Raw genomic sequence first — 111,861 nt, forward strand, 5'->3', positions numbered from 1 at the left:
CGCATGGCGCCCGCACCCCGCAGCACGCCCCCGGTCTGCACTTCACCGGCTTCACCACCCCCATCAGCGGCACGCTCCGCGAGGTGGCGATGGACTCCGAGAAGATCGCGAAGACCATCGTGAAGAACGGCGGCGACGCGCTGTCCCGCCTGCCCGGATGACGTAGAAGCGCTCACCCCCCGAAAAACCTCAACGCCCTCCAAAACCCTCAACTCCCTTCCCTGGAACTCTCGTTACGCATGAGTCAGATGTGACGGGAGCGTTGAAGCGTGCCGCTGTTCGGGGCCAGAATGTGAACGCTGCTCACTTTCTGGCTCCACACTCTCCCCACACTCTCTCCATACGGAGGACGCACGTGGCACGCGAAAGACAGCACCACCCGAAAGCCCTCTCCCGACGCTCCCTGCTCGGCGGTGCCGCCGCTGCCGGAGCCGTCACCCTGACCGCCACGGCCGCCGGTACGGCCTCCGCCGCGACCACGCGGGACGTGGACGTCGCCATAGTCGGCGGCGGGCTCGCCGGACTGACGGCGGCCCGCGACCTGGTGGCCGGTGGCAAGACCGTGGCCGTTCTGGAGGCCCGCGACCGCGTGGGCGGCCGGGTGGTCAACCTGTCGCTGGCGAACGGCGGTTTCACCGAGGGCGGCGGCGAGTTCATCGGCCCCACCCAGGACCGCATCAAGGCCCTCGCCGACTCCCTGGGCGTGGCGACCTTCACCACCTACAACACCGGCAAGAACCTCCTCTACAAGGACGGCAAGAGGACCCCGTACGCCACCGACGGCATCCTCGGGTCCGTCCCACCCGTCGACGCGGCCGGGCTCGCCAACGCCGCGATCGTGCAGGCCTCGCTGGACGACATGGCCAAGAAGGTCCCGGTCGACGCACCCTGGACCGCCGCGAAGGCCGCCGAGTGGGACAAGCAGACCTTCGAGAGCTGGCTGAACGCCAACGCGGTTATCCCGTCCGCCAAGTTCCTGCTGGACGTGGCGTGCACGTCGATCTTCTCCGCGCAGCCCCGTGAACTCTCCCTCCTCTTCGTGCTCTTCTACATCGCCGCCGCCGGCAACGAGTCCAACGCCGGCACCCTGGAGCGCCTCACCGACACCGCGAACGGCGCCCAGGAGTCCCGCTTCGTCGGCGGTTCCCAGCAGGTGCCGATCAAGCTGGCCGCCACGCTCGGCGACCGGGTGGTGCTGAGCGCGCCGGTGCGGTCGATCGCGCAGTCGGGCAACAAGTACGTGGTGACCGCGGACGGGGTGACGGTGACGGCGAAGAAGGTCGTCGTCGCCGTGCCTCCGCCGCTGGCCGCGCGCATCGCCTTCGACCCGCTGCTGCCGGCCTCCCGGGACCAGCTGAGCCAGCGGCTGCCGATGGGCTCGATCGGCAAGGCGATCGCGGTCTACGACACCCCCTTCTGGCGGGCCGACGGCCTCAACGGCCAGGTCGTCAGCGACTCCGGCGTGGTCCGCTCGACATTCGACAACTCACCGCCCGACGCCTCCTACGGCGCCCTGATGGGTTTCATCGAGGCCGACGAGATGCGGGCGTACGACGCGTCGAGCGTCGCCGAGGTCAAGGCCGCCGTGCTCAAGGACTACGTCAACTACTTCGGCGACAAGGCAAAGTCGCCCACCTCCTTCGTGCTGCAGCGCTGGGACAACGAGGGCTTCTCCCGGGGCGGCCCGGTCGCCTACGCCCCGCCCGGCGTCCTGACCGAGTACGGGGCCGCCCTGCGGGCGCCGGTCGGCGGCATCCACTGGGCGGGCACCGAGACCTCCACCTACTGGAACGGGTACATGGACGGGGCCGTGCGGTCGGGGGAACGGGTGGCCAGGGAGGTGCTTGCGGAGCTGTGAGGCGCCCCGCCGGGGCCGGCCGGCTTCCCGTCCGGCCTTGAGTGCCCGTTCAACTTTGCGTGCACGCCCGTTCCTGACATGGCGTCAGTTCAGTAATCTGACTGAGCGTCAGCTATTGGCGCCGTCTCAGAGCTGTCTCAGAGGAGCGGGCGGACCGATGCTTGGATCAACCCACGGCACCCTCACCACCGACTCCCGCCGGGCCCGGGTCATCGCCTGTGGCGAGCAACCCGGGCCCGCCGTCCACGGCAGGCCCGCGGACGTCGACGACCTCGACGTCAGCGGCCGGCCCCTGTACGCCGACGTACCCGATCTCGACCGGTTCTTCCGGCCCGAGTCCGTCGCCGTGATCGGCGCCTCGGACACCGAGGGGCGGCCCAACACCGGTATCACCCGGCAGCTGGTGGCCTGGGCCGAGCGGGTCGGGGCGCGACTGCACCCCGTCCACCCGAGCCGCCCGTCCGTCTTCGGCATACCCTGCTCCCCTTCCGTCGCCGACCTGCCCGAGCAGGTCGACCTCGCCGTACTGCTGATCGCCGATCCCCTCCCTGTGCTCGAGGAACTGGCTGAGGCCAAGGTGAAGTTCGCGGTCGTCTTCGCCTCCGGGTTCGCGGAGACCGGTGCGGAGGGTGCGGCCGCACAGGAGCGTCTGGCGGCGGCCGTTCGGCGCTCCGGGATGCGGCTGCTCGGGCCCAACACCAACCTCAACGCCTTCGAGCGGTTCCGGGACGACCTCGACGGACCGGCCATCGCGCTCATCACCCAGTCAGGCCACCAGGGCCGGCCCGTCTTCTCCCTCCAGGAACTCGGCATCCGGCTCTCCCACTGGGCGCCCACCGGCAACGAGGCCGACCTGGAGACCGCCGACTTCATCTCCTACTTCGCCGAGCGGCCCGAGGTCGGCGCCATCGCCTGCTACGTCGAGGGACTGAAGGACGGCCGGTCCTTCCTGCTCGCCGCCGACCGGGCCGCCCGGCGCGGGGTGCCGGTCGTCGCCGTCAAGGTGGGCCGCACCGAGACCGGCGCCCGCACCGCCGCCTCCCACACCGGCAAGCTGACCGGCGCGGACACGGTGGTGGACGCGGCGATGCGGCAGTTCGGCGTGATCCGGGTGGACGGGCTCGACGAACTCCAGGACACCGCGGCCCTCTTGGCGCGCGCCCGGCCGCCGCGCGCGGAGGGCGTCGTCGTGTATTCGATCTCGGGCGGCACGGGCGCGCACTTCGCCGACCTGGCGACCGAGGCGGGGCTGCGGCTGCCGGTCCTCTCGGAGGCCAGGCAGGCCGAGCTGCACCAGTGGATACCGGACTATCTGAGTGTGGCCAACCCGGTCGACAACGGCGGGCATCCGGTCGGCGACTGGCGCGGCCGGAAGATCATCGACGCGATCCTGGACGACCCCGAGGTGGGCGTCCTGATCTGCCCGATCACCGGCCCCTTCCCTCCCCTCAGCGACAGGCTGGTCCAGGACCTGGTGGACGCGGCCGAGCGGACGGACAAGCTGGTCTGCGTGGTCTGGGGATCCCCGGTCGGCACCGAACCGGCCTACCGCGATGTCCTGTTGGGCTCCTCGCGGGTGGCCACCTTCCGTACCGTCGCGAACTGCATCACCGCGGTCCGCGCCTACCTCGACCACCACCGCTTCACCACCGGCTACCGCTCCCCCTTCGACGAGGCCCCCCGCACCACCTCGCCCTCCTTCCGCAAGGCGCAGGCACTGATGCGCCCGGGCAAGCAGCTCAGCGAACACGCGGCGAAGCAGCTGCTGCGGGCGTACGGAATCCGCGTACCGCGCGAGCAGTTGGTGACCAGCGCGGCAGCGGCCGTACGCGCGGCGGGCCAGGTGGGCTACCCGGTGGTGATGAAGGCGTCCGGCGGACAGATCGCCCACAAGACCGAGCTGGGACTGGTCAAGATCGAGCTCACCTCCGCCAGCCAGGTCCGGGACGCCTACCGGGAGCTGACCGACATCGCGCGCTACGAGGGCGTGTCCCTGGACGGTGTCCTGGTGTGCCAGATGGTCGAGCGGGGCGTGGAGATGGTCGTCGGCGTCACACACGACGAGCTGTTCGGCCCGACCGTGACCGTCGGACTCGGCGGGGTGCTGGTGGAGGTGCTGCACGACGTCGCCGTGCGCGTGCCGCCCTTCGGTGAGGAGCAGGCCCGGGACATGCTCCGCGACCTGCGCGGGCGGGCGCTGCTCGACGGGGTCCGGGGGCGTCCCCCGGCCGACCTCGACGCGCTCGTCGAAGTCGTCCTGCGGGTGCAGCGCATGGCGCTGGAACTCGGGGACGAGCTCGCGGAGCTCGACATCAACCCGCTGATGGTGCTGCCCAGGGGGCAGGGGGCCGTGGCGCTGGACGCGCTGGCGGTGTGCCGCTGAGATGAACATGCGTAATGAGATGGACATGCCTGATTCCCCCCGTACCGGCACGAAGACTTCCGAGCCGGAAATTTCCACTGAGTCATTGGTACAGCACGCCACTGACAACCAGGTCTGCCGCATCACCCTCAACCGCCCCGAAGCCCTCAACGCCATCACTCCCGACCAGCGCGAACGCATCATCCGACTGCTCGGCGAGGCCTCCGCGGACCCGGAGGTACGAGCCGTCGTCATCGCCGGAACCGGGCGTGGATTCTGTGCCGGAGCCGATCTGCGGGGCGGCTCGGGCGGCGGTGAGCGGGTCGCCGGCGACGTGGCCCGCGTCCTGCGCCTGGGCGCCCAGCGTCTGATCGCCGCCGTGCTGGACTGCGAGAAGCCGGTGATCGCGGCGGTGAACGGCACGGCGGCCGGCCTCGGCGCCCATCTCGCGCTCGCCTGCGATCTCGTACTGGCCGCGGAGTCAGCCAGGTTCATCGAGGTGTTCGTACGGCGGGGGCTGGTCCCGGACGGCGGCGGGGCGTATCTCCTGCCCCGCCTGATCGGCCCGCAGCGCGCCAAGGAGCTGATGTTCTTCGGCGACGCGGTGTCCGCGACCGACGCCGAACGGCTGGGCCTGGTCAACCGGGTCGTCCCGGACGCCGAGCTGGACAAGACGGCCCGCGAGTGGGCGCAACGCCTCGCCACCGGCCCCACCCGCGCCCTCGCCCTCACCAAACAGCTGGTCAACGCCTCCCTGGAGTCCGACCGAGCGACGGCCTTCGCCGCCGAGGCGGCCGCCCAGGAGATCAACATGACGACGGCGGACGCCCAGGAAGGCGTACGGAGCTTCGTGGAGCGCAGAAGCCCCGAGTTCAAGGGCCGCTGACCTTCCCATCTGACGTACCGTCAGCTTCAATGGAGGGGTGATGGGACACGCAGGGGCGGCCGCCGCCGCCGTCCGCTACCTCAGGTCGGCCGGCACCCCGGCCCCCGTAGAGGCGCTGCCGCGCCCGGAGTTGCGGTGCGTCGGCGAGGACGAGCGCGCGCCCGTCGACCAGGCCGAGTTCCGGCGGGTGCTGGGCAACTTCGCGACGGGCGTCACCGTCATCACCGCACCGGCGGCCGACGACGAGAACGGACCCGCCGGCTTCGCCTGCCAGTCCTTCTCCTCCCTCTCCCTCGACCCGCCCCTGGTCGCCTTCATGGTCGGCCGTACGTCGACGACATGGCCGCGCATCGCCCGCGCGGGCGTCTTCTGCGTCAACGTCCTGGGCGCCGGACAGGGCGAGTTGTGCCGGGGCTTCGCGGTGAGCGGCGCGGACAAGTTCGCGGGGGTGGCGTACGACGCGGCACCGGTCTCCGGTTCCCCGCGGCTGGCCGGCACGCTCGCGTGGATCGACTGCACGATCCACGCGGTGCACACGGGCGGCGACCATCTGATCGTGGTGGGCCGGGTGGACGCGCTGGGGACGGGCACCGCCCCGGCCCGGTCGCCGCTGCTGTTCCACAAAGGGCGCTTCCTGTAACCGGTCAAGCGGCCTTGCGCGGTCTGCCCCGCTTCGGAGCGACGGGCCGCCACGCCATCACGTCCTCGTCCGACAGACCGAGGCGGGCGAGATGCTCGGCATACGACCGGCGAACGTGTTCACCCGCGCCCGCGTCCGCGTCGGGTCCGTCCCCGGGCACCGTGACCCAGGGCAGCAGGTCCGCAAGCGCCCTCAGGAGCGGCAGGGCCGACTCCGGACGGTGTGTGTGGGCATGCGCACCGGTGTCGAGGAGGTCCGTCACCGCCAGGGCTCGCTCGTACGCGTTCCATCCCCCCCAGCCGATCGACGTCGCGAGGGTCAGCGGCGATGCCGACGACGCGAAGGAGACGAAACGCTCGCTCGGAACGTCGAACTTCCCGCGCCGCTTCCAGTAGGAGGGCCTGAGAAAGTCGGCCGAGGTGAAGCGCGGCGGCAACGTGCGGGGCACCGCGGTGTCGGAGTTCTCTTTTCCGTCGTCCTGGCGCTGGGCCTCCCACAGCTCCTCCCACTGGCGCCGCTTGGCCAGACCGGACGCCTTGTACCGCAGAGGCGTGGCCTGCGGTACATGCTCGTCGGCGAGTAGGTCCAGCAACACCTCGCTCACGCCGGCCCGCGGCAGGTAGCGCCCGGCCGCAGCGATGAAGTCCTCGTCCTTTGCGAGCAGTTCGGCCATTTTCCGGACCGTCAGAACGACCGGGCGCCGGCCTTGAGCCGCGTCCGCGTGCCAGAGCCGGGGCGACTCGCAGCGATCCAGCAGGCGCTCCTTGAGGATGCCGCGGACCAGCGCGTCCCAGGACGGAGCAGCCCAGCGCCGCTTGTACTCGGGTTGCTCCAGCAACGCCACCACTCGGCTCTCCCGGATGGCGTTCATCCGGCGCTCCACCAAGGTCCGGTATCCCGAGGGCCAGTGTCCTGGAACCTCCGTCACCGCTTCTCTCGTGTGGCGGGCGAACCAATCGGTCCGGATCTCGCCCTCCGCGAGTCGCCTCGCCAGCGCGATCTCGAACGCTCGCTCGCCCGGGGCGACCGCGGGCACATCACCCCCCGCGCTCAGCCCTTCCTCGTCGGCCACCAGGCCGTACCCGACGTATACCTTCCAGTCGAGCTCCTCCTGGAGGGCGACCATCCGCGACCTCAGCGTGTGCCATCGGTTCGCGGCCGAGGAGAGGGTCTGGTCGTCGAGCCGGGTGTCCGGATCGGAGAGCTCCCCCAGAACGTGCCTCGCCTCTGCCGCCAGCCGGTCGAGCTCCGCCGCCTCTTCGAACGGAAATGCCCGGGGCAGGGGCAGATCGAGAAGCCGGGTGGAAGTGAACTCGTAGATCTTCTCCCATGCCTCACCGCCACGGAGCTGGTCGGCGCGCGGCCCCCCTTTGCTCTGGCTCATCTGCTTGAGCCAGAAGCACACGGCCGAGCTGTTGAGAGCGCCGAGGAGCCCGAGGTGGGAGTCCTCTGCCTCGCTCGGTGCCAGCCTGATCTCCGGCGCGGAGTTCAACGGCAGGGCAGAGCCGCGGAGAAGGCTGAAGTGAGGGTGCGTGGCCACCCAGGGGAAGACGATGGACCAGGGGTGTGTGTCCGAGCCGGACGCGATCTGGTGCCAGTCGTACCAGGGGGCCGTCTTCCTCATACCCGGCCGCTTGCGCAGCACCGTTCGGTACGGCCACAGACGTCGGTGGTGTCCGGGCATCCGCCGCAGGTCGACGGGTGTCCGGTCGTGCCCGGTGCGCGGGAAGAACGCCATCTGCGCCGGGACCGCCGACCAGTCCCGTACCTCGGATCCGGTCAGCACCGGGACGGTCGCGCTCTCCTCGGCCCCGAAGCGCCGGAAGGTGCCGGCCGTGGCGCAGAAGATGTCGTCGGACCCGGTGTTCGCGGCGTATCCGATGCGGACCACGCGGTCACCGAGCCGTGGCCCGGTTTCCATCCGACGTAGCGCATCGCGGGCCTCCGACGGGATGAGCGTCCAGGGAAACGAGAACAGCTGATCACGGTCCTGGAGGTACGACTCCGCCCATTCACTCGTCGCTCGGGGTTCGCCCGCCAGAGCGCGCAACGACTTCCAGACGGCTCCCTCGGCCGGCTCGACAGGCGCCTCGGACTCGCCTCGGCGCCCCACGACGACGTGCACGGGCACTTCGGGATCGGGCGCACGGTTGCGGCCCAGCAGGACGGCGGTCGGGGTGCCGTGTCCGGGGATGTATGCCCCTGAGGTGTCGATGACATGGGAGATCTCGACCGTGGGAAGGAAGCGCTCGATGAGGTTCCGCCCGAACTCGCGCTTCATGAAGGCGTTGGACGTCAGCAGGCCGACTCGGCCCGCCGCCTGGCCCGGCCGTGCGAGACGGAAGGCGAGTTCGGTGAAGGGAACGGCGAGCGCGAAGGGACCGCTGCAGCTCTCGTAGGCGTCCCGGTAGGCCACGAACAGGGCTTTGTCCTTGACCGTGACATACGGCGGATTGCTCGTCACCACGTGATAGGAAGCGGGGGCGAGGAGCCCGTAGCGGTCGGCGTACGCGTCGACGTCGGCCGCGGAGTCGACGTCCGCGGGCCGCGGCGCGTCGTACGCACCGGAAGCGCCGTACAGGAGCGAGTCACCGACCGCCACCACCAACGGCAGGTCCGGAACGTAGTCGATGCGCTTCTCCCTCGTACTGGTCATCGCAGCCACCAACAGGCGAAACCGTGTGACGAGCGCGGCGCACGGATCGATGTCACATCCGTGCACGGATCGCAGCGCCCGCGCCGCGCGCTGCCAGGGGCTCATGTCCGGCTTGACCTCCGACCACCGGCGGAAGAGCCGTTCGTATGCCCCGAGCAGGAACGCGCCCGTTCCGCAGGCGGGATCGACGAGCCGGAAACCGGAGAGCCCCGCCGCGTCGGACACCTGCTCACCGAGGGCCGGTTCGAGGGCGGAGTCAAGGAGGAGATCGACGACGAACCTGGGTGTCGGCACCTGGCCGTGCGTCTGTCGCGCGCCCTCGTCGAGTGACGAGTGGAGCTCCGCCAGGAAGCTCGTGGAACGCGCCGCATCGGTGAAGTCATGCACAAGGGTGCCGTCGGGCGCCCGACGGCGCCAGAAGTCGAGCAGCTCGGCGCGCGCCCGCGGGCCCGGGCGCATACCCCACAGACGGCGGACGCCGTCCGCGAAAACCATGCCCATACCGGGGTGGTCACGGAATCGGTCGACTGCATCGCCGACAGGGTCGCCGGACGACGTGTCCTCGACGAGGGAGATGTCGAGCAGGCCGTTGTCCTCGCAGAACCTGATCATCACGGTCACCAGGACCCAGGCCGTCGCGGTACGGGACAACCTGTCGTCCAGCCAGGTATGCCATGTCTTCGCCGTCGCGCCTCGGCTCCTGGCCGACTCGTACTCCTCGCGCCACTGCCGCACGGCCGGGTCGGTGGAGACTCCTTCCGCCAGGTCTGCTTCGACACGGGCGATCAGCCGCACCAGGTCAGCGGTCAGGCGGTTGTCGACGGGCATTGGCCCCTTCCCGGTCAATTCCTTGCGCAATACCGCGTCCCGGAACCCTATCACCACGAGAGTGTCATAATTATCGGAGAGTGTTGAGATGACTGCTACGCTCCTCCCCCGGTTGGTCTCAATGGTTCGGAGTACTTCCGGACGGAGGGGTGGGCGGCTCACATGGGCGGCGGCAGCAATGACATCAAAGGGCTTTGGGTGGCGATCGTCCTGCTCGGTGCGGCAGTGGTCGGTTCCTCGACAGCCGCCGTCTTCTGGGTGGCGCAGGGAGGCCGCCCGACCGGGGACCGGGTCATGCACACGCTCGCGGCGGGCGGGGCCGCGTTCGCCGGAGTCGCGGTCCTGGGAATCACGATCGGTGAATTCATCAGCGGCTAGTACTTAGGTCTACACTCCTTAGAAGTGCAGTCCTAAGGTCTACCCGTCCGCGGAGGAGTGGTCATGCAGCAGCCCAGGCCGGCAAAGCCGTCGCGTGTCTTCGACCGAGGCCCCGAGTGGGACGCGCTCACCGCCTTCGTCGGCCGGTCCCTGCCGCACGCCGCCCTCGGAGTCCTCAGCGGCAGGCGGCGCATGGGCAAGACGTATCTGCTGCGGGCGCTTGTCGAGCAGTGCGGCGGGTTCTACTTCGGGGCGACCGACGCCACCGAGGCAGAGTCTCTTCGACAGTTCAGCGCCGCCCTGGCCGAGTACCTGGGCTCCCCTGTGGCCTTTTCCTTCTCCACCTGGGATGACGCGGTCTCCTATCTCTTCGGGCTCGCCGCCTCCGACACCCGGACGCCCGGTGGTTCCGCGCCGGACACACCGTTCCTCGTGGTCATCGACGAGTTCCCCTATCTGGTCAGGGCCGCCCCCGAACTGCCCTCGCTCATTCAGCGCGCGATCGACCGCGGTCAGGTGGAAGAGAGCCGTATGCGCCTGCTGCTGTGCGGTTCGGCGATGTCCGTCATGGGCGGTCTGCTGGCCAGCAGTGCGCCCCTGCGCGGCCGGGCCCAGCTCGAACTGGTCGTACGTCCCTTCGGCTACCGGGCGGCGGCGGACTTCTGGGGCGTGGCCGCCGACCCGGCACTCGCCACCCGGTTGCACGCGGTTCTGGGTGGCACCCCCGCTTACCGGCGCCAGTTCCTGGCGGACGACGTCCCGGCCGACCTGGGCGCCTTCGACGAATGGATCTGCCGCACGGTCCTTTCGCCGTTCAGTCCGCTCTTCCGAGAGGCCCGGTATCTGCTCGCCGAAGAAGCCGATATCCGGGACACGGCGCTGTACCACTCCGTACTGGCCGCCGTGGCGCAGGGCAACAGCACGCGGGGGGGTATCGCCGGGTACATCGGCCGCAAGTCCGTCGACATCTCACATCCGCTCAATGTTCTGGAGGACAGCCATCTCCTGGTGCGGGAGGCAGACATCTTCCGGACAGGCAAATCCCAGTACCGCATCACGGAGCCCCTGATCAACTTCTACGAAGCCGTCATGCGACCCGCCTGGGCCCGGCTGGAAGGAGGCCAGGCCACGGAGGTGTGGGCCCAGGCAGGACAACGTTTCGCGGCGCAGGTGGTCGGTCCGCACTTCGAGGCGATGTGCCGCGAGTATGTCCTGGGGCCCGGGAGGACTCTGCTCAGTACCTCTTCGGGCGAGGTCGGCGGTGGTGTCGTGACCGATCCGAGAGAGCGCCGGCAGATCCAGATCGACGTGGCCGTGGTCGAACAGGGGTCCGGCGGCAGCCGCCAGTCGGTCGCCCTGCTCGGGGAGGCGAAGTGGGGCACGGTCATGGGGGTGGGCCATCTTGAGCGCCTCGCGAGGGCGAGGGAGTTGCTCAACGGGCGCGGCATGAACACATCGCACTGCGGGTTGGCGTGTTTCAGCGCAGCGGGATTCAGCGAGGCTCTGCGGACCGAGGCAGCACGCGGCGGGGTGCTGCTCATCGGCCTGGACGAGTTGTACGGCCGGGCCGTGCCGGACGGCTTCCTGCTCTAGGCCGGCAGCGGCCGGCCCGCAGCCCCGAGTTCTCCCGCAGGAGCGGCCGGCCTCCGCCGGATCACCAACGCCATCAGCGCCGCCACCGCGCACAGCGCCCCGGAGGCGTACCAGACCATGTCGTACGAGCCGAAGACGTCACGTGCGACGCCCCCGAGGAAGGCGACCAGCGCGGCGCCGACCTGGTGGGAGGCGAGGACCCAGCCGAAGACGATCGCGCTGTCGTCGCCGTACTGCTCCCGGCACAGGGCGACGGTCGGCGGGACGGTGGCGACCCAGTCGAGGCCGTAGAAGACGATGAAGAACAGCATCGGGGGGTGGACCGACGGGGCGAGGAGCATCGGCAGGAAGAGCAGGCTGATGCCGCGCAGGGCGTAGTAGACCGCCAGCAGCCGGCGCGGTTCGAAGCGGTCCGTGAACCAGCCGGAGGCGATCGTGCCGGCCACGTCGAACACACCGATGACCGCGAGCAGCGAGGCCGCCGCCGTGACGGGCATGCCGTGGTCGTGGGCGGCGGGCACGAAGTGGGTCTGGATCAGCCCGTTGGTGGAGGCGCCGCAGATCGCGAAGGTGCCGGCCAGCAGCCAGAAGGTGCCGGTGCGGGACGCCGTGAACAGCACGGTCACCGCTCGACGGGCGGCCCCCACCGCGGGCTCCGGCTTCGGCACGAACTCCTTGGCGCCGTACGGCTTGAGGCCCAGGTCCGCAGGGTGGTCCCGCAGCAGCAGCCAGACGAAGGGCACGACCGCGAGGGCGGCGAGGGCCACCGTGACGGCCGCCGGGCGCCAGTCGTGCTTCTCGACGATCCAGGACAGCAGCGGCAGGAAGATCAGCTGGCCGGAGGCCGAGGCGGCGGTGAGGATGCCCGTGACCAGGCCGCGGCGCTCGGTGAACCAGCGGTTGGTCACGGTCGCGGCGAAGGCGAGGGCCATCGAGCCGGAGCCGAGGCCCACCAGCAGTCCCCAGCACAGCAGCAGCTGCCAGGCTGCCGTCATCCACACCGTCAGGCCCGAGCCGAGCGCGATCACGGTCAATGCGACGGCCACGACCTTGCGGATGCCGAAACGGTCCATCAGCGCCGCCGCGAACGGGGCGGTGAGGCCGTACAGCGCCAGGTTGACGGAGACCGCCGCCCCGATCGTGCCGCGCGCCCAGCCGAACTCCTGGTGCAGCGGGTCGATGAGCAGGCCGGGAAGTGAGCGGAAGGCGGCCGCGCCGATGATCGTCACGAAGGTGACGGCGGCGACGAACCACGCCCGGTGGACACGGGTGCGGGGGGATCGCCCGGACTCGGGGGCCGTCTCGACTGCTGCGGGTTCGGTTGTCTGGGTCACGACATAGAGCATCCAGGCCGGAACCGAACGCATCCACTGGCCCGAAGGACAGCATTCGCTAGGATCGGGCCATGAGCAGAGAGCCGGCTGCCCCGGATTTCCGCCCGCACCGCGTGGTCGTCCTCGCCCTCGACGGCCTGCTCCCCTTCGAGCTGGGCATCCCGCACCGCATTTTCGGGCGCCCCAAGGATGCCCGGGGACGGCATCTGTACGAGGTCGTGACCTGCTCGATCCGGCCACCGGGCCCGGTGGAGACCGACGCCGACTTCGCCATCCAGATCGAGAACGGTCCGGAGGCCCTGGCCACCGCCGACACGGTCATCGTCCCGGCGTCGTACGAACTCGGCCCGGTCTTCGAGGAGGGCGTCCTCACCGAGGAGCTGGCCGCCGCCCTCGCCCACATCCGGCCCGGCACCCGGCTCGCCTCCATCTGCACCGGAGTGTTCGTGCTCGCCGCGGCCGGCTACCTCGACGGCCGCCCCGCGACCACCCACTGGGCGGAGACCGACCAGCTGCAACGCCTCTTCCCGAAGATCGACGTCGACCCGAACGTGCTGTTCATCGACGACGGCGACATCCTCACCTCGGCCGGCGTCGCGGCCGGCATCGACCTGTGCCTGCACATGGTGCGCCGCGACCACGGCACCGCCGTCGCCAACGAGATCGCCCGCCGCACGGTCGTACCCCCGCACCGCGACGGCGGCCAGGCCCAGTACATCCAACGCCCGGTCCCCGAGCCCCAGTTGGCGACCACGACGGCCGCCCGCGCCTGGGCCCTGGGCCGCCTGCACGAGCCGATCCAGCTCCGCGACATGGCCGCGCAGGAGTCCATGTCGGTACGCACCTTCACCCGCCGCTTCCGCGAGGAGGTCGGCGTCAGCCCCGGCCAGTGGCTCACCCAGCAACGCGTGGAGCGCGCCCGACACCTGCTGGAGTCGACCGACCTGTCCGTCGACCAGGTGGCCCGGGAGGCGGGCTTCGGCACGGCACAGTCCATGCGCCAGCACCTGCAGACGGTCCTGGGGGTCACGCCCACCGCGTATCGCCGTACTTTCCGCTCCGGCGTCAGAACATGAGCACCCCGCGCGCCACCCGCCCCGCCTCCGCGTCCGCCTTCGCCTTCTCGAAGTCCTCGATCGGGTAGGTCTCGGTCACCAACTCGTCGAGCAGCAGCCGTCCTTCGCGGTACAGGTCGGCGTAGAGCGCGATGTCCCGCTGCGGGCGTGAAGAGCCGTACCGGCAGCCCAGGATGGACTTGTCGAGGTACATGGAGGAGACAAGGAAGGAGGCCTCCGCGGTCGCCGCGGGCACGCCCAGCAGCACGGCCTGGCCATGCCGGTCGAGCAGGTCGATCGCCTGCCGGATCAGTTCCACCCGCCCGACGCACTCGAAGGCGTGGTCGGCCCCCGTGGGCAGGATCTCCTTCACCCCGTCCGTCGACGTCAGGAAGTGCGTCGCCCCGAACTGCCGGGCCACCGCCTCCTTCGCCGGGTTCGCGTCGACGGCGACGATCCGCAGGGCGCCCGCGATCCGTGCGCCCTGGATGACGTTGAGCCCGATGCCGCCGGTGCCGATGACCAGCACGCTGTCCCCACGGTCGACCCTCGCCCGGTTGAGCACGGCGCCCACCCCGGTCAGCACCCCGCACCCGATCAGCGCGGCGGCCGGCAGGGGGATGTCCTCGGGAATCCGGACCGCCTGCACCGCCTTCACCACGGTCCGTTCCGCGAAAGCCGAGTTGGAGGCGAACTGGTACACCGGACGCCCCCCTTGCACGAACGGCCGCCCCGGACGCCCGATCGCCTGCCGGCACATCGTCGGCCGCCCCCGGTCGCACTCCGCGCAGGTACCGCAGTTGGCCAGCGTGGACAGTGCGACATGATCACCCACTCCCACATGCGTGACCCCGGCGCCGACGGCCTCCACCACCCCCGCGCCCTCATGCCCGAGCACCACAGGAACGGGGAAAGGTATGGTCCCGTCCACCACAGACAGATCGCTGTGGCACAACCCGGCTGCCGAGATGGCGACCTGCACCTCCCCCGGCCCCGGCTCCCGCACCTCCAGGTCGTCCACGACCTCGAGCCGCTTGCCGTCGAACACCACACCGCGCATCAGAAGACCCCCTTGGGCTCCCTGGGCAGGCCGAGCACCCGCTCGGCGATGATCGTGCGCTGGACCTGGTCCGAACCGCCGTAGATCGTGTCGGCGCGGGAGAACAGGAACAGATGCTGCAACGAGTCGAGTTCGTACGGCGCCGTCGGCGACCAGTCCACCGGCCCGACCCCCGCCGCGGCCCCGCGCACCTGCATCGCCAGCTCCCCGAGCCGCTGATGCCAGCCGCCCCACAACAACTTGGCCACGCTGGACGCCCCGGCATCTCCGGAACCCCCGAGCGTCCGCAGGGCGTTCCACCGCATGGTCCGCAGCTCGGCCCACTGCCGTACCAGCCGCTCCCGTACGACGGGATCGGCGACCGCCCCGGTCTCGACGGCGGCCCGCACCACAGTCCCCAACTCCTGTGCGAACCCGACCTGCTGGGCCAGCGTGGAAACCCCCCGCTCGAACCCGAGCAGACTCATCGCGACCTTCCACCCGCCCCCTTCACCCCCGACGACGTGCTCCACGCGGGCGCGTGCCCCGTCGAAGAAGACCTCATTGAAGTCGCTGGTCCCGGTCAGCTGCCGAATGGGCCGCACCTCGATCCGCCCCGGCTGGTCCATGGGGACGAGGAGAAACGTCAGCCCGTGGTGCCGCCGGGACCCGGGTTCGGTCCGGGCCAGCACAAAGCACCAGTCGGCCTCGTGCGCCAGCGAGGTCCAGATCTTCTGCCCGGTGATCCGATAACCGGACCCGTCGCGTACGGCCGCCGTACGCACCCCGGCCAGATCGGACCCGGCACCGGGTTCGCTGTACCCCTGACACCACAGCTCGTCACCGGTGGCGACAGGAGGAAGGAACCGGCTCTTCTGATCCGGCGTTCCGTGCGCGAGAAGGGTAGGCGCGAGCAACTTCTCCCCGATGTGCCCCGACCGCGGCGGAGCTCCAGACCGCGCGTACTCCTCGGCCCAGACGACTTGTTGGGTAAGCGTGGCAGTCCGATTGCCGTACCCGCCTTCCGACCACCCGAGCCCGATCCATCCGGCTTTCCCGAGAGTGCGCTCCCAAGCACGGCGGTCCCGCCCGGCGTCGACGTGCCCGGACAGCCACGCCTTCGCTTCTGAACGAAACGCCTCATCCTGGGCACTGAACCCAAAGTCCACTGGGGGTCTCCTCTCACCGCCGGTCAGCATGAGCTCCCTAGGGGCGCGGGGCTGTGTCGATTTGCGGCTCCGCCGCGTGGGCGCGACAAGCCACCAACAACCCGCACCCGCCAAACCACAAGCTCCCCCGAGCTCTCAGGCATTCGGCCTGTCGCCCCGCGCAGCGGCTTTTTCCATCGCAGCCAACCGCTCAAGCATCGGCATCGGATCCACCCCCACCGCCCCCGGCAAAACCTCCGCAACCCGCTCCGGAGTCCAGGAACCCTCGGCATACGCCGAGCGAAGCTCCCGCGGCTGAGCCCAAACCGCCAACTTCGGCCCCGCGATCGTGTAGACCTGCCCGGTGATCCCCTGCTCCTTCGCCCGGTCGGACAGCAGGTACACCACCAGGGCGGCCACATCCTCCGGTTCCCCGATCTCCGTCAGCTCCATGGGAACGTTCGCCGACATCCGCGTACGCGCAACGGGCGCCACCGCATTGGCACTCACCCCGTACTTGTGCAGGCCCAGCGCAGCGCTCCGCACCAGCGAGATGATCCCGCCCTTGGCCGCGCTGTAGTTCGCCTGTGAGACCGACCCCTGATGGTTCCCGCTGGTGAACCCGATCAACGTGCCCGCCCGCTGCCGCCGCATCACCGCGGAAGCCGCCCGGAACACCGTGAACGTGCCCTTCAGGTGGGTGGCCACCACCGGGTCCCACTCCTCCTCGGACATGTTGAACAGCATCCGCTCGCGCAGGATCCCGGCGACGCACACCACACCGTCGAGCCGCCCGTACGACGAGAGAGCGACGTCGACCACCCGCTGCCCGCCGGCCATCGTGGACACGTTGTCGGCCACCGCTACGGCATCCCCGCCCGCCGCCTCGATCTCCTTGACGACGCTCTCGGCGACCTCGCTGGTGGGCGAGGCCCCGTCGACGGCGACCCCGTAGTCGTTGACGACGACCTTCGCCCCCTCGGCCGCCGCGGCCAGCGCCACCGCACGGCCGATGCCCCGTCCGGCGCCCGTCACGGCGACGACCTTGCCTGCCAAGAAGTTCCCCACGTCCGGCCCCTTCCCGCGGTTTCTGACGGACCGTTAGATTTTATGACCCGTCAGATACCTGGAGACAAGCCCCGGGGAGAGCCGATGTCGATGCCCGCGGAGTTCGCCGAGATCGCCAAGCGCGTGAACAACTGGGGCCGTTGGGGCGCCGACGACGAGATCGGCACCCTCAACCTGATCACCGACGAGGTCGTCCGCGAGGCCGCCGCGACCGTCCGCACGGGCCGCCGCATCCCCCTCGCGCTGCCCCTGCAGCAGGACGGCGTGCAGACCGGGATGATCCCGGGGCGGGTCAATCCGCTGCACGCGATGGTGCAGATCAACCAGGAGCTGTTCGGCCCGGGGTCGGTGGCGTGCAGCGACGACGCCGTGACCATGGGACTGCAGGCCGCCACCCACTGGGACGCGCTGCCCCATGTCTCGCACTCGGGCCGGCTCTACAACGGCCGCCCGGCCGGCACCGTCACCGCGCACGGCGGCGCCGAGTTCAGCGGTATCGACAAGACGCGGCACGTCGTCTCGCGCGGGGTGCTGCTGGATGTGGCACGCGCGCGTGGCGTCGACCGGCTGGAGGGTGGGCACGCGGTCACCCCCGAAGACCTGGAGACCGCCGAGGAGATGGCCGGTACGCGCGTGCGTGCCGGTGACATCGTGCTCGTACGCACCGGGCAGATCCAGGTCTGTCTCGCCGGGGACAGGCACGCGTACGGCTATCCCTCGCCGGGTCTGTCGATCCGCACCCCGGAGTGGTTCCACGCGCGCGATGTCGCCGCCGTCGCGAACGACACCCTCACGTTCGAGATCTTCCCGCCCGAGATCGAGGACCTGTGGCTGCCCGTACACGCGCTCGACCTGGTGGAGATGGGGATGCTGCAGGGTCAGAACTGGAATCTCGAAGAGTTGTCCACAGCCTGTGGAGAAGCTGGCCGATACACGTTCCTGCTCTCGGCGATGCCCGAGCCCTTCGTCGGCGCGACCGGGACTCCGGTGGCCCCAGTCGCCATCCTGTGAGGTTCGTCGACCGGCGGCGCGGTGCTCCCGCCCCGAGCACGGCACCACGCGCCGCCGACCGACTCCGGCGCACCCGCCCCGACTCCTTGGGCCCTGAGGGAGCCGACGCCGAATCACGATCCGCACTCGTCGAGGGCTCCCGTCACCGAAGCCCTCGTCGTCCCCTCACGGCGAATCGCTGACCACAAGCGTGATCAAACGGACACGATGCGTCAACACCCGTACGGGGATTTATTACTTAAGCCCAATTTGTCGCGGGCGCGCACAGAAGCACATCCCGGCGCATCGCCTCAGTCGGCCAGGGCGTGAGAGCGGTTTCTGCGACCGTGCACCCGCGCCGCCGGATCCCCCGCACCCGTGCGCCGGTCACACCGCCTCGAACGCCAGCCCCTCGTACGCCGTCACGCCGCCCACACAGGCCTGTGCGGTCTGCCGGGTCTGTGCGCAGCGGTCGAGTTCGCACCAGATGCGCTTGCCCGCACCCTCGGGGCTCCAGCCCCAACGGTCGGCGAGACCGTCGACGAGGGCGAGTCCGCGGCCGCCGGTCGCATCACCGTCGGCGCACCGGGGCACGGGGGCCCGGTCGCTGCTGTCGGCCACCTCGAGGCGGACGGTGGCCGCTTCGGCGGCCACACCGGGCAGGGAGAGCCGCAGCACGGCCGGACAGCCGGTGTGCACCACGGCGTTGGTGACCAGTTCGGAGACGAGCAGGATCAGCGTCTCGGCGAGCGGCTCGTCGGCCTCTATCCCGGACCCGGCGAGGCGGGAACGCGCCCACCGCCGGGCTCGCCCCACCTCAGCGGGGTCGGGCCGGACTTCCAGCTGCACCTGAAGCACCTGCACCGCTCACACCATCCGAACCGGCGGACACATGACCTCGCGCCACGCGCGCGCCGCAACGAGGGCCACGATCGTAGCCATTTTCTGCATGACCAGAACAATGGCCAGTGCAGAGCCCAGAGCAAGGGTCACGGACTGTGAATCCCTTAAGAGACAGCATGGTTGACGTACAGTCACGCCAACAAGCGCTTCGGGCATATTCCAGCGCGAAGGAGTACCCGTGCGGCATACTGTGCGACGCTCACTGCGGGGACTCGAACAGGCCAGTTCCGGCATCACCCCGGGGGCAACACCGGTACGGCTCATGCTCTCAGCCTCTCGCATCCCACAGAAGGTACCGGAGCGGGACGCCGACTCCAGGACGTGACGGGTCACGCGTAGGACACAACCCGATATCAACGCTCCGTAATTCCGGTATGCCACAATCCGCGACAACGACGAGCGCGGCTTCCGCGACATCCCAGGCCGGCGCCGTTCAGGCCACCAGATCGGCCGCGAGCAGCTCCTCACTCTCCGTGATGCCTCCGCCACGCTGCGCCCGCACCCAGGCCCGCTTCAGATGCAGATGCACCTCGGAGTCCCAGGTGAAGCCCATGCCGCCGTGCACCTGGAGGCAGTCGCGGGCGCCGCGCACGGCGGCCTCGTCGGCGAGCAGCCGGGCCGCGGCGATGTCGCCGCGGTCGGCGGTGACGGCGGCCGCATAGACCGCGGCGCGTGCCAGTTCGGCGCGCACCAGCATCTGCGCACACAGATGCTTGACCGCCTGGAAGGCCCCGATCGGCTGCCCGAACTGCTCACGGGTCCGGGCGTGTTGCACGGCCAACTCGCACACACGCGTGGCCGTCCCGAGCTGCTCCGCGGCGGTGAGGAGGTCTGTCACGGGGTCGGCGGGCGCCGGCGCGGGCACCCGGTGCAGGGGTGTCAGCGGGTCCACCGACCGCAGCGGTACGGCCCCCTCGGCGCCCGGCCGCACGACATCAGCCTCGTCCAGCCACTCCACAAGCCGCCCGTCCGCAGCGGCGACAACGACCTCCCCGGCGGCGGCCCCAGGAACCACCCCGGCGGCGAGATGCGTGGCCACCAGCGGCCCGGGCACCAAAGCCCGCCCGGTCTCTTCGAACGCCAACACGGCCTCCGGCAGCCCGAGTCCGGCCCCTCCGTCCACTTCGGGCAGCCGTAGAGAGAAAAAGCCCAGCTCTCCGAGGGTGCGCCACAGGACCCGGTCGAGACGGGACTGGTAGGCGCCGGGTCCTGCACTGCCGTTCAGGGGCGCGGGGCTGTGTCGATGTGCGGCTTCGCCGCGGGGCGCGACCAGCCCCCACCCACCCGCGGACGGCCAACGACCAACCACATCCCGGACAGTGCGTTGCAACGCCCGTTGCTCCACGGTCAATTGAAAACGCACGTCTCACCGCCCCTTCGGCAACCCAAGAATCCGCTCAGCCACGATGTTCTGCTGAATCTGCGAGGTACCGGCCGCGATGGTGTACGCCAGCGACGACAACCGGTCCAGCACCCACGGCCGCCCGAGGTCGAGTGCGTCCTCCCCGAGGACGTCGGCGGCGGCGTCGTACAACTCCTGCCGCGCATGCGAATACCGCAGTTTGAAAACCGAACCCCCCACCCCCGGCACCCCGCCGGAGGCCTCCGCCTCGCTCACGTTCCACTGGATCAGGCGCCACAGCCCCCGGAACTCCGCGTTCAGCCTTCCGAGGCGCCGCCGCAGCGCCGGATCGTCCCAGCGGCCGCGCCGACGTGCCTCGGCGGCGAGTTCGCCCAGCACCCGCCGGCAGGCCACCACCTCGCCCACGAACGCCGTACCGCGCTCGAACGACAGCGTCACCATGGTGACGCGCCAGCCGTCGTTCTCGTCCCCGACCCGGTTGGCGACCGGCACCCGTACGTCGTCGAGGAACACCTCCGCGAACTCCGCCGACCCGGCAAGCGTCCGCAGCGGCCGTACGGTGATGCCCGGCAAGGACATGGGCATGGCCAGCCAGGTGATCCCACGATGCTTCGGCGCCGTCGGATCCGTACGGACCAACAGCTCGCACCAGTCGGCCACTTCGGCGTGCGAGGTCCAGATCTTGGACCCGCTCACCACGTACTCGTCGCCGTCCCTGCACGCGCGCGTGCGCAGCGCCGCGAGGTCGGAGCCGGCGTCCGGTTCGCTGAAGCCCTGGCACCAGACCTCCTCGCCGCGCAGGATCGGCGGCAGCCAGCGCGCCCGCTGCTCCTCGGCCCCCTCGGCGGCGATGGTCGGCCCGGCGTGCAGCAGCCCGACGAAGTTCGCGCCCACATAGGGGGCGCCCGCCTTCTCGGTCTCCTCCAGGAAGATCAGCCGGACGGTCGGGGAGGCGTCCCAGTGGACGTCGCCGTACCCGGCGTCGAACAGCATCCGCTGCCACCCGAGGTCGTACGCCCTGCGCCCGGGCCAGTCCTCCGGGGAGGGCTTGGCGGGCAGCGTCGGCAGCACCTTCCCGAGCCACTCCCGCAGCCGCGCCCGGAACTCCTCCTCCTCGGGCGTGTACGACAGGTCCATCAGCGGTCGAGGTCCAGGTCCAGCATGCGGATCGCGTTGCCGCGCATCAGCTTGTGGACCGTCTCGTCGTCGAGGCCCTTCACATGGTCGAGGGCGACCTCCTTGGTGTGCGGGAAGGTCGAGTCGACGTGCGGGTAGTCGGTCTCGAAGGTGGCGTTGTCCCGGCCCACCACGTCCAGCGAGGCCACCCCGTGCTTGTCGCGGAAGAAACAGCAGAACATCTGCCGGTAGTAGTACGTCGACGGGGGCTCCGGGATCAGATCGCGCACCCCGCCCCAGGCCCGGTGCTCCTCCCACACGTCGTCGGCACGCTCCAGGGCGTACGGGATCCAGCCCATCTGGCCCTCGGAGTAGGCGAGTTTGAGGGTCGGGAACTTCACCAGCACCCCGCTGAACAGGTAGTCCATCATCGACGCCATGGCGTTGTTGAAGCTCAGTGACGCCTGGACCGCGGGGGGCGCGTCGGGGGAGGCGGCGGGCATCTGGGAGCTGCTGCCGATGTGCATGTTGACGACCGTCCCGGTCTCCTGGCAGACCGCGAAGAACGGGTCCCAGTAGCCGGAGTGGATGGAGGGCAGGCCGAGGTAGGTGGGGATCTCGGAGAAGGTCACCGCCTTCACCCCGCGCGCGGCGTTGCGCCGGATCTCCGCGACCGCGAGGTCCACGTCCCACAGCGGGATCAGGCACAGCGGGATGAGCCGGCCGCCGCTGTCGCCGCACCACTCCTCGACCATCCAGTCGTTGTAGGCGCGCACACAGGCCAGCGCGACCTCCTTGTCGTGCGCCTCGGCGAAGGTCTGCCCGCAGAAGCGTGGGAAGGACGGGAAGCAGAGGCTGGCCTCGACATGGTTGAGGTCCATGTCCTCGAGGCGGGCCTTGGGGTCCCAGCAGCCGCGCCGCATCTCCTCCCGGGTGATGCCCTCCAGGGTCATCTCGTCGCGGTCGAAGCCGACGGCGGCGATGTTCCGCTTGTACGGGAACTTGAGGTCCTCGTAGATCCACCAGTCCGTCGGCGGGCCCTCGGGGTCCATCGTGATCTGGTACTTGCCGCCCACGTAGGCGAGTTCACCGATCCCCGCGGTCAGCGGCTGCGGCCCCCGGTCCCGGTACCTGGCCGGCAGCCACGTGTCGAAGAGGTGCGCGGGCTCGATCACATGGTCGTCGACGCTGATGATGCGGGGCAGTTCGGTCATGGTTCCCCTCCGCCGGACAGTACGTATCTGATGGACCGTCAGATAGCATGTCACCTGACGAGTCGTCAGCCAAGGCAGGGGGCAGACATGACGGAGACCCCGCACACCCTGAGTTCCTCCCGGACGCTGTGGGAGCTGGTGGAGCGCCGTGCCCGGCTCACCCCCGACCGTCCCGTGCTCCTCCAGGACGACCGCTCGCTGAGTTTCGGCGAGCTGCGCGCGCGTGCCGAGCGCGTCGCGGCCGGTCTGTACGACATGGGCGTACGCCCCGGCACGGTGGTCGCCTGGCAGCTGCCCACCCGGATCGAGACCGCCCTGCTGTCCTTCGCGCTGGCCCGCCTGGGTGCCGTACAGACTCCGGTCATCCCGTTCTACCGGGACCGCGAGGTCGGCTTCGCGCTGCGGGAGTCGAAGGCGGAGTTCTTCGCCGTGCCGGGCACCTGGCGGGGCTTCGACCACACGGAGATGGCCCGACGGCTCGGCGCCAAGGGCGTCTTCGAGGCGTACGGCGACCTGCCGGACGGCGACCCGGACGTACTGCCCCAGCCGCCCTCCGAGGGCACCTCCGTGCGCTGGATCTACTGGACCTCGGGGACGACCTCCGACCCCAAGGGCGTGCTGCACACGGACCGTTCGCTGATCGCGGGCGGCTCCTGTCTCGCACACGCGCTGCGGCTCTCGGCGGACGACGTGGGCTCGATGGCCTTCCCGTACGCCCATATCGCCGGGCCCGACTACACCGTGATGCTGCTGCTGTACGGCTTCCCTGCGGTGATGTTCGAGCAGTTCGCGCTGCCGGACGCGCTGGAGGGGTACCGCAGGCACGGGGTGACGGTGGCGGGCGGGTCCACGGCGTTCTACTCGATGTTCCTCGCCGAGCAGCGCAAACAGCCGGGGCGCAAGGTGATACCCACGCTGCGGCTGCTCGCGGGCGGCGGGGCGCCCAAGCCGCCGGAGGTGTACCACGCCGTCGTACGGGAGATGGGGGTGCAGCTCACCCACGGGTACGGCATGACCGAGGTGCCGATGATCACCATGGGGGCGCCGGACGACACCGTGGAGAACCTCGCGACGACGGAGGGGCGGCCGCCGGCGGGGATGGAGATACGGATCGTGGACGGGGAGGTGCGGCTGCGCGGGGAGGCCGTCTGCCAGGGCTATCTGGATCCAGCACAGACGGCGGAGGCCTTCGACGAGGAGGGGTTTCTGCGCACCGGTGACCTGGGGTTCGTCACGGACAGCGGGCATCTCGTCCTCACCGGGCGGCTCAAGGACGTGATCATCCGCAAGGGCGAGAACATCTCGGCGAAGGAGATCGAGGACCTGCTGGCCGCCCATCCGGCCGTCGGGGACGTCGCGGTGATCGGGCTGCCGGACGCCGAGCGCGGGGAACGGGTGTGCGCAGTGATCGAGGTGGGGGCACAGCAGGAAGGCGCCGCGGAGTTGACCCTGGACGCGGTGACCTCGTACCTGCGCGCGGAAGGGCTGTCGGTGCACAAGCTGCCGGAGCAGCTGGAGGTGGTGGACGCCCTGCCGCGCAACGAGACCTTGCGGAAGGTGCTCAAGTACAAGCTGCGGGAGCGCTACTCGGGGACGGTGAAGTAGCGGGCGAACGCCGGAACGATCTCCGCCTCGCCGACCTTGCCGTCGCCGTCGGTGTCGAGCGCGGCGGCGGCGGTCCGGGCGAGGTCCTCGTCCACGCCCAGACTGCGCAGCACGCGCGCGGTGTCCTCGACGGTGGCGGCCCCGTCGCCGTCGGTGTCGGCGAGGTCGAGGGCCGCGTGCAGGAAGGGTCGGGCGATCTCGGCGAACCGCTCGGGGTTGTCACGCAGGCGCTTGACCGCGCCGTTCACGAACTCCTCGCGGTCGATGCGCTGGTCGCCGTCCCGGTCCGCTATTCCGGCCATGCCCTGCCAGAACGCCTCGGCTCCGCCGTACAGCGCCTGGCCCTTGTCGGAGCGGGCCGCGACGCCGAACTCGGCGAGCAGCGCCTTGGCCGCTCCACTGAAGTCCTCGCGGTCGATGTAGCCGTTGCCGTCCTGGTCGAAGGTGGCGAACCGGGCGGCGATCCTGCGCTCGTACTCGCTGCTGACCATGTCTTTCGGGCCGCCTTACGTCATCTCGGGTGCATCTCGTCGGAGCGTACGACGCGGGAGACCGTCCGGGCGCGGGAAAGCGGCGCTTGTGCCAAGACCGGGGGAATTTCGGGACAACTGTGTGGCACACAGAGGTGAGCCGTGACCGCCTGCACAGCTTCCGCCCAGGTCAGGCCGAAAGCGGATCGGCCTCTTCCGCGACCGCCGACGCCACGTCGGCGTACACGTCGAACAGCCGGCGCACGCCCAGGGCGCCCAGGACGCGGTTGACGTGTGAGCCCTCGACCGCGCCCTGTGCCGGGAGTATCAGGCGCAGGGTGCCCTGGCAGGAGCGGATGAGGCGGCGGGCGGCGATGAGCACGCCGACGCCGCTGGAGTCGCAGAAGAAGACCTCGGAGAGGTCGAGGACGAGGCCGTGGCGGCCGTCGGCCACCACGTCGTGCACCCGCTGACGCAGCACCGGCGACGTCACCAGGTCCAGCTCGCCCGACACATGGAGCACGGTCCAGTCGCCCTGCTCGTCGCCGGTCACATAGAACGCCACCACCATGCCCTTCGCTCGCCGGAGTCCCCGCAAAACGGAAGCCATCCCTACGCTTCCTTGCAGCGCGGCTGCCCAGCGGCCGTTCCCTGAAACACGACGCAAGAAACGGGAACCGATCAGAAGAGGCTTGTTTTAATCGACTTCGATCCTGTTCGATCAGGTCTGATCGAAGGTCGAGCGGGTAGGCAGGCACCGAACGCAGGCAGCACACATTGCGACAAAGCGACGTGCACTGTCGTAGGTGCCGACTACATTCGAGGAGACGATGGACGCAGGCCGGGCCGACGAACGGGCAGGGACGAGGGGGCCGTATGACGAAGAAGGACGCACCGCCCCGCTGGGACCGCAAGATGCAGCAGCGGCTCGCACGCGGTGAGGCGGCCGCCCTCGGCGAGCTCTACGACCGGTTCGCCTCCCTCGTGCACGGCCTGGCCCACCGCGTCCTCGGGGACGAGCGCGCGGCCGACGGCATCACGCGTGACGTCTTCGCGCACGTCTGGGAACACCCCGAGGCCTACGACCCCAAGCAGGGCCCGCTGCGTTCCTGGGTCGCCACGCTGACCCACCGCCTCGCCGTGCAGCGGCTGCGCACCACCGAGACCGCCGCCCTGGCCCAGGGCTCCGGCGGCTCCGCCGAGGAGCTGGAGCGCAAGGTGCGCCGCGCCTCGGTCGCCGCCCGCGCCGACTACATCGTCACGTCCATGCCCGCCCCGCTGCGCGCCGCCCTGGACCTGGCCTACTTCCAGCGCCGCGACTACCGCCAGACCGCCGCCGACCTCGGCGTCACCGAGGACGAGGCGCGCCGCCGGCTCCGCCTGGGCCTGCAGCTCCTGTCCACCGCCCACGACGTCGGCGCACCGCCCGGTTACGGGGGTGCCGTGTGAACGACGCAGGCAGCGCGGACCGCTTCGACCCCGGGGGGTTCGACGGCGAGGACGACCCCGACGGCATGAACGGCCGCGCGGGCAAGGGCGGTTTCGAAGACAAGGGCGACTTCGAAGAAAAAGGCGACCAACACGACGAGCAGGACAGGGCCGAGCAGCAGGAGGGGTACGGCATCGCGGGCGGACCCACGCACGACAACGGCAACGACCTCCCCCAGGGCCCCGACCAGCCACCCCGCATACCGATGCCCCGCGCCTCCGTCGAGGACGGCGGACGGCCGCTGCCCGCCCTGGAGGACCTGGGCGAGACGGCGCAGCGGCCCGTCCCGCCGGTCCTGGAGCACCGCGTCCTGAAGTCGCTCCTCGGGGCATGGGCGCTGGCCGCCTGCTCACCGGAGGAGACGGCGGCCCTCGAGGAACACCTGGGCGACTGCGGCTCCTGCGCCGACGAGGCGCTGCGGCTGCGGGAGGCGGTCGGCCTGCTGCACCAGCCGGAGAGCCTCGACCTGGACCCGGGCCTGCGCACCCGTGTCCTGGACGGCTGCCTCGACCGGCGCCCGCCCCGCATCCCGGTGCCGGGGTGGGCGGCTCCGTACGATGCGGAGGCCGCCCGGCTCGACGCCCTGCTGCAGGACATCGGGGACGCCGAGTGGCACAGGCCGGTGCGGCTGCGCTGGTTCGAGGCGGAGGGCCCGATGACCCGTCGTACGACGGTCGCCGGGGTCATCGCCCATCTGCTGTCGGTCGACGGGCTGGTCGCGGTCGCCCTCGGCATGGACGACCCGCTCGGCGGCATCGCCGAGGCGGGCTCCACACCCCGGGCCCGCACCGAGGCGTACTGGCGCGCCTCGCACTTCCCGCCCAACCGTTCCGTACGGGCCCCCTGGCGTGAGCAGACCCACGACCTCGTCCGCACGGCCTCCTTCATCAGCGACTCGGGGCCGGCCCGGCCGGCTGTCTCCTACGGCGACTTCGAACTGCCGCTGCGGGACGCGATGCTGGACCGGGCCTTCGAGTGCTGGGTGCACGCCGAGGACATCGCCGAGGCCGTCGACTACCCGTACGAGCCGCCCGCCCCACGCCATATGAACCGCATGATCGACCTCGCGGCGCGGGTCCTGCCGGACGTGCTCGCGACCCGCCGCCGGGCCGGCCTGGCCTCGCCTCCCCACCACCGGCACCTGGTCCCGGCGGGCGAGCCGGGGCGCAGCCTGCGTCTTGAGATCGAGGGGATGGGCGGCGGCGAGTGGCTGATCCCCCTCGACTCCCCCGCGGCGGTCGGCTCCGCCGCGCACGAGGTGGCCCATGTGGCCCTGGACGGCGCGGAGTTCTGCCGCCTGGCAGCGGGTCATGTGCCTCCGGCGGAGGCGGCCGTGGGGCAGGTCGGTGACCGCGAGGCGATCAGGGATGTGCTGTTCGCTGCAGCTGCCTTGAGCCGGATGTAGGGGGCGGTGCGGTTTCGTCGGCGGCTGCGGGTGCGTCGTGGTTTCTCGCGCAGTTCCCCGCGCCCCTTTTAGGGGCGCGGGGAACTGCGCGAACGGCCCCCACGCACCCGCAGCCGCCCGAAAACCAGCAGCCCCGAACTGCTAGGCGAAAACAACCGTCCGACGCCCGTTGAGCAGAATGCGCCGCTCGGCATGCCACTTCACCGCCCGCGCCAGCGCCTGGCACTCGACATCCCGCCCGATGGCAACGAGCTGCTCCGGCGTGACGTCATGCCCCACCCGCTCGACCTCCTGCTCGATGATCGGCCCCTCGTCGAGGTCCGCGGTGACGTAGTGCGCCGTCGCACCGATCAGCTTCACACCCCTGTCATGAGCCTGGTGATACGGCTTCGCACCCTTGAAGCTCGGCAGGAAGGAATGGTGGATATTGATGATCCGCCCGCTGAGCTGCTTGCACAGGTCGTCGGAGAGCACCTGCATATAGCGGGCGAGCACCACCAGCTCGACCCCCTCCTCACGCACGATCTCCAGCAGCCGCGCCTCGGCCTCCGCCTTGGTCTCCTTCGTCACCGGAATGTGGTGGAAAGGAACGTTGTACGAGCCGACCAGCTCGGCGAACTCCGTGTGGTTCGACACCACCGCCGCGATCTCCACCGGCAGCGCCCCGATCCGCGTCCGGAACAGCAGGTCGTTCAGGCAGTGCCCGAACTTGCTGACCATCAGGACGATGCGCATCTTCTCGTCGGCCCGGTTGATCTGCCAGTCCATGTGGAAGGAGTCACCGATCGCCGCGAAGCTCGCCCGCAGCTTGTCCACCGTCACCGGCTCCTCGGCCGAGAAGTGGACGCGCATGAAGAACAGACCCGTGTCGTGGTCGCCGAACTGCTGGCTGTCCTCGATGTTGCAGCCGGTCATGAAGAGATAGCTCGACACGGCGTGCACGATGCCCCGTTTGTCGGGGCAGGACAGCGTGAGGACGTACTGGTCGTCGAGCGCCGCGGCTCGGGTGGACTGCTCGTTCATGCAGGACAGGGTCCCATAAACGGGCCCCGGTCCGGACCTGGGTCCGCTACGCGGACCTGGTCATGATCCGCAGCACCTCGAGCGTGCGCGGCGGCGCGTCCGGGTCCTCGCCGTCGGCTGTCGCCATCCGCACATGCGCGTCCCGGGCCGCCCGGACCGCCTCCGGCCAGGCCTGGTTCTCGACGTATGCGGAGACCGGCGCGTCGGGCCCGACCTGGTGCATGATCCGCAGCACCCGGAGCACGGCGGTGTCGACGAGGGCCGCCTCCTGGGAGTCCCGGAATATCGTGCCGACGTACTTCTCGGCGGACCAGTTGTCCAGCCAGGTGTCCTCGACCAGGCGGTACACGGCGTCGGTCACGTCCCCGTACCCGTCGACGCCGGCCAGCCAGACGTTCTGCTGGAACGCCGGGTCGGAGAGCATGTGCAGCGCGGAGCGCACATTGCTGCGCCAGCGCCACCACGGCATGTCGTTCAGTGGCATGTCGCCCATGGTGGAGGAGCGACGGCCGCGACGGGAAGAGTTCTCCGAACCTTGCACGGTCACCGATCGTACGTTCTCACGCCTGGGCGCCCCACCGGCCCCCGTAATTCACCTTTACGTCACCAGCTGATAACCGAAGGTCACCCCCGGGTTGGCGATGTGGCGGAAGCGTGTGTGCCCATGACCGGCAGGCGACGCAATCGCAGCACCTTCCTCCCCACACGCACCCGGCCGCGCAGAGCCACCGCCCTCTCGGCGGGGGCACTGGTCGTCTGTGCCTCGCTCGCCGCCGGTTGCGGGGTCATCCCCGGTACCACGGGGGGTTCCGGGGATGCCCCGATCACCGTCATGACCTGGGCACCTTCGGACACCAACGCGACCAACAAGCCCGGCATGCCGGCCTTCGCGCAGGCCTACGCCCGCTGGATCAACGCCCAGGGCGGCATCAACGGCCGCAAGCTGAAGGTCCTGACCTGCAACGAGCACAACGACAGCGTGGCCGCCGCGAAGTGCGCCCGCCTCGCCGTCAAGGAGAACGTCGTCGCGGTCGTCGGCTCCTACAGCCAGTACGGCGACTCCTACCTCCCCGAACTGGAGGGCGCCGGCATCCCCTACATCGGCGGCTACGGCGTCACGACCGCCGAGTTCACCAGCCCCATGTCCTACCCGGTCAACGGCGGCCAGCCCGTCCTGCTGGCCGGCCTCGGCAAGGAACTGGCCGGCGGCTGCGGCCCGGTGGCGCTCGTGCGGCCCGACAGCATCGCGGGCGACGAACTGCCCGCCATGCTCGACTCCGGACTGAAGGCGGGCGGGCACCGGCCCGCGATCGACCAGCGGGCCGCGGACGACACCACCGAGTACTCCGGGCCCTCGCGGCAGGCGCTGACGGCCACGACCGGCACCCGGGCGAAGAGCGGGTGCGTGATCCCCGCGCTCGGGGACCGCACCGACACCTTCATGGACTCCTTCCGGCGCGACCGCGAGGACTACCCCGCGGTGAAGACCGCCGCCACGCTCGACAGCGTCGACCAGACGGTGATCAACGAGTCCGGCGGGCAGTCGGGCCCGTACGAGGGGTCCTACGTCACCGGCTGGTACCCGGTGTCGAGCGATCCGCGCTGGGGTGCCATGAAGAAGGTGATCCAGGAGCAGGCCTTCGGCGACAACCGCATCGACGCCTCGGACACCGGGGTGCAGACGACATGGATCGCGTACACGGTGTTCAGGTCCGTCATCGCGTCGCTGGGCAGCGGCGATGTCTCCGCCGACACGGTGCGCAAGGCCCTCGACGAGGGGCTGAAGGTCGACACGGGCGGACTGACGCCGACGCTGCAGTGGTCCTCCGAGGGCCCGCTGGCCGGCATCGGCTTGTCCCGCGTGGTCAACGCCGACGTGACGCTCCAGGTCGTACGCGAGGGCCAACTCGTGGCGGCGGACAAGGGGTTCGTGGACGTGACGAAGACGCTGCAGAGCGCGAACGTGAACTGAGGCTCACGTCCGCGCTCTCACCTCACAGCTGGGTCGGCTGGCGCTGGGTCAGGCCGTACGTCTTCGCGATGGCGTTCCACAGCTGGGCCGCCTCGACCTTCTGCTGGCTGGCGGTGCCGCTTGCGCGGTTGCCGGCCGCGGTCTGGCCGGTGGGGCGGGCCTGGCCCTTCTTGCACCCCTTCTTGCCGCCGACCTGGTCGGCCCAGGCCGCGTAGTGGTTGTCGGCCGCCGCGGACGCCTGCCAGGCCCTGGTGAGCGCGGCGGTCAGGGCGGCGTGGTTCGGGAGCTTGTCGACGGACAGGCCGGACAGCCGGGTGACCAGCTCGGCGCGCTGCTTGGCCGCGTCGCGCAGGTCGGAGGCGGCCTGGCCGAGGTCCTTGCACCCCTTCACGCTGTCCACCGCCCGGATCACCGAGGCCCGGCTGCCGCCGCTGTCGGCGAGCAGCTTGTCCAGGGCTGTGGCCTGCTGCTTCGCCGGATCGTCGGCCGACGAGGCGGAGCCGTCGGTCGCCGGGGCCGTGGCGGACACGGTCTGGTTCTTGTCCTTGCCGCCGCTGCTGCCGCCCCCGCCGTTGAGCAGCGCGCCGGCGCCGATGCCGAGCACGACGATGCCGACACCGATCACGGCGATGAGCGGCACCCGTGAGCGGTTGCGGCCGCTGCTGCCGCCGTCGCCGGGCGGAGCGTACGCGGCCTGCGGGGGCGGCGGCGGCTGCTGGAAGCGCGGCATCTGCTGCGTGGGCTGAGCGGGGCTCCCGGCACCGGGCCCGCTGCGGAACAGGTTGTCGAACTCGGCGGGCGGCTGCCGGTCCCCGCCCTGCGGCATGCCGTACGGCGCCTGCCCGGTCACGGGAGGCATGTACTGGGTGGCCTGGGAGTCGGGCCCGGCCGCATGCGGCGCATGCCCGAGGAACTGCGTCGCCTCGGAGACCGATCCGCCCCCACCCACCTCGGGCGGCAAGGCCCCCGGCGCGACGGGCGGAATGTACTGCGTCGCCCCTTCGGCATCGGAAACAGCAGCGACGGGCGGTATGTACTGGGTGGCCCCCTCGTCCACAGCGGGCGGAAGCGGAGCACCACCGGGAACAGTGGGGGACAGCGGCACGGCCGGTCCTCCCTGAGCGGCGGGCGGCAGCGGGGCGTTCGCCGGAGGCAGCGAGGTCGCGGGCTGCCCGCCGTAGGACGGGGCCGGGGTGCTCTCGGGGGGCAGCGGCCCGGACGCGTGCGCACCCCACTGGTCCGGGGGCGGCGACTGCTGCTGGTCGGGTGCCCCCCACGCCGGGGCCGGCGGCGTCGGCCAGCCCTGGCCCGGCGGCGGGGCCGGGCTCTGCTGCTGGTCCGGACCCCACGGCGTGCCCCAGGCCTGACCGCCGGGCGGGGCCGGGGCCTGCGGGCCGCCGTACGGGCCGCTCTGCTGTCCGCCGTACGGGCCTGCCTGCTGACCGCCGTACGAGCTCGTCTGCCGGCCGTTGTACGGGCCTGCCTGCTGCCCGGCGGGGTCGCCGGCAGGCGGTCCGCCGTAGGGGCCGGGCTGCGGGCCGGTCGGAGCCTGGGCGCCCAGCATGCCCGGCAGCAGGGGCTCGCCGCCGTCGGAGGGCAGCACGATGCCTTCGCGCGCTTCGCGCGGCGAGGGCTCCTCGCCCTGTCCACTCTGCGTCACCGGGACTCCTACGAATGGGGGACCTTCGGAATCGTCGGCTCACGCTACCGGGTCCCCCGAGCCGGGTGCCACGCAGCTCAGGGCGCAACCTCCTTCCCTGTGACAGCAGTAACAAAACCGCTCTGCATACCGCTGTATCTGTCACCCACTCCGGCCGGCCCCGCACGGCAACCGGCCGTTTCCCGTGGGTTCACGCGGCCGCCTGCAGGTCGAGCCGTGCCCCGAACTCCCGCACCACCGGCTCGTCCCGGTACGGCTCGAGGCGCTGCTGGAAGTCCTCCAGGTACTCGGCGCCCCGGTTGGAGCGCAGGGACTCCAGGAGCTCCACGGCCTTCAGACCCGTGTTGCAGGCCTGCTCGATCTCCCGCTGCTGCACCTGCGCGGTGGCCAGCAGCACATACCCGATGGCCCGCCTGCGCGCCTTGGTCTCGGGCAGCCCGGCCAGGGACTCCTGTGCACGCCGCGCCGCCGCCTCCGCCTGCCCGAGGTCCCGGTGGCAGTGCGCCAACTCGTCGGCCAGATAGGCCTCGTCGAAGTGCGTGATCCACGCCGGGTCGTCCCCGGAGGCGGAATCGGCGGACTCCAGCGCCGTGACCGCCCGCCCGGACGCCACCTGGGCCGCCCGCGCATCGCCCATCAACGCGTGCCCGCGCGCCTCCGCCGCATAGAACATCGCCTCCGCGCGCGGTGTCACGCGCCCACGCGCCCCCTCCTGCGCCGCCCGCGCCAACTGCGCGATCTCACGCGGATTTCCGAGCTGCGCGGCGAGATGGCTCATGGAGGCGGCGAGGACATACCCGCCGTAGCCGCGGTCCCCGGCGGCCTGCGCGAGCCGCAGCGCCTGGATGTAGTACCGCTGGGCCAGGCCCGGTTGCCCGGTGTCGACGGCCATGTAGCCCGCGAGTTCGGTCAGCCGGGCCACCGCGGCGAACAGGTCACGGCCGACGGCCTCCCGGTACGACCCCGCCAGCAGCCCCGAGACGACGCTGTTGAGGTAGTGCACGACCACCGGGCGCACATGCCCGCTGCCGTACTGATGGTCCAGATCCACCAGCGCCTGTGTCATCGCGCGCACGGCCGCCACGTCGGACTGTCCCACCCGCGGTCCCGCCGAGCGTGACACCTGCGAGTCGGGCGAGGAGATCAGCCAGTCCCGGCTCGGCTCGACCAGCGCGGAGGCGGCGACGGACGAGCCGGACAGGAAGTCCCGGCGCCCCACGTCACTGCGCCACAGCTCACAGACCTGCTCGATGGCCCCCAGTACGGTCGGCGAGAACTGGAGCCCGACACCCGAGGCGAGGTTCTTGCCGTTGGCCATGCCGATCTCGTCGATCGTGACCGTACGGCCCAGCTTGCGGCCCAGCGCCTCCGCGATGATCGCCGGGGCGCGTCCACGGGGCTGCTGCCCGCGCAGCCAGCGGGCCACGGACGTCTTGTCGTAGCGCAGGTCGAGGCCGTGCTCGGCGCCGCACATGTTGACCCGGCGGGCGAGCCCGGCGTTCGAGCACCCCGCCTCCTGGATGAGCGCCTGCAACCGTTCGTTCGGCTGTCGCGCGACGAGAGGCCTTGCGGCCATGGCGTACCCCCTGGGAACAATTCCCTGAAGCGAAAAGATCCGGCCGTGAAGATCAATGCCCCGCCGACAGACCTAAAATGCGAGGCTTGCGCGGATTGCCGGGGTAAGACACAGGCTCTTACGCGGAACCCGACCCCACCGGTGGCTACCCAGCTCACGCCGAGGTTCCTCCCGCGCGCCCCCACACGTGCATCCATGCGCCCCAGATACGGAATCAATGCTCCTCCCCCGCGCGCGTTACCCCCGTAACTCCAGGTGGATGCGGGAGTTGAGTTCACCGTGGAAGAGACGATCGCCGGCCCCGAAGCCGCTCAGATTCCGAAGCAGCGTGGGGAATCGCTGCAGGAGACCGCCGTCCGCTACGCCGAGGAGCGCCACTGGGACGTCTTCCCCGGCACCTGGCTGGAAGCCGTCGACGGGGTGTGGCACTGCTCCTGCGGCGACACCGCGTGCGCCGCGCGCGGCGCGCATCCGGCGGACGACGACTGGGAGGCGCTGGCGACGGGCAGTGCGACCGTCGCCCGCCGGATGTGGCAGAAGCATCCGACGGCGTCGATCCTGCTGCCGACGGGGCGTACGTTCGACGCGATCGAGGTCGCCGAGACCGCGGGGTTCCTCGCGCTGGCGCGCATGGAGCGCATGGAGTTGACGCTCGGTCCGGTGACGTTGACGCCGGATCGCCGGATGCACTTCTTCGTGCTGCCCGGCGCGGCGGTGAAGATGCCCGAACTCGTGCGGAAGTTGGGCTGGTCGCCCTCGTCTTTGGATCTTGTTGCGCTCGGGGAGGGGGCGTATGTGGCTGCGCCGCCCACGCGGTACGGGGCGCGGGGCGCCGTTCAGTGGGCCTGTCGGCCCACGCCCGCCAATCGGTGGCTGCCGGATGCGGAGGAGTTGATTTCGCCGCTTGCCTATGCGTGTGGGCGGGATCGGTAGTTCGGCGGGTGCGGGTTGTGCGTGGTTGCTCCCGCCCACGCGGCGGAGCCGCAGATCAGCACAGCCCCGCGCCCCTGTCGGGCGGCTGCAGCGCCGTAGGGTTGATCCATGACGTCAGCCGCCGTGCGCGTACAGGGACTGTGGAAGCGGTTCGGGCAGCAAGTCGCCGTTGCCGGGATTGATCTGGAACTGCCCGCCGGGAAGTTCATCGGGCTCGTGGGGCCGAACGGGGCGGGGAAGACCACGACCCTCTCCATGGTGACCGGGTTGCTGCGGCCCGATCAGGGGAGCGTCGAGGTCGTCGGGCACGACGTGTGGCGGGATCCGGTGGCGGTGAAGGCGCGGATCGGGGTGCTGCCGGAGGGACTGCGACTCTTCGAGCGGCTGTCGGGGCGTGAACTGCTCGCCTACAGCGGGCGGTTGCGCGGGCTGCCCGGGGCCGAGGTCGACAAGCGGGCCACGCAGCTGCTCGACGTACTCGACCTGGCCGGCGCCCAGCACAAGCTCGTCGTCGACTACTCGACCGGTATGCGCAAGAAGATCGGCCTCGCGGCCGCGCTGCTCCACAACCCCGAAGTGCTCTTCCTCGACGAGCCGTTCGAGGGCGTCGACCCGGTGTCCGCCCAGACCATCCGCGGGGTCCTCGAGCGGTACACGGCGTCGGGCGCCACCGTCGTCTTCTCCTCCCATGTCATGGAGCTCGTCGAGTCCCTGTGCGACTGGGTGGCCGTGATGGCCGCCGGCCGCATCCGCGCGCACGGCACGCTCGCCGAGGTCCGCGGGGAGGCGGCCTCGCTGCAGCAGGCGTTCCTCGAACTCGTCGGCGCGGGCGGCCGCGACACGGGGTCGAGCCTGGACTGGCTGGGCGGCGGCGCACGATGACGGGCGAAGCCAACCTCACTGCCGTCTTCGTACGGCTGAAGCTGTCGCTGCTGCGCAACGGGCTCAGGCAGTCCGGCGGACGGCGGGCCGCCTATGTCGTCTCGGCCGTCGTCGTGGTGCTGTTCGGGGCGCTGCAACTGCTCGGGCTGATCGCGCTGCACGGCAACACGCACGCCCTGTCCGTGGTCGCGCTGCTGGTGGCCGTGCTGGCGCTGGGCTGGGCGGTGATGCCGCTGTTCTTCCCGAGCGGCGACGAGACGCTCGACCCGACACGCCTGGTGATGCTGCCGCTGCGGCCCCGGCCGCTGGTGCGGGCGCTGCTGGCGGCCTCGCTGGTGGGCGTCGGGCCGCTGTTCACGCTGCTTCTGCTGGCCGGTTCGGTGATCGCGGTCGCACACGGCGGCGCGGCGTACGCCGTCGGTGTCCTCGCCGTCGTCCTCGGACTGCTGGTGTGCGTGGCCCTCGCGCGGGCCGTCGCCGCCGCCAACATCCGCCTGCTGACCAGCCGCAAGGGCCGCGACCTGGCAGTGCTGAGCGGACTGGTCATCGCGGTCGGGGCGCAGCTGGTCAACTTCGGCGCGCAGCACCTGGGTTCCTCCGGCCTCTCGCAACTCGACCCGGTGGCGGACGTCCTGAAGTGGGTGCCGCCCGCGTCGGCCATCGGCGCGGTGCACTCGGTGAGCAACGGCTCCTACGGCGTCGCCGCCCTCCAACTGGGCCTGAGCGTGGCCGCGTTGACACTGCTGCTCGCCGTGTGGTCACGCCATCTGACCCGGCTGATGACCTCGCCCGACGGCTCCACCCTCCAGGCCGCTGAGCCCGCCGCCCGCGAACGGACCACCGGCGGCCTCGCCCGCCTGCTGCCCGCCGGCCGCACCGGCACGGTCATGGAACGCAGCCTGCGCTACGTCTGGCGCGACCCCAAGACCAAGGCGGCCTGGGTCACCTCGCTCGCCATCGGCCTGATCGTGCCCGTCTTCAACGCACTCCAGGGCACCGGTTCGATCTACTTCGCGTGCTTCGCCGCGGGGATGCTCGGCATCCAGATGTACAACCAGTTCGGGCAGGACACCTCGGCGTTCTGGATGGTCGCCACGACCATCTCTTCCGCGCACGACGCCTATGTCGAGCTGCGCGGGCGAGCCCTCGCCCTGCTGGTGATCACCCTGCCGTACGCCACCCTCGTGACCGTCCTGACCACCGCGATGCTCGGCGACTGGCCCCGCCTGCCCGAGGTGCTCGGCCTGTCCTTCGCGCTGCTCGGCGCCATGCTGGCGACCGGCGCATGGACGTCCGCCCGCTTCCCGTACTCCATCCCCCAGGAGGGCTACAAGAACGTCGCCCCCGGCCAGGCAGGCCTCGCCTGGATCTCCATCTTCGGCGGCATGGTCTCCGCAGCCCTGCTCTCCGCTCCCGTCATCATCGCCACGATCTGGGCAAACGTGGCCAAGGACGGCGACCAGTGGGGCTGGCTGCTGCTGCCGGTCGGCGCGGCATACGGCGCAGGCATCACCCTGGCAGGCCTACGCCTGGCAGCCCCACGAACGGCGGCCCGCCTCCCGGAGATCCTGACCGCGGTGAGCAAGGGCTGAGGGTACGTCTCTAACGCCGGAGGCCTGCAACGCCCCTGAAAGGGGCGCGGGGAACTGCGCGATCCACCACAAACAACCCGCACCCGCCCGCAAACAGAACCCCCCGAGCTATTGGGCGCCCCGGCCCAGCCTCACGCAGTGAACACCGCGTCGAGGAACGGCTCGACGGCCGCCCGCCAAGCCGCCGGCTGGTCATAGTGCACAAGATGCCCCGCATCGGCCACCTCCGCATACTCGCCGAGAGGCAACACCCGCACCATCTCCTGGGCCTCGGCCCGTCCCAACTCCCCGTCGACCCCGCGCACGACAAGCGCCGGACACCGCACCTGCGCGAGTTCCTCCCAGTGCGCGTCATACACCCACGTCTCCCGGGAACGCAGCATCTGCTCGTAGTCGAAGACGGGCCGCCAGCCGTCGGGCGACTCGTGCATCACCTCGGCGTAGAACTCCCCCCGTGCCGGATTCGGCCGCTCCACCCACGGATCGTCCTCGCCGAACCACTTGCGTACGTCGGCGAGCGTGGCGAAGGGGACGGGCCAGGCCTTGAACCAGTCGGCCCACTCCCGCTGCGAGGCGACCCCCAGGGCGGAGGCCCGCATATCGCAGATGATCACGCCCCGCACCAGTTCGGGGCGCTTGGCGGCGAGCTGCCAGGCCGTCAGCGCGCCCATGGCGTGGCCGATGAGGACGGCCGGGGCGAGGCCGAGCTGCTCGAGCGCGGCCTCGGCGTCCTCGACGTACGCCTCACGGGTGAAGGAGGCCTGTGCGGGCTTGTCGCTCTGGCCGTGGCCGCGCTGGTCGAGCGCGACGGCGCGGTGCCGCCCGGAGAGCCAGCGGGCGGTGGACGCCCAGTGCGAGGCGCGGCCCATCAGGCCGTGCAGTAACAGCACACCGGGGGTGTCCTCGGGCGCGGGTTGCGCCGGGTCGGCCTTGGGAGGGTCGCCGAACTCCCAGGCCGCGAGGCGTACGCCGCCCGCACCCGTCACGTCGATGCGTCGCGCCATGGTTCTGGCACCCCCCTAAGCTCCGCTCGGACCCGCTCGCTCCCGCTCGAGGCGGCCGGTCCTGTGAACCGTGTCCTGCCGTGTCGTGCAGCTGCCTGTTCGTGTGCGCTCGGTTCTTGTGCGCTCAGTGCTGGTGCGCTTGCTTCTGAGGCGCTCACTCCTGAAGCGCACATTCCGCGTGACCTGTCACTGAAGACTATCGAATAGATATTCGAAAATAGGGTGCCTGCGGGCAACACCCCTCGTACGAGTGACCTCGCCCGAGGAATGATCGCCGCCGCCGCGGGGAGATCTTCAGCGGGAGGCGGACCGCTCGGGGAAAACGGTCCGAAGGGGATGACCCTGAGAGCTCGGGGCTCCGGGTCAACACAGGGGAGGACAGGCCCCGGCGCCACACGGCGCCGGGGCCCTCCACACGTCTGCGGCACATCCTCCCGGCCCCCTCAGGTCATATGCCTCACGCGACAGCCTCGCACGCGAAACGTCCGAGCGCTGCGATTTCGACGCACCGGATACCGGCGGCCGAAGAGATCACGACAAGCCCGCAGGCCTCCCCAAACTCCCCTGGAACAGGGGGAGTTGACGGTGTCAGCGCTTGGCGACGAACACATGGGAGGCGACATCCGCCTCCAGCTCGGCCGCCTCACCACCACTGCCCACCAGCACACCGCCCGCCGACTCCGTCACACTCACCACCGAACCGGGCTGCACACCCGCCCGCCGCAGCGTGTACATCAGCTGCGCATCCGTCTGGATCGGCTCACCGATACGGCGCACCACGACCGTCTTGCCGTCCGCGCCCGGGTCGAGGTCCGCCAGCGACACCATGCCCTCGTCCAGGAACGGGTCCGCGCCGTCCTTCTCGCCCAGCTCCTCCAGACCCGGGATCGGGTTGCCGTACGGCGACTCGGTGGGATGCCGCAGCAGCTCCAGCACGCGCCGCTCCACGGCCTCGCTCATCACGTGCTCCCAGCGGCAGGCCTCCGCGTGCACCTGCTCCCACTCGAGACCGATCACGTCGACCAGCAGACACTCGGCGAGCCGGTGCTTGCGCATCACGCGCGTGGCGAGCCGACGCCCCTCGTCCGTCAGCTCCAGATGGCGGTCCGTCGCAACGGACACGAGACCGTCCCGCTCCATCCGCGCCACCGTCTGGCTGACGGTCGGCCCGCTCTGGTCCAGCCGCTCGGCGATCCGGGCGCGCATGGGGACCACACCTTCCTCCTCCAGCTCGAGGATGGTGCGGAGATACATCTCCGTGGTGTCGATCAGTCCGGACATACGTGCCCCTCGATGAGATCTGCCGGAAGCACGACAGCTTCCCGGCGTGTGCGCTGGCCCTGGCTTCAATTCTGACGCATACCACTGACAACCGTGCCTCGCCGTTGGAACCACGGCGTTACGACCGGGCACTCGCCCCCCGTATTGACACGGCACTGGTCCAGACCGCACGGTGATCCGCGACACATCCGCGCCCGGACCTCACACCGCCCCGGAAGGACCCGCATGAGCGACGGCAAACTGGCCGGCCAGTTCTTCGACGCCGCGATCGACCTCCTGCAACGGGTCCGGGACGAGGAGACACAGTCCATCACGGCGGCCGGCACCCTGCTGGCCGACACCGTCACCGGCGGCGGCCGCCTCTTCGCCTTCGGCGCCGGTCACTCCTCCCTCGCCGCCCAGGACGTCGTCTACCGCGCGGGCGGCCTCGCCCTGATGAACCTGCTCGCCGTACCGGGCGTCGTCGGCGTCGACGTCATGCCGGCCACCCTGGGCTCCGCCCTGGAGCGCGTCGACGGCCTCGCGACCGCCGTCCTCGACTCCTCGCCGCTCCGCGCCGGGGACGCCCTGGTGATCATCTCCCTCTCCGGCCGCAACGCCCTCCCCGTCGAAATGGCCCTGCACGCCCGCGCGCTCGGCGTGAAGGTCATCGGTGTGACCTCAGTGGCGTACGCGACGGAGACCCGGTCCCGGCACAGCTCCGGCACCTATCTGCGCGACCACTGCGACCTCGTCCTCGACTCCAAGATCCCCATCGGCGACGCCACCCTCACCCTCGACACCATCCCCGCCCCCTTCGCCCCGGCCTCCACGGTCGTCACCAGCGCAATCCTCCAGGCGGTCATGGCCACAGCAGCAGGCACCCTGGCCGAGCGGGGCATCGAACCGCCACTGCTGCGGTCCGGCAACGTGGACGGCGGCCACGAATGGAACGCACGAGTGATGGACGAATACGGGGACCGGATCTTCTACCAGCAGTAGTCGTAGCTGCGGGCAGTCGTGTCGCTGGGGCGGCTCCCGACCCAAGGAGAGCGGCACCCCGCACGCGCGGGGAAGCGATCCCGCCCCCACCCGGCCACGGGCCTATGCCCGCCCCACAACCCCCGCCAGATCCAACGCCGCAGCAATCCGCACAGCGACATCCTCCGCGTACACCGCGTCCACCCGCTCGAACTGACTCCGCCCACTCCCCCGCAGAAACGTCACGACCCCCAACGTCCGCCCCCGGCTCCGCAGCACCGCACACAACGCGTGCACGGCATCCGCCGGCCACTGCCGAGCCTCCGCCCACTCCCGCGCCTGCTCCGCCGGCACCGCCCCCACGCTCGCCCGCACGGACCCGGCCCGCTCCACGCACTGCAACGCCGGGTGCCCCTGCCCGTACCGCACCGGCAACCCCGCCTGCCCGGTCAGCAGACTCGGCCCCGGCGCCCCCGACGGCGTAGTGGCGACCCGCACCAGCCGTACGGGACCCTCCGCCGCCCCGTCGGCCACCGCACCGCCCGCCACCCGGTCGATCAGCGCATGGTCGGCGAACCCGGCGAGCGCAAAGTCCAGATGGACGGTCGCCGCCTCACCCGGGTCCTCGCACTCCGCGGCCGCCCGAGCCGCCCGATGCAGCTGATTCGTCCGGAACCGCAGCAGCGCCGCCTCCTGCTCGCCCTGCTTGCCCTCCGTCACGTCCTGGAAGAGCCACGCGACACCCAACGGCACCGGCTCCTCCGCGAGCGGCGACGCCAGCCGTACGAATCCGCAGCGCCAGCAGCGCCGCTGGTCCCCCTCCGACGTCCGCACACTCACCCAGATCTCGGCCGGCGCCGGCGGCGCACCCTCCGCCAGCACATGCGTGAGCGCGCTCTCCAGCTCCTCCACACCCTGGGCGAGCAACTCCCCCAGCGGCCGCCCCAACGCCGACGTACGCCCGATGCCGAGCGCCCGCGCCGCATGAGCATTCACCACCGCGGGCCGCAGATCGGCATCGACCAGCACGACACCCCAGCTCGCGTCCTCGAACAACGCCTCGCTGAGCGCGATCGACCGCTCCAGATCGATCTGCGCATGCACCTCACTGAAGGCGCAGTACACCCCCGCGGGCTTGCCGTCGGGCCCGCGCACCGCCGCGGACTGCGTCCGCACCAGCACCCGCCCGCCGTCCTTCGTCAGCAGCGCGAACTCGTGCACCTGCCGCCCCGGGGCCTCCATGGCGGACATCAGCCGCCGCTCGACCTCCTCGGCATCCGCGGGCCGCACCGCCCACCCCGCGAACCCCTGCCGGCCCACCGCCTCGGCCGCGGTCCACCCCAGAATCCGCTCGGCCTCACGATTCCAATGCGTGACGACCCCGCCCGCGTCGAAGGCACACAGCGCCGCATCCATACCGTCGAGCAGCGCGGCCAGCAGATCGGAGCCGTCAGGACCCACCGGGCCGGCCCGCTCGGGCTCATCAGGCCCCAGCTCGTCGGTGGTCCCACTACGCCGGGAAGCACTCACCTGGACCCCCTGCCAAGCTGCGTCCGCACGTACGGCGCGTCGGTTCGCTCACTCGCAATCATCTAACTGGAACGTGACGCAGCACACACCGAGTTCCCCCAAGATTGAAGGAATCGTTGTAACACCCGCCGACCCCTATGATCCGGCCATCACCAGCCGAAGATCAATCCACAGATCACTCTCGCCGTCCAGCACATACCGCTCGGTCTCCACAAACCCGCACTTCTCGGCGAACCGCAACCCACCCTCATTGGCCGCCAGGACACAGGTCTCGACCGCCCCAGCGCCCAGCACACGCGCGTGCGCCAATCCCTTCTCGTAGATCGCCCGCCCGAACCCCCGCCCCCGGAACTCGGGCAACACCCGCGCGATCACCGTGGCCACACCCTCATCACCCTCCGGCGGCCGCACGGTCGAACACCCGACGAGAACATCCCCGAGATACGCGTTCTCCAGCCGATAACGCCCGAGCCGCTCACGAGCCTCGTCCAGCGACATGGCGGCAGGCGGCACGATCTCGTTGTGGACGAACCGCCACTCCTCCAGCATGGCCTCGGAGTCCACGGCCTCGATCCGCAGCACCGGGCGCCGCGCATACACCTCGATCTCGATCTTCATCCGGGGATCCGCAAGCCCGACCACCAACATGGTCGCCGCCGGCCGCACCTCCCCGAACGCCGCCCGCAGCACCGGCCAGCACGGCTCGAAGTCGTCCCTCTCGGGCAGCAGATACCGCACCCGCACGACATCGCCCAGCCCGCACCCCGCCTCCGCGAGCGCCGCCCCGATGTTCCGTATGCACTGCTCGGCCTGCTCGACGACGTCGTCCGAGATCGTCATCGTCGAGTAGTCGAACCCCGTGGTCCCGGACACATGCACCCAGTCCCCGTCGACCACGGCCCGTGCGTAACCGATCTGCTCCTCAAAGGTCGATCCACTGAGAATCGCGCGTCGCTCCGTCATGGTCGAAAAGCTAGGTCACCGGCCCCGTCAAAAAAAGTGGTTGATCGTGCGCCGACCGGTTCTTAGGGTGTGGGCTACACGAGAAGGGAGGTGGTTCGGCAGATGTATGAATACCGGACGCGTGAGGTGACTGCGGGCTAGCGGCTCGCCACCACACCGAGTGCGGTGCCGGACCAGCGCGGGAGAGAACCGTGCAGCCGGCCCAATCCCAAGCAGTCACCCGACCCGCGAGCTCGCCGGCACGTCCGGCCGGCTCCTCCGCCGAGGCGGAGGGACCCGAGCTCGCGGGTCGTCTGCGTTTCCGTGCCGGCTCTCAGTGGGCGATGCCCTCGTAGCCCTCGATCTCCGAAGGACGCCGCGCGCCCGGCCCCACATACCGTGCGGACGGTCGCACCAGCCGGCCCGTGCGCTTCTGCTCCAGGATGTGCGCCGACCAGCCGGCCGTGCGGGCGCACGTGAACATCGAGGTGAACATGTGCGCCGGAACCTCGGCGAAGTCGAGGACGATCGCCGCCCAGAACTCGACGTTCGTGGCAAGGACGCGGTCCGGGCGCCGCGCGTGCAACTCCGCCAGTGCCGCCTTCTCCAGCGCCTCGGCGACCTCGAACCGCGGAGCGCCCAGCTCGCGGGCCGTGCGCCGCAGCACACGCGCGCGTGGGTCCTCGGCGCGGTACACGCGGTGTCCGAAGCCCATCAGCCGCTCGCCCTTGTCGAGGGCCTGCTTGACGTACGCCTCCGCATCCCCGGTCCGTTCGATCTCCTCGATCATGCCGAGGACCCGGGAGGGCGCGCCGCCGTGCAGCGGGCCGGACATCGCACCTACGGCCCCGGAGAGCGCCGCGGCGACATCCGCTCCGGTGGAGGCGATGACGCGGGCGGTGAAGGTGGACGCGTTCATGCCGTGCTCGGCGGCGGAGGTCCAGTAGGCGTCGACGGCGGCGACGTGCTTGGGGTCGGGCTCGCCGCGCCAGCGGATCATGAAGCGCTCGGTGATCGAGTGGGCCTTGTCGATCTCCCGCTGCGGAACCATGGGGCGGCCCTGGCCGCGGGCCGACTGGGCGACGTAGGAGAGGGCCATGACGGCGGCTCGGGCGAGGTCCGCGCGGGCCTGCTCGGCGTCGATGTCGAGGAGGGGTTTGAGGCCCCAGACGGGTGCCAGCATGGCCAGTGCCGACTGGACGTCCACTCGGATGTCGCCGGAGTGCACGGGGATCGGGAACGGCTCGGCGGGCGGCAGACCGGGATTGAAGGCGCCGTCGACGAGGAGCCCCCAGACGTTTCCGAAGGAGACATGACCGACCAGGTCCTCGATGTCGACGCCCCGGTACCGGAGTGCGCCGCCCTCCTTGTCCGGTTCGGCAATCTCCGTCTCGAACGCGACGACTCCCTCGAGTCCGGGTACGAAGTCGGACATCAGGCGGCTCCTCATGATGTGTACGACAGATGTGCAGGGCAGAAGAACGGCGGCTCGGCCGCTGGATCCCCGGTCGTATCGTGCGACTCGTGGTCCTGGGTGGCCACCCTGGTGATGCCCCACGCGGCTGGTCGCTCAACCAGAACGCAGCAGCACGATATCCCCGAGTGCCACTTTTGGGGAGACTTCGCGGCACTCAGTGCCACAGGTGCTCGAGGTCGGCGACGGGCGCCCATGCCGAAATCATGACGGACGCCATGGCGAACGGCACCTGCGCATACGGCAGGATGATCGGGTGACCGACCGAGACGCCGTCCCCCTTGATCCCGCCTCGATGCGCAAGCAGTACCGGGCCGAGGGCCTCGCCGAGTCCGATCTGGCCGCCACCCCGGTGGCGCAGTTCGCGCGCTGGTTCCAGCAGGCCGCGACTCAGGCCCACCTCTTCGAGCCGAACGCCATGGTGGTCTCCACGGCGAACGCCGAAGGCCGTCCCAGCTCCCGCACAGTGCTGCTGAAGCACTTCGACGAGCAGGGTTTCGTCTTCTACACCAACTACGACTCCCGCAAGGCGCGAGACCTCGCCGAGAACCCGTACGTCTCGCTGCTCTTTCCCTGGCATCCGATGGCCCGCCAGGTCATCGTCACGGGCGTCGCGCGCCGCACCGGCCGTGACGAGACCGCCGCCTACTTCCGCACCCGTCCGCACGGCTCGCAGCTCGGCGCCTGGGCCAGCGCCCAGTCGAGCGTGATCTCCACCCGCGCCGACCTGGACGCCTCGTACGCCGAACTGGCCGCCCGCTACCCGGAGGGCGAGCAGGTGCCGGTGCCCCCGAACTGGGGTGGTTTCCGGGTCGCCCCGCAGGCGGTGGAGTTCTGGCAGGGCCGCGAGAACCGGCTGCACGACCGGTTGCGGTATGTGGCGGAGGCGGACGGGGGGTGGCGGGTGGAGCGGCTCAGTCCCTGAGTTCCCGGTCCAGGACGGCCGCCCACTGCGCCACGACCCGCTCCCGGCGTCCGGTGTCGTCCGTGAGGAGGTTGGCGAGGCCTAGGCCGCGGGCCATGTCCAGGAGGCCCTGGACGGTTTCGCGGACGCCGGGGCGGGATTCGTCGGCGGCGAGGAGGTCGACGGCGATGCGGTGGGTCTCGCGGCCGACGTGGGCTTCGAGTTCCGTCACGCGGGGGCGGAGCTGGTCCTCGTTGGAGGCGGCGACCCACAGTTGCAGTGCCGCCCGGAAGAGGGGGCCGGTGTAGAGGTCGACGAGGGCTGAGACGACCGCCCGGCGGTCTCCGGCCGCGCCCTGCGGGAACAGGGCGCGCAGCGCCGTCGAGCGTTCCTCGGCGACGTATTCGACGGCTGCCGTGAAGAGGTCCTCGCGGGTGGGGAAGTGGTGCTGGGCGGCGCCGCGGGAGACGCCGGCGCGTTCGGCGACGACGGAGACCGTGGAGCCTGCCCAGCCGTGTTCGGCGAGGCAGGCCACGGCGGCTTCCAGGAGGCGCTGCCGGGTGGCTCGGCTGCGGTCCTGTTTGGGTACGCGGTCGGCGCGTTCGACGCCGTTGTCGGTGGTCACAGCACCCATGTGGGATCCCGTCGTTCCAGGAAGGCCGTCATCCCCTCGCGGGCCTGCGGGGAGGCGAACAGCCGGGCCGAGAGCGCGGTGAGGTCGGCCGCGTCCCGGTCGAATGTTTCGAGCACCTTAGCCGTGAGCAGCGCTTTCGTCTCGGCCAGGCCCTGCGGGGCGGCACGGCGCAGTCCGTCGAGGATGGGTTCCAGTACGGCGTCCACGTCGTCGCCGGTGGCGGTCAGCAGGCCGATGCGGGCCGCCTCGGGGGCCTCGAAGCGCTCGCCGGTGAGGTAGTAGCGGGCGAGGGCTCGGGGGTCGGTGCGGGGCAGCAGCGGCAGGGAGATGACCGCGGGGGCCACTCCGATGCGTACCTCGGTGAAGGCGAAGGTGGACTGTGTCGAGGCGGCGGTGATGTCGCAGGCGGCCAGCAGGCCGAGGCCGCCTGCGCGCACGTGGCCGGTGACGCGGGCCAGGACCGGTTTGCGCAGTTCGACGATCTGCCGCAGCAGCCCGACGAGTGCGTCCGGGGCCGGCGGGTCGCGGAGGTCGGCGCCGGCACAGAACGTGTTGCCGGTGTGGGTGAGGACGATCGCGCGGACGTCGGTGTCCTTGGCGCCGTCCGTCAGGGCGTCGGTCAGCTCGCCCACGAGTGCGGCGGAGAGTGCGTTGCGGTTGGCCGGGGAGTCGAGGCTGAGGGTCTCGATGCCACGCGCGCGTGTGCGTCCGATCAACGTCATGTGCGCTCCTGGAGTGCCCGGAGTTCGCGGCGGAGGATCTTGCCGGAGGCGGCCCGCGGGATGCCGTCGATGAAGGTGACCCGGCGGACGCGTTTGTAGGGGGCGACGCGTTCGGCGACGTACATCATGACCTCTGTTTCGGAGAGGTCGGTGGCGGTGGGGCGGCGGACGACGTAGGCGTGCGGGACTTCGTTGTTGTCGTCGTTGTAGACGCCGATGACGGCCGCGTCGGTGACGCCCGGGTGGGTGAGGAGGAGGGCTTCGAGTTCGGCGGGGGCCACCTGGAAGCCCTTGTACTTGATGAGTTCCTTGACGCGGTCGACGACGAACAGCCAGCCGTCGGTGTCGACGTGGCCGACGTCTCCGGTGTGCAGCCAGCCGTCCGGGTCGATCATTGCGGCGGTGGCGTCGGGGCGGCCGAGGTAGCCCTTCATGATCTGGGGGCCGCGGATGAGGATCTCGCCGGACTCGCCGGCGCCGAGGTCCTTGTCGGGGTCGTCGAGAGAGACGATGCGCATCTCGGTGCCCGCGATGAGTTTGCCGACGGTGCCGGGGGGCGCCTGGTGCATGGCGTCGAGGGGAACGACGTGGGTGCCGGGCGACAGCTCCGTCATGCCGTAGGCCTGGCCGACGGGTGGCAGGCCGAGCCGCTGGGAGCAGGCGGCGGCGAGCTGGGCGTCCAGGGGGGCGGCGGCGCTGATGACGTGCTTCAGGGACGAGAGGTCGTACTGGGCGACCAGGGGGTGTTTGGCGAGGGCCAGGACGATGGGCGGGGCCACGAACAGGCTGGTGATGCGGTGGTTCTGGATGGCCGCGAGGAAGGTCTCGAGTTCGAAGCGCGGGAGGACGACGACCGTGGCGCCCTGCCTGAGGGGTGCGTTCATGAGGGCCGTCAGGCCGTAGATGTGGAAGAAGGGCAGGACGGCGAGGATGCGTTCGCCGGGGCCGGACGGCATCACGGGTTCGAGCTGGGCGAGGTTGGTGGCGATCTGGCGGTGGGTGAGCATGACGCCCTTGGGGATGCCGGTGGTGCCGGAGGAGTACGGCAGTGCGGCGACGTCCTCCGCCGGGTCGATGGCGACCTCCGGCTCGGGCGCGGCGGAGGCCAGCATGTCGATCAGCGACCGGTGTCCGGGCGCGCTGTCGCAGACGAAGATCTCCTCGACGCCGCCGGCGAGTTCGGCGGCCCTGCGTGCCGTTTCCAGCAGGGGTGACACGGTGACGATCCAGCGGGCCGCCGAGTCCTTCAGCTGTTTCGCGAACTCCTCGGCGGTGGCCAGGGGGTGCACGGTGGTGACGGTGGCACCCGAGCGCGTGGCCGCGTAGAAGGCGGTCGGGAAGGCGACGGTGTTGGGGCTGTGCAGGGCGAGCACATCACCCTTGCGTACGCCGGCCTCGGCGAGCGCGGCCGCGATGCGCCGGTGGAAGCGGTCCAGTTGCTCGTACGAGAGGGTGGTGCCGTCGGTGCCGTCGATGAGGGCGGGCGCGTCACCGTACTCGGCGGCCCGGCCCAGCACCGCTTCGTGGATGGGGAGCTCTACGGGCGGGACGTCTGCGTACTCGCTGCGGAACACGGTTCCTCCAAGGCGGCCACGGCGGTCCGTTACGACTGGCGGTCTAGTACGACTTGGGAAGGCCCAGAGTCTGGTGGGAGACGTAGTTGAGAATCATCTCCCGGCTCACCGGAGCAATACGAGCCACGCGTGCGGCCGTTATCAACGAGGCGAGTCCGAATTCGCGGGTGAGGCCGTTTCCGCCGAGGGTGTGCACGGCCTGGTCGACGGCTCTGACGCAGGCCTCTCCGGCCGCGTATTTCGCCATGTTGGCGGCCTCACCTGCGCCGACGTCGTCTCCGGCGTCGTACAGGTAGGCCGCTTTCTGCATCATCAGGCGGGCGAGTTCGAGGGCGATGTGCGCCTGGGCGAGGGGGTGGGCGATGGCCTGGTGGGCGCCGATGGGGGTTTTCCAGACGGTGCGGTCGCGGGCGTAGGTGATCGCCTGCGCGAGGGCGTAGCGGCCCATGCCGATGGCGAAGGCGGCGGTCATGATGCGTTCGGGGTTGAGGCCCGCGAAGAGCTGGAGCAGGCCCGCGTCCTCGTCACCGACGAGGGCGTCCGCCGGGAGGCGTACGTCGTCCAGGGCCAGCTCGAACTGCTTCTCCGCGGCTTGGAGTTCCATGTCGATCTGGCGGCGGGTGAAGCCGGGGGCGTCCCGCGGGACGATGAACAGGCAGGGTTTGAGGGTGCCGGTGCGGGCGTCCTCGGTGCGGCCGACAATCAGGGTGGCGTCCGCGATGTCGACGCCGGAGATGAAGACCTTGCGGCCGGTGAGGAGCCAGTCGCCGCTGTCCGGATCGCGGCGGGCCGTGGTGGTGATGCGGTGGCTGTTGGAGCCGGCGTCGGGTTCGGTGATGCCGAAGGCCATGGTTCGGGTGCCGTCGGCGAGGCCCGGGAGCCATGTGCGCTTCTGGTCCTCGGTGCCGAAGCGGGCGATCACTGTGCCGCAGATCGCCGGGGACACGACCATCATGAGGAGGGGACAGCCTGCGGCTCCCAACTCCTCCAGGACGATGGAGAGTTCGGCTATACCGCCGCCTCCGCCGCCGTGTGCCTCCGGCAGGTTGACGCCTAGGTAGCCGAGCTTTGCCGCCTCTGACCAGAGGGCTTCTCGGTCGAAGTCGCGGCCGTGGCGTTTGCCTAGGGCGGCGACCGCTGAGCGGAGGGCTTTTTGTTCTTCGGATTCGATGTGGGCCATCTCGGCTCCTTCGGGGTGCGGGTTGGTTGTGGCTGGTCGCGCTCACGCGGCGGTAGCCGCATGTCGATGCAGTCCCGCGCCCCTCTAGGTCGGCTCCACTACCGCCAGCAATTCACCGACCGTCACCTGTTGGCCAGGTACCACCTGCAGAGCCGTCAGCGTGCCCGTGACCGGGGCTGTGATCTTGTGCTGCATCTTCATCGCCTCCAGCCACAGCAACGGCTCCCCGGCCTTTACGGCGGCTCCTGTCGTCAAGCCCTCGGCGACCTTGACGACCGTTCCCGGCATCGGTGCCAGCAGGGAGCCGGGGGCGTGCTGGGTCGTCGGGTCGGGGAAGCGGGGTAGGGCGGTCAGGTGGGTGGTGTTCACGTACACCTCGTCGCCGTACCGTGCCACCTCGGACTTGCGCTGGACGCCGTCCACTTCGAGTACGACGAGACGCGCGTCCGCGTGTACGACCCGTACCCCGTCCGCCTCCAGGCCCGCCCGCGTGTGGCGGTAGTGGACCTCGTGTTCCTCGCCCGCCATGGCGTACCGCTTGGTCTGCGACTGGGAGGGGAGGTTGCGGAAGCCGCCGAAGCGGGAGGGGTGGGAGCGGGCGTCGGCGAGAGCGGCTGCCAAGGGGGCGTACGGGTCCGGGGTCGGGGTGGTCAGTTCGGGGAGGTGGTGGTCGTAGAAGGCCGTGTCCATGGCGGCCGAGGTGAACTGCTGGTGGCGCAGGGAGCGGACCAGGAGGTCGCGGTTGGTGGTGGGGCCGTGGATCGTGGTGCGCTCCAGGGCTCCGGCCAGTCGGCGGACGGCCTCCGCGCGGGTGGGGGCGTGGGCGACGGCCTTGGCGAGCATGGGGTCGTAGTGGACGCCGATGGCGTCTCCGTCGCCGTAGCCGGTGTCCAGGCGGATGCCTTCGGGGGCGGTCAGGCGGTGCAGGGTGCCGGTCTGGGGGGTCCAGTCGTTCGCCGGGTCCTCGGCGTAGAGGCGGGCCTCGATCGCGTGGCCACGCGCGCGTGGGGGGTCGTTCTCCAGGCGGTGGCCTTCGGCGACGCGGATCTGCTGGGCCACCAGGTCGATGCCGAAGACGGCCTCCGTGACGGGGTGTTCGACCTGGAGGCGGGTGTTCATCTCCAGGAAGTGCGCGCGGCCGTCGGCGACCAGGAACTCGACGGTGCCCGCGCCCTCGTAGGCGACGGCGCGCACGGCCCGTGTCGACAGCGCGTACATGTCCTCGACGAGGCTGTCCGGGAGGCCGGGTGCCGGGGCCTCCTCGATGACCTTCTGGTGGCGGCGCTGGAGGGAGCAGTCGCGGGTGCCCAGGGTCCAGATCGTGCCGTGGGTGTCGGCGAGTACCTGGACCTCCACGTGGCGGCCGTGCTCCAGGTACGGCTCGACGAAGACCTCGCCGTCGCCGAAGGCGCTCGCGGCCTCGGCCCGTGCGCCCTCCAGGGCGGCGTCGAGGTCCTCCAGGCGGCGCACAACGCGCATCCCGCGCCCTCCGCCGCCCGCGGCCGCCTTCACCAGGACGGGCAGGTCGGCCTCGGTGATCCGATCCCGGTCCAGGGATGGGATCCCCATCAGTTCCTTGGCACGCGTCTTGGACGCCATCGCCTCGATCGCTTCGGGGGGCGGGCCGATCCACACCAGTCCGGCGTCGATGACGGCGCGGGCGAAGTCGGCGTTCTCGGAGAGGAAGCCGTAGCCGGGGTGGACGGCGTCCGCGCCGGAGGCGACGGCCGCCTTCACGATCAGGTCGCCGCGCAGGTACGTGTCCGCGGGTGCCGCGCCGGGCAGCCGTACGGCCGCGTCGGCCACGCGCGCGTGGAGGGCGTTCTCGTCGGCGTCGGAGTGCACCGCGACCGTCCGGATTCCCAACTCACGGCAGGTGCGGAAGATACGGCAGGCGATCTCGCCGCGGTTCGCCACCAGGACAGACGTAATCATGAGCCTCACATCCGGAAGACGCCGAAGCCGCCGCGCGCACCCTCGTACGGCGCGGTGTGGATGGCGGACAGGCACAGGCCCAGGACCGTGCGGGTGTCGCGGGGGTCGATGACGCCGTCGTCATAGAGCCGCCCGGACAGGAACATCGGCAGCGACTCGGACTCGATCTGCTGTTCCACCATGGCGCGCAGGGCGGCGTCGCCGTCCTCGTCGTACGGCCGGCCCTTCGCGGCCGCCGACTGCCGGGCGACGATGGACAGCACGCCGGCGAGCTGCTGCGGGCCCATCACGGCCGACTTGGCGCTGGGCCAGGCGACCAGGAACCGGGGGTCGTAGGCGCGGCCGCACATGCCGTAGTGACCGGCACCGTAGGAGGCGCCCATCAGGACCGACAGATGGGGCACCTTCGAATTGGAGACCGCGTTGATCATCATCGCGCCGTGCTTGATGATGCCGCGCTGCTCGTACTCCTTGCCGACCATGTACCCGGTGGTGTTGTGCAGGAAGAGGAGCGGGATGTCGCGCTGGTTGGCCAGCTGGATGAACTGGGCGGCCTTCTGGGACTCCTCGCTGAAGAGGACCCCCTGGGCGTTCGCCAGCACGCCCACGGGATAGCCGTGGAGCGTGGCCCAGCCGGTCGTCAGGCTCGTCCCGTACAGCGGTTTGAACTCGTCGAAGTCGGAGGCGTCGACGATCCGGGCGATGACCTCGCGCGGGTCGAAAGGGGTCTTCAGGTCCTCCGGGACGATGCCCAGCAGCTCGTCCTCGTCGTACTTGGGTGGCTCGGCCGGCCCCGGATCGTCGTACGCCTTGCGGTGGTTGAGGCGGGCGACCACCCTGCGGGCCTGGCGCAGGGCGTCCGGTTCGTCCACGGCGAAGTAGTCGGCGAGACCCGACACGCGCGCGTGCATCTCGGCGCCGCCGAGCGACTCGTCGTCGCTCTCCTCGCCGGTCGCCATCTTGACCAGGGGCGGGCCGCCGAGGAAGACCTTCGCGCGTTCCTTGACCATGATCACGTGGTCGGACATGCCGGGGATGTACGCGCCTCCGGCGGTCGAGTTCCCGAAGACGACGGCGACGGTCGGGATGCCGGCCGCCGACAGCCTTGTCAGGTCCCGGAAGATGGCGCCCCCGGGGATGAAGATCTCCTTCTGGGAGGGCAGATCGGCGCCGCCCGACTCCACCAGGCTGATGCAGGGGAGGCGGTTGGCGAGCGCGATGTCATTCGCCCGCAGGGCCTTCTTCAGCGACCAGGGGTTGCTCGCGCCGCCGCGCACGGTCGGGTCATTGGCGGTGATCAGACACTCCACCCCCTCCACCACGCCGATGCCGGTGACGAGCGAGGCGCCCACCGCGTACTCGCTGCCCCAGGCGGCGAGCGGGGACAGCTCCAGGAAGGGTGTGTCCGGGTCGAGGAGCAGTTCGATGCGCTCGCGGGCGAGCAGCTTGCCGCGCCTGCGGTGCCGTTCGACGTACTTCTCGCCGCCGCCCGCGAGGGCCTTGGCGTGCTCGGCGTCGAGATCGGCGAGCTTGGCGAGCATGGCCTCGCGGGCCGCCCGGTAGTCCGGTCCGCTGGTGTCCAGGGTGGTCGGCAGAACGGTCACAGGAGGGCCTCCGGGATGTCCAGGTGGCGGGAGCGCAGCCATTCGCCGAGGGCCTTGGCCTGCGGGTCGAACCGGTGCTGGGCGGCGACGCCCGCGCCGAGGATGCCCTCGACGACGAAGTTGAGGGCGCGCAGGTTCGGCAGGACGTGCCGGGTGACGGGCAGCTCACGGCTCTCCGGGAGCAGCTCGCGGAAACGGTCCGCCGTCAGCTCGTGGACCAGCCACCGCCACGCCTCGTCCGTCCGCACCCACACGCCCACATTGGCGTTCCCGCCCTTGTCCCCGCTGCGGGCGCCGGCGACGAGGCCGAGCGGGGCGCGCCGGGTGGGCCCGTCCGGGAGTGGTTCGGGCAACTCGGGGCTCGTGAGGTTGTCGAGTACGAGGGTGTCGTGTGCCGGGGCTATAGGAATGCGGCGCCCGTCGTAGAGGACCGCTACATGGTCGACGGCGCCACGGGGGACATACACATCCTCGAAGACCCCATAAGGCGCGCCCTTTCCGGGTGGCGCCAGCACATGGAAACCGGGGTAGCTGGCCAGTGCCAGCTCTACGGCGGCTCCGCTCAGCGCTCGCCCGACGAGCCGCTCGTCCGGGTCCCGCACCACGAGCCGGAGCAGCGCGCTCGCCGTCTCCTCGGTCGGGGCGTCGGGGCGGTCGGTGCGGACGAGGTCCCAGCTGGCCTCACGCGGCCGGGACTTGACCTCATCGAAGGCGGCCTCCATCTGTTCCCGCACGAGGGCGGCCTTGGCTTCGATGTCGAGGCCGGTGAGGACGAAGACGACCTCGTTGCGGAAGCCGCCGAGGCGGTTGAGGCCGATCTTGAAGGTGGGCGACGGGGCCTCACCGCACACGCCTTCGACGCGGACGCGGTCGGGGCCGTCCTGGGTGAGGCGGACGGTGTCCAGGCGGGCCGTCACGTCCGGTCCCGCATACCGGGCGCCGGCCGTCTCGTACAGCAGCTGCGCGGTGACCGTGCCGACGTCGACGAAACCGCCGGTGCCGGCGTGTTTGGTGATGACGCAGCTGCCGTCCTCGTGGATCTCGGCGAGGGGGAAGCCGGGGCGCCGGAGGTCACCCGCGCGGTCACGGAAAAAGGCGTAGTTCCCGCCGGTGGCCTGCGCCCCGCACTCCAGCACATGCCCGGCGACCACGGCCCCCGCGAGCCGGTCGTAGTCCCCTGGCCCCCACCCGAAGTGCGCGGCCGCGGGACCGGTGACCAGCGCCGCGTCCGTCACCCGCCCGGTGACGACCACGTCCGCGCCCTCCCGGAGGCAGGCCGCGATACCGAAGCCGCCGAGGTAGGCGTGGGCGGCGAGGCTGTCCGGGTAGGCGGCCTTGAGGTCATCGCCTTCGACATGCGCCACGCGAACGGGGATGCCGAGCCGGTTGGCCAACCGCCGTACGGCGTCGGCGAGTCCGGCGGGGTTGAGACCACCGGCATTCGTGACGATCTTGACGGAGCGTTCGTGAGCTAGGCCGAGGCACTCCTCCAGCTGGCGCAGGAAGGTGCGGGCGTATCCGGCCGCGGGGTCCTTCAGGCGGTCGCGGCCCAGGATCAGCATGGTCAGCTCGGCCAGATAGTCGCCGGTCAGCACGTCCAGCTCACCGCCGGTGAGCATCTCGCGCATGGCGTCGAAACGGTCGCCGTAGAAGCCGGAGGCGTTGCCGATGCACAGGGTCGCCGTCATGCGGTGCCGCCGCCCTTCGGCGGGCGTCCGTCACCCGGTGGGCCCGCGAAGGCCTGGGCGATGTCCAGCCAGCGGTCGGCCTCGGAGCCCTCTGCGTGCAGGGCGAGGTCGGTGCGGTGGGCGCGCTGGGTGACCAGGCGGCAGAAGTCGAGGGCGGGGCCGGTGACGCGGTCGTCGGCGTCCTCAGGCCCGTACACCCACAACTCGCCGTTCGGGGCGGTCAGTTCGACCCGGAACTCCTCGAACGGCGGGGTCAGCCCGTGCACGCCGAACGCGAAGTCGCGGGTGCGGACACCGAGGCGGACGATGTGCCGGAGCCGGTCGGTGGGGGTGCGGGCCACACCCAGCGCGTCTGCCACGTCCCCGCCGTGCGCCCAGGTCTCCATGAGGCGGGCGGTGGCCATGGAGGCGGTGGACATGGGCGGGCCGTACCAGGGGAAGCGGGCTCCCTCGGGTGCGGCCCGGAGTGCGTCCGCCAGGGCCTTGCGCCCGGCCCGCCAGTCCGCGAGCAACTGCTCGGGCGGCTTCTTTGCCCCCTCCTCCGCGCCGTTGTCCACGAAGTTCCCGGGCGCGGCCAGCGCCTTCTCGACCTCGCGGGCGAAGGCGTCCTGGTCGGTCACGGCCAGCACCGAGGAGTGGTCGGTCCAGGCGAGGTGCGCGATCTGGTGGGCGACGGTCCAGCCGGGCGCCGGGGTCGCGAGCGCCCACTGCTCCGGGCTCAACTCGGCCACGAGCAGGTCGAGTTCCTCGCTCTCCGCGCAGAGATCGTCGATCACGGGCGTCGGGTCAGCCATGGGGCGAGCATGGCAGGGGGCCCAGAAACAAGCAAGCATGCTTGCATTAATTTGTTTTCCACAGGTCCGGAACCTGTTCGCAGTCAACTGGCTACCCTCAGTGAATGGAGGTGATCGCCGTGCATATCCGCGAACTTGATCCCAGTGCGTCGCCGCTGGACTACTACGGCTTCGAACTACGGCGTGCCCGGGAGGCAGCGGGGCTGACCCAACAGGCACTCGGTTCGATCGTGTTCTGTACGGGGTCGCTGATCGGCCAGGTCGAGACGACACTGAGGGTGCCGACGCGGGAGTTCTCCGAGCGGGTGGACGCGGCGCTGGGGACGGACGGGACGTTCTCGCGGTTGGTGGGGCTGGTTCTGCGCAACCAGTTGCCGAGTTGGTTTCAGCCGTATGCGGAGATGGAGGCGCGGGCGGCATACATCTCCGCGTTCCAGGCCCAGGTGGTCTACGGCCTGCTGCAGACCCCCGCGTACGCGCGAGCGCTCCTCGGGGTCCGCGAGGACGGCGACCTCGACGCCAAGGTGGCGGCGAGGATGGATCGGCAGCGCATCCTGGACCGGGACGAACCGCCGATGATGTGGGTGGTGTTGAGCGAGGCGGTGCTGCATCAGGAAGTCGGTGGCCGGGAGGTCATGCGGGAGCAACTGGCGCATCTGCTGACCATGCAGGAGCGAAAGTGGCTGGACATACAGGTGCTGCCGTTCGGGGCGGGCGCGCACACCGGGTTGATGGGCTCGTTCAACCTCCTGCGCTTCGCGAACGACCCGGACATCGTGTACACGGAGGACTTCATCCAGGGGCACATGACGGCCAACACGGACGCTTTCAAGGAAGGTTCAGCCCGTTACGATCATCTTCAGGCCGCGGCCCTCTCGGTCGAGGACTCGGCAGCGCTGATCGCCGGTGTACGGGAGGAACGGTATGCAGAACCATCAGGACCTGACCGGAGCGCGGTGGCGTAAGTCGTCGTACAGCGGCGACACGGGAGGTGACTGCGTGGAAGTAGCACCTCTGGCCGCATGCATAGCCGTCCGCGACTCCAAGAACCCCCCGGCAGGGATCCTCACCCTCAGCCCCGCCGCATTCTCCGCCTTCGTCCGAGGCACCGCCCAGAACCCCCGCGCCTGAGTACGGGTGCTCATGCGTGTCGTCGCCCGGCGCAGCACGCTGCACGCATGACCGACACCCTCGTACGCTCGGCACGCCGGCGCCCCTGGTCGCGCAGAACGCGGCTGGGCGTGGACCTCGCCCTCGCGATCCCGCTGTTCCTGCTGGAGGCCGGGTGGCTCGTGCTGGACTGGATATACGGCTACGGGCTGGAGGTATGGGCGGCGCAGGGCGACCAGGCGCAGATCGACGCGGCTGCCCTCGCGCACATGGAGCGGTTGCGGGAACTGCTGATCGCCGTACTCGTCCTGGCGGTCGTCGCGGGCGTCTGCCGTGCACGCTGGACCGTGGTCGCACACTTGCTGGTGGCCCTGCTGGCCGGCGCAGCGCTGACGGCCGCACAGCGGGAGTGGAACCACGACCACTCCCCGCCGCCCGGTTGCGTCCGCTACAGCGCCGACTGCTGAAAATCGAGGCGCGCCGCCCACCCCCCGGGCAGTACGGTCCTCCGGTGATCGATGAGGACGGTTACTTCTTGGAATCCGTGGCGGCGGGGTACGACGAGTCGGCGGCGGAGATGTTCGCGGCGGAGACGCTGGATCCGGTGGTCGAGCTGCTGGCGGAGCTTGCCGGGAGCGGGCGGGCGCTGGAACTCGGCGTCGGGACGGGACGAGTCGCGCTGCCGCTCGCGCGAAGAGGCGTCGAGGTGCACGGCATCGACATGTCCCGGGCGATGGTCGAGCGGATGCGGGCCAAGCCCGGGGGTGACACGATCGGCGTGACGATCGGGGACTTCGCCACGGCCAAGGTGGAGGGCCGGTTCTCGCTGGCGTACCTCGTCTTCAACACGATCATGAATCTGACCTCGCAGGATGCTCAGGTCGACTGCTTCCGCAATGTCGCCGAGCATCTGGAGCCCGGCGGCCGATTCGTCGTCGAGGTGGGCGTCCCCGATCTGCGCCGGCTGCCGCCCGGGCAGAACGCCGTACCGTTCCGGGTGGAGGACGGACGGCTCGGATTCGATCTGTACGACGTCGCCACCCAGTCGATGAGCTCGCACCACGTGCGGATCGACGGCGAGGGACACGGCTCGTATCTCGCCGTCTCCTTCCGCTACGTCTGGCCCTCGGAGCTCGACCTCATGGCCCGGCTGGCCGGCTTGCGGCTGTGCGACCGGTGGGACGGCTGGACCCGTGAACCCTTCACGAGCGACAGCCGGCAGCACGTGTCGGTCTGGGAGAAGCCCGGCGGCTGACCGCCTCCGGCACAGGCCGTCAGGCCTCCGGCACCGGAGCCTTCCCCCGCCCCACCTGCGTCCGCACCGCCCCCATGCTCGCCCCGATGACCAGGGCGATCGCGGCGGCCTGCCAGGCGGAGAGGGACTGGCCGAGGACGAGGAAGCCGGCGGTCGCGGCGAGGGCCGGTTCCAGGCTCATCATGATCGCGAAGGTGGACGCCGGGAGGCGGCGCAGGGCCAGGAGTTCCAGGGTGTACGGCAGCACCGAGGACATGATGGCCACCGCGGAGCCCAGCGCGATCGTCGTCGGGTCAGTGAGCTTCGCGCCGGATTCGGCGATCCCCAGCGGGAGCATGAGCAGCGCCCCGATCGCCATGGCCAACGCCAGCCCGTCCGCCTGCGGGAACCGTCGGCCCGTACGCGCGCTGAACACGATGTACGCGGCCCACATGGCGCCCGCGCCCAGGGCGAAGGCGACGCCGACCGGGTCGAGGCCGTCGAAGCCTCCGCCGCCGAGCAGGAAGACGCCGGTGAGGGCGAGCCCGGCCCAGACGACGTTGATCGCGCGGCGCGAGGCCAGGACCGACAGGGCGAGCGGGCCGAGGACCTCCAGGGTGACCGCCGGGCCGAGCGGGATGCGGTCGACCGCCTGGTAGAAGAGGCCGTTCATCGCGCCCAGGGTGATACCGAAGACGATCACCGTTCCCCAGTCGGTACGCGAGTGGCCGCGCAGCTTGGGGCGGCAGACCAGCAGCAGGACGGCGGCCGCGGCGAGGAGCCGGAGGGTGACCACGCCGAGCGCGCCCGCTCGCGGCATCAGGTTCACCGCCAGCGCGGCGCCGAACTGCACGGACACCCCGCCGGACAGGACCAGGCCGACCGGGCCGAGGGAGCCTCGGCGGTGCGGGCCCGTCGGGGTGCGCACCGCTGACGGTGAGGTGGTGGTGCTGGGGCTGGTCACGGGCGGTCCAGGTGCTCGGCTCGGGGTTCACGATTCGTTCATCGCGATGCACTGCCAGGTCCAGGGTAGTGGACTCGGTCAGGCGTGTGAACCCGTTTTGCAGCTGTCCTGAATGGTGGACACGGCAGCCTCAGACACCCGGCCAGGGCTCCTCCTGCTGCGGTACGTACTGGTCGTAGGCGTACGACGGCGCCTGCCACGCCTCGTACGTCCCGTACCCGTGGTACCCCTCGTGCCCCTGATGCCCGTACCCGGGCTCGACAACGGCCGCCGGCGCCTCGGTGAACCCCTCCGCGAACAGCGGCATCCGCAGCTCCCCCGTATCGGTCACCGCGTTGTTCTGCGAACGGTGCAGCCGGGCGTACGCGCCGCCCCGCGCGAGCAGTTCCTCGTGCCGGCCGCTCTCCACGATGCGGCCGCGGTCGACGACCAGGATGCGGTCGGCGTCGGGGGCGAGGTTGAGGTCGTGGGTGATCATGATGGTCGTACGACCGGCCATCAGGCGGCGCAGCGGCTTCACGACCCGGCGCGCGGCCATGGCGTCGAGGCCTGTGGTCGGTTCGTCGAGGACCAGTACGGGGGCATCGCGCAGGATGGCGCGGGCGATCGCGAGGCGCTGGAGCTGACCGCCGGACAGCCGGGCCGAGTTGGGGTCGACCTTGGTGTCGTAGCCCTCGGGGAGCCCCATGACGAACTCGTGCGCGTCGGCCGCCCGTGCCGCCGCCTCGATCGCCTGGTCGCTCGCGCCGGGGCGGCCGCAGGCGATGTTCGCGCGGACGGTGTCGTGCAGGACGAGGGTCTCCTGCGGGAGCAGAGTGACGTATTCACGCAGGCGGGCCAGCGGGAAGTCGCGCAGCGGGACGCCGTCGAGGAGGAGGTCGCCGGCATCGGGGTCGTAGAAGCGCAGCAGCAGTTTGGAGACCGTCGACTTGCCGGCGCCGCTCGGGCCGGTGACGATCACCAGCTCGCCGGGGCTGACGGTGAACGACAGGTCCCGGAGGGCGACGGTGTCGGCCCCCGGGTAGCTGAAGGTGACGCCCCGGACCTCGACCGCGCCGTCGGGGCGGCCGGTCTCGGTGCCGCGGCGCGGGTCGGTGACCGATGGCTCGACGTCCAGGATCTCGATCAGCCGTTCCGCTCCCGCCGTGGCGGCCGTGACGGTGAGGCCCAGCTGCGCCAGGCCCCGCACCGGTGGGTAGAGATAGCCGAGGAAGGCCGCGAAGGCGAGGAGCTGGCCGAGGGTCATCCGGCCGGTGGAGATCTCCCAGGCGCCGATGCCGATCACGGCGAGCACGCACACCGTCTCGATGACCTGGACGAGCTGCTCGTAGGCCTCGTTGAGGCGGGTGGAGCGGACGGAGGCGCGGAACCAGGCGCTCGCCTCCTCGTGCAGTCGGCGGCGCTCGGCGTCCCGGCGGTCGTAGGCCTGGGTCAGCACGATGTTGCCGAGCGACTCCTCGACCACGGAGGTGATCGCGCCGTCCGCGACCCGGCCCTCCCGCGACACGTCCTTGATGGAACCCGAGAAACGCCGGGCCGCGAGCCAGAACAGCGGGGCCAGGACGAAGGTGGCGGCCGCCAGGTCCCAGCGCAGCCAGAAGGCGGCGACCGCGTAGAAGAGGGCGGAGAAGACGGCGGAGGCGGCGCCGACGAGCCCGGAGACGACCATCGTCTCGATCGCCTCGACGTCACTGGTCAGCCGGGACAGCAGATCGCCCTGTCGGTGGCGCTGGAAGAAGTGCGGGGGCAACTGCTGCACGTGGTCGAAGACATGCTCGCGCAGTCTCATCACGAACCGTTCGGTGGCCCAGGCGGCGACGGAGTTTCCGGCGTACGCGACGACCGCGCCGACGACGGCCACGCCCAGCCATTTCGCGGCGGGCGCCCAGAACGCGGCCAGCGACCCTTTCTGCAGGGCGTTGTCCGTGAGGTCACTGAAGACCAGGACGGCCTCGGTCTCGGCGAGCGCGGCGAGCACCGTGCACACCCAGACGGCGAGCAGCCATTTCCTGAGCCCCTTGGTCAGCGGCCAGAAGCGGCGAAAGGCGGTGCGGGCCGGAATGGTGGGGGTATCACCCTCGTATTCGAGATCCCCGCCCCCGCCCTCTTCCCTATCCATGTCACACACCCTCCGCAATTCTTGAATTCAACGACCCTTGAATTCCGCGAAAAACGAGGACCGACGGCATGCCGTCGGTCCTCTCACAGCTCACTCAGTTGTCGTCGCCGGGGATCGGCTTCGGCACCGGCGGCTTGGGGTGCTTCTTCTTGGGCTTCGGCGGGGGCGGCGGGGGGAGCTGCTTGTTCTTGGGCTTCGGGGGCAGCGGCGCGAGCTTCTTGAGGCTCATTCCAACTCCTGATGGTTTCGCAGTTCAGTGACTTCGGGAATTCCGCGTCCGGCTCCCGACATCGATGAACCTACACGCCCGACAGTTCAAGAAACGGCAAAGTCGACCGGGTAACGGCAAACAGGGGCTGTGAATACCTGGGTGAATCCTGGGTGAGCCCCGCCGAACCTGAGAGTTCTCTTATGAACCTGAGAGCCGGCTTATGAGTCTGAGAGCCGGCTATGAATCCTGTGAGGACCCTTTGAGAAGTCCCCCCGCCGGCCCTCCTCAAGTCCCCCCGCCGACGCCCTCCTCAAGTCCCTCCGCCAGTACCTCCGCCAGGTGCCGCCCCCGCACCCCCGCGAGCTGTTCCAGCTGTGTCCGGCACGAGAAGCCGTCCGCCAGGACCACCGCGCCCTCGGGGGCCTGTCGCACCGCCGGCAGCAACTGGTCCTCAGCGCATGCCTCCGACACCTCGTAATGCCCCTTCTCGAAGCCGAAGTTGCCCGCGAGGCCGCAGCAGCCGCCGGTCAACTCGCCCGTCAGCCCGGCCGCCGCACGCAGCCGCCGGTCCGCCGCGTCGCCGAGCACCGCGTGCTGGTGGCAGTGGGTCTGCCCGGTGACCGGGCGGTCGAGGGCGGGCGGCACCCAGTCGGGGGCGTACCGCTCCAGCGCCTCCGCGAAGGTCAGGACCGAGGCGGCGAGGCGGGCGGCGCGCGGATCGTCGTGCAGCAGCTCCGGCAGGTCCGTGCGCAGGGCCGCGGCGCAGCTGGGTTCCAGGACGACGAGGGGCGCGAAGGTCTCGGCCACCTCGGGGGAGCCCAGGACGTCGAGCTGGTCGAGGGTGCGGCGCAACACCTCGCGGGCGCGGTCGAGCTGGCCGGTCGAGAGGTACGTCAGCCCGCAGCAGACGGGGTGGCGGCGGGTCTTCCTGAAGTGCCGGGTCTCCTTGAAGTGCGGGGGCAGCTCGGGCAGCGGGACCGGTGTCAGTCCGGCCGCCTCCAGGACCCGCACGGCCGCCTTCCCCACCTCCGGCGAGAGGTGTTCAGTGAAAGTGTCCGGCCACAGCAGCACAGGCCTGCCGAACGGCACCTCGTACTCCAGCCCCAGCTCGCGGATCATCTGCCGCTCCCGCGCTCTGGCCCGGCGCCCGAACCAGCGGCTGAACGTCTCCGGCGCCACCCGCGGAATCCCCCGCTCGGGCGCGATCCCGCCCACCCGCTTGGCAAGAGCCGCCAACGGGCCCACCGAGGCGAGGAAGTTGACCAGCCGGGCGGTGCGGGTGCGGTCCACCAGCCGCAGCCACACCGGCAGCCGTCCCATGCTGTAGTGCGCGGCGGGGCGGCGGCGCCCGGCGTAGTGGTGGTGCAGGAACTCCGCCTTGTAGGTGGCCATGTCGACCTCGACCGGGCAGTCGGAGCGGCACCCCTTGCAGGACAGGCACAGGTCGAGCGCGTCCCGCACCTCCGTCGACCGCCAGCCGTCGGTGACGACCTCGCCGGCCAGCATCTCGTGCAGCAGCCGGGCACGCCCGCGCGTGGAGTGCTCCTCCTCGCCGGTCGCCCGAAAGGACGGGCACATGACGGACGCGCCGGACGCGGAGGTCGTACGGCACTTGGCGACGCCCACGCAGCGCCGCACGGCCGCGGAGAAGTCGCCGCCGTCCGCCGGGTACCCGAAGGCCACGTCGACCGGCTTCCGGGGCAGGACCGAGAAGCGGAGGTTCGTGTCGAGCGGTGCCGGGCGGACCAGCATGCCGGGGTTGAGGAGGTCGTCGGGGTCCCAGAGGCCCTTCACCCGCTCGAAGACGGCGACCAGGTCCTCGCCGTACATCCTCGGAAGCAGTTCCGCCCGCGCCTGCCCGTCCCCGTGCTCCCCGGACAGCGATCCGCCGTGCGCCACGACCAGGTCGGCGAGCTCCTCCGAGAAGCGCCGGAACCGGCCGACACCCGTCTCGCTCAGCAGGTCGAAGTCGATACGGACGTGGATGCAGCCGTCCCCGAAGTGCCCGTACGGGGTGCCGCGCAGCCCGTGGGAGGTCAGCAGCCGCCTGAAGTCCCGCAGATAGGCGCCGAGCCGCGCGGGCTGCACCGCGCAGTCCTCCCACCCGGGCCAGGCCTCGCTCCCGTCCGGCATCCGGGTCGCCGTACCACTGGCGTCCTCCCGGATCCGCCACAGCGCCCGCTGCCCGCCCGGATCGGTGACGACGAGCGAGTCGACGACGTCGGCGGCCCGCACGACCGCCTCCGCACGCGCGCGTGCCTCCGCCTGCGTCTCCCCGCCGGTCTCCACGAACAGCCAGGCCCCGCCCCGCGGCAGCCCCGCCGTGGACGGCACCAGATCGGCGGCCATCCCCTCCACGGTCAGCGGCCCGTACGGCAGCAGCCCGGCCGCGGCCTCGGCGGCACCGCTCTCGTCGGCGTACGCCAGCACGGCTAGCGCACGCGCGCGTGGCGCCTCCACGAGCCGTACGACGGCCTCCGTCAGCACCCCCAGCGTGCCCTCGCTGCCGCAGAAGGAACGGGCGACATCGGCCCCCTTCTCCGGCAGCAACGCGTCCACCGCGTACCCGGAGATACGGCGAGGCAGCTCCGGAAACCCGGTCCGCAGCCGCGCCAACTCCCCCTCGACCAGTCCCCGCAGCCCGTCCGGCGCCCCGGCCCACCCCTGCCCGAGCCGCAACCGCTCCCCGCGCCCGGTGACCACGTCCAGCTCCCGCACGCTGTCCGCGGTGGTCCCCCATGCCACCGAGTGCGAGCCGCACGAGTTGTTCCCGATCATCCCGCCCAGCGTGCACCGACTGTGCGTCGACGGATCGGGCCCGAACCGGAGCCCGTACGGCGCGGCGGCCTCCTGCAGCCGGTCCAGGACGAGCCCCGGCTGGACGACGGCGGTACGGGCCTCGGGGTCCAGCGACACGATCCGGTTCATATGGCGGGTGAAGTCCAGCACGACACCGGTTCCGGTGGCCTGCCCGGCGATGGAGGTGCCACCCCCGCGCGGCACGACGGGCACGCCGTGCGCCCGGCAGACCTCCAGCACGGCGGCCACGTCGTCGGCGTCCCTCGGGGCGACCACCCCCAGCGGGACCCGCCGGTAGTTCGACGCGTCCATCGTGACCAGCGCCCGGGCGGCAGCGTCAAACCGCACCTCACCCCGGACAACCTCGCGCAAACGTGCCTCGAGATCCACCATGGGGCCAGCCAATCAGCCAGCGCCGGCACCAACCAGCCCGTCCGGCGTTTGAGGACGAGGCCGTTCAGGCCGAAGGGGGGGTCTGGGGGCGCAGCCCCCAGTTCCAACGCGCACGACACCGCCGTCTCACCCGACGGACGAGGTTTCACCCATGTTTCCCGAAACAGCTAACCTCACCCCGTGGCTGAGATCCAGATTCCCGCTGACATCAAGCCCGCCGACGGACGTTTCGGCGCGGGCCCCTCCAAGGTGCGGACGGAAGCGCTGGACGCGCTGGCCGCGACCGGTACCTCCCTCCTCGGCACCTCCCACCGCCAGGCCCCGGTCAAGAACCTGGTCGGCAAGGTGCGCGAGGGCATCAGTGAGCTGTTCTCCCTGCCCGAGGGCTACGAGGTGATCCTCGGCAACGGCGGCTCCACCGCGTTCTGGGACATCGCGACGCACGGCCTGATCGAGAACAAGTCGCAGCACCTCAACTTCGGCGAGTTCTCCTCGAAGTTCGCCAAGGCGGCCAAGCTCGCCCCCTGGCTGGCCGAGCCGACCGTCATCGCCAGCGACCCGGGCACCCACCCGGAGCCGCAGGCCGAGGCGGGCGTCGACGTCTACGCCTTCACCCACAACGAGACCTCCACCGGTGTCGCCATGCCGATCAAGCGCGTGGCCGGCGCCGACGAGGGCGCGCTGGTCCTGGTCGACGCCACCTCCGGCGCCGGCGGACTCCCGGTGGACGTGTCCGAGACGGACGTCTACTACTTCGCCCCGCAGAAGTCCTTCGCCTCCGACGGCGGCCTGTGGATCGGCGTCTTCTCCCCGGCCGCGATCGAGCGCGCCGAGCGCGTCCACGCCTCCGGTCGCCACGTCCCGGAGTTCTTCAGCCTCCCCACGGCGATCGACAACTCCCGCAAGAACCAGACGTACAACACCCCGGCCCTCGCCACCCTCTTCCTGCTCAACCAGCAGCTGGAGTGGCTCAACGGCCAGGGCGGCCTGGACTGGGCGGTCCGCCGCACGGCCACCTCCGCGCGCACCCTCTACGGCTGGGCCGAGGACATCAAGTACGCCAACCCGTTCGTCACCGACCCGGCCAAGCGCTCGGCGGTCATCGGCACGATCGACTTCACCGACGAGGTGGACGCGGCCGCCGTCGCCAAGGTCCTGCGCGCCAACGGCATCGTCGACACCGAGCCCTACCGCAAGCTCGGCCGCAACCAGCTGCGCGTCGCGATGTTCCCGGCGATCGACCCGGCGGACGTCGAGGCGCTGACGAAGTGCATCGACTACGTGATCGAGAAGCTGTAACGGATTCTCGTACGACAGCGGTCTCTCGTACGAAAAAGGGCGCCCGGTGAGTACCGGGCGCCCTTCGCGTGTGCCGGTCAGCCGCGGAAGCCGAGCATCCCGTGCAGGGCGTCACCGCGCGGTGCGGTCGCCGGCTGCTGCGAGGTCAGCGCGGACAGCGTGGACCCCGCCGTGCTCAGCGGCTTCGGGTCGGCGGTCTTCTGGCAGACCGCGTCGGCCGTGCCGTGACCGCGCGGCACCGTGCCGTCGGTCAGGTACTTCGCCAGGTACTTGTCCAGGCAGGCGTTGCCGCTCAGCGAGATGCCGTGGTTGCCGCCGCCCTGCTCGACGACCAGGCTGGAGTTCTTGAGCAGGCGGTGGACGGTGACACCGCCCACGTACGGAGTGGCCGCGTCGTTGGTCGCCTGGAACAGCAGCACCGGCGGCAGCTGGGAGTTGGCGACGTTCACCGGCTTCAGCGACTTCGTGGGCCAGAAGGCGCACGGCGCGTTGTACCAGGCGTTGTTCCAGGCGTTGAACGGCGCCTTGGCGTACACCGCCCAGTTGTCCTTCTCCCACTGCTTCCAGTCACGTGGCCAGGCCACGTCCCGGCACTGCACGGCGGCGTAGATGCTGTAGCCGTTGTCGCCGGAGGCGTCGATCGCGGCGAATTTCTCGTAGTCCTGGACCAGCGGCGCGGAGTTGTGGTCGTTGACGTACGCGGCGAACGCCTGGGCCAGGTAGGGCCAGTAGCCGTTGTAGTAGCCGCCCGGCAGGAAGGTGTCCTCCAGTTCGGCGGCGCCCACCTTGCCGCCGGCCGGGTTCTTGGCGAGCTCGGCCTGCATCGCGTACCACTTGGCCTCGATCGCGGCCGGGTCGGTACCGAGCTTGTATGTGCTGTTGTACTTGGCGATCCACGCCATCAGGGCCTTGTGGCGGGCGTCGAAGGCGTAGTCCTGGCCGATGTTGTCGTCGTACCAGACCCCATCGGGGTTGACGATCGAGTCCAGGACCAGCCGGCGCACCTGGTGCGGGAAGAGCTTGGCGTAGACCTGGCCCAGGTAGGTGCCGTACGAGTAGCCGAAGTAGTTGATCTTCTTGGCGCCGAGGGACTTGCGGATCGAGTCCATGTCCTTCACGGCGCTGATCGTGTTGATGTACGGCAGGACGTCCGCGTACTTCCTGCCGCAGGCGGCGGCGAAGGACTTGGCGCGCTCCAGGTTGGCCTTCTCGATGGCCGGGGTGCTGGGGACGCTCGCCGGGCGGACGGGGTTGAAGTAGCCGGGCTTGCAGTCGAGGGCGGGCTTGCTCTTGCCGACACCGCGCGGGTCGAAGCCGATGACGTCGTACTGGGCCGCGACCGACTTGGGCAGCGAGGACGCGACGAAGCCGGCGAGGGTGAGGCCGCTGCCGCCGGGGCCGCCGGGGTTGACCAGCAGCGGGCCCTGGTACGTGCGAGCGGTGTGCGGAACGCGTGACAGGGCCAGGGTTATCTTCCGTCCCTGCGGCCTGGCGTAGTCGAGTGGCACCTGCACCGACCCGCACTGGAGGGTCGGGTAGTCGTCCGTGCCGCACTTCTTCCAGGTGACCTTCGCCGTGGCGAAGGCGTTCGCGGCGGACGACGGACTGGCCTCGGCGGGAACGGCGGTGACCGTGCCGGCCAGGACGACGGCCGTACCGCACAGCACAGCTGCGCTTCTCTTCATGAACTTCTCTCAGCACATGGGGGGTTGGGACGGACCGAAAGGTTCACGATCCTGGCCGGATTTTTTCGAAGAAGCGCGAAGACAAGAAACACCTGAGGGAAAAATTTGAACCTCCTGTGACCTGGGGGCACTCGGCACACACCGAGCGCCCCTGTCACCAGCCCTGGAAGGGGCCAAGACCTCAGGCAGCCGTGCAGCTCACGCTCGGCACACCTCCGCCCCCCGGTGCGCCCCCGAACCCGAGGCTCACCGAACTCCCCGCCGGGACACTCCCGTTGTGCGCGGCGTTCACGGCGGTGACCGTGGAACCGGTCTGCGTGTACGAGGCGTTCCACATGGTGGTGACCTGCTGCGACCCGTTCCAGGTCCAGCTCACCTTCCACGAACTGATCGAGCTGCTCCCGGTGTTGGTCACCTTCACCTCGGCGTTGAACCCGCTCCCCCAGTCGCTGCTGACGGTGTAGACGGCACTGCAGGCGGCCGTGCTCCCGCCACCCCCGCCTCCGCCCCCACCGCCGCCGGTGCCTCCGCTCGGGAACAACGGCGCCTTGACGCTCGCCAGATAGCCGTCCTTCACCGTGTCCACGGTCGTCCAGTCGTCCTTCAGGATCCCGCCCGTGTCACCGGAGTTGGGGTTCCACGACCAGAACGTCCAGTGGAAGGAGTCGGCCCCGTACGTCGACGTCGGCCGCAGATAGCTCACCAGCGCCGCCAGCCACTTCTGGTCGACGGTCGAGGCCAGCGTCGTACCGAACTCGCCCACCCACACCGGCGCGATGTTCTGCTTGAAGATGTAGCCCCAGTACTTGTCCCAGACGCCCGGCATGTTGGCGGGGAACGCCGGATCGCTGAACCAGGGCTGCTGGGCCACGCTGGTCGCGTAGTCGTGGGCGGAGTACACGACCCGGTTCGCCACGTCGAGCCGGACCGGGTACTGGCCGACGCCCATCAGGTTGCCGCCCCACCACCCCGACACCCCGGCGTAGGTCTGCACGCCCTCGACGAAGATCAGCAGGTCGGGGTTGACGGAGAGCACCGCGTTGCCGGCCCGCTCGGCAGCCAGCCGCCAGTCGGTGGCCGTGTCGCCGCAGCCCCAGCAGGCCGGATCGTGGGGCTCGTTGTGCAGGTCGATGCCGATGACCGTGTCCTGGCCCTTGTAGCGGGCCGCGAGCGCCTTCAGATCGGCGATCCATGTCGACTCGGGGACTGCCGCCGTGTACCAGAGCGCCGACTGTCCGCCCGAGTCCGGCCGGTGCCGGTCGAGGATGACCTTGAGGCCGTCCTGACCGGCGTACGCCACCAGCTTGTCCATGACCTGGAGGGAGCTGAGCCCCTGCAGATCGGCGTTCTTGCCGCTGCTGAAGTCGATGCTGTTGGGGACGGTGGACGACTTGAAGATGTCGTCGCTGTAGGGCAGCCGGATGGTGTTGTACCCCAGCGACTTCATCTGGTCGATCATGGACTTGTAGTCGCGGGACCAGAGGCCGTGGACGACGTGGTTGCCGGTCTCGAAGCCGAACCAGTTGATCCCGGCGATCCGGACCGGCTGCCCGGCCGCGTCGAGGATCTGGCGGCCGCTGGTGTGCCAGTAGCCGGCGCCGGGGGCGGCGGCCGCGTGTGCGGTGGAGGCACCGAGCCCCAGCGGTAACAGGAGCGCCGCGGCAACGGCGCACAGCGCTCTTCGCAGGCTGCGGAACATGTTGCTGCTTCCTCTCGGGAGGCGCGGGCCCGAAACGAGTGGGAGCGCTCCCACAACCCGGCACCTCCATGGAAGCCATGCCACATGAACACGTCAAGCTCTACGACGTCGGTCAGCGGCGCAGCAGCCGCCGGATTCCGAAGACCACCGCTGCCGCGACGGCGACGGCGAGCGCACCGACCTTGAGATTCCCGCCCACACCGCCACTGCTCCCGCCCGAGGCACTGGAACTCCCGCTCGCGGAGGGCGACTTGGAACCCCCGCTCCCGCCCGGCGCGTCCTGCGCCTGCACGGAGCTGTCGGCGCCCTCACTGCCGTACAGGAGCTTGGTGCCGTCGACGGAGTAGGTGATGGACTCGCCCTGCCCCTGCAGCGGAACGTTCAGCCGCCCCTTGCGTTTGATCCTGCCGCCGTTCCAGTCGTAGTAGATCCCGCCGAAGTAGCCGCGCACGGCGAGCTGCTTGCCGTCCGGGGAGATGGCGGCGTCGGTGGCCCAGAGGTCGACGGTGGCGACGGGCCTGAAGTAGTTCGTGCCGGAGGCGGAGAGCCTGGCCGGCCCCTCGTACAGGTGCCCGCCGTTCTCGTTCTTGTCGATGATGTAGGCGCGCCCGGTCTTCGGGTCGACGACGAGCGACTCGGCGTTGCGTGCCCCGTCCGAGTACTTCACCACGTACTGCGTGGCCCGCACGGTCTGGTCGACCAGTTTCTTCGGCTCGGGCAGCCGGTAGATCCACACATACGGCCACTTGCCGCCGAGGTTGTCGCCGATGTCGCCGACGTAGATCTGGTTGCCGGGGCCGATGGAGATCGCCTCGACATCACGGGGTGAACCGATTCCGCTGAGGGTGACGCGGGCGACCGTCCTCCCGGTACCGCTGTTTACGGCGTAGATGTACGGGCCGTCGTCGCTGTCGTTGTGGGTCCAGTAGATGCCGGGGTGCAGACGGGAGGCGGCGAGGCCGCTGGACTCGGTGATGCGCGAGTCCTTGATGGTGAACCCCTGGTCACCCTTGCCGTCGCCGTCGGCGGCGGATGCGGGCACGGCGAAGGCGCCCACGAGAAGGACCCCGGCGAGGAGAGCGAACGGTCGGCGCATGTCCCCAAGCCTGCCATCCCGGCCCGGTGTTCACGGGCGGGGCGCGGGGCGGGGGCCGGGCAGGGGCGCGTGGCAGGCCTCACACCCCACCCGTCCCATTGGTCCCTCCCTGAACCCTCCCCGATCGTCCATCATGAGCGGATGCTCAGGTTCATGCCGGTCGGCGACTCCATGACGATCGGAAGCGCGGGCGAACACACATGGCGCTACCGGATGTGGGAGCACCTGCGCGAGACGTACGGCGGCCCGTTCGCCCTGGTCGGCCCGCGCGAGACGCTCTACGACAAGGCGGCGGACGCGCCGGTCTCGTACGAGTACGCCGACCCCGACTTCCCGCGCGCCCATCTGGCGGGCTGGGGCGAGGGCTGGCTGCACATGGCGCCGCTGATCGGCGAGGCGGTGCGCTCCTGCCGCGCGGACGTCCTGCTGGTCTCCCTCGGCCTGATCGACCTGGGCTTCTACACGAACGCGGAGCAGACGGCGGAGAACGTGCGGGCGTTCGTTGCGGCGGCGCGGGAGGCGAACCCGCGGGTGCGGATGGTGATGCTGCCGGTGATCCCGAACGTACGGGCGGAGTCGGACCCGCCGTTCGCGGCGGAGGTGACCCGTTTCAACGAACTGCTGGCGAAGACGATCGCCGACCTGGACGAGCCGTCCTCACCGCTGCTGCTCGCGTCGGTGCCGGAGTCGTACGACATCCACTTGGACACGTACGACGGTACGCATCCCAACGCGAGCGGTGAGCACCGGCTGGCGGAGGCGTTCGCGGAGGCGATGTATCAGGCGTGGGACCTGGGGGAAACGTACATGGCTCGAACAAGGTGACTTGATCCGTGCGTGTCCCGGTCACCGTGCGTATCGTTGTACTGCGCGGCTGTGCTCGTCCGTGGGGCAGCCGGGGAGGAGCGCCACGATGACCGTCCTTGAAGACAGGATCGAGATGGCCGACGCCGACGCCAACACCAAGCGCTTGGACGAGTGGTTCGAGCGCCTTGAGCGTATGCCCGTCCCCGAAGGATTCAGGGTCGAGATCGTCGGGGGCAACGTCCACATGACGCCACAGCGGGACACTCACTGGGAAATCATCCGCGAGATCCTCTTGTCCTTCGTGGAGCGCTTCGGGAGGAAGACCAGGGTGTTCTCCGACGTGCGCATCGACTTCCCGGGCTTTGAGAACGGCTTCTGCCCCGGCCTCGCCAAGCTCAGTGACGCGGCGCGGAAGGACGACAAGGGCCACTGGCGGTACCAGGACGTCGAGTTCGTCGCCGAGGTCATCTCGAAGGGAACCGCCGCCAACGACTACGGCCCCAAGAAGACGGCGTACGCGGTCGCCGAGGTCCCCGTCTACGTCATCGCCGATCCCTATCAGGGGCGGTGCCACGTCTACACCGACCCCAAGGACGGCGACTACGCCGTACGGACGTCCGTGGACTTCGGCACCGACATCGACCTCACCGGCACCATCGTCGACCTCACCCTCAAGACCGACGACTTCCCCCGCGACTGAACCCGGCACCCTCCCGCGCACGGCGGAAAGCCAGTGGGAAAAGCCGGTGAAGAAAGATCGCGCCGACGGCAGACTGCCCCCATGACCTCCCCAGCCCCTGACGCCAAGGCCGACCTCCACTTCTATCTGCAGTCCGCCCGCGACGCCCTGCTCTGGAAGCTCGAAGGGCTCTCGGAGTACGACATCCGCCGCCCGCGCACACCGACCGGCACCAACCTCCTGGGCCTGGTGAAGCACGCGACCGGCGTGGAGCTGGGCTACCTCGGCGACACCTTCGGGCGGCCGTGGTCCGGCGGGCCGCTGCCCTGGATGGCAGCGGGCGGTGAAACCAACGCGGACATGTGGGCCACCGCCGACGAGTCGCGCGAGTACATCGTGGACCTCTACCGCCGGGTGTGGGCGCACGCGGACGCGACGATCGACGCGCTGCCGCTGGACACGGTCGGCAGGGTGCCGTGGTGGCCCGCCGACAGGGACGAGGTGACCTTGCATCACGTCGTGGTGCGCGTGATCGCCGACACGCACCGGCACGCCGGGCACGCCGACATCCTCCGCGAACTCACGGACGGCGCGGTGGGGATGAACCAGGGCAACGACAGCATGCCGTCGGACGACGCGGCCTGGTGGGAGAGCCACCGGGACCGGGTGGAGCGTGCGGCGCGGGAGGCCGACCGGAAGCCGGCCTGATCCCTGTTCAGCTTCGGGAGGCCGTGCCGCCACCGGTGGGGCGCGGCTTCGAAGCGGCCGAACCGCTCTTGGACGCAGGGGACTTGGCACTTGCGGGCGTCTGGCGATGACGGTGGCGGGAGATGTTCCTGCGTGGCGGCCGGGTCAGCGTGATCTGGCGGACCAGTTGCTGGAAGCAGGCCAGGGACGCGAGCGTCGGCAGGGCCGCCGCGGCGATACCGGTGAAACTCCTGTCGGCCTCGGCCACGCAGAGTGACATCGCAAGGAAGGAGAAGAGCAGAACGACGAACCAGGAGTGCACGGCCCTGCGTTGGTGGAGGGCGCTGCGCAGGATGGAGAGCGAGGCCACCATCCAGGGGCCGTAGACCAGAAGCGGCCACCAGGTCAGTATCCCGCCCTGCGTGGCCGACGCGACGTGCCGCAGAGGTGCGTAGGCCACCATGCCGCCGAACACGCTCACCATCGAAACGATCACGGCGGCGAGCGCGGCGATCAGAAAGCTGACGGTCTGCAGCCACCCGAAGCGGAAGCGCAGCCGGAACCGCACTTTCCGGTGCCGGACGGTACGGCGCCTGATGGGGGGCAACTCGGCGGTGATCCTCGCCAGGTTGTCCATCGACTCGCCCGTGAAGTCGAGGTCGGACGGCGGCGGCTCTCGACGCGGCGGCGGCGACACGGTGCCCGACTGCTCCGCCGTCACGGCGTTCTGCAGGAGGGACGTGAGTTCCTCGACCGGGTCCCAGCCCTCCACCAGGGGGCCGGTGGCGTACATGTCCTCTGCGGGACCCCGGTGGCGGCCGGTGGCCAGCCCGGTGGGGTAGTCACCGGGATACCGTTCGTGCGGGGTGAAGGAAAGATCCAGGTATTCGTCGTTCATAGAGGTCCGCCCCCGTCATGTAACCGCGTGGCAGCCGGACCGTCCCTGATCGTTCCACCGCCGCCCGAGTTCCTCCTGAGCCGTGTCCAGGATTCCCAGGAACTCGCTGAAGATGGTCCCGGTGACCTGCAGTTCGATGCGCCCACCGTCCCCGTGCAAGGTGCCGCACGCGTCGGCCGCCGAGTACGCCGCGGCGGGCGTGAAGGTGTAGCGCCCCACTGTCACCGCACGGGCGGGGGGCAGATCCTCCGCGGTCGCTCCGGAACGGTACGGGTTAAGGAACCTTGCTTTCGCCATATTCCGCTAACGCCGCGTCCCCTCCTCCGGATGCGCGGCAAACGAGTGAGGCCAATTCGACGAAAACATCGACTAGAGCGTTTGTAATCCAGCAGTTTGTCTTTTGAATTCTTCTCGCACAGGAAAGATCCGGCTGAGAGAATCCGGTCGTATGGAGATCATCCACCACACACCCTCGAGCCCACCAAGGCGGCCCGTCCGCACCGGAGTTGACGGAGTTGACCAAGGCCGGTGGCTTCCGGTTGGACGACCCGGAGGGTGCACCGCGTCCTACCGGGCCGCCGGCGCAGGCCTGGTCGGGCGCCCGAGGCGTGGCGCCCGACCGGGCGGTCGACCGGCCGCCTAGAACATCCCGTTGTCGTTCGCCGAAGCGGCCGGCACGTCCTGGATCACGTCCCAGTGCTCCACGATCCTCCCGGCCCGCACCCGGAACAGATCCACGACCGCCTGGCCCCGCTCCCCCGGCGCGCTCACGTAGTGGCTGTGGACGGCGACCAGGTCACCCTCGGCGATGACCCGCTTCGGCGTGACGGTCAGCTGCGGGAACTGCTTGAAATAGGCGCCCAGCCCCGACTTCACGCCGGCCACGCCGTCCGCGATGTTCGGGTTGTGCTGGTCGTACTCGGGTCCCCAGTACCGGTCGATCGCCGACAGGTCCTTCTGCACCAGGAGTTGGTCGAACGCGGCCGTCACCAGCTTCTTGTTGCACGCGGTGAGAAAGCCCGGCCCCGGCTGCTCGGTCCGCGGCCAGCTCACGGTCGAGAACATGTTGTTGCCGTTGACCGACTTGTCCGGCACCGACTGCCCCACATCCCAGTGCTCGGCGATCTCCCCGCCCTGGAAGCGGAAGATGTCGAAGACGGCGGAGCCCGGCGTGCCCGGGGTCAGCACGACGTTCGAGTGCACCAGGACGAGGTCTCCCTCGGAGATCACCCGCTTGATGCCGTACTCGGCATCGGGGAACTGCTGGTGCACCGAGACGGCCAGGCTCTTCAGCGTCTGTGCACCGTCCGGCGCCAGCGGGTTGTGCTGGATGTAGTCCGGCCGTACGAAACGGTCCACGACCGCGGTGTCCCCGCGCTCGAACACCCCCTTGAGGACACGGGCGGCGACGGCCTTCTGGTAGCCGAGGCGGGCGGAATCGCCGTGACCGACGGGACCAGCGGACGCGGAGTGCGGCGCCGCGGCGGCCGGAACGGCCGCGGCACCCAGCACGGCGGCGGATGCGGCGAACGCGACCAGGGCGCGGCGGACAGGGGAGGTGGGGGGCATGTGGCTCTCCTGGAGATATGTTGAAACTTCAAGCTCACGCTTCCCACAGGAAAGCACTAACCTTCAGTTAGCGTCAAGATCTCCGAGTACCCCCGAGTTCCCTTGCTTAGAGCGCACTCCACGCCGTTGGCTGGGTGGTCATGGAGTACACGCAGCTCGGACGCACGGGACTCAAGGTCAGCCGACTGGTGCTCGGCACCATGAACTTCGGACCGCAGACCGACGAGGCCGACAGCCACGCGATCATGGACGCGGCGCTGGACGCCGGCATCAACTTCTTCGACACCGCCAACGTGTACGGCTGGGGCGAGAACAAGGGCCGTACAGAAGAGATCATCGGCAACTGGTTCGCCAAGAGCGCGGCCCACCGGGACAAGGTCGTCCTCGCCACCAAGGTGTACGGCAACATGGCCGCCGACGGCGAGGCCTGGCCCAACCACGACAAGCTCTCCGCGCTGAACATCCGGCGCGCGGTCGACGCCAGCCTGAAGCGGCTGCAGACCGGCCACATCGACGTCTACCAGTTCCACCACGTCGACCGCCGCACCCCCTTCGAGGAGATCTGGCAGGCGATCGACGTCCTGGTCCAGCAGGGCAAGATCCTCTACGTCGGGTCCTCGAACTTCCCCGGCTACAAGATCGCCCAGGCCAACGAGATCGCCGCCCGCCGCGGCGGCACCATCGGTCTCGTCAGCGAGCAGTGCCTCTACAACCTGGCCGAGCGCCGCGCCGAGATGGAGGTCATCCCGGCCGCGCAGGAGTACGGCCTCGGGGTCATCCCGTGGTCACCGCTGCACGGCGGCCTGCTGGGCGGTGTGATCAAGAAGGAGGTCGAGGGCGGGCGCCGGGCGAGCGGCCGGGCCGCGGACGCCCTCGCCAACACCACCATGCGCGCGCAGATCCAGGCGTACGAGGACCTGCTCGACAAGCACGGCGTGGAACCGGGCGAGGCAGCCCTGGCCTGGCTCCTGACCCGCCCCGGCGTCACCGGCCCGATCGTGGGCCCGCGCACGGCCGAGCAGCTGGAGTCGGCGATCAGGGCGGCGGAGCTGGAACTGAGCGACGAGCTCCTCGCGGGCCTGGACGAGGTCTTCCCGGGGCCTGGGCCGTCCCCGGAGGCCTTCGCCTGGTAGCACCGGCAACACCCCGACCGGGGCGGCGGGGCTGCATTCGATATGCGGCTCCGCCGCGTGGGCGCGACAAGCCACATACGGCCCGCACCCCGCAACGAACGCGCAGTTCCCCGCCTGGCTACCTGACGGCCGCCGCCACCGCCACAACCACCAGCAAAAGAACGAGCGCACCGGCCATGATCCGGTTCCGGGTCTTCGGGTCCACGCATCGAGCCTAACCGGCGCCCCCGAGCCCCCAACGGGCGACCGCCTCGTAACGCGGCTGCTCCCCCGGCACCCCGGACCTCGGCAGCCTGCTCCGCACCAGCACCAGCTCCCCCACCGTCCAGGTACGGCTGGTGAACTCCCCGAGGGCGGCGACATACGGCCGTACGTCCACCGCGTCCCGGCTCCGCGCCACCGTCAGATGCGCCTTGTACCGCCGGTGCTCCCCCATCGCCACCCCCGCCTTCCGCGCCGCGGCCTCCGCACGGTCGGCGAGCAGCCGCAGGGCCGGCAGTTCCCCCTCCGCGCCCACCCACAGCGCCCGCCCGTGCCCGAACTGGCCACCGCCCCGCAGGGCCAGCTCGAAGGGCTCGGATCGCCGTGCCGTCCGCTCCAGCCGGGCCGACAGCTCCGGTACGAGGCCGTCGTCGACCTCGCCGTAGAAGGCGAGCGTGAAGTGCCACCCTTCCCGGGCCGTCCAGCGAAGCGCCTCCGCTCGCGGCAGCTTCTTCCATTCCGCCACCTCAGTGGCGAGTTCGTCGACGACCCCCTCGGGGGGCAGCACGGCGGCGAAGAGTCTCATGAGGCCAGTCTGCACACCGTGCCGTCAGCCGGGCGTGTCCTGGTCACCGTGCGTATCGTTGTACTGCGCGGCTGTCCGTGACCGAGCGGCAGCCGGGGAGGAGCGCCACGATGACCGTCCTTGACGACAGGATCGAGATGGCCGAGGAGTGCGGCGAGCTGACGCTGGACGTCCTGTTCGAGTGCCTTGAGAAGATGCCCATCCCCGAGGGTACGAAGATCGAGATCGTCGGGGGGAACATCTTCATGTCACCGCAGCGGCAGAACCACTGGGAGATCATCTTCGCTATCGCGAAGCAGTTGGACGCCAAGTACTCGCAGAAGCGGTTGGCATCGGACGTGCGGATCGACTTCCCCGGGCATCTGAACGGCTTCGCCTGCGACCTGGCGGCGATGGCCGAGCGGTCGGTCAAGGACGGCAAGGGCCGTTGGCGCTATCAGGACGTCGAATTCGTGGCCGAGGTCATCTCCAAGGACACGGCGGGCAACGACTACGGTCCGAAGAAGGACACCTACGCCGCAGCAGAAGTGCCGGTGTACCTGATCGTGGACCCGTACACCGGCGAGTGGCACCTGCACACCCTGCCGAAGGACGGCAAGTACCACAGCGACGTCAGCTTCTCCTTCGGGGAAGACATCGACCTGACCGGCACTCCGGTAGGCCTGGTCCTCAAGACCGACGAGTTCCCCCGCGACTGACCCGGCCCGCATCACGCTGCCGCGGCCAGCTCCTCCCGCCGCTCCCGTGGCACGAACCGCACATGCGGGTGGCCGCGGTTCCAGCCGACCGACAGCCGCAGGCCGCCGACCCTGGCCAGGATCACACCGATGGTGACGGCCGCCGCCGTGGCGATCGCGCCGCCCACGGCCAGGCCCGCCCGGACGCCGTACGCATCCGTGATCCACCCGGCGATGGGTGCGCCGATCGGGGATCCGCCGAGGAAGACCATCATGTAGAGGGCCATCACCCGGCCGCGCATGGCCGGATCGGTGGCCATCTGGATGCTGGTGTTGGCGGTGACGTTGACCGTCATGCCGAACATGCCGATCGGGGCCATCAGCAGGGTGAACAGCCACAGCGAGGGGGCGGTCGCGGCCACGATCTCCATCGCGCCGAAGGCCACCGCCGCCGCGATCAGGACGCGCATCCGGGCGGTGCCGCGCCGGGCGGCGAGCAGGGCGCCCGCCAGTGAACCGACCGCCATCAGCGTGTTGAAGAGGCTGTAGGAGCCGGCGCCCGCGTGGAAGACGTCGTCCGCGAAGGCCGAGAGGTAGACCGGGAAGTTGAAGCCGAAGGTGCCGATGAACCCGACGAGGACGATCGTCCAGATCAGGTCGGGGCGCCCGGCGACATAGTGGAGCCCCTCCCGCAGCTGGCCCTTTCCGCGCGGAGCCCGCTCGACGACGTGCAGCTCGCGCGCCCGCATCAGCAGCAGGCCGGCGAGCGGGGCGACGAAGGACAGGCCGTTGAAGAGGAACGCCCAGCCGGTGCCCACACCGGTGATCATCAGGCCGGCCACGGCGGGACCGACCAGCCGGGCGGACTGGAAGTTGGCGGAGTTGAGGCTGACCGCGTTCTGCAGCTGGTCCGGGCCGACCATCTCGGAGACGAAGGACTGGCGGGCCGGGTTGTCGACGACCGTCGCGAGACCCACCGCGAAGGCGGCGAGGTACACGTGCCAGACCTGGACGTGACCGGAGAGGGTGAGCGCGGCGAGCGCGATACCGGTGACGGCCATCGAGGTCTGCGTGACGAGCAGCGTGCCGCGCCTGGGCAGGCGGTCGACCAGGACCCCGCCGTAGAGGCCGAGGAACAGCATCGGCAGGAACTGCAGGGCCGTCGTGACGCCGACGGCCGTGGCGGAGCCGGTGAGGCTCAGGACCAGCCAGTCCTGGGCGATGCGCTGCATCCAGGTGCCTATGTTGGAGACGACCTGGCCCATGAAGAACAGGCGGTAGTTCCTGACCTTCAGCGAGCTGAACATCGAGGACTTGCGGGACAGCGGGGGTGAAGCGGGGGTAGTAGGTGCCGGTGCGGGGGCGGAAGCTGCTCCGGGTCCCGTACTCAAAAGGGTTCGCCTCCTCTTTGTCGGCTTACAGGTGTGCGAGCTTCTCCAGCACGGGGGCGGCGGCGCGGAGTTTCGCCCACTCGTCCTCGTCGAGGCCGTCGACCAGGCTGGCCAGGAACGCGTTCCGCTTGGCGCGGCTCTCCGCGAGCATGGCCTCGGCCTGTTCGGTCTTGGTGACGACCTTCTGGCGCCGGTCCTCGGGGTGCGGCTCCAGCCGGACCAGGCCCTTGGCCTCGAGCAGCGCGACGATGCGGGTCATCGACGGCGGCTGCACATGCTCCTTGCGGGCGAGTTCGCCAGGTGTGGCGCTACCGCAGTTGGAGAGGGTGCCCAGCACCGACATCTCGGTGGGGCTGAGCGACTCGTCGACCCGCTGGTGCTTGAGTCGACGGGACAGCCGCATGACAGCTGATCGCAGGGAGTTCACGGCGGCAGCATCGTCGCCATGGCTGAGGTCCGACATGTTCTTTAGCGTAACTCATTACTCTGGCTAAAGACCAGGCGCGACGCACCGAATGCCCGTGACACGCGCCACTGAACCGGAACATCACTCATTTGGGTGGTCGAGACGCGGAACGTGACACACCACGCCGAAGCGTGCCGCGACCCTCGTAGGCATGGGGACCAGTGTGCTCAGCCTGCGGATAGACGGAGAACTGCTCGAACGGCTCCGGCATCACGCGGCCAAAAGAGGAATGAGCGTCCAGGACTATGTCGTCCGGACGCTCATTCGCGATGACTTCGACGAGCGCTTCCAGTCCGCCGTGGAGGAGACCGAGAGGTTCTACGGCGTCACGTGAGACCGAGAGGTTCTACGGCGTCACGTGAGACCGAGCGCGGGCATCAGGTAGTAGAAGCCGAACACCGCCGCGACGACGTACATCGCCACCGGGACCTCCCGGCCCCGGCCGGCCGCGAGGCGCAGCACCGCGAAGGTGATGAAGCCCATGCCGATGCCGTTGGTGATCGAGTAGGTGAACGGCATCATCACCATCGTCACGAAGGCCGGGATGGCGATCGTGTAGTCGGCCCAGTCGATCTCCTTGACGGAACCGGCCAGGATCAGGAAGCCCACCGCGAGCAGGGCCGGGGTGGCCGCCTGGGAGGGGACCATCGTGGCGACCGGGGTCAGGAACAGGGCGAGGGTGAACAGACCGCCGGTGACGACGTTCGCGAAGCCCGTACGGGCGCCCTCGCCGACGCCCGCCGTGGACTCCACGAACGCGGTGGTGGCCGAGGAGGAGCTGGCACCGCCGGTCGCGACCGCGAGGCCGTCGACGAACAGGACCTTGTTGATGCCCGGCATATAGCCCTGGGCGTCGGTCAGCTTGGCCTCGTCGCTGACGCCCATGATCGTGCCCATCGCGTCGAAGAAGCACGACAACAGCACGGTGAAGACGAAGAGGATGCCGGTCAGCACACCGACGTGCGAGAAGCCGCCGAACAGGCTGACCTTTCCGATCAGACCGAAGTCCGGGGTGGCGACCGGGTTTCCGGGCCACTTGGGCGTCGTGAGGCCCCAGGTCGGGATCTTCGCGACGGCGTTGATGATCACCGCGAGGACCGTCATCGTCACGATGGAGATCAGGATCGCGCCGGAGACCTTGCGCACAATGAGCGCGAGGGTGAGCAGCGCGCCCATGATGAAGACCAGGACGGGCCAGCCGTTGAGGTGTCCGGTGCTGCCGAGCTGGAGCGGGACGGTGGTCTGGGCGACGTCCGGGATCCGGGAGACGAAGCCCGAGTCGACCAGGCCGATCAGCATGATGAACAAGCCGATGCCGATGGAGATCGCCTTGCGCAGGCTGTAGGGAACGGCGTTCATGACGCGCTCGCGCAGTCCGGTGGCCACCAGGAGCATCACGACGAAGCCGGCCAGGACCACCATGCCCATGGCGTCCGGCCAGGACATCCGGGGAGCGAGCTGGAGCGCGACAACCGAGTTCACACCGAGACCGGCGGCGAGTGCGATCGGCACGTTGCCGACGACGCCCATCAGGAGGGTGGCGAACGCCGCTGTCACGGCCGTCGCCGTGACCAGCTGGCCGTTGTCGAGCTGGTGCCCGTACATGTCCTTCGCGCTGCCCAGGATGATCGGGTTCAGCACGATGATGTAGGCCATCGCAAAGAAGGTGGCGAAGCCGCCGCGGATCTCGCGCGGCAGGGTGCTGCCCCGCTCGGAGATCTTGAAGTAGCGGTCGAGGGCGCCGGAGACAGGCGCCTTCCCCGACTGTTCGGGGGTGGGGACCTTGGCGGGGGCCGAGGTGGACATGGGAGGTTCCTACGAGTAGAAGCAGACAGCGCTGTGCGCAAACGGTTTCAGTATGAACATACGACTCCGAGGGCGCTATCTCCGCGCGTAGACCCATCCGCCTCGTAAGCTGTGCGCATGGCGAAGTGGACCCCCCAGCACGAGGCGCCGGAGCCCCTTGAGGGCCCCGTGGTCGCCACCATCACCGGCGGCACGATCCTCTGGTTCGTCCTCTTCCTGGTGCAGCTTCCCTTCTACGGCTGGTTCGAGGACCACGGGCATCTGTGGTGGCTGTGGACGTGCCTGACGGGGGGCGTGCTCGGGCTGTACGGCGTGTGGTTCGTCCGGAAGCGGGACGCGGCGATCAAGCGGGCGGCGGCGCTGGAGTCGGGGTCGGCCGAACAGCCCGTGACCGAGTAGGACGTACAACCACCGCACGAGTCGGCTCCTCCCCAGGTCGGATCTTCCGGGCACTCGGCGGGTGAAGGCGTAAATCCGCACGTACCGTCGAATGCATGACGCACATCGACGCGGGCGCTGAGCTCGACCCTGTGCACCCCGTTCCTGTTCCGGTGCCGGCGCGGGGGCTGACCGCGGCCGAGGTGGCCGAGCGGGTCGCGCGGGGGCAGGTCAACGACGTTCCGGTGCGCAGCAGCCGGTCGATGGGCGAGATCGTCCGGGCGAACGTCTTCACGCGGTTCAACGCGATCATCGGTGTGCTCTGGCTGATCATGCTGTTCGTCGCGCCGTTCCAGGACAGCCTGTTCGGGTACGTGATCATCGCCAACACCGGCATCGGCATCATCCAGGAGTGGCGGGCGAAGAAGACCCTGGACTCGCTCGCGGTGATCGGGGAGGCGCGGCCCACGGTGCGGCGGGACGGGGTGGCCGCCGCGATCAGCACGCCGGAGATCGTCCTTGACGACCTGATCGAGATCGGGCCGGGGGACAAGGCCGTGGTCGACGGGGTGTGCGTCGAGGCCGACGGGCTGGAGATCGACGAGTCGCTGCTCACCGGCGAGGCCGACCCGGTGGTCAAGAAACCCGGGGACCAGGTGATGTCGGGCAGCTTCGTGGTGGCCGGCGGTGGCGCCTTCAAGGCCACCAAGGTGGGCCGCGAGGCCTACGCCGCCCAGCTCGCCGAGGAGGCCTCCCGCTTCACCCTGGTCCACTCCGAGCTGCGCACCGGTATCTCGACGATCCTCAAGTACGTGACGTGGATGATGATCCCGACTGCGATCGGCCTGGTCATCAGCCAGCTGGTGGTCAAACAGCACGGCTTCAAGGACTCGGTCGCGCGGACGGTCGGCGGCATCGTCCCGATGGTCCCGGAGGGCCTGGTGCTGCTGACGTCGGTCGCCTTCGCGATAGGCGTCATACGACTCGGCCGAAAACAGTGCCTGGTCCAGGAGCTCCCCGCCATCGAGGGCCTCGCCCGCATCGACACCGTCTGCCTCGACAAGACCGGCACCCTCACCGAGGGCGGCATGGACGTCACGGAGCTCAGGCCGCTGCAGGGCGCCGACGAGTCGTACGTACGCAAGGTCCTCGGCGCCCTCGGCGAGTCCGACCCGCGGCCCAACGCCTCCCTCCAGGCGATCATCGACGCCTACCCGGACGTCGAGGACTGGCGCTGCACGGAGTCCCTGCCCTTTTCCTCCGCCCGCAAGTACAGCGGTGCCACCTTCAGCGAGGGCAACGGCGAGTCGAGTACGTGGCTGCTGGGGGCGCCCGACGTGCTGCTGGCCGCCGGCGATCCGGCCCTCAAGGAGACCGGGCGGCTCAACGAGCAGGGCCTACGTGTGCTGCTGCTCGCCCGGGCCGGCCGCGACCTGGACGATCCCGAGCCCGCGAACGGGGCGAGGCCCACCGCCCTCGTCGTCCTCGAACAACGGCTGCGCCCCGACGCGGCGGACACCCTGCGCTACTTCGCCGACCAGGACGTCCGCGCCAAGGTGATCTCCGGCGACAACGCCGTGTCGGTCGGCGCGGTGGCCGCCAAGCTGGGCCTGACCGGCACGACCGTGGACGCCCGCCACCTGCCCTCCGAGCGGGAGGAGATGGCGAAGTCGCTCGACAAGGGCACGGTGTTCGGACGGGTCACCCCGCAGCAGAAGCGGGACATGGTGGGCGCCCTGCAGTCCCGCGGGCACACGGTCGCGATGACCGGCGACGGCGTGAACGACGTGCTGGCGTTGAAGGATGCCGACATCGGCGTCTCGATGGGCTCCGGGTCCGAGGCCACCCGGGCCGTGGCCCAGATCGTGCTGCTGAACAACAGCTTCGCGACGCTGCCGTCGGTGGTCGCGGAGGGCCGGCGGGTCATCGGCAACATCACGCGGGTGGCGACCCTGTTCCTGGTGAAGACGGTCTACTCGGTGCTGCTGGCGGTACTGGTGGTGTGCTGGCAGGTGGAGTACCCGTTCCTGCCGCGCCACTTGACGCTCCTGTCGACCCTGACGATCGGCGTCCCGGCCTTCTTCCTCGCCCTGGCGCCCAACAGGGAACGGGCGAAACCCCACTTCGTACGGCGGGTGATGCGGTACTCGGTCCCGGGCGGGGTGGTGGCCGCGGTGGCGACCTTCGTGACGTATCTGATCGCCCGCCACCACTACACCGGACCCGGCCAGCTGGACGCGGAGACCAGCGCCGCCACACTGACCCTGTTCCTGATCTCCATGTGGGTCCTGGCGATCATCGCCCGCCCCTACACCTGGTGGCGGATCGCCCTGGTGGCCTCGATGGGCGTGGCGTTCCTCTTCGTACTGATCGTGCCGCAGCTCCAGCACTTCTTCGCGCTGAAGCTGGTCGGCGAGACGATGCCCTGGGTCGCGGTCGGCATCGCGGCGGTGGCGGCGGTCGCCCTGGAACTGCTGTGGAGGGTGGTCGACCGCCGCTTTCCCGCCTAGCGGGTGGGGTGCTTACTGCACGTCGACGAAGTCGCCCGCGGCGTTGACCGCCGGGGTCGTCGAGGTGCCCGCGAAGGAGTAGCGGTAGTAGCCGTCGACCGTGGCCGTGGTCGTCGTCTTCAGGTCACCCGTGGTGCTCGTCTTGATGGTCTTCAGCGTGGTGTAGGTGCTGGAGCCCTTCTTGCGGAACTGCAGCTTCACCGGCTGGGTGCTGTAGCCGTGGTACTTGTTGTCCTCCCAGTTGGCCCGGGAGAGCTTGCCGACCACGGTGATGGTCTTGCCCTTCCTCACCGGCTCGGGGGTGGCGTTGACCGTCAGCCTGGAGTTGCGCTGGACGAGGGTGCTGCCGAGGTCGCCCTGCAGGGAGTGGTCCCCGGTGCTGTACTGCAGCGCGATCGCGCCGGCCGTCCACTTACCCGCGTCCGAGTTGAGCAGGTCACCGGCGGTGCCCTCCTCGTTGATCGGGAAGATGTCGATGTCGCCCTTGCAGGTGGCGGTCGTGGCCGAGGTGGCCGCGCAGGTGGCGGGCAGCTCGCCGCCGAGCACGTTCTGCGCGTTGTTGAGCGAGCTGCCCTTGTAGATGAGGGGGCCGTTGTCGAAGTCGCTGGAGTTGATGTCGTAGTTCGCCCCGTGGGTCAGCGTGTAGGTGACCGTGACGGCGACGTGGTTCGTGGTGCCGACCTTGATCGCCTTGGCGATCTTGAGGTTCGAGAAGGTGACGCCCAGGTCCGCAGCGGCGGCGCTGCTGCTGAAGGCGGTCCTGCCGTGCGCGGCGAGAATCTTCGCGGCCTCCGTCTTGTACGACGGGGCGTCGGCGGCGTGGGCGGCCGGCAGGGCGAAGGTGGAAAGGGCCAGGGCGCCGGAGACGGCGGCCACGGTGGCACGTATGCGCATGTGTTCCCCAAGTGGAGAAAGTGATCGTGGAGCCTGTTGGCTCAGAGGGTCAGATCCGTGGCGGTTGTGCAAGGTTGTACGACTGATGCGGATTTTTATTCGGGTATTACGAAGCCCTGGTGAGCCAAGGGAAAACGGCCGCCCTCGAGGCGCTTGGTTCGAGGGCGGCCGTGTGTCACACCGTCGGCCACATGGTCTTGCCCGCCGCGAGGGCGCCCTTGCCGTCACCCGCGTACAGGCGCAGATCTCCGTTGGACCACAGCGCGGCCAGATCCGCCTTGCCGTCGCCGTCGAAGTCGCCGCCGAGCAGGGTGCGCATGGTGTCCCAGCTCTTGTCCGGCCACATCGACCTCGCCTTGTCGAAGGTGCCGTCCGCCTTGCCCGGGTAGAGATGGAGCGCACCGTCGGACGCGACGGCGGCGATGTCATCCCGTCCGTCGCCGGTGAAGTCGGCGGTGGCGATGAGCTTCTTCTTCCACGTCTTGTCCGGCCACATCGACTTCTTCTGGTTCACCAGGTTGCCGTCGGCGTCCCGCTTGTACGTGTAGAGAGAGCCGGCGGCGGGCAAGGACGCCGACGCCGCGCTCAAGTCGGCGACGGACGGGTACAAGGTCGCGGCTACGAAGTACGCACAGGAGGAAGCAGCCAGACGTAAGGCTGCCGTCGAGTCCAAGGAGAAGGCGAGGACCGAGGACGGCCGACGCCCTGCCGACATCTACCGCTGCCAGCAGAGCCTGGTCCCCTGCGATCCGCAGGGTTTCGCCCGCTGGTGCCAGCACTCGGAGATCGAGTGCGACATCGTGGCGCACGGCAAGGAGTTCGGCGATGCCATGGAGCAGCTGTGGAATGGCGAGAAGGAACTCCTGGGCATCAGCAATTTCGAGAAGTGCCTGCAGAACAAGGACTTCGACAGCTGCAAGGGCGTCGCAGTTGACGCCCTGCTCAGCGCCAAGCTGAAGGCCCTGGAGCGGGCCTACGACGAGCTGAAGCTGCTGAAGCGGGGCTGCAAGATCATCGACAAGGCCCCACTGCGGTCGACCACGTCCGTCCGGACGGCGTCCTTGCAGATGATGGCTGCACGGTCCCGGGGTGTGCCTTGCGGGGAGCACGGCGTTCCGGGGCTACCCCGGGATGTCTCCGAGATCCCCGACTCCTTCGGCTGTGAGGCTTGCGCGGAGAAGATCAAGAAGAGCCTCGGAGGCGGCAAGCTCGTCACCATCAAGCCGACAGAGGAACTGCTCCTTCCCAAGTATCGGGGCAAGGATTCGGGTTGGTACCACCACGTGGTGGTGGTCTGCAACGGCCGCGTCTACGACGCCTGGACCGGGCGGGTCGGCGAGACGATCGCCGAGTACAAATCACAATGGGCACGAGCAGACAAGATCGACTTCGGGTTCTAGGAGGCAAGTGAACGACAAGGAGTTCATCGAGGCGATCCGCGACCGGCCGGAGGGGTTCGGCCTGAACGGCACTTACTACCCGACGGCAATGTTCCTCACAGGGATCGACCTCGGCAGATCAGGTGGGCTGCTGCGCGGCTTCACGGAGTGGCTGGTCGTCCGCAGAGGCGAGTGCAACAACCTCTACTGGCATCAACTCGTGCTCCTGGACCTGTTCCCTGACATGAAGCTCCAAGGCTGGAAGGACCCGGACCACTTGACCCCGGACCAGCACCGACAGGCGGTGGAGCACCTGCTGTCGCTCGCCCTGGAGTTCCTGGACGTACGGAACGACCGGCGGCGACTGGGCCGCATGTACGCCCGCTACGAGGCGATGTACGCACACATCGAGGGATAGGCAAACAGGGGAGGGTCGCCCCGCCGGGATGCTCTCCGTCGGGGCGACCCTGTCGTTCTGCCAACCTCAGTCGAACCACCGGTCCCGCGCCAGTTCCTCCGTCCGGGACGGGTCCTCCAGCAGGGCCGCCACCTCGAAGCGCCGCGGCCACTGGCCGGAGGCCCAGGCCAGGCCTGCTGCGACGCCCTCCAGGGTGGCCGCGTGCAGTACCCCGTCTGTGGTCAGGCGCCAGTCCAGCTCCACGCCGTCGACGACGAGTTCCTCGTGTTCGACGTAGGTGGCGGGGGTGGCGGCGCCCAGCAGGACCCGTACCGAGTCCGGTACGTCGTGTTCCGTGCCCTCGGAGTCCACCGAACCCGTGACGGACTCGCTCAGGCGCCGGACCTGGAAGAGTTCCGCCAGCTCGGCCGCCCGGGCGGGGCGGACCGGAAGCAGGGGGACGCCCTCGGTGAAGGGCAGCAGGTCCGGGGAGTCGACGACCACCGCGTCCGCGGCGTCCACCACCTCGACCCGGCCGTCGACGACGGCTCGGAGGTCGTCGGGGAGGGTCACCTGCTCGGGGTCGAGGTCGGCCAACGCACCGTAGAGGGCGTGGAGTTGGGCGCTCGTGACGGGACGGTCCGGGTCGGCCAGGCGGTCCAGCAGTTCCGCCGCGCCGCCCGGTTCGTCGAGGAGGGCGGCGACGGAAGTGCGTACGCCCAGCGCCCGCAGCACCTGCTCGTCCTCGAAGCCCGTCGCGTCGGCCTCGTCGTACAGGCCCCGGAGGAGGGAGTCGCCGCCGGAGGCCAGCAGGCCTGCCGGGCGGCGGCCGTCGAGTACCGGGTGGCCGCGCAGCCACCAGGCCGTGTAGGGGCGTACGACCTCGTGCGTGCCGTCGGGGAGGAGGATGCGGACCGGTTGGGTCAACGCGTCACGCAGGGGCGGCTGGGCGAGGAGGGCCAGGGCCTCGGGCCACTTGTCGTCGTCGACCAGGTCCAGGTCCCGTACGGCGACCAGCTCCGTGGCGACCGGCGGTACGGGTGTGTCGGGGAAGCGGTCGAGGACGTCCTCGCTCCACACGTCCACGGCGTCCAGCAGGCCCGCGTCGTCGGGTTCGGCGAAGTCGCCTTCGCGCGGCTCCAGTTCGTCGGGGTCCAGCACCACGTCCGTGGCCCGTACGAGGGCGAAGTTGGCGAGCACGCCGCAGGCGGCCAGCGGTTGTTCGCCCCACTTGTCGGCCAGCTCGGCGTCTACAGCTGCGAGTTCGTCCTCGCGGATGACCTGAGCGAAGGGGCTGCCGGGAAGGACGAGTTCGCCGGCGGGGGCGAGTTCGCCGTCCTCGTCGGGGAGGGCGAGGGCGCCGAGCCACGGTTCGTCGCCCGGTTCCAGACCGGCGTCCCGTACGAGCGCGAGCACCGTGTCGGCCAGTTCCTCGGCGTCGGGCGCGTTCTGCTCCCAGTCGAGTCCGCCCTCGTCGTCCAGGGAAGCGGCTACGGCGGCCCGTACCTGGGGGGTGGTGAGGACGGCGCGGGGGGTCGCGGGCAGGGCGCCGAGCTTCTCCAGGAGGGGGTGGGCCGCGTCCGGGTGGGCGACCTTCAGGCCGAGGCGGGCGAGCACCTCGGGGTCGATGCGTACGGCGTCGGTGATGGGCAGGAGCACCTGCCGGGGGCCGATGGTGGTACGGCCGTCTGCGAGCGGCACGGGCAGCCCGGAGAGGCGGTCCGGGTCGACGCCGGCGAGGCTGTCGTAGAGCCGCCGCCACCAGCCCGGCTCCTTCTCGAGACCGGCGAGGCGGTCGATCGCGTCGGTGAGCGGGACCCGGGCGACGCCCAGGGTCCGCAGTTCCACGCGTCGTTCGAGCCCGGCGGGCAGGAGGGTCGGGAGCACCTCGGCGAGGACCTGCACCGTGTCGTGGCCCGCGCCCTCGACGATCTCGGCGTCGCGGGGGCGCAGGGACTCCGGGAGATCGGAGTCGTGGTCGTGGTCGTGGTCCTTGCCGGGTTCGGCGGCGGGCGGCAGGAAGGAGGTCCGCGGGAGGCGTTCGAGGATCGCCTGGCGCAGTGCGCCGTCCAGCTCGCCCTTGCCCAGCGGGCCGGGTACGAGGTCGATGATGCCCCCGGTCACCGGGCGCCAGTCGGCGAGGAGTTCGGCGTACGCGTCCGCCGCGCGCTGTACGAGGAAGTCGGTGAGGGGGCCGGGGGCCGCGTGCCGGCGGGTCGTGTCGAGCGGCAAAGAGGCGATGAGGAGAGCGGGGACGCCCAGGGGCTCGTCACTCGGCGTCGGGGCGTGGACGACGGCGCTGGTGCGGGGGCGGGCGGGGGTGCTGTCGGTGGCGTTGACGGGCACGGCCCAGGTGAGGGACCAGTGCGGGCGGAGGCGTTCCTCCACGGGGCGGTCGGCGAGGAGGTCGGGGGTGAGGGGGCCGTGGGCGGCGGACGTACGCCAGTGGGTGGTGCCGCTGCGGGAGTCGTCCACGACGGTGAAGGAGCCGTTGGTGCGGCGGCTGAGCGTGCGGGCGGGTTCGCCGTTGATCTCGACGACGACCTCTTCGAGGCCCGGGAGGGCGAGGAGCAGGGCGTCGTCGACCGCGCCCAGGAGGCGTTCGGCGAGGTCGGTGGCGGCCGCGTCGCGCAGCGGGAGGATGACGGCGGTGTCGTACGGGTCCGGGGCTGTCCCCTCAGCGGCGAAGGGGAGGCGGAGGAGCGGGACGTGTCCGTCGCGCCGCCGGATTTCATCGCCCAGTCCCGGGCTGTGCCGTGCCGTGTCGGCGGCCAGTTCCCGGGCCTCGGCGAGGGACCAGCGGACGCCGCCGTGGCGGCCGACCAGGGCGGGTTCGTCGGTGACGGCGAGTACGGCGGCGAAGCCGACGCCGAAGCGGCCGACCGCCGTGTCGTGGGCGTCGCGCTTGGCGGAGGCGCGGAGGGTGGACAGCGACTCGACGCCGGTCGCGTCGAGCGGGGCGCCGGTGTTGGCGGCGACGAGGACGCCGTCGCGGAGGGTGAGGCGGAGGCGGCCGGGGACGGCTGCGCGGGCCGCGGCGTCGGCGGCGTTCTGGGCGAGTTCCACGACGAGGCGGTCGCGGTAGCCGCCGAGGACGAGGTCCTCCTCGGCGTTGGCGTCCTCGCGGAAGCGGGCGGGGCTGGTGGCCCAGGCGTCGAGTACACCGCGGCGCAGACGGGCGGTACCGAAGGGGTCAGCTCCCTCGGGGGCCGGCCGCACGAACTTGCTCACGTTCACTCTCCTCGTCGACGTCGGGACGAAGGTACCGCGAGGAGAGGGGACCGTAGCTCAGTGGCTCCGGGACGCGTACGGCACGAAGTGGGCCCAGGCCTGGGGGGTGAGCGCGAGGCGGGGGCCCTCGCCCTGGGTGTGCTTGGAGTCGCGGACGTGGATGGTGCGGGGCGCTACGGCGATCTCGATGCAGGAGTTGCCATCGGTGCCGCTGCTGTAGCTGCTCTTGAACCAGTCCAGCGCGACTTCGACGCAGGAGTCGCCCTCGCTGCTGCTGCTGTAGCTGCTCTTGAACCACGCCAGCTCGGAGGTGTTCCCAGCCGAGGTGTTGCGGATCATGTTTCCCCCAGCAGTTGCTCGATGAAGGCCGTCGACTCACGCGGTGTGAGCGCCTGAGCCCGGATGATGCCATACCGCAGTTCAAGGATACGGAGCTGCTTGGGTTCGGAGACCGGGCGGCCGTTGGCAACAGCAGCCGAACGCCCCACGGCCGAGCCGTCCTCGAACTTCAGCACCTCGATACCACCTGCCAGTCCCGCGTGCTCTTCGCGATCCAACGGCATCACTTGAAGCTCGACGTTCCGCAACTGCCCGGTCTCCAACAGGTGTTCCAGCTGGCGGCGCAGTGCCGACTTCCCCCCGAGGGGACGTCGTAGCGTCCACTCCTCCAGGACGAAGCTGACCTCGGGCGCCGGGTCCCGCTCGAAGAGCGCCTTGCGCGCCACGCGCGCGGCGATGAACCGCTCCACCTCGTCCACGGTGTATGCGGGGCGCCGCATCAGGAGCAGCGCCCGTGCGTACTCCGGTGTCTGCAACAGCCCGTGGATGTTCAGCGGGTCGTACAGCTGTAGCTCGACCGCCTTGGCCTCCATCGCGGCCAAGTCCCGCACCTTCTTCGGATACCGGACCCTCTTCACGTCCTCCCACGTAGCGGCGATGAGCCCACCCGCCCGCAGCACCTCGTCGGCCGTGTCCAGATACTGCTGCTTGGGGATCCGCTTCCCCGCCTCGATCTTGTAGACCATGTCCTCGCCGTACCCGACCGCCTTGCCGAACTCGGGCACACGCATCCCCACCGCCTCGCGCCGCAACCTCAACTGCCGTCCCACGGTGGCGATGACGGCCACGCCCCACTCGTCGTCCGGGTCCACCTCCCAGCCCGGCTCGTCCGCCTCGGTCCTGAGCCGCCCCGCGTCCACCTCGTCCACCGACATCCGCACCCTCCGTCGTACGACCGTGCCGCGACGCCCTTCCCCGTACGCACCGTCCCGACAGCCTGGACACCCTGGACAAGCCCTGGAAAGTCGCTCTACGCAACCGCGTCGTCACTGTTCACAGTAGGCAGGCACCGCCACGCTGAGTGATGTGAATCAAGAAACCGCCGCCCCCACGGCCCAACCCGCGACCCCCATCCGCAACTTCAGCGTCCTGTTGTCCCCGACGCCCCGCGGAGCACGCCTCGCCCGTCTGCTCGCCACCGAGCAACTCCGCTCCTGGGGGCTCCTGTTGGACCCGGCGGTGCACATCGTGGCCGAGCTGGCGGCGAACGCGGCCACGCACGGCCGCGTGCCCGGGCGGGACTTCCGGCTCGTGTTGTACGTCGTCGCCGACACCCTCCGTATCGAGGTGACCGACACCCGGGGTGACCGTTTCCCGCAGGCCCAACGCGCCTGTAACGACGCCGAGTCCGGCCGGGGGCTGATCCTCGTCGACGCTCTCGCCGACCGCTGGGGCACGGCCCTGGGGCCGCGTCCGCGCAAGACCGTGTGGGCGGAACTGAACCTCCACCGGACGTCAGAAACCCGTACTCCGGTGACACGGGCCCTCTCCCCCAAGAACCACGATGGTGAAAAGACCCATACCAAGCCCCACCCCTCCTCCCGCCGCGGACGCGCCCCTCACCCGCCCGGGTGAACATCACCAACTCGGCTGGATTTCGGGCCGGTTGCTTGCCCTACGCTCAGCGCGACACATCGCAACACAACGCAACCGCAGACATGCCCCAGACATGCAACGGCCCTCGCCGGGACTGGCATCCCAATGCGAGGGCCTGACCACCAAGGAAGTCAGACCCTTCCCGATGGACACCCAAAACCCTAGCGCGCCCGCACCCGCCCAGTCCCGTAACGCGGGCAAAAACCACCCCCACGCGGGCGGCGGCGGACTGATCCACGACAACACCCGCCACACCACCCGCTTCACGGTCATCGGCAACCACCTCGCCCAGCACCCCTCCCTGTCTGGCCTCGCCATCGGACTGGCCGTGTACATCCAGTCCCTCCCGGCCCAGTCCTGCGTCGACATCAAGACCCTCGCCGCCCGCTTCCCCGAGGGCAGGACCCGTATCGCCTCCGCCCTGAACGAACTGGAAACCCACGGCTACCTGCGCCGCGAACGCGAACGCCTCCCCAGCGGCCGCATCATCACCCGCACGACCTCCTGCAACCAGCCGGGCCATCACCGCCGGGCCGACCACAGCCCCGCACAGCGGCCGCCGAACCCCACGCCGACAAAGAAACCGGCACCCCGCAAGAAAGCCCTCCCCGCCGTCCCGCAACCGGGCTACCCGGCCCCCGCCCTCCTCCAGCAAGCCGCCGCCCTCCTCGCCGGCCTCCACCGCCACGACCCCCGCCTGCTCCTCTCCACCTGCGACACCGCCCACCTCGCCCCCGGCGTCGCGGCCTGGCTGGAACGGGACGTGACACCCACAGCCGTACGCGAAGCCCTGATCAAAGACCTGCCGTCGGAGCCCCTGTGCCGCCCGGCCGCCCTCCTGGCCCACCGCCTCGCGGCCCAGCTGCCGCCGCCACCCTTCCGGGCGCCTGCTTCGCCGCCCGCCGAGCGCCACCCACTGCAGAACTGCGACGGTTGCGACCGCGCCTTCCGCGCACCTCGCCCCGGCCGCTGCCGCCGTTGCCGACCCGATCTCCCGGAGGCCGCCTAGCATGAGAGCGACGATCCTTGCCCCTGGGCACAGACGACGAGGAGCGAGCGCCATGACCATCGCCCCGGACGACGCGCGACAGGGCGCCTCCCACCGGTACCGGGCCATTCGAGCTTTCGTTCAGTCCACGGACGACACCCTGCCCGGCAAGCTCGAAATCACCAAGGAAGGGATCGTTCACGACATGATGGCGCCCGTCGGCCCACATGAGCTGACCACTGTGCACCTCCGGCGGCGCCTTGAGAAGGTGATGCCCGAAGAGAACGTGGCCCACACGGGCGAACCTGATGTCGAGGACGAGTCCGAAGGCATCATGCGCCGCCCTGACGTGATGGTGATCGCCATGGTGGACATGGACGTCCCGGGTTCCTTCGACCCCCGCACTCTCATCGCCGCGATCGAGGTCGTCTCCCGCTCCAACCCCGACAACGACTGGGTGACCAAGATGCGGGACTACCCGCTGATCGGCATCCCGGTCTACGCGATCTTCGACCCTCGTACAGGCGAGGGCGCCGTCCTCACCGACATCCACTCCACCCCCGACGGCCCGCGCTACGCGACCCGCAAGGACTTCGTCTACGGCGAGGACGTCACCATCGGCGACTGGACGATCCCGACGGACGGCCTGCCGCTCTACAAGGACAGGACCGGCACGGAATCCGAGGGCTGAACAGCCCGGCCGACTACGAGTGGCCCAACTCCGCCGCATCCTCGTCCGCGAGCACCGGTACGGAGCCCGAGTCCGGGGCCGGCCGCAGGGGGAACGGATCCACCCTCGTCTCGTCGATCACCGGAGGTGCCGGCTGCGGGGGCTTCGGCATGACCGCCGCCTCGGAATGGCCTCCGCAGCCGTAGGCCAGGGACACCACCCGGCCGTCCGCCGGGGAGAACTCGTTGGCGCAGACGCCGAAGGCCTGCCCCAGTGAACCGCCGATCGGCTGCAGGAAGCCACAGCTCACGCAGGACGCCGGTGCCGCCTGCGCCATCGGCGTCTTGGCGCCGTACGACTCCTCCCAGCGGTCCGCGGCGACATGCAGGCCGTAGCGGGACAGGACCCGGGCACGGCGCATGCCGAGTTCCTCGGCGACCGAGGCGATGGAGCCGCGGGAGGGGACGGCGGGCAGGGTCGCGGGGGCGCCCGCGGTGACCTCCGCGTCCTCCGCCTCCACCAGTTCGGCCATCTCCTCGGAGACGGCCGAGTTCGGCACGGGCTCCTCCTCGCCGGTGTAGCCGGGCTCCAGGCGCAGGTCCTCGGCGTCGGTCGGGAGCAGATCGCCGGGGCCCAGGTCGCCGGGCCGCAGGCGTTCGCTCCACGGCACCCACTCGGGGGCGAGCAGCGCGTCCGGGCCGGGGAGGAGGACCACCTCGTCCAGCGTGACGAACTTGGCTCGGGAGGCGCGGGCGACCGTCACGGCCCAGCGCCAGCCGCGGTACCCGAGTTCCTTGCACTCGAAGAAGTGCGTGACAACGCGGTCGCCCTCGGACTCCAGCCCGACATGCTCGCCGACCACGCCTGGCGCGGCGGCCTCCTCGGCGGCGGCGCGGGCGAGGTCGACGGCCTCGGCGCACAGGCGGTCAGGGGTGCGGCTTCGCGTTGTCGCTGCGCTCACAGGTATCGCTTCTCTCCTACGCCGTCACTCGGGTGCGCCGGCCTGAAGGCGGTGGGTGCGGACGGAGCGGACCGGAGGGCCGCGTCGACGTCCGCGCCCGATCGCACTCGGGCGCACCTCATGCATCCATTCTGCGGGATGTCCGAGAGGCGCGCGGCCGAGAACGTTCGCCACGACGCGCTACGCACGCTACCTTCTCCCGACCGCTCGGCCTACACCGACGGGAGGTTTCCCCCCGCGGGCTGGGCAACTATCTGGCATGCACCTGGGAAAAGCAGAGGAACTACGCGCCCATACGCGCGGTAACCGCACTACACACAGGTTTCTCGGGGCACTATGACGGAGTGGCAGCCGCAAGGACGCCCCCAGGGGCCACCAGGGCCGGTGGGATAAGGGGCAGCAGTCGTGGTGGCGGTTCGGGCCGGTTCGTCGGGTCCGTCCGCGCGGTCGGCCGTGCGCTGCACTTCCCGGTGACCGGAACGGCCCGCGGGATCAGGAAGGCCACGCATGCGCACGGCGCCGGTGAGTCGGGCCTCGGCAAGCTGATCGAACTGCACGCGGTGAACGGTGCCGGTGACGTCATGGTCACCGTCGCCCTCGCCTCCACCGTCTTCTTCTCCGTGCCGACCGACGAGGCGCGGGGGCGTGTCGCGCTCTACCTCGCCATCACCATGGCGCCCTTCACCGTCCTCGCCCCCGTCGTCGGCCCGCTCCTGGACCGGCTGCCGCACGGCCGCCGCGCCGCGATGGCGGGCTCGATGCTGGCCCGGGCGCTGCTGGCGCTGATCATCGCCGGGGCCGTCGCAGGCGGCAGCCTGGAGCTGTATCCGGCCGCGCTGGGCGTGCTGGTCGCGTCGAAGGCGTACGGGGTGGTCAGAAGCGCGGTGGTGCCCCGGCTGCTGCCGCCCAAGTTCTCCCTGGTGAAGGCGAACTCCCGGGTGACGCTCGGCGGTCTGCTCGCCACCGGTGTCGCGGCGCCGATCGGGGCGGGGCTGCATGCCATCGGTCCGCGCTGGCCGCTGTACGGCGCCTTCGTGATCTACATCTGGGGCATGTTCCTGTCCTTCTCGCTGGCGCCGAAGGTGGACTCGGCCAAGGGCGAGGACACGGCGCTGCTCGCGGCGGACGAGCAGCATCTGCACGGGCCGCACATCAAACCGGTGAAGAAGCCGGGCCTGAGGACCGTCGGTATCGCGGTCACCCACGCCCTCGGCGCCAACGCGGCCCTGCGCTGGCTGTCCGGGTTCCTGACCTTCTTCCTCGCCTTCCTGCTGCGCGAGCATCCGCTGACCGGCGAGAGCGCGGCGGTGTCACTGGGCCTGGTGGCCGTCTCGGCGGGCGCGGGCAACGCGCTCGGTACGGCGGTCGGGGCGTGGCTGCGGCAGCGGGCGCCGGAGGTCATCGTCGTCTCGGTGCTGCCGATCGTGCTCGGCGTGGCGATCACGGCGGCGATCTTCTTCGGCGCGTTCCTGGTGGCGTGTCTCGCCGCGTTCGCCGGGTTCTCGCAGGCCCTGGCCAAGCTGGCGCTGGACGCGCTGATCCAGCGGGACGTGCCGGAGACGGTGCGCCCGTCGGCGTTCGCCCGCTCCGAGACCATGCTGCAGATGGCCTGGGTGCTGGGCGGCGCGATCGGTATCGTGATGCCGCTCAACGGCGCGGCGGGGTTGTCCCTGGCCGCCGCGGTGATCGCCTTCGGCTGGGCCACCACGGTCCGCGGGCTGCTCGGCTCGGCCCGGCACGGGGGCGCGTCGAAGCCTCGCGTGGCGTAACACACAGGCACGCCGCCCCCCAGGTAAAGGGAGCGTCGGACACGCCCTATAGCCTTCGCCCATGACCTCGATGCAATCCGATGCTGTGCGACGCCGCCGCGCCGTCGCCGCCGCCGGCGCCGTTTCCGCCGGACTGCTCGTCCTGTCGGCGTGCGACAAGCCGACGCCGCTGTCCACCATCACGGTCGGCCGCTCCTCCGTCAGCGCGGAGGCCACCTGCGGCGGCGAGGGCAAGTCCCTGCAGACCGCGGACCTGGCGAAGTGCCTGAAGGACAAGGACATCAAGTCCATCAAGGTCGACCCCGACGACACCGTCCGCTTCGGCGTCGACCCCAAGATCGCCGACAAGCGGTGGACGATCCTGCTGAACGGTCAGCCCCTGACCGAGGACAGCGACAAGACCTACCGCACCATCCCCGGCAGCGTCTTCTTCAACGCCCAGTACGGCGCCCAGGGCAACTCCACCCTGGTCTCCATCAAGGCCGGCGACGGCAAGAAGAGCGGCAACGCGGTCACCGGCCTGTGGTCCTTCAAGCTCAAGAAGAACGACTGACCCCGCCTGCCGAGCCCGCCGGATCCTTCGTGTCTTCCGTACGCGTCCTCGTGGCCACCGCGGTTCCCGTCGAACGGGACGCGGTGGCCCGGGCGTTCACGGGCGAGGGCCACCTGGTGATCGCCGCCGGTGTGGGCCCGGCGCTCGCCGCCGCCTCCACCGCGACCGCCCTCACCACCGCCGCCCTCAGCGGCACCCCCTACCACCTCGTCGTCTCCGCCGGAATCGCCGGCGGTTTCCAGCCCGAGGCCCCCGTCGGCTCCCTGGTGATCGCCGACGAGATCACCGCGGCCGACCTGGGCGCCGAGACGCCCGAGGGCTTCGTCCCGGTGACGGAGCTCGGCTTCGGGACCGTCACCCATCGTCCGCCGAAAGCACTCGTAAGAGACCTCGCGGCCGCGACCGGGGCGCCCACCGGCACCGTACTCACCGTCTCCACCGTGACCGGCACCGCCGAGCGCGCCGCCGCCCTGCGCGCCCGCCACCCCCGCGCCCTCGCCGAGGCCATGGAGGGCTTCGGGGTGGCCGAGGCGGCCGCCGCGCACGGGGTGCCGGTGCTGGAGATACGCGCGGTCTCCAACCCGGTCGGCCCGCGCGACCGCGCCGCCTGGCGCATCGGCGACGCCCTGACGGCCCTGACGGAGGCCTTCGGGAAGCTTGCGCCCGTACTGGAGAGTTGGAACCAGCATGACCAGTGAGCCCGTACACCCCGCACAGCCCCTGCAGATCGCGTACTCCCCCTGCCCGAACGACACCTTCGTCTTCGACGCCCTCGCCCACGGCCGCATCCCGGGCGCGCCCGCGTTGGATGTGACCTTCGCGGACATCGACATCACCAACGGCATGGCCGAGCGCGGCGAGTTCGACGTCCTGAAGGTGTCGTACGCGGTGCTGCCGTACGTCCTCGACGAGTACGCGCTGCTGCCGTGCGGGGGTGCGCTGGGCCGGGGCTGCGGGCCGCTGGTGCTCACGCGCGAGGCCGAGGTGGATCTGACGGGCCGTACCGTCGCCGTCCCGAGCGAGAAGTCGACGGCGTATCTGCTGTTCCGGCTCTGGGCCGCCGACACGGTGCCCGGCGGCGTCGGCGAGATCGTGGTCATGCCGTTCCACGAGATCATGCCCGCCGTGCGGGACGGGAAGGTCGACGCGGGGCTCGTCATCCACGAGGCGCGCTTCACGTACCAGAACTACGGCCTGCACAAGCTCGCCGACATGGGCGAGCACTGGGAGGACACCACCGGGCTGCCGATCCCGCTGGGCGCGATCATCGCGAAGCGGTCGCTGGGGGCGGAGGCACTGACGGGCCTCGCCGAGTCGATCCGCTCGTCGGTACGGGCCGCCTGGGACGAGCCGGAGGTCTCCCGCCCGTACGTCATGGAGCACGCCCAGGAGATGGACCCGGCCGTCGCCGACCAGCACATCGGCCTGTACGTCAACGAGTTCACCCACGACCTGGGCGTGGACGGCTATGCGGCCGTACGGGGACTGCTCACTCGTGCGGCGGCCGAGGGGCTGGTGCCGCCCCTCGGCCCGGATGCGCTCGAATTCCCGTAGCGGAAACAGGAATTGTTGAGGGTTATACGTCCAGTTGGTCGGCGACCGCGCGCAGCAGGCCCGCGATCTTCTTGCCGGAAGCCCGGTCGGGGTAGCGGCCCTTCTCGAGCATCGGGGTGATGTTCTCGAGGAGGGTCGTCAGGTCCTGGACGATGGAGGCCAGTTCGTCCGGCTTCTTGCGGGTGGCGGCCGCCACCGAGGGGGTCGGGTCCAGGACGGTGACCGAAAGTGCCTGGTCGCCGCGCTGGCCGGCGACCACACCGAACTCCACTCGCTGGCCCGGCTTGAGGCTCTCGACTCCGGCGGGGAGGACCGAGGAATGGACGAAGACGTCGCCGCCGTCGTCGCGGGAGAGAAAGCCGAAGCCCTTCTCGCTGTTGAACCACTTGACCTTGCCGGTAGGCACGTCTGTCCTCGTCCTCGTACTCGTCGGAAAACTGCTTCGGAAACGGCTCTTGATAGCACTCGGGCGGGTCGCCGCGGACCCGCCGGTACCAAGGCTAATGGTCTTCAGGCCGGTGACAAGACGTCGCCGGGTTGTTCCTTCGCGCAGGGAACTACCCTGGTCCGGTGCGTGACAAAACCCAAACGAATTCCGCCGAGCCCGGTGACCGACTGATCCGTGCCGGTGCCATCGTGTTCTTCCTCGGTGCCCTGGCCACACTCGTCACAGTGGCTCCGCTGTTCCTGCACGCGAAGCCATTTCCGACGTACATGTTCGGACTGAGCATGCTCATGGGGGTCGGCTTCCTGATCGCCGGCGCCGGAGTGCTGCGGTCGATCGCGGCGGGCCGCCGTCAGGCCCGCGCCGGGCGGTAGTCCGCGAGCCAGCCGGGGAACTCCGTGAGGTCCCCGAGGACGACGTCCGCCCCGGCCGCGCTCAGCTCCTCCGCGCTGCACGGTCCGGTCGCAACGGCCACCGACAGCGCGTCGGCCTTGCGTGCGCCGCGTACGTCGCCGATGTGGTCGCCGACGTAGATCCCGGCGCCGTGCTCGCGCAGCGCCTCCGCCTTCTGCTCGGCCCACAGGTCGCCGACGACCTCGTCGGGGTGGATGCCGAGGTGTTCCAGGTGCAGCTTGGCGTTCGGCTCGTACTTGGCCGTCACCACGACGGCGCGTCCGCCGGCCGCCTGTACGGCGGCGATGGCCTCGCGGGCGCCGGGCAGCGCGGGCGTGGCGGCGATGGCGATCGTGGGGTACATCGACCTGTACAGGTCGGCCATCTCCGTCAGTTGTTCCTGCGGGAACCAGTTGATGAGCTCGTCCGCGAGGGGTGGGCCCAGGCGGGTGACGGCCAGGTCGGCGTCGATGTACGTTCCCGTTCGCTCGGAGAGGGCGAGGTAGCAGGCGTGGATGCCGGGGCGGGAGTCGATGAGGGTCATGTCCAGGTCGAAGCCGACGGTGGGCGGGAGCGGGGTTGTGTAGGCCATATGGGCCATTGTGCCTAGTAGCTCGGTCCTGCTGGTTGCCTGGCGGCTACGGGTGTGTGGGGGCTTGTCGCGCAGTTCCCCGCGCCCCTTGAAGCCGCTGCTGTGGGCGCCAAGCGGTGAACAGCGGCGATGCCGGCGCCCCCTTAAGGGCGCTTCTGTGAGCGCCAGGTGATGAAGAGTGCCGACAGGATGGCCGCGCCCCTCACCACCCAGGGCCATGTCTCCGCGAGCGCCTCGTTCATGTGGCCCTGGGGTATGGGGGTGCCCCAGCGGCCGGTGTTTCTGCCCCAGAGCCAGATGAGCCCGGAGGTGACGGCGAGGGCGGGCATGCCGATGACCGCCCACTTGGACTCGGTGCGGGTGAGACGGCGGGAGGCGTAGGCGATGAGCCAGCCGAGGAGCAGGGCGAACCAGTTGCCGAGGATCGCGCCGACGACGAGCAGGCCGGCGGCGATCAGGAGGAGCGGGTTGCTCCAGCCGCCGACGGGGAGCGCGAGGCGGCGACGCGGGGCGGCGGCCTCGGGTGCCGTCTCCTCCTCGGCTTCCGGGACCTGTTCGACGGCCGCCGGCGGCTCCTTCTCCAGTTCCTTCGGGCGCGGTGGCCTGAGCAGGTCCGGGATCTCCACGCCGCCGGTGAAGCCGGGGACGCTTTCGCCGAAGGGGGTGCTGTCGACCCGCCACCAGTCGGGCTGGGTGGCGCTGTTGCCGAGTTCCTCGGCGCTCGCCAGGTGCGGCGGGGAGGGGGCGATCGTCTCGGGCCGGGCGGGCTCCGCGGGGCGCGGGCGCGGTACGGCCCGGCGCAGGCTCTTCGGCAGGCGCCTGCTGTCGTCCGGTTCGTCCTCGCGCTGTACCGGCACGTGGGTGGGGGTCGACTCGGATGCCGAGGCGGTGCCTCCGGCCGCGGCGACGACCTCGTCGGGGGTGCCGAGCCGGGAGAGGATGCGGCGGACCGCGGCGGGGCTGTCGACGGTGGCCTTCGCCCGGCGCCGGTCGATCTCGCCCCGCAGCTCCGAGACCAGGCGCATGCGTGCGGCGGACGGCAGTTGCCGCTGCTGCGCCACGTCGCCGACACGGCTCAGATACTCGTAGACGACCTTGTCGCTCTCGATACCCACGAAGTCCCCTTTGGGGTGGGTGCGTTGTTTTCCCGTGGTACTTCCCGTGACGACGGTAGCGCAGGCCGCGGGTCACGTCGGCCGGCACACCAGCGGGTATCGGGTCCCCGAGCAGGGGCGGTTGCCGTACTGGCGCAGCACGTCCTTGCCGCCCTGATCGGTGAGGTAGCGCAGGAAGGCGGCGGCGGAGTCGGCGGGCGGTTCGCCGTAGGTGTAGGCGTACTCGGTCTGCCAGTACGGGTAGCTGCCGTTCTCGACGCCGTCGAGGGTGGGCGGCATGTCGTCGATACGGTTTCAGCCACATCCAGCCCGTCCGGCGTGCAGGGGCGAGACCGGTTCAGCCACATCCAGCCCGTCCGGCGTTTGAGGACGAGGCCGTTCAGGCCGACGGGGGTCTGGGGGCGGAGCCACCAGGGACGCGAGCCCCTACTCACCCGCACCTGCTCCGCGCAACCGCCGGAGGCAACCCGCTACCGTGGGTCGGATGAGCACCCCGGCCAACCCGCCACGCTCCCTCGCGGAGGCGCTGCGCGCGAGGGACGACGCCTCCCTGGCGGCACTGCTGCGCGCCCGCCCCGACCTCATCACGCCCGTCCCCACCGACCTCACCCAGCTGGCGACCCGCGCCGGCACCCGTGCGTCGGTCGTGCGGGCGCTGGAGCGTCTGGACCGTTTCGCGCTGCAGACGGCCGAGGCGCTGGCGGTGGCCGCGGATCCGGCCGGGTACGAGGAACTGCTCGGCCTGATGGGCGGTGACGGGGGCGACCCGGCGGTCGTAGCGTCGCTCCCCCGTGCCCTGGGCACCCTGCGTGAGCAGGCCCTGGTGTGGGGCGGCGACGACCGGCTGCGGCTGGTGCGCACGGCTCGTGAGCTGCTCGCGCCGTCGCCGCAGCACCCGTCGCCGACGGGGCTCGGGCCCACGGTGCAGGAGGCGACGTCGGGTATGTCGCCGGGCCGGATCCAGGAGATCGTCACCGCGGTCGGGCTGCCCTCGACGCACGACTCGGTCTCCGCCGTGGCCTCGCTGACCGCCCTGTTCGGCGACCGCGCCCGGATGACCGCGCTGCTGGCCGAGGCGCCCCCGGAGTCCCGCGAGGTGCTGGACCGCCTGGTGTGGGGGCCGCCGTACGGGCAGGTGACGGCCGATCCGGCGCCCCGGCTGCGCTGGCTCCTGGACCGGGGGCTGCTGCTGCCGACGGCACCCGGGACCGTCGTACTCCCCCGGGAAGTGGCCCTGCACCTGCGCGACGGCCGTGCGCATCGTGCCGTCGAGCCGCTGCCGCCCGCCCTGGAGGTGACGGCCACGCACCGTCCACAGGTTGTGGACACGACGGCGGCCGGGCAGGCGTACACGGCGCTGGCGACGGTGGAGGAGCTGCTGAAGGACTGGGACGAGGGCGGGCCCTCGGTGCTGCGGGCCGGCGGCCTCAGCGTGCGTGACCTCAAGCGCACGGCGGTCGCCCTCGACGTGTCCGAGCCCGTCGCCGCCTTCTGGGTCGAGCTCGCGTACGCGGCCGGGCTGCTGGCCTCCGACGGGGAGGCCGACGAGCGGTATGCGGCGACCCCGGCCTACGACGAGTGGCTGGAGCTGCCGGCCGCCGAGCGCTGGGCGCAGCTGGCGCAGGCGTGGCTGACGGCGACGCGGACGGCGGGCGTCGTCGGGGGGCGGGACGCCAAGGAACGCACCCTGTCGGCGCTGGGACCGGGCCTGGACCGCTCCGCGGCCCCGGAGGTGCGGCACCGGGTGCTGAGCCTGCTGGCCGGGCTGCCGGAGGGCGCCTCGCCGTCCGCCGAGTCCGTCCTCGCCCGGCTGCGCTGGGAGCGGCCCCTGCGCGGCCCCCAGCAGAGCGACGACCTGCGCGGACGGCTCGCCACCTGGACGCTGTCGGAGGCGGAGATGCTGGGCGTGACGGGCCGGGGCGCGCTGTCGGCACACGGCAGGGCGCTCCTCGGGGCGCCCGCGCCTTCACCCGCGCCGAAGGACGCCGAGCCCGCGCAGGAGGGCCCCGGCGACAAGCTCCCCGTGCACCACGTGCCGCTCACCGTGGAGCCCCTCTCCCCCACCGAACAGGCCACCGCCTCCGCCGCGGCCGTCCGTCTCCTCGCCCCGCTCCTCCCCGAACCCCTGGACCACGTGCTGCTGCAGGCGGACCTGACGGCGGTGGCCCCCGGCCCGTTGAAGCGCCCGCTGGCCGACATGCTGGACGTACTGGCGGACGTGGAGTCGAAGGGCGGGGCCACGGTGTACCGCTTCACACCGGGTTCGGTACGGCGCGCTCTGGACGCGGGCCGCACGGCCACCGACCTGCACGCCTTCCTGAGCGCCCACTCCCGCACGCCCGTACCGCAGCCGCTGACCTATCTGATCGACGACGTGGCCCGTAAGCACGGGCATCTGCGGGTGGGCGCGGCCTCGGCGTACGTCCGCTGCGACGACGACACGATGCTCAACGAGATCATGGCCGACAAGCGCGCCGCGGCCCTGCGGCTGCGCCGCCTCGCGCCCACCGTCCTCGCCACCCAGGCCGACCCGGCGACCCTTCTGGACGGGCTGCGCGCGATGGGCTTCGCGCCGGCCGCCGAGTCGGCGGAGGGCGACGTCCTGATCACCCGCGCCGACGCCCACCGCACCCCGCCGCGCACCGCCCCCGAGCCGGTCCCGGAGGGCCCGCCGACCCCCGACCCCACGCTCCTGGCGGCGGCGATCCGCGCGATCCGGGCCGGCGATCTGGCCTCCACCACCCCCCGCAAGCAGACCCCGTCGACGTCGCCGACCGGCGACCTCCCCCGCACCACCCCCGCCGAGACCCTCGCCACCATGCAGGCCGCCGTCCTCACCGGTGAGGCCCTCTGGATCGGCTACGTCAACGCCGAGGGCGCCGCCAGCCAACGCGTCATCGCCCCGATCCGAGTCGAGGGCGGCTTCGTGACGGCGTACGACCACACGGCGGACGAGGTGCGGACGTATCCGCTGCACCGGGTCACGGGGGTGGCGGAACTCGCCGCCGACTGACGGGTCCTGCGCTCGTCCTGCCACCGTCGGACCGCATCAGCCCGGTTCGACCGGCGCGACGTGACCGGCCGCGACCTCGAAGACCGCGAGTTCGGGGTCGGCACCCGCCTCGCGGAAGAGGCGCGGCGCCGCCGGTGGCTCCGGGCCGGCGCGCATGGCGTCCAGAGCGGCGCGGTCCCGCCACAGGGTCTGGATGCGCCAGCGCCCGTCCGGCCCGCTCAGCAGCTCGGTGCGCACCAGCCCGTCGGGCAGCGGGCCGGTGACGAGTTCGCGGTAGGCCGCAACGAGACCGGCCGCACGCTCGGCCGCGACAACGGCGCTGACCTCGGTCAATATCTGTCCGGTCATGACCCTCATCTCCGCCTCCCACGCTACGCGGCAGGAGCCACGGCCGCCCGAGTGCGCCCGCGGTGATCGTCGGGGCATGCGGCACACTGGATGTTTGGCCGTGCGGAAGGGATACGTTCGTGAACGGACCGCTCATCGTCCAGAGTGACAAGACCCTGCTCCTGGAGGTCGACCACGAGCAGGCCGACGAGTGCCGTCGGGCCATCGCGGCGTTCGCGGAGCTGGAGCGGGCGCCCGAGCACATCCACACCTACCGGGTGACGCCGCTGGGGCTGTGGAACGCGCGGGCGGCCGGGCACGACGCCGAGCAGGTCGTGGACGCGCTCGTGCAGTACAGCCGGTATCCCGTGCCGCACGCGCTGCTGGTCGACGTCGCGGACACCATGGACCGGTACGGGCGGCTGACCCTCAGCAAGGACCCGGCGCACGGGCTGGTGCTCACCACCACCGACCGGCCGGTGCTGGAGGAGATCCTGCGCTCGAAGCGGATCGCTCCGCTGGTCGGGGCGCGGATCGACCCGGACACCGTGGCCGTGCACCCGTCCGAGCGCGGGCAGATCAAGCAGACCCTGCTGAAGCTGGGCTGGCCCGCCGAGGACCTCGCGGGATACGTCGACGGCGAGGCGCACCCGATCGAGCTGAACGAGGACGGCTGGGCGCTGCGCCCGTACCAGAAGCAGGCCGTGGAGAACTTCTGGCACGGCGGCAGCGGCGTCGTGGTCCTGCCCTGCGGCGCGGGCAAGACGCTCGTCGGCGCCGGGTCCATGGCACAGGCGAAGTCGACCACCCTGATCCTCGTCACCAACACCGTCTCGGCGCGGCAGTGGAAGCACGAGCTGGTGAAGCGCACGAGTCTCACCGAGGACGAGATCGGTGAGTACAGCGGTACCCGCAAGGAGATCCGGCCGGTCACCATCGCCACGTACCAGGTGCTGACCACCCGGCGGAAGGGCATCTACCCGCACCTGGAGCTGTTCGACTCCCGCGACTGGGGGCTGATCGTCTACGACGAGGTGCATCTGCTGCCCGCGCCGGTCTTCAAGTTCACGGCGGACCTGCAGGCACGGCGGCGGCTGGGCCTGACGGCGACCCTCGTACGCGAGGACGGACGCGAGTCGGACGTGTTCTCGCTGATCGGGCCCAAGCGGTTCGACGCGCCGTGGAAGGAGATCGAGGCGCAGGGCTACATCGCGCCCGCCGACTGCGTGGAGGTCCGGGTCAACCTCACGGACTCCGAGCGGCTCGCCTACGCCACCGCCGAGCAGGAGGAGAAGTACCGCTACTGCGCGACGACGGAGACCAAGCGGAAGGTCACCGAGGCGATCGTCCGCCGGTTCGCCGGCCAGCAGATCCTCGTCATCGGGCAGTACATCGACCAACTCGACGAGCTGGGCGAGCACTTGAACGCGCCCGTCATCAAGGGGGAGACCTCCAACGCCCAGCGCGAGAAGCTCTTCGACGCCTTCCGTGAGGGCGAGATCAGCGTGCTGGTGGTCTCCAAGGTCGCGAACTTCTCCATCGACCTGCCGGAGGCGACGGTCGCCATCCAGGTGTCGGGCACCTTCGGCTCACGCCAGGAGGAGGCCCAGCGCCTCGGACGGGTACTGCGTCCCAAGTCCGACGGCCACCAGGCGCACTTCTACTCGGTCGTCGCCCGCGACACCATCGACCAGGACTTCGCCGCCCACCGCCAGCGCTTCCTGGCGGAACAGGGCTACGCGTACCGGATCGTGGACGCGGACGAACTCCTGGCGGAGGGCTGAGCACAGCAAGTCCCCCGCATGGTCGGCACGGTGAACCGGCGCCGTCACTTACGGCGTACGCCCGCTTCCTCGCCGTACTCGCCGAGGATGACCACGTCGAAGGCGGCGCCCGCGAACACCTTCAGGGCGCGCAGGGCGTCGCCGAGGCGGTGGCGGTGACTGCCGAGGACGGGGGTGGCGCCGGGCGGGCCCGGCCGGCCGGGGCCTGGGGTGATGGTTGCTGCGCTCATGTATCCATGGTGGATCGGCAGGCATAAGGGGAGCATCGGCCTGCGGACCGAACCTCCTTCGCCGCCGCGTACGACTCCGGTCCTGGCCGTCCCTCCCTGGTATGACGGGGACATCCCCTAGGGGGCCCTGAGGGGAGGGGGTCCTGGGGCGGGAGGCCGGGAAGCTGGACCGGGGGGCCGAAAATCCGTTGGCCTCCGTCTCCCTCGTTCACCTAGAATCTCCGCTCTTGCCCGCCTCCCTCCACGGAGAGCCGCCGCCCGGACGGAAACCGGCCGGCACCTCGCAGCCCCAGCCCGCAGCACCTTCGGAGGCACCGCCTTGTCCACGCCCGTCGACGACCCCGCCCCTCTCGACGACCCCCTCTCCCGCGAGCGCGCCCACCTCGCGGAGTCCCGTGCCGCCCTGCGCGCCATGCGGGAGGACGTCGAGTCGCTCGACATCAGCGACGTCACCGCGAACTGGGTCAACGCCGAGGTCCTGGCCCGCCAGATCGACGACCGCATCAAGGCGCTGGCCGACCTCAGCGACACCCCGCTGTTCTTCGGCCGGCTCGACTACCTGCACGCTCCCGGCGCCGAGCAGGCCGAGGGGGCGGCGGGCGAGCGCTTCTATATCGGGCGTCGGCATGTGCACGACGCCGACGGCGACCCGATGGTCATCGACTGGCGTGCGCCGGTGTCCCAGCCGTTCTACCGGGCGTCGAAGAAGGACCCGCTGGACATCGCGCTGCGCCGCCGCTTCGGGTACACCCGCGGCGACATCACCGCGTACGAGGACGAGCACCTCTCCGACCCGGCGGAGGCCGCCCGCACCAGCAAACTGCTCCAGCAGGAGATCGAGCGCCCGCGCGTGGGCCCGATGCGGGACATCGTGGCGACCATCCAGCCCGAGCAGGACGAGATCGTGAGGTCCGGGCTGGGTGGGACGGTGTGCGTGCAGGGAGGCCCCGGGACCGGGAAGACAGCCGTCGGCCTGCACCGCGTCGCGTATCTGCTCTACGCCCACCGCGAGCGGCTCGCCCGCACCGGCACGCTCGTCATCGGGCCGAACCGGTCCTTCCTGCACTACATCGAGCAGGTCCTGCCCGCGCTCGGCGAGTTGACGGTCCAGCAGGCCACCGTGGACGACCTCGTGGCGGGGGGCATCGAGATCCGGGGCACCGACGACGCGGCGGCCGCGGTCGTCAAGGGCGACGCGAGGATGGCGGAGGTGCTGCGGCGGGCCGTCCACTCCCACGTCACCATGCCCACCGAACCGGTCGTCGTCGTGCGCGGCTCCCGCCGCTGGCGGGTGCCCGCATACGAACTGGAGGCCATCGTCCGGGAGTTGCTCGACCGCGGCATCCGCTACGGCGCCGCCCGCGAGGCCCTCCCGCAGCGCATCGCGCACGCCGTGCTGGTGCAGATGGAGCGGTCGGGGGAGGCTCCGGACGACCGGGTGCAGGACGCGGTGGCCCGCAACGCGGCGGTCAAGGCGGCCGTCAAACAGATGTGGCCGCCGGTCGACCCGGCGAAACTGGTGCTGCGCCTGCTGACGGACGCGGACTTCCTCGCCGAACACGCCGACGGGATCCTGGACGAGGAGGAGCAGAAGGCGATCCTCTGGGCGCTGCCTGGATCTGGCAAAAGGGCCGTACGGAGTGTCAAAGCCGCCAAGTGGTCCGCGGCGGACGCCGTGTTGATCGACGAGACCACGGACCTCGTGCAGCGGACGCACTCCCTCGGGCATGTGGTCCTGGACGAGGCGCAGGATCTCTCCCCCATGCAGTACCGCGCGGTCGGCCGCCGCTGCACCACCGGTTCGGCGACCGTCCTCGGCGACCTGGCGCAGGGCACCACGCCCTGGGCGACCCGGAGCTGGGACGAGGCACTGGCCCACCTCGGCAAGCCGGACGGCCTGATCGAGGAGCTGACGGCCGGTTTCCGTGTCCCGACCGACGTCATCACCTACGCCTCCCGGCTGCTGCCGCACATCGCGCCCGGCCTCACGCCGGTCGCGTCGGTCCGCGAGAACCCGGGCTTCTTCGCCCTCCGCCCGATCGAGGACGACTCCGAAGTGGTCGCCGCCTGCGAGGAGTTGCTCCGCAACGAGGGCTCGACGGGCCTGATCGCGGCCGACGCCCGCGTGCCGGCACTGGCAAAGGCGCTGACGGCGGCCGGGATCGGCTACCTGGACCCCGGTGAGGAGACGACGGCCGAGACCCGCCTCACCCTGGTCCCGGCGTCGCTCGCGAAGGGCCTGGAGTACGACTACGTGGTCCTGGACGAGCCGCAGGCGGTGGTGGACGGCGAGCCCGACGAACGGACCGGCCTGCGCCGCCTGTACGTGGCGCTGACCCGCGCGGTGTCCGGGCTGATCGTGACGCATGCGGCGCCGCTGCCGCCGCAGCTGGCCGAGTAGGGGGCCCCGCTCAAGACCCGTCCAGGACCTGCCGCCACTCCCGTACCGACTCCGCCGAGACCGGGTGCTGCCAGCCTCCCGGCCTGGCGGCCCCGCCGATGTGAAAGGCGTCGATCCCGGCGGCCCTGAGCTGCGGCACATGGTCCAGGCGCAGCCCGCCGCCGACCATGATCCGCGGCTCGTAGCCGGGCTCCCCGTACCGTGCCGCCTCGGCGAGCAGGGTGGGGAGGCCGTCGTCCACCCCGGCGGCCGAACCGGCCGTGAGGTAGGTGTCGTGCCCCGGCAGGCCGTCCAGCTGCTTGCGCAGGGCGTCCCGGTCCGCGGCCCGGTCGATCGCGCGGTGGAAGGTCCAGCGGCAGCCGTCGAGTTCCGCCACGAGCCGCTCCACGGCGTCCAGGTCGACCTGCCCGCCGGCGTCGAGGAACCCGAGCACGAACTGGTCGGCCCCGGCCGCCCGCAGCTCCCGGGCCGCCCGGACCAGCCGCGCGACTCCTTCGTCGTCTCCCGCCGCGAACCCGTCCGCCGGCCGCAGCATCACGCGCAGGTCGATCTCGACGGCGGCCCGGATCCCGGCGAAGGTCTCGACCGGCGGGGTCAGCCCGTCGGCCGCCATGTCGGTAACCAGCTCCAGCCGGTCCGCGCCTCCGGCCTGGGCGGCAACCGCGTCCTCGGCGTCGAGGGCGATCACCTCCAGGACTGCACGCATGCTCATAGGACCCCTTCCGTCGGTGTTCCCCTGGAGCGGCTACAGGTCTAGTCCAATCTCAGGGTACGACGACGGGGCCGGCCCCCGCGAGATCGCCCCCCCGGCGCCGCGGCCCACAGGGCCTGCCAGACGGGCTGAAGGATCAAGCTCCGGCCGGCGAAAATTCAGCCCCTCCGGCGTTTGAGGAGCGGGGGTCCGGGGGCCGGCCCCCGGTACGCCACGGGTAGGGACGGCGGGGGCGATCGCCCCGGCCCCGGCCCCAGCCGCGGTCCGTCAGCCGAACATGTTCAGCTCCGCCGGCTCCGCTCCCACCAGCTCGTACGACGTGCCCTCCGGCACCGCACGGCCCGCGTAGAGCCGTACGAGGGTTGCGGAGTGGCCGATGAAGCGCGCCGGGTTCCGCTCCCCGCTCGCCTCTCCGAGCAGCAGCGGCTCGTCCACGTCGTCGAGGTCGGCGTGCAGCGGCAGGCGGCCCCGCTCGCGGGTGATCCGGGCGAGGAGGGCGAGGGCGTCCGGGAGGCCGGGGCCGCCGTAAGCCCCCGGCTCACCCCAGACGTCCCGTACGTCGCCCGCGTGCACCCACTCGCCCAGCGCGACCCGGTCCAGCACACCGCCCGCCTTGGCGATCGCCGGTCCCGCCTCGGTCATCCCGCGCTCCAGCTCGTCCACGACCTGCTGGTTCGTCCAGTCGGCGCGCTCGGCGATGTCCCGGTCGTTGGAGGCGGGCGAGAAGACGCCCTCCTCGAAACGGCTCTCCACGACCCTCAGCAGCGCGGAGGAACAGTGCGCGAGAACATCCCGCACCGTCCACCCCGGACACGCGGTGGTGGGCAGTGCGAAGTCCGCGTCCGGGCGGGCGCGGAGGAGCGGGATCAGGGCGTCGCGCTCGACGGTCAGGAGGCGTCCGGGCAGTTCGGGGTCGCGTACGTCATCAGTGGTCGTCATGAGGGTCACGCTAGGGGCACGGGGTGATCGACGGGAGAGGCCGCTCCCGCCGGAGAGGCGGGAGAATGAGCGCATGGCCGATCCCGCCCGCCCCGATGTCGACGCCCTGCGCACCCGCTGGGCCCGCGCCCTGGAAGGAGCCCGGGCTCCCGCCGCCGGGCCCGACCCGGCCCCGTACGCGGACAACCTCCTCGCCCGCTGGCAGGAACCGCAGCGCCACTACCACACGCTCGCGCACCTCACCGCGGTCCTCGACCACGTCGACGTACTGGAGAAGTACGCGGCCGACCCGGACGTCGTACGCCTCGCCGCCTGGTTCCACGACGCGGTCTACTTCCCCGACCGCTCCGAGAACGAGGAACGCTCGGCCCGCCTCGCCGAGCGCGCCCTCCCCGAGGCGGGCCTCTCCGAGACGAAGACCGCCGAGGTGGCCCGCCTGGTCCGCCTCACCGTCGGCCACGACCCGGCCGAGGACGACCGCGACGGCCAGGTCCTGTGCGACGCGGACCTCGCGATCCTCGCCTCGCCCCCGTCCGCGTACGCCGCGTACACGGCCGCCGTACGCGAGGAGTACCACTTCGTCCCGAGCGAGGCCTTCCGCACGGGCCGGGCCGCGATCCTGCGCCAACTCCTCGACCTGCCGAGCCTGTTCAGGACGCCGTACGGCCAGACGCAGTGGGAGGCGACGGCGCGGTACAACCTCGCCTCCGAGCTGGAAATGCTGTCGCTCCCGACCGGCCCGTCCGCATAGCCTGCGCCCCATGCATTCATGGGGCGGGGACCAGGTGGAAGAGGCCGTGGCGGGCTGCGTGGCAGCGCTGCGGCCGGCGGTGGACCGGGACTGGACGGAGGTGAAGGCTTCCGGGCTGGAGTGGAGCTGCCACGAGACGGCGTTCCACATCGCGGAGGACCTCATCGGGTACGCCGCCAACCTGGCCGGGGGCGCGAAGGACGGCTACGTCCCCTTCGAGATCACCCTCGACGAGGGCACCGACAACACCGGCCTGCTGCACCTGATCGAGTCGATGGGCGCCCTGCTCGCCGCCGCCGTCCGCACCGCGCCGCGCGAGGCCCGCGCCTTCCACCCGTACCCGTTCCGCAGCGCGAACCGCGAGGGCTTCGCCGCGATGGGCGTGGCCGAGGTCCTCGCCCACACATACGACATCGCGGGCGGCCTCGGCCTGGAGTACGAGCCCCCGGCCGCACTGGCCGAGTCCGTCCTCACCCGCATCTTCCCGCACGTCCAGCCGTCCCCCGACCACTGGCGCACCTTCCTCTGGGCCACCGGCCGCGGCGAACTCCCCGGCCGCGCCCGCCTCACCGAGTGGCGCTGGAACAACAACCTGGTCCTCCCCACCGACCGCCTCACCCTCCAGGGCATCACCCCCGCGGCCGCACGTGACCTGGCGGCGGGCGGCGACGGCGGCTTCGACTGGATCGAGGGCGGCCCGTACGACGGCACCCGGGAGGCCTCGGGCTTCATGCTGAAGGCGTACGAAGAGGGCCTGCACCGCCCGGAGTTCGGCGTCTTCGCCCTCGTACGCCGCGAGGACGGCCGCGCCATCGGCGGCATCGGCTTCCACGGCGTCCCCGACGAGGAGGGCCGCACGGAGATCGGCTACGACCTCACCGAACCGGCCCGCGGCCACGGCTACGCGACCGAGGCCGTGCGCGCCCTGTCCGACTGGGCCCTGGCAAGGGACGACGTCCACACCCTCTTCGCCACGATCGAACGGGACAACATCCCCTCCCATTCGGTGGTCACCCGCGCGGGCTTCAGGAAGACGGGCGAGGACGAGGAGGGGCTGGTCTACGAACTGGGGCGCTGAGGCCGCCCCTTCGGCCGCCGGAGTCCCGCCCCCGTCAGCAGCCGCACCACCTCCCGGCTGCTGACCTCCACCGCACCGGCCGCGACCAC

103 protein-coding genes (2 of these 103 running past the window's edge) are annotated in these 111,861 nt (G+C 70.6%); 46 read left to right on the plus strand and 57 right to left on the minus strand.

From position 1 onward, the window contains the following. From ACIBW9_RS24160 to ACIBW9_RS24180, 5 genes are all read left to right on the plus strand, one after another. Nucleotides 1–161: the 3' portion of a flavin-containing monooxygenase gene (locus ACIBW9_RS24160; RefSeq protein ID WP_398958245.1), read on the plus strand. It extends 1,033 nt beyond the left edge of the window; 161 of the gene's 1,194 nt are visible here — the last part of the coding sequence; its start codon lies off the left edge, out of view; its stop codon occupies nt 159–161. A 194-nt stretch (nt 162–355) separates the two neighbouring features. Continuing rightward, nucleotides 356–1,858 carry a flavin monoamine oxidase family protein gene (locus ACIBW9_RS24165; RefSeq protein WP_398958247.1) on the plus strand — a complete coding sequence of 501 codons (1,503 nt, stop codon included), beginning with the start codon at nt 356–358 and terminating at the stop codon, nt 1,856–1,858. A 157-nt stretch (nt 1,859–2,015) separates the two neighbouring features. Continuing rightward, nucleotides 2,016–4,241, plus strand: a complete 2,226-nt coding sequence (locus ACIBW9_RS24170) for an acetate--CoA ligase family protein (RefSeq protein ID WP_398958249.1) — start codon at nt 2,016–2,018, stop codon at nt 4,239–4,241. A 25-nt stretch (nt 4,242–4,266) separates the two neighbouring features. Continuing rightward, nucleotides 4,267–5,106 carry an enoyl-CoA hydratase/isomerase family protein gene (locus ACIBW9_RS24175; protein ID WP_398958251.1) on the plus strand — a complete coding sequence of 280 codons (840 nt, stop codon included), beginning with the start codon at nt 4,267–4,269 and terminating at the stop codon, nt 5,104–5,106. Between the two features lie 40 nt (nt 5,107–5,146). Beyond that, nucleotides 5,147–5,746 (plus strand): flavin reductase family protein, encoded by a 600-nt coding sequence (locus ACIBW9_RS24180; RefSeq protein WP_398958252.1) that lies wholly within the window; start codon nt 5,147–5,149, stop codon nt 5,744–5,746. A 4-nt stretch (nt 5,747–5,750) separates the two neighbouring features. Here ACIBW9_RS24180 and pglX read toward each other — a convergent pair whose 3' ends face one another. After that, the gene (gene pglX, locus ACIBW9_RS24185; RefSeq protein WP_398958254.1) at nt 5,751–9,230 is read right to left on the minus strand and encodes a BREX-2 system adenine-specific DNA-methyltransferase PglX; all 3,480 of its coding nucleotides are present in this window, start codon (nt 9,228–9,230) and stop codon (nt 5,751–5,753) included. Nucleotides 9,231–9,392: 162 nt separating this feature from the next. On the opposite strand from pglX, the gene ACIBW9_RS24190 reads away from it, so the two are divergent. Further along, nucleotides 9,393–9,608 (plus strand): hypothetical protein, encoded by a 216-nt coding sequence (locus ACIBW9_RS24190; RefSeq protein WP_398958256.1) that lies wholly within the window; start codon nt 9,393–9,395, stop codon nt 9,606–9,608. Between the two features lie 63 nt (nt 9,609–9,671). Next, the gene (locus ACIBW9_RS24195; RefSeq protein WP_398958258.1) at nt 9,672–11,201 is read left to right on the plus strand and encodes an ATP-binding protein; all 1,530 of its coding nucleotides are present in this window, start codon (nt 9,672–9,674) and stop codon (nt 11,199–11,201) included. On the opposite strand, the gene ACIBW9_RS24200 is transcribed toward ACIBW9_RS24195, so the two are convergent. After that, nucleotides 11,198–12,535 carry an MFS transporter gene (locus ACIBW9_RS24200; protein WP_398958260.1) on the minus strand — a complete coding sequence of 446 codons (1,338 nt, stop codon included), beginning with the start codon at nt 12,533–12,535 and terminating at the stop codon, nt 11,198–11,200. The two genes, ACIBW9_RS24195 and ACIBW9_RS24200, sit on opposite strands and share 4 nt — an antisense overlap. Nucleotides 12,536–12,606: 71 nt before the next feature. Between ACIBW9_RS24200 and ACIBW9_RS24205 the strand changes: the two genes are divergently transcribed. After that, nucleotides 12,607–13,611, plus strand: a complete 1,005-nt coding sequence (locus ACIBW9_RS24205; protein ID WP_398958262.1) for a GlxA family transcriptional regulator — start codon at nt 12,607–12,609, stop codon at nt 13,609–13,611. Here the strand turns inward: ACIBW9_RS24205 and ACIBW9_RS24210 are convergent. The 3 genes from ACIBW9_RS24210 to ACIBW9_RS24220 form a co-directional block, all read right to left on the minus strand. Continuing rightward, nucleotides 13,601–14,650, minus strand: a complete 1,050-nt coding sequence (locus ACIBW9_RS24210; RefSeq protein WP_398958264.1) for a Zn-dependent alcohol dehydrogenase — start codon at nt 14,648–14,650, stop codon at nt 13,601–13,603. The two genes, ACIBW9_RS24205 and ACIBW9_RS24210, sit on opposite strands and share 11 nt — an antisense overlap. Then, nucleotides 14,650–15,798 (minus strand): acyl-CoA dehydrogenase family protein, encoded by a 1,149-nt coding sequence (locus tag ACIBW9_RS24215; RefSeq protein ID WP_398958267.1) that lies wholly within the window; start codon nt 15,796–15,798, stop codon nt 14,650–14,652. Before ACIBW9_RS24215 ends, ACIBW9_RS24210 begins: the two co-directional genes overlap by 1 nt. Nucleotides 15,799–15,933: 135 nt before the next feature. Continuing rightward, on the minus strand, nt 15,934–16,845 hold the full coding sequence (locus ACIBW9_RS24220) for an SDR family oxidoreductase (RefSeq protein WP_398958269.1): 912 nt from the start codon (nt 16,843–16,845) through the stop codon (nt 15,934–15,936). Nucleotides 16,846–16,929: 84 nt separating this feature from the next. On the opposite strand from ACIBW9_RS24220, the gene ACIBW9_RS24225 reads away from it, so the two are divergent. Next, nucleotides 16,930–17,856 carry a cyclase family protein gene (locus ACIBW9_RS24225; RefSeq protein WP_398958270.1) on the plus strand — a complete coding sequence of 309 codons (927 nt, stop codon included), beginning with the start codon at nt 16,930–16,932 and terminating at the stop codon, nt 17,854–17,856. Between the two features lie 366 nt (nt 17,857–18,222). Here ACIBW9_RS24225 and ACIBW9_RS24230 read toward each other — a convergent pair whose 3' ends face one another. The 4 genes from ACIBW9_RS24230 to ACIBW9_RS24245 all read right to left on the minus strand — a co-directional run bounded on the left by ACIBW9_RS24230 (nt 18,223) and on the right by ACIBW9_RS24245 (nt 22,431). Beyond that, nucleotides 18,223–18,684, minus strand: coding sequence for an ATP-binding protein (locus tag ACIBW9_RS24230; protein WP_398958715.1), 462 nt, complete (start codon nt 18,682–18,684; stop codon nt 18,223–18,225). Between the two features lie 487 nt (nt 18,685–19,171). After that, nucleotides 19,172–20,101: an acyl-CoA dehydrogenase family protein gene (locus ACIBW9_RS24235; protein ID WP_398958272.1), complete on the minus strand. Its 930-nt coding sequence runs from the start codon at nt 20,099–20,101 to the stop codon at nt 19,172–19,174. Nucleotides 20,102–20,104: 3 nt separating this feature from the next. Further along, nucleotides 20,105–21,238, minus strand: a complete 1,134-nt coding sequence (locus ACIBW9_RS24240) for an acyl-CoA dehydrogenase family protein (RefSeq protein ID WP_398958274.1) — start codon at nt 21,236–21,238, stop codon at nt 20,105–20,107. Next, nucleotides 21,238–22,431: an amidohydrolase family protein gene (locus ACIBW9_RS24245; RefSeq protein ID WP_398958275.1), complete on the minus strand. Its 1,194-nt coding sequence runs from the start codon at nt 22,429–22,431 to the stop codon at nt 21,238–21,240. Before ACIBW9_RS24245 ends, ACIBW9_RS24240 begins: the two co-directional genes overlap by 1 nt. Before the next feature lie 87 nt (nt 22,432–22,518). Here ACIBW9_RS24245 and ACIBW9_RS24250 point away from each other — a divergent pair, with 87 nt between their 5' ends. Continuing rightward, entirely contained in the window at nt 22,519–24,036 is a 1,518-nt protein-coding gene (locus tag ACIBW9_RS24250; protein WP_398958277.1) for a class I adenylate-forming enzyme family protein, read from the plus strand. On the opposite strand, the gene ACIBW9_RS24255 is transcribed toward ACIBW9_RS24250, so the two are convergent. Beyond that, a complete protein-coding gene (locus ACIBW9_RS24255; RefSeq protein WP_398958279.1) occupies nt 24,015–24,527 on the minus strand; it encodes an EF-hand domain-containing protein in 513 nt (170 codons plus the stop codon). The genes ACIBW9_RS24250 and ACIBW9_RS24255 overlap by 22 nt on opposite strands. A gap of 169 nt (nt 24,528–24,696) precedes the next feature. Further along, nucleotides 24,697–25,077: an STAS domain-containing protein gene (locus ACIBW9_RS24260; protein ID WP_398958717.1), complete on the minus strand. Its 381-nt coding sequence runs from the start codon at nt 25,075–25,077 to the stop codon at nt 24,697–24,699. Nucleotides 25,078–25,382: 305 nt separating this feature from the next. Here ACIBW9_RS24260 and ACIBW9_RS24265 point away from each other — a divergent pair, with 305 nt between their 5' ends. Together ACIBW9_RS24265 and ACIBW9_RS24270 are read left to right on the plus strand one after the other, a co-directional pair. Beyond that, a complete protein-coding gene (locus tag ACIBW9_RS24265; protein WP_398958281.1) occupies nt 25,383–25,955 on the plus strand; it encodes a sigma-70 family RNA polymerase sigma factor in 573 nt (190 codons plus the stop codon). Further along, nucleotides 25,952–27,400, plus strand: coding sequence for a maleylpyruvate isomerase N-terminal domain-containing protein (locus ACIBW9_RS24270; RefSeq protein WP_398958283.1), 1,449 nt, complete (start codon nt 25,952–25,954; stop codon nt 27,398–27,400). Before ACIBW9_RS24265 ends, ACIBW9_RS24270 begins: the two co-directional genes overlap by 4 nt. 141 nt (nt 27,401–27,541) lie before the next feature. Here ACIBW9_RS24270 and purU read toward each other — a convergent pair whose 3' ends face one another. Both purU and ACIBW9_RS24280 read right to left on the minus strand, forming a co-directional pair. After that, nucleotides 27,542–28,423, minus strand: coding sequence for a formyltetrahydrofolate deformylase (gene purU / locus ACIBW9_RS24275; RefSeq protein WP_398958284.1), 882 nt, complete (start codon nt 28,421–28,423; stop codon nt 27,542–27,544). Between the two features lie 46 nt (nt 28,424–28,469). After that, nucleotides 28,470–28,970: a hypothetical protein gene (locus ACIBW9_RS24280; protein ID WP_063763555.1), complete on the minus strand. Its 501-nt coding sequence runs from the start codon at nt 28,968–28,970 to the stop codon at nt 28,470–28,472. Nucleotides 28,971–29,087: 117 nt separating this feature from the next. On the opposite strand from ACIBW9_RS24280, the gene ACIBW9_RS24285 reads away from it, so the two are divergent. Then, on the plus strand, nt 29,088–30,395 hold the full coding sequence (locus tag ACIBW9_RS24285) for an ABC transporter substrate-binding protein (protein WP_398958287.1): 1,308 nt from the start codon (nt 29,088–29,090) through the stop codon (nt 30,393–30,395). A gap of 22 nt (nt 30,396–30,417) precedes the next feature. Here ACIBW9_RS24285 and ACIBW9_RS24290 read toward each other — a convergent pair whose 3' ends face one another. Both ACIBW9_RS24290 and ACIBW9_RS24295 read right to left on the minus strand, forming a co-directional pair. Further along, complete coding sequence (locus ACIBW9_RS24290; RefSeq protein ID WP_398958288.1) at nt 30,418–32,055, minus strand: hypothetical protein; 1,638 nt, start codon at nt 32,053–32,055, stop codon at nt 30,418–30,420. Between the two features lie 190 nt (nt 32,056–32,245). Then, nucleotides 32,246–33,631, minus strand: a complete 1,386-nt coding sequence (locus ACIBW9_RS24295) for a transcriptional regulator (protein WP_398958290.1) — start codon at nt 33,629–33,631, stop codon at nt 32,246–32,248. A gap of 279 nt (nt 33,632–33,910) precedes the next feature. Here ACIBW9_RS24295 and ACIBW9_RS24300 point away from each other — a divergent pair, with 279 nt between their 5' ends. The 3 genes from ACIBW9_RS24300 to ACIBW9_RS24310 all read left to right on the plus strand — a co-directional run bounded on the left by ACIBW9_RS24300 (nt 33,911) and on the right by ACIBW9_RS24310 (nt 37,038). Next, nucleotides 33,911–34,564, plus strand: coding sequence for a bifunctional DNA primase/polymerase (locus tag ACIBW9_RS24300; protein ID WP_351478019.1), 654 nt, complete (start codon nt 33,911–33,913; stop codon nt 34,562–34,564). Between the two features lie 108 nt (nt 34,565–34,672). After that, nucleotides 34,673–35,446, plus strand: coding sequence for an ABC transporter ATP-binding protein (locus ACIBW9_RS24305; RefSeq protein ID WP_398958293.1), 774 nt, complete (start codon nt 34,673–34,675; stop codon nt 35,444–35,446). Then, the gene (locus ACIBW9_RS24310; RefSeq protein ID WP_398958294.1) at nt 35,443–37,038 is read left to right on the plus strand and encodes a transporter; all 1,596 of its coding nucleotides are present in this window, start codon (nt 35,443–35,445) and stop codon (nt 37,036–37,038) included. The genes ACIBW9_RS24305 and ACIBW9_RS24310 overlap by 4 nt, the downstream gene beginning before the upstream one ends. Before the next feature lie 131 nt (nt 37,039–37,169). Here the strand turns inward: ACIBW9_RS24310 and ACIBW9_RS24315 are convergent, their stop codons facing one another. After that, on the minus strand, nt 37,170–38,042 hold the full coding sequence (locus ACIBW9_RS24315) for an alpha/beta fold hydrolase (RefSeq protein ID WP_398958296.1): 873 nt from the start codon (nt 38,040–38,042) through the stop codon (nt 37,170–37,172). Between the two features lie 588 nt (nt 38,043–38,630). Beyond that, entirely contained in the window at nt 38,631–39,323 is a 693-nt protein-coding gene (locus ACIBW9_RS24320; protein WP_030941023.1) for a metal-dependent transcriptional regulator, read from the minus strand. A gap of 225 nt (nt 39,324–39,548) precedes the next feature. On the opposite strand from ACIBW9_RS24320, the gene ACIBW9_RS24325 reads away from it, so the two are divergent. Further along, nucleotides 39,549–40,304: an SIS domain-containing protein gene (locus tag ACIBW9_RS24325; protein WP_398958298.1), complete on the plus strand. Its 756-nt coding sequence runs from the start codon at nt 39,549–39,551 to the stop codon at nt 40,302–40,304. A 102-nt stretch (nt 40,305–40,406) separates the two neighbouring features. On the opposite strand, the gene ACIBW9_RS24330 is transcribed toward ACIBW9_RS24325, so the two are convergent. From ACIBW9_RS24330 to ACIBW9_RS24340, 3 genes are all read right to left on the minus strand, one after another. Further along, complete coding sequence (locus ACIBW9_RS24330; RefSeq protein WP_398958300.1) at nt 40,407–41,813, minus strand: PAS domain-containing protein; 1,407 nt, start codon at nt 41,811–41,813, stop codon at nt 40,407–40,409. A 135-nt stretch (nt 41,814–41,948) separates the two neighbouring features. Then, on the minus strand, nt 41,949–42,776 hold the full coding sequence (locus ACIBW9_RS24335; protein ID WP_398958302.1) for a GNAT family N-acetyltransferase: 828 nt from the start codon (nt 42,774–42,776) through the stop codon (nt 41,949–41,951). Between the two features lie 313 nt (nt 42,777–43,089). Beyond that, nucleotides 43,090–44,190 (minus strand): citrate synthase 2, encoded by a 1,101-nt coding sequence (locus ACIBW9_RS24340; protein ID WP_398958304.1) that lies wholly within the window; start codon nt 44,188–44,190, stop codon nt 43,090–43,092. Nucleotides 44,191–44,485: 295 nt separating this feature from the next. On the opposite strand from ACIBW9_RS24340, the gene pdxH reads away from it, so the two are divergent. Beyond that, the gene (gene pdxH / locus ACIBW9_RS24345) at nt 44,486–45,154 is read left to right on the plus strand and encodes a pyridoxamine 5'-phosphate oxidase (RefSeq protein WP_398958307.1); all 669 of its coding nucleotides are present in this window, start codon (nt 44,486–44,488) and stop codon (nt 45,152–45,154) included. Here pdxH and ACIBW9_RS24350 read toward each other — a convergent pair. The 8 genes from ACIBW9_RS24350 to ACIBW9_RS24385 all read right to left on the minus strand — a co-directional run bounded on the left by ACIBW9_RS24350 (nt 45,144) and on the right by ACIBW9_RS24385 (nt 55,264). Further along, on the minus strand, nt 45,144–45,767 hold the full coding sequence (locus ACIBW9_RS24350) for a TetR/AcrR family transcriptional regulator (RefSeq protein WP_398958308.1): 624 nt from the start codon (nt 45,765–45,767) through the stop codon (nt 45,144–45,146). The genes pdxH and ACIBW9_RS24350 overlap by 11 nt on opposite strands. Then, nucleotides 45,755–46,489, minus strand: coding sequence for an enoyl-CoA hydratase family protein (locus ACIBW9_RS24355; RefSeq protein ID WP_398958311.1), 735 nt, complete (start codon nt 46,487–46,489; stop codon nt 45,755–45,757). Before ACIBW9_RS24355 ends, ACIBW9_RS24350 begins: the two co-directional genes overlap by 13 nt. Continuing rightward, nucleotides 46,486–48,063 carry a 4-coumarate--CoA ligase family protein gene (locus ACIBW9_RS24360; RefSeq protein WP_398958312.1) on the minus strand — a complete coding sequence of 526 codons (1,578 nt, stop codon included), beginning with the start codon at nt 48,061–48,063 and terminating at the stop codon, nt 46,486–46,488. The genes ACIBW9_RS24355 and ACIBW9_RS24360 overlap by 4 nt, the downstream gene beginning before the upstream one ends. 43 nt (nt 48,064–48,106) lie before the next feature. After that, complete coding sequence (locus tag ACIBW9_RS24365) at nt 48,107–49,243, minus strand: acyl-CoA dehydrogenase family protein (protein ID WP_398958314.1); 1,137 nt, start codon at nt 49,241–49,243, stop codon at nt 48,107–48,109. 84 nt (nt 49,244–49,327) lie between these two features. Beyond that, the gene (locus ACIBW9_RS24370; RefSeq protein ID WP_398958316.1) at nt 49,328–51,178 is read right to left on the minus strand and encodes a biotin carboxylase N-terminal domain-containing protein; all 1,851 of its coding nucleotides are present in this window, start codon (nt 51,176–51,178) and stop codon (nt 49,328–49,330) included. A 5-nt stretch (nt 51,179–51,183) separates the two neighbouring features. Beyond that, nucleotides 51,184–52,782: an acyl-CoA carboxylase subunit beta gene (locus ACIBW9_RS24375; protein ID WP_398958318.1), complete on the minus strand. Its 1,599-nt coding sequence runs from the start codon at nt 52,780–52,782 to the stop codon at nt 51,184–51,186. Further along, nucleotides 52,779–54,470, minus strand: coding sequence for an acyclic terpene utilization AtuA family protein (locus tag ACIBW9_RS24380; protein ID WP_398958320.1), 1,692 nt, complete (start codon nt 54,468–54,470; stop codon nt 52,779–52,781). Before ACIBW9_RS24380 ends, ACIBW9_RS24375 begins: the two co-directional genes overlap by 4 nt. Next, nucleotides 54,467–55,264, minus strand: coding sequence for a TIGR03084 family metal-binding protein (locus ACIBW9_RS24385; RefSeq protein ID WP_398958322.1), 798 nt, complete (start codon nt 55,262–55,264; stop codon nt 54,467–54,469). Before ACIBW9_RS24385 ends, ACIBW9_RS24380 begins: the two co-directional genes overlap by 4 nt. Nucleotides 55,265–55,368: 104 nt before the next feature. Between ACIBW9_RS24385 and ACIBW9_RS24390 the strand changes: the two genes are divergently transcribed. The 4 genes from ACIBW9_RS24390 to ACIBW9_RS24405 are packed head-to-tail and all read left to right on the plus strand — an operon-like array spanning nt 55,369 to nt 57,629. Next, complete coding sequence (locus ACIBW9_RS24390; RefSeq protein WP_398958324.1) at nt 55,369–56,229, plus strand: helix-turn-helix domain-containing protein; 861 nt, start codon at nt 55,369–55,371, stop codon at nt 56,227–56,229. Nucleotides 56,230–56,263: 34 nt separating this feature from the next. Continuing rightward, the gene (locus ACIBW9_RS24395) at nt 56,264–56,395 is read left to right on the plus strand and encodes a DUF397 domain-containing protein (protein WP_398958326.1); all 132 of its coding nucleotides are present in this window, start codon (nt 56,264–56,266) and stop codon (nt 56,393–56,395) included. A gap of 47 nt (nt 56,396–56,442) precedes the next feature. Next, a complete protein-coding gene (locus ACIBW9_RS24400) occupies nt 56,443–56,841 on the plus strand; it encodes a DUF6234 family protein (protein WP_398958328.1) in 399 nt (132 codons plus the stop codon). Nucleotides 56,842–56,885: 44 nt separating this feature from the next. Continuing rightward, nucleotides 56,886–57,629 carry a class I SAM-dependent DNA methyltransferase gene (locus ACIBW9_RS24405; protein WP_398958330.1) on the plus strand — a complete coding sequence of 248 codons (744 nt, stop codon included), beginning with the start codon at nt 56,886–56,888 and terminating at the stop codon, nt 57,627–57,629. Between the two features lie 19 nt (nt 57,630–57,648). Here the strand turns inward: ACIBW9_RS24405 and ACIBW9_RS24410 are convergent, their stop codons facing one another. The 4 genes from ACIBW9_RS24410 to ACIBW9_RS24425 form a co-directional block, all read right to left on the minus strand. Beyond that, the gene (locus ACIBW9_RS24410; RefSeq protein WP_398958331.1) at nt 57,649–58,572 is read right to left on the minus strand and encodes an EamA family transporter; all 924 of its coding nucleotides are present in this window, start codon (nt 58,570–58,572) and stop codon (nt 57,649–57,651) included. 130 nt (nt 58,573–58,702) lie between these two features. Further along, nucleotides 58,703–60,691: an ABC transporter ATP-binding protein gene (locus ACIBW9_RS24415; protein WP_398958333.1), complete on the minus strand. Its 1,989-nt coding sequence runs from the start codon at nt 60,689–60,691 to the stop codon at nt 58,703–58,705. A gap of 94 nt (nt 60,692–60,785) precedes the next feature. Further along, a complete protein-coding gene (locus ACIBW9_RS24420; RefSeq protein WP_275778600.1) occupies nt 60,786–60,920 on the minus strand; it encodes a hypothetical protein in 135 nt (44 codons plus the stop codon). A gap of 267 nt (nt 60,921–61,187) precedes the next feature. Continuing rightward, nucleotides 61,188–64,094, minus strand: a complete 2,907-nt coding sequence (locus ACIBW9_RS24425; protein WP_398958336.1) for an FAD-binding and (Fe-S)-binding domain-containing protein — start codon at nt 64,092–64,094, stop codon at nt 61,188–61,190. Between the two features lie 180 nt (nt 64,095–64,274). Here ACIBW9_RS24425 and serC point away from each other — a divergent pair, with 180 nt between their 5' ends. Then, complete coding sequence (gene serC, locus ACIBW9_RS24430; RefSeq protein ID WP_398958338.1) at nt 64,275–65,393, plus strand: phosphoserine transaminase; 1,119 nt, start codon at nt 64,275–64,277, stop codon at nt 65,391–65,393. 77 nt (nt 65,394–65,470) lie between these two features. Here the strand turns inward: serC and ACIBW9_RS24435 are convergent, their stop codons facing one another. The 3 genes from ACIBW9_RS24435 to ACIBW9_RS24445 all read right to left on the minus strand — a co-directional run bounded on the left by ACIBW9_RS24435 (nt 65,471) and on the right by ACIBW9_RS24445 (nt 69,873). Beyond that, nucleotides 65,471–67,078 (minus strand): alpha/beta hydrolase, encoded by a 1,608-nt coding sequence (locus ACIBW9_RS24435; protein ID WP_398958340.1) that lies wholly within the window; start codon nt 67,076–67,078, stop codon nt 65,471–65,473. Nucleotides 67,079–67,259: 181 nt separating this feature from the next. Next, entirely contained in the window at nt 67,260–68,777 is a 1,518-nt protein-coding gene (locus ACIBW9_RS24440) for a cellulase family glycosylhydrolase (protein ID WP_398958341.1), read from the minus strand. Between the two features lie 112 nt (nt 68,778–68,889). Next, nucleotides 68,890–69,873 carry a WD40 repeat domain-containing protein gene (locus ACIBW9_RS24445; RefSeq protein WP_398958343.1) on the minus strand — a complete coding sequence of 328 codons (984 nt, stop codon included), beginning with the start codon at nt 69,871–69,873 and terminating at the stop codon, nt 68,890–68,892. Nucleotides 69,874–70,014: 141 nt separating this feature from the next. Between ACIBW9_RS24445 and ACIBW9_RS24450 the strand changes: the two genes are divergently transcribed. The 3 genes from ACIBW9_RS24450 to ACIBW9_RS24460 all read left to right on the plus strand — a co-directional run bounded on the left by ACIBW9_RS24450 (nt 70,015) and on the right by ACIBW9_RS24460 (nt 72,067). Continuing rightward, the gene (locus ACIBW9_RS24450) at nt 70,015–70,698 is read left to right on the plus strand and encodes an SGNH/GDSL hydrolase family protein (protein ID WP_398958344.1); all 684 of its coding nucleotides are present in this window, start codon (nt 70,015–70,017) and stop codon (nt 70,696–70,698) included. Between the two features lie 88 nt (nt 70,699–70,786). Further along, nucleotides 70,787–71,380, plus strand: coding sequence for a Uma2 family endonuclease (locus ACIBW9_RS24455; protein WP_398958345.1), 594 nt, complete (start codon nt 70,787–70,789; stop codon nt 71,378–71,380). Between the two features lie 81 nt (nt 71,381–71,461). Then, complete coding sequence (locus ACIBW9_RS24460) at nt 71,462–72,067, plus strand: DinB family protein (RefSeq protein ID WP_398958347.1); 606 nt, start codon at nt 71,462–71,464, stop codon at nt 72,065–72,067. Between the two features lie 7 nt (nt 72,068–72,074). On the opposite strand, the gene ACIBW9_RS24465 is transcribed toward ACIBW9_RS24460, so the two are convergent. From ACIBW9_RS24465 to ACIBW9_RS24475, 3 genes are all read right to left on the minus strand, one after another. Next, nucleotides 72,075–72,944: a DUF2637 domain-containing protein gene (locus ACIBW9_RS24465; protein WP_398958349.1), complete on the minus strand. Its 870-nt coding sequence runs from the start codon at nt 72,942–72,944 to the stop codon at nt 72,075–72,077. Nucleotides 72,945–72,959: 15 nt separating this feature from the next. Beyond that, a complete protein-coding gene (locus tag ACIBW9_RS24470; protein WP_115907466.1) occupies nt 72,960–73,169 on the minus strand; it encodes a hypothetical protein in 210 nt (69 codons plus the stop codon). Between the two features lie 414 nt (nt 73,170–73,583). Continuing rightward, the gene (locus ACIBW9_RS24475; RefSeq protein ID WP_398958351.1) at nt 73,584–74,513 is read right to left on the minus strand and encodes a nuclear transport factor 2 family protein; all 930 of its coding nucleotides are present in this window, start codon (nt 74,511–74,513) and stop codon (nt 73,584–73,586) included. A 140-nt stretch (nt 74,514–74,653) separates the two neighbouring features. Between ACIBW9_RS24475 and ACIBW9_RS24480 the strand changes: the two genes are divergently transcribed. After that, complete coding sequence (locus ACIBW9_RS24480; RefSeq protein WP_398958353.1) at nt 74,654–75,646, plus strand: aldo/keto reductase; 993 nt, start codon at nt 74,654–74,656, stop codon at nt 75,644–75,646. A 214-nt stretch (nt 75,647–75,860) separates the two neighbouring features. Here ACIBW9_RS24480 and thpR read toward each other — a convergent pair whose 3' ends face one another. Then, nucleotides 75,861–76,433, minus strand: coding sequence for an RNA 2',3'-cyclic phosphodiesterase (gene thpR, locus ACIBW9_RS24485; protein WP_398958355.1), 573 nt, complete (start codon nt 76,431–76,433; stop codon nt 75,861–75,863). A gap of 110 nt (nt 76,434–76,543) precedes the next feature. On the opposite strand from thpR, the gene ACIBW9_RS24490 reads away from it, so the two are divergent. Next, nucleotides 76,544–77,131 carry a Uma2 family endonuclease gene (locus ACIBW9_RS24490; RefSeq protein WP_398958356.1) on the plus strand — a complete coding sequence of 196 codons (588 nt, stop codon included), beginning with the start codon at nt 76,544–76,546 and terminating at the stop codon, nt 77,129–77,131. A gap of 11 nt (nt 77,132–77,142) precedes the next feature. Here the strand turns inward: ACIBW9_RS24490 and ACIBW9_RS24495 are convergent, their stop codons facing one another. Then, entirely contained in the window at nt 77,143–78,417 is a 1,275-nt protein-coding gene (locus ACIBW9_RS24495; protein ID WP_398958358.1) for an MFS transporter, read from the minus strand. A gap of 109 nt (nt 78,418–78,526) precedes the next feature. Next, a complete protein-coding gene (locus ACIBW9_RS24500) occupies nt 78,527–78,964 on the minus strand; it encodes a MarR family transcriptional regulator (protein ID WP_099929673.1) in 438 nt (145 codons plus the stop codon). Between the two features lie 154 nt (nt 78,965–79,118). Here ACIBW9_RS24500 and ACIBW9_RS24505 point away from each other — a divergent pair, with 154 nt between their 5' ends. Beyond that, nucleotides 79,119–79,301, plus strand: a complete 183-nt coding sequence (locus ACIBW9_RS24505) for a ribbon-helix-helix protein, CopG family (protein ID WP_115907461.1) — start codon at nt 79,119–79,121, stop codon at nt 79,299–79,301. A 20-nt stretch (nt 79,302–79,321) separates the two neighbouring features. On the opposite strand, the gene ACIBW9_RS24510 is transcribed toward ACIBW9_RS24505, so the two are convergent. Further along, on the minus strand, nt 79,322–80,773 hold the full coding sequence (locus ACIBW9_RS24510; RefSeq protein WP_398958361.1) for an NCS2 family permease: 1,452 nt from the start codon (nt 80,771–80,773) through the stop codon (nt 79,322–79,324). A 117-nt stretch (nt 80,774–80,890) separates the two neighbouring features. On the opposite strand from ACIBW9_RS24510, the gene ACIBW9_RS24515 reads away from it, so the two are divergent. Then, a complete protein-coding gene (locus tag ACIBW9_RS24515; protein ID WP_398958363.1) occupies nt 80,891–81,172 on the plus strand; it encodes a DUF2530 domain-containing protein in 282 nt (93 codons plus the stop codon). A 95-nt stretch (nt 81,173–81,267) separates the two neighbouring features. Then, nucleotides 81,268–83,661, plus strand: coding sequence for an HAD-IC family P-type ATPase (locus tag ACIBW9_RS24520; protein ID WP_398958365.1), 2,394 nt, complete (start codon nt 81,268–81,270; stop codon nt 83,659–83,661). A gap of 12 nt (nt 83,662–83,673) precedes the next feature. On the opposite strand, the gene ACIBW9_RS24525 is transcribed toward ACIBW9_RS24520, so the two are convergent. After that, on the minus strand, nt 83,674–84,555 hold the full coding sequence (locus tag ACIBW9_RS24525; protein ID WP_398958368.1) for a hypothetical protein: 882 nt from the start codon (nt 84,553–84,555) through the stop codon (nt 83,674–83,676). 175 nt (nt 84,556–84,730) lie between these two features. Then, the gene (locus tag ACIBW9_RS24530; RefSeq protein WP_398958370.1) at nt 84,731–85,144 is read right to left on the minus strand and encodes an FG-GAP repeat domain-containing protein; all 414 of its coding nucleotides are present in this window, start codon (nt 85,142–85,144) and stop codon (nt 84,731–84,733) included. A gap of 211 nt (nt 85,145–85,355) precedes the next feature. Here ACIBW9_RS24530 and ACIBW9_RS24535 point away from each other — a divergent pair, with 211 nt between their 5' ends. Further along, the gene (locus ACIBW9_RS24535) at nt 85,356–85,955 is read left to right on the plus strand and encodes a hypothetical protein (protein ID WP_398958372.1); all 600 of its coding nucleotides are present in this window, start codon (nt 85,356–85,358) and stop codon (nt 85,953–85,955) included. 7 nt (nt 85,956–85,962) lie between these two features. Further along, complete coding sequence (locus ACIBW9_RS24540; protein ID WP_398958374.1) at nt 85,963–86,352, plus strand: hypothetical protein; 390 nt, start codon at nt 85,963–85,965, stop codon at nt 86,350–86,352. A 66-nt stretch (nt 86,353–86,418) separates the two neighbouring features. Here the strand turns inward: ACIBW9_RS24540 and ACIBW9_RS24545 are convergent, their stop codons facing one another. From ACIBW9_RS24545 to ACIBW9_RS24555, 3 genes are read right to left on the minus strand one after another with little or no spacing between them, the layout of a single operon-like run. Beyond that, complete coding sequence (locus ACIBW9_RS24545) at nt 86,419–89,562, minus strand: sacsin N-terminal ATP-binding-like domain-containing protein (RefSeq protein WP_398958376.1); 3,144 nt, start codon at nt 89,560–89,562, stop codon at nt 86,419–86,421. Between the two features lie 57 nt (nt 89,563–89,619). Then, the gene (locus tag ACIBW9_RS24550) at nt 89,620–89,901 is read right to left on the minus strand and encodes a DUF397 domain-containing protein (protein WP_398958378.1); all 282 of its coding nucleotides are present in this window, start codon (nt 89,899–89,901) and stop codon (nt 89,620–89,622) included. Then, nucleotides 89,898–90,776, minus strand: a complete 879-nt coding sequence (locus ACIBW9_RS24555) for a helix-turn-helix domain-containing protein (RefSeq protein ID WP_398958379.1) — start codon at nt 90,774–90,776, stop codon at nt 89,898–89,900. Before ACIBW9_RS24555 ends, ACIBW9_RS24550 begins: the two co-directional genes overlap by 4 nt. A gap of 151 nt (nt 90,777–90,927) precedes the next feature. On the opposite strand from ACIBW9_RS24555, the gene ACIBW9_RS24560 reads away from it, so the two are divergent. The 3 genes from ACIBW9_RS24560 to ACIBW9_RS24570 all read left to right on the plus strand — a co-directional run bounded on the left by ACIBW9_RS24560 (nt 90,928) and on the right by ACIBW9_RS24570 (nt 93,176). Continuing rightward, on the plus strand, nt 90,928–91,476 hold the full coding sequence (locus tag ACIBW9_RS24560) for an ATP-binding protein (protein WP_398958381.1): 549 nt from the start codon (nt 90,928–90,930) through the stop codon (nt 91,474–91,476). A 166-nt stretch (nt 91,477–91,642) separates the two neighbouring features. Next, nucleotides 91,643–92,506, plus strand: a complete 864-nt coding sequence (locus ACIBW9_RS24565) for a helix-turn-helix domain-containing protein (protein ID WP_398958383.1) — start codon at nt 91,643–91,645, stop codon at nt 92,504–92,506. Between the two features lie 52 nt (nt 92,507–92,558). After that, complete coding sequence (locus ACIBW9_RS24570; protein WP_398958385.1) at nt 92,559–93,176, plus strand: Uma2 family endonuclease; 618 nt, start codon at nt 92,559–92,561, stop codon at nt 93,174–93,176. A gap of 13 nt (nt 93,177–93,189) precedes the next feature. Here the strand turns inward: ACIBW9_RS24570 and ACIBW9_RS24575 are convergent, their stop codons facing one another. Further along, nucleotides 93,190–94,116, minus strand: a complete 927-nt coding sequence (locus tag ACIBW9_RS24575) for a DUF3027 domain-containing protein (protein WP_398958387.1) — start codon at nt 94,114–94,116, stop codon at nt 93,190–93,192. Between the two features lie 344 nt (nt 94,117–94,460). Here ACIBW9_RS24575 and ACIBW9_RS24580 point away from each other — a divergent pair, with 344 nt between their 5' ends. The 4 genes from ACIBW9_RS24580 to ACIBW9_RS24595 all read left to right on the plus strand — a co-directional run bounded on the left by ACIBW9_RS24580 (nt 94,461) and on the right by ACIBW9_RS24595 (nt 97,992). Then, complete coding sequence (locus ACIBW9_RS24580; RefSeq protein WP_398958389.1) at nt 94,461–95,885, plus strand: MFS transporter; 1,425 nt, start codon at nt 94,461–94,463, stop codon at nt 95,883–95,885. Between the two features lie 61 nt (nt 95,886–95,946). Next, a complete protein-coding gene (locus ACIBW9_RS24585) occupies nt 95,947–96,438 on the plus strand; it encodes a DUF2771 domain-containing protein (RefSeq protein ID WP_398958391.1) in 492 nt (163 codons plus the stop codon). 29 nt (nt 96,439–96,467) lie between these two features. After that, a complete protein-coding gene (locus ACIBW9_RS24590; protein WP_398958393.1) occupies nt 96,468–97,136 on the plus strand; it encodes a futalosine hydrolase in 669 nt (222 codons plus the stop codon). Continuing rightward, nucleotides 97,126–97,992 (plus strand): 1,4-dihydroxy-6-naphthoate synthase, encoded by an 867-nt coding sequence (locus ACIBW9_RS24595; RefSeq protein ID WP_398958395.1) that lies wholly within the window; start codon nt 97,126–97,128, stop codon nt 97,990–97,992. The genes ACIBW9_RS24590 and ACIBW9_RS24595 overlap by 11 nt, the downstream gene beginning before the upstream one ends. 22 nt (nt 97,993–98,014) lie before the next feature. Here ACIBW9_RS24595 and ACIBW9_RS24600 read toward each other — a convergent pair whose 3' ends face one another. Further along, the gene (locus ACIBW9_RS24600; RefSeq protein WP_351478168.1) at nt 98,015–98,398 is read right to left on the minus strand and encodes a cold-shock protein; all 384 of its coding nucleotides are present in this window, start codon (nt 98,396–98,398) and stop codon (nt 98,015–98,017) included. 164 nt (nt 98,399–98,562) lie between these two features. Here ACIBW9_RS24600 and ACIBW9_RS24605 point away from each other — a divergent pair, with 164 nt between their 5' ends. Beyond that, nucleotides 98,563–98,811, plus strand: a complete 249-nt coding sequence (locus ACIBW9_RS24605) for a hypothetical protein (protein WP_030941140.1) — start codon at nt 98,563–98,565, stop codon at nt 98,809–98,811. On the opposite strand, the gene ACIBW9_RS24610 is transcribed toward ACIBW9_RS24605, so the two are convergent. The 3 genes from ACIBW9_RS24610 to ACIBW9_RS24620 all read right to left on the minus strand — a co-directional run bounded on the left by ACIBW9_RS24610 (nt 98,790) and on the right by ACIBW9_RS24620 (nt 100,816). Then, nucleotides 98,790–99,422, minus strand: a complete 633-nt coding sequence (locus ACIBW9_RS24610; RefSeq protein ID WP_398958397.1) for an HAD family hydrolase — start codon at nt 99,420–99,422, stop codon at nt 98,790–98,792. The genes ACIBW9_RS24605 and ACIBW9_RS24610 overlap by 22 nt on opposite strands. Nucleotides 99,423–99,565: 143 nt before the next feature. Further along, complete coding sequence (locus ACIBW9_RS24615) at nt 99,566–100,537, minus strand: hypothetical protein (RefSeq protein ID WP_398958399.1); 972 nt, start codon at nt 100,535–100,537, stop codon at nt 99,566–99,568. A 72-nt stretch (nt 100,538–100,609) separates the two neighbouring features. Next, nucleotides 100,610–100,816 carry a hypothetical protein gene (locus tag ACIBW9_RS24620; RefSeq protein ID WP_398958401.1) on the minus strand — a complete coding sequence of 69 codons (207 nt, stop codon included), beginning with the start codon at nt 100,814–100,816 and terminating at the stop codon, nt 100,610–100,612. A gap of 205 nt (nt 100,817–101,021) precedes the next feature. Between ACIBW9_RS24620 and ACIBW9_RS24625 the strand changes: the two genes are divergently transcribed. Continuing rightward, nucleotides 101,022–103,550: a helicase-associated domain-containing protein gene (locus tag ACIBW9_RS24625; protein WP_398958403.1), complete on the plus strand. Its 2,529-nt coding sequence runs from the start codon at nt 101,022–101,024 to the stop codon at nt 103,548–103,550. 36 nt (nt 103,551–103,586) lie between these two features. On the opposite strand, the gene ACIBW9_RS24630 is transcribed toward ACIBW9_RS24625, so the two are convergent. Continuing rightward, nucleotides 103,587–103,898 (minus strand): hypothetical protein, encoded by a 312-nt coding sequence (locus tag ACIBW9_RS24630; protein ID WP_398958405.1) that lies wholly within the window; start codon nt 103,896–103,898, stop codon nt 103,587–103,589. Between the two features lie 119 nt (nt 103,899–104,017). Here ACIBW9_RS24630 and ACIBW9_RS24635 point away from each other — a divergent pair, with 119 nt between their 5' ends. Then, nucleotides 104,018–105,661 (plus strand): DNA repair helicase XPB, encoded by a 1,644-nt coding sequence (locus ACIBW9_RS24635; RefSeq protein WP_398958407.1) that lies wholly within the window; start codon nt 104,018–104,020, stop codon nt 105,659–105,661. 44 nt (nt 105,662–105,705) lie between these two features. On the opposite strand, the gene ACIBW9_RS24640 is transcribed toward ACIBW9_RS24635, so the two are convergent. Next, entirely contained in the window at nt 105,706–105,891 is a 186-nt protein-coding gene (locus tag ACIBW9_RS24640) for a hypothetical protein (protein WP_181922421.1), read from the minus strand. A gap of 319 nt (nt 105,892–106,210) precedes the next feature. On the opposite strand from ACIBW9_RS24640, the gene ACIBW9_RS24645 reads away from it, so the two are divergent. Beyond that, nucleotides 106,211–108,292, plus strand: coding sequence for a HelD family protein (locus ACIBW9_RS24645; protein ID WP_398958409.1), 2,082 nt, complete (start codon nt 106,211–106,213; stop codon nt 108,290–108,292). A 10-nt stretch (nt 108,293–108,302) separates the two neighbouring features. Here ACIBW9_RS24645 and ACIBW9_RS24650 read toward each other — a convergent pair whose 3' ends face one another. Together ACIBW9_RS24650 and ACIBW9_RS24655 are read right to left on the minus strand one after the other, a co-directional pair. Further along, on the minus strand, nt 108,303–109,004 hold the full coding sequence (locus ACIBW9_RS24650; RefSeq protein ID WP_398958410.1) for a copper homeostasis protein CutC: 702 nt from the start codon (nt 109,002–109,004) through the stop codon (nt 108,303–108,305). Nucleotides 109,005–109,271: 267 nt separating this feature from the next. Further along, the gene (locus tag ACIBW9_RS24655) at nt 109,272–109,943 is read right to left on the minus strand and encodes a maleylpyruvate isomerase family mycothiol-dependent enzyme (RefSeq protein WP_398958413.1); all 672 of its coding nucleotides are present in this window, start codon (nt 109,941–109,943) and stop codon (nt 109,272–109,274) included. Nucleotides 109,944–110,016: 73 nt separating this feature from the next. Between ACIBW9_RS24655 and ACIBW9_RS24660 the strand changes: the two genes are divergently transcribed. Both ACIBW9_RS24660 and ACIBW9_RS24665 read left to right on the plus strand, forming a co-directional pair. Beyond that, nucleotides 110,017–110,694 carry a hypothetical protein gene (locus tag ACIBW9_RS24660; protein ID WP_398958415.1) on the plus strand — a complete coding sequence of 226 codons (678 nt, stop codon included), beginning with the start codon at nt 110,017–110,019 and terminating at the stop codon, nt 110,692–110,694. 10 nt (nt 110,695–110,704) lie between these two features. Beyond that, on the plus strand, nt 110,705–111,772 hold the full coding sequence (locus ACIBW9_RS24665) for a GNAT family N-acetyltransferase (RefSeq protein WP_398958417.1): 1,068 nt from the start codon (nt 110,705–110,707) through the stop codon (nt 111,770–111,772). Here the strand turns inward: ACIBW9_RS24665 and ACIBW9_RS24670 are convergent. Then, nucleotides 111,754–111,861: the end of a DUF4031 domain-containing protein gene (locus ACIBW9_RS24670; RefSeq protein ID WP_398958419.1), read on the minus strand. The gene runs 171 nt beyond the window's last position; 108 of the gene's 279 nt are visible here — the last part of the coding sequence; its start codon lies beyond the right edge, outside the window; it ends in the stop codon at nt 111,754–111,756. The two genes, ACIBW9_RS24665 and ACIBW9_RS24670, sit on opposite strands and share 19 nt — an antisense overlap.

The sequence above is a fragment of the Streptomyces sp. NPDC049541 genome, assembly GCF_044465725.1.
In the GTDB taxonomy this organism is placed as follows: Bacteria; Actinomycetota; Actinomycetes; order Streptomycetales; family Streptomycetaceae; genus Streptomyces.

Bases quoted from the DNA above. Each gene is read 5' to 3' on its own strand.
- ACIBW9_RS24625 (WP_398958403.1), top strand. From the start codon at position 101,022: ATGAGCACCCCGGCCAACCCGCCACGCTCCCTCGCGGAGGCGCTGCGC.
- ACIBW9_RS24585 (WP_398958391.1), top strand. From the start codon at position 95,947: ATGACCTCGATGCAATCCGATGCTGTGCGACGCCGCCGCGCCGTCGCC.
- ACIBW9_RS24620 (WP_398958401.1), bottom strand. From the start codon at position 100,816: ATGCCGCCCACCCTCGACGGCGTCGAGAACGGCAGCTACCCGTACTGG.
- ACIBW9_RS24475 (WP_398958351.1), bottom strand. From the start codon at position 74,513: ATGCCCCCCACCTCCCCTGTCCGCCGCGCCCTGGTCGCGTTCGCCGCA.
- ACIBW9_RS24260 (WP_398958717.1), bottom strand. From the start codon at position 25,077: ATGGTGGTGGCGTTCTATGTGACCGGCGACGAGCAGGGCGACTGGACC.
- ACIBW9_RS24510 (WP_398958361.1), bottom strand. From the start codon at position 80,773: ATGTCCACCTCGGCCCCCGCCAAGGTCCCCACCCCCGAACAGTCGGGG.
- ACIBW9_RS24655 (WP_398958413.1), bottom strand. From the start codon at position 109,943: ATGACGACCACTGATGACGTACGCGACCCCGAACTGCCCGGACGCCTC.
- ACIBW9_RS24525 (WP_398958368.1), bottom strand. From the start codon at position 84,555: ATGCGCATACGTGCCACCGTGGCCGCCGTCTCCGGCGCCCTGGCCCTT.
- ACIBW9_RS24240 (WP_398958274.1), bottom strand. From the start codon at position 21,238: ATGGACCTGTCGTACACGCCCGAGGAGGAGGAGTTCCGGGCGCGGCTG.
- ACIBW9_RS24210 (WP_398958264.1), bottom strand. From the start codon at position 14,650: ATGCGCGGTGTGGTGTTCGACGGCAAGCGGCTCGAGGTCGTGGACGAC.
- ACIBW9_RS24350 (WP_398958308.1), bottom strand. From the start codon at position 45,767: ATGGGTGCTGTGACCACCGACAACGGCGTCGAACGCGCCGACCGCGTA.
- ACIBW9_RS24630 (WP_398958405.1), bottom strand. From the start codon at position 103,898: ATGACCGGACAGATATTGACCGAGGTCAGCGCCGTTGTCGCGGCCGAG.
- ACIBW9_RS24570 (WP_398958385.1), top strand. From the start codon at position 92,559: ATGACCATCGCCCCGGACGACGCGCGACAGGGCGCCTCCCACCGGTAC.
- ACIBW9_RS24415 (WP_398958333.1), bottom strand. From the start codon at position 60,691: ATGGATAGGGAAGAGGGCGGGGGCGGGGATCTCGAATACGAGGGTGAT.
- ACIBW9_RS24180 (WP_398958252.1), top strand. From the start codon at position 5,147: ATGGGACACGCAGGGGCGGCCGCCGCCGCCGTCCGCTACCTCAGGTCG.
- ACIBW9_RS24250 (WP_398958277.1), top strand. From the start codon at position 22,519: ATGACGGAGACCCCGCACACCCTGAGTTCCTCCCGGACGCTGTGGGAG.
- ACIBW9_RS24205 (WP_398958262.1), top strand. From the start codon at position 12,607: ATGAGCAGAGAGCCGGCTGCCCCGGATTTCCGCCCGCACCGCGTGGTC.
- ACIBW9_RS24380 (WP_398958320.1), bottom strand. From the start codon at position 54,470: ATGACGGCGACCCTGTGCATCGGCAACGCCTCCGGCTTCTACGGCGAC.
- ACIBW9_RS24520 (WP_398958365.1), top strand. From the start codon at position 81,268: ATGACGCACATCGACGCGGGCGCTGAGCTCGACCCTGTGCACCCCGTT.
- ACIBW9_RS24495 (WP_398958358.1), bottom strand. From the start codon at position 78,417: ATGTTCAGCTCGCTGAAGGTCAGGAACTACCGCCTGTTCTTCATGGGC.
- ACIBW9_RS24385 (WP_398958322.1), bottom strand. From the start codon at position 55,264: ATGGCTGACCCGACGCCCGTGATCGACGATCTCTGCGCGGAGAGCGAG.
- ACIBW9_RS24490 (WP_398958356.1), top strand. From the start codon at position 76,544: ATGACCGTCCTTGACGACAGGATCGAGATGGCCGAGGAGTGCGGCGAG.
- ACIBW9_RS24335 (WP_398958302.1), bottom strand. From the start codon at position 42,776: ATGACGGAGCGACGCGCGATTCTCAGTGGATCGACCTTTGAGGAGCAG.
- ACIBW9_RS24305 (WP_398958293.1), top strand. From the start codon at position 34,673: ATGACGTCAGCCGCCGTGCGCGTACAGGGACTGTGGAAGCGGTTCGGG.
- ACIBW9_RS24555 (WP_398958379.1), bottom strand. From the start codon at position 90,776: ATGTCGGTGGACGAGGTGGACGCGGGGCGGCTCAGGACCGAGGCGGAC.
- ACIBW9_RS24175 (WP_398958251.1), top strand. From the start codon at position 4,267: ATGCCTGATTCCCCCCGTACCGGCACGAAGACTTCCGAGCCGGAAATT.
- ACIBW9_RS24465 (WP_398958349.1), bottom strand. From the start codon at position 72,944: ATGAACGACGAATACCTGGATCTTTCCTTCACCCCGCACGAACGGTAT.
- ACIBW9_RS24650 (WP_398958410.1), bottom strand. From the start codon at position 109,004: ATGAGCATGCGTGCAGTCCTGGAGGTGATCGCCCTCGACGCCGAGGAC.
- ACIBW9_RS24225 (WP_398958270.1), top strand. From the start codon at position 16,930: ATGTCGATGCCCGCGGAGTTCGCCGAGATCGCCAAGCGCGTGAACAAC.
- ACIBW9_RS24660 (WP_398958415.1), top strand. From the start codon at position 110,017: ATGGCCGATCCCGCCCGCCCCGATGTCGACGCCCTGCGCACCCGCTGG.
- ACIBW9_RS24190 (WP_398958256.1), top strand. From the start codon at position 9,393: ATGGGCGGCGGCAGCAATGACATCAAAGGGCTTTGGGTGGCGATCGTC.
- ACIBW9_RS24370 (WP_398958316.1), bottom strand. From the start codon at position 51,178: ATGATTACGTCTGTCCTGGTGGCGAACCGCGGCGAGATCGCCTGCCGT.
- ACIBW9_RS24515 (WP_398958363.1), top strand. From the start codon at position 80,891: ATGGCGAAGTGGACCCCCCAGCACGAGGCGCCGGAGCCCCTTGAGGGC.
- ACIBW9_RS24425 (WP_398958336.1), bottom strand. From the start codon at position 64,094: ATGGTGGATCTCGAGGCACGTTTGCGCGAGGTTGTCCGGGGTGAGGTG.
- ACIBW9_RS24255 (WP_398958279.1), bottom strand. From the start codon at position 24,527: ATGGTCAGCAGCGAGTACGAGCGCAGGATCGCCGCCCGGTTCGCCACC.
- ACIBW9_RS24435 (WP_398958340.1), bottom strand. From the start codon at position 67,078: ATGAAGAGAAGCGCAGCTGTGCTGTGCGGTACGGCCGTCGTCCTGGCC.
- ACIBW9_RS24310 (WP_398958294.1), top strand. From the start codon at position 35,443: ATGACGGGCGAAGCCAACCTCACTGCCGTCTTCGTACGGCTGAAGCTG.
- ACIBW9_RS24460 (WP_398958347.1), top strand. From the start codon at position 71,462: ATGACCTCCCCAGCCCCTGACGCCAAGGCCGACCTCCACTTCTATCTG.
- ACIBW9_RS24595 (WP_398958395.1), top strand. From the start codon at position 97,126: ATGACCAGTGAGCCCGTACACCCCGCACAGCCCCTGCAGATCGCGTAC.
- ACIBW9_RS24320 (WP_030941023.1), bottom strand. From the start codon at position 39,323: ATGTCCGGACTGATCGACACCACGGAGATGTATCTCCGCACCATCCTC.
- ACIBW9_RS24500 (WP_099929673.1), bottom strand. From the start codon at position 78,964: ATGTCGGACCTCAGCCATGGCGACGATGCTGCCGCCGTGAACTCCCTG.
- ACIBW9_RS24195 (WP_398958258.1), top strand. From the start codon at position 9,672: ATGCAGCAGCCCAGGCCGGCAAAGCCGTCGCGTGTCTTCGACCGAGGC.
- ACIBW9_RS24355 (WP_398958311.1), bottom strand. From the start codon at position 46,489: ATGACGTTGATCGGACGCACACGCGCGCGTGGCATCGAGACCCTCAGC.
- ACIBW9_RS24170 (WP_398958249.1), top strand. From the start codon at position 2,016: ATGCTTGGATCAACCCACGGCACCCTCACCACCGACTCCCGCCGGGCC.
- pglX (WP_398958254.1), bottom strand. From the start codon at position 9,230: ATGCCCGTCGACAACCGCCTGACCGCTGACCTGGTGCGGCTGATCGCC.
- ACIBW9_RS24565 (WP_398958383.1), top strand. From the start codon at position 91,643: ATGGACACCCAAAACCCTAGCGCGCCCGCACCCGCCCAGTCCCGTAAC.
- thpR (WP_398958355.1), bottom strand. From the start codon at position 76,433: ATGAGACTCTTCGCCGCCGTGCTGCCCCCCGAGGGGGTCGTCGACGAA.
- ACIBW9_RS24265 (WP_398958281.1), top strand. From the start codon at position 25,383: ATGACGAAGAAGGACGCACCGCCCCGCTGGGACCGCAAGATGCAGCAG.
- ACIBW9_RS24295 (WP_398958290.1), bottom strand. From the start codon at position 33,631: ATGGCCGCAAGGCCTCTCGTCGCGCGACAGCCGAACGAACGGTTGCAG.
- ACIBW9_RS24440 (WP_398958341.1), bottom strand. From the start codon at position 68,777: ATGTTCCGCAGCCTGCGAAGAGCGCTGTGCGCCGTTGCCGCGGCGCTC.
- ACIBW9_RS24340 (WP_398958304.1), bottom strand. From the start codon at position 44,190: ATGTCCGACTTCGTACCCGGACTCGAGGGAGTCGTCGCGTTCGAGACG.
- ACIBW9_RS24365 (WP_398958314.1), bottom strand. From the start codon at position 49,243: ATGGCCCACATCGAATCCGAAGAACAAAAAGCCCTCCGCTCAGCGGTC.
- ACIBW9_RS24245 (WP_398958275.1), bottom strand. From the start codon at position 22,431: ATGACCGAACTGCCCCGCATCATCAGCGTCGACGACCATGTGATCGAG.
- ACIBW9_RS24400 (WP_398958328.1), top strand. From the start codon at position 56,443: ATGACCGACACCCTCGTACGCTCGGCACGCCGGCGCCCCTGGTCGCGC.
- ACIBW9_RS24420 (WP_275778600.1), bottom strand. From the start codon at position 60,920: ATGAGCCTCAAGAAGCTCGCGCCGCTGCCCCCGAAGCCCAAGAACAAG.
- ACIBW9_RS24610 (WP_398958397.1), bottom strand. From the start codon at position 99,422: ATGGCCTACACAACCCCGCTCCCGCCCACCGTCGGCTTCGACCTGGAC.
- ACIBW9_RS24480 (WP_398958353.1), top strand. From the start codon at position 74,654: ATGGAGTACACGCAGCTCGGACGCACGGGACTCAAGGTCAGCCGACTG.
- ACIBW9_RS24505 (WP_115907461.1), top strand. From the start codon at position 79,119: ATGGGGACCAGTGTGCTCAGCCTGCGGATAGACGGAGAACTGCTCGAA.
- ACIBW9_RS24665 (WP_398958417.1), top strand. From the start codon at position 110,705: ATGCATTCATGGGGCGGGGACCAGGTGGAAGAGGCCGTGGCGGGCTGC.
- purU (WP_398958284.1), bottom strand. From the start codon at position 28,423: ATGAACGAGCAGTCCACCCGAGCCGCGGCGCTCGACGACCAGTACGTC.
- ACIBW9_RS24325 (WP_398958298.1), top strand. From the start codon at position 39,549: ATGAGCGACGGCAAACTGGCCGGCCAGTTCTTCGACGCCGCGATCGAC.
- ACIBW9_RS24390 (WP_398958324.1), top strand. From the start codon at position 55,369: ATGGAGGTGATCGCCGTGCATATCCGCGAACTTGATCCCAGTGCGTCG.
- ACIBW9_RS24285 (WP_398958287.1), top strand. From the start codon at position 29,088: ATGACCGGCAGGCGACGCAATCGCAGCACCTTCCTCCCCACACGCACC.
- ACIBW9_RS24640 (WP_181922421.1), bottom strand. From the start codon at position 105,891: ATGAGCGCAGCAACCATCACCCCAGGCCCCGGCCGGCCGGGCCCGCCC.
- ACIBW9_RS24450 (WP_398958344.1), top strand. From the start codon at position 70,015: ATGCTCAGGTTCATGCCGGTCGGCGACTCCATGACGATCGGAAGCGCG.
- ACIBW9_RS24445 (WP_398958343.1), bottom strand. From the start codon at position 69,873: ATGCGCCGACCGTTCGCTCTCCTCGCCGGGGTCCTTCTCGTGGGCGCC.
- ACIBW9_RS24315 (WP_398958296.1), bottom strand. From the start codon at position 38,042: ATGGCGCGACGCATCGACGTGACGGGTGCGGGCGGCGTACGCCTCGCG.
- ACIBW9_RS24550 (WP_398958378.1), bottom strand. From the start codon at position 89,901: ATGATCCGCAACACCTCGGCTGGGAACACCTCCGAGCTGGCGTGGTTC.
- ACIBW9_RS24455 (WP_398958345.1), top strand. From the start codon at position 70,787: ATGACCGTCCTTGAAGACAGGATCGAGATGGCCGACGCCGACGCCAAC.